A 114,047-nucleotide genomic window follows, 5' to 3' on the forward strand; every position below is an offset into this window, starting at 1 on the left:
GTCGACAAGTACGCCCCGGTCAATCCGTATCCGATCGCGTGCGGCGCCGTGCTGGTCCTGGTGGGGCTCGCACTGCTGCTGCCCTGGCTGGTCGAGGCGTGTGTGAACCGGCTGCACGGCGGCCCGGTGCCCTGGCAGCTCGCGACCCGCAGGCTGCAGCTGAGCAGCGGGGCGGCGTCGCGTGCGGTCAGCGGCATCACGGTCGCGGTGGCGGGCGCGGTGGCGCTGCAGATGCTGTTCGCGGCGGTGGGAGACGACTTCAACCGGATGACGGGACAGGATCCCTCGCGGGCCCAGTTCACGACCTCCTCCGAGAACGTGACCGGGGACGCGGCCGCGCGCACCATCAAGGAGTTCCGGGCCACCAAGGGTGTGCAGGCCGTCATCGGCACGGTCGAGGTGTACGTCACCCGGCCGGGGAAGTACGAGGGCGACATCCGGCCCACCACCTCCCTGTCCATCGGCGACTGCGCGACCCTGCGCGAACTCGCCCGGATCGACTCCTGCAAGGAGGGAGACGCCTTCGTCGTCCACCCCAGGAACGACAAGGGCATGGCAGCCTGGATGGACGAGACGGCCCGCAAGGGCAAAGAGGTCGAGGCCGGCTCGGGCGGCAAGCGGTCGGTGCGCTGGACCCTGCCCGCCGACGCCCGGACGGTCGTCTCCCGCCCCGATCCGATGGGGGAGGACCACTGGGGCATCATGGCCACGGTCGGCGCGGTCGACCCGAGTACGCTGCCCGGCGCGACGGTCAACGCGCAGATCAAGGTCGACGAGAGCGTCGCGGACGTCTCCGAGTACGTACGGAACACGGCGGCCAGGATCGACCCCGGCATGTACGTCGCCTCCCTGAATTCAGTGACGCGTGACCGGCAGTACGCCAGCGTGCAGACCAGCCTCCAGGTCGGCGCCACAGCCACCCTGCTGCTGATCGCCGCCTCGATGCTGGTCTCCCAGCTCGAACAGTTGCGGGAGCGCAGACGCCTGCTGTCGGTCCTGGTCGCCTTCGGCACCCGGCGGACCACCCTCGGCTGGTCGGTGCTCTGGCAGACCGCCGTACCGGTGGTCATCGGCCTGGTGGTGGCGGTCGCGGGCGGGCTCGGGCTCGGCGCCGTGATGATCAGGATGATCGCCAAAAAGGTGACCCACTGGTGGGTGTTCCTGCCGATGGTGGGGGCGGGCACCGCACTGGTCCTGCTGGTCACCCTGGTCTCGCTGCCACTGCTGTGGCGGCTCATGCGACCGGACGGCCTGCGGACGGAATGACGGACACAAGGGGTGCGGTCCCTCCGCAAGGAGGGGCCGCACCCCTTTCACGCGTGGGACGTGCCCGCCGTCAGCCGTACCGGCAGCGCCCGCATCGCCTCACGCAGTGCCGCCGCGAACTCCTCGAACTCGCCGTGCCGCGCCGCCCCGGTCCGCATCCCCAGCGCCACCCGCCGCGACGGCGCGGGGTCCGCGAAGTAACCGGTGGTCAGCGCATCGTTGCGGGCCGTCTCCACGGTGACGGCGGTACGAGGCAGCAACGTCACCCCGAGCCCGCCCGCGACCAGCTGCACCAGCGTGGAGAGCCCGGCCGCGGTCGTGGTCACCGGCGCCCCCTCCGTACGTCCCGCCTCCCGGCAGATGTCCAGCGCCTGGTCGCGCAGACAGTGCCCCTCGTCGAGCAGCAGCAACGGCAGCTCGCGCAGCGCCTCGCGCGGAATGTCGGCGCGACCGCCCAGCCAGTGGCTGCGCTCCATGACCAGCACGAAGTCCTCATCGAAGAGCGGAAGTTCGGTCACCTGGGGCACCCCCAGCGGCACGGCGAGCAGCAGCAGGTCCAGCCGGCCGGCGGCCAGCCCCTCCAGCAGCGACGACGTCTGCTCCTCGTGCACCTGCAGGTCGAGCTCCGGGTAACGATCGTGGACCAGCCGCAGCACGGTCGGCAGCAGGTACGGGGCGACGGTCGGAATCACGCCGAGCCTGAGCACTCCGGTGAACGGTGCCCGGACCGCCTCGGCCTCCTCCATCAGCTCACCGACGGCCTCCAGCACCGCCCCGGCCCGCACCGCCAGCCGCTCCCCGGCGGGCGAGAGCAGCACCTTGCGCGTCGTACGCTCGATGAGCTGGACACCGAGTGTCTCCTCCAGCGCCGACACGGCACCGGAGAGCGCGGGCTGGCTCATCCCGATTGCGGCCGCCGCGTCCCTGAAGTGCAGATGCTCGGCCACGGCCGCGAACGCGCGCAGCTGCGACAGACTGGGTTGTTTGGGTCGACTGCCCTGGTTGCCTTGCGCCACTGATAGGCACCTCCGATCATCACGACCGAGTGTAGCTATTTCCGCGATCAATGCACTCTGTGCCAAGGTGGACATCGTCCAACCCCCAGGAAATCCCGCAAAAGGGAATTCCTATGCTGCAAGGAGAGCGCGTGCTCACTGTCGGTGACAAGTTCCCCCAGTTCGACCTGACTGCTTGTGTCTCGCTGGAGAGCGGCAAGGAGTTCGAGCAGATCAACCACAAGACCTACGAGGGTCAGTGGAAAATCGTCTTCGCGTGGCCCAAGGACTTCACTTTCGTGTGCCCCACCGAGATCGCCGCCTTCGGCAAGCTGAACGACGAGTTCGCCGACCGTGACGCCCAGATCCTCGGCTTCTCCGGCGACTCCGAGTTCGTGCACCACGCCTGGCGCAAGGACCACCCGGACCTGACCGACCTGCCCTTCCCGATGATGGCCGACTCGAAGCACGAGCTCATGCGTGGCCTCGGCATCGAGGGCGAGGACGGCTTCGCGCAGCGCGCCGTCTTCATCGTCGACCCGAACAACGAGATCCAGTTCACGATGGTGACCGCCGGTTCCGTGGGCCGTAACCCCAAGGAGGTCCTCCGGGTCCTCGACGCCCTGCAGACCGACGAGCTGTGCCCGTGCAACTGGACCAAGGGCGAGAACACCCTGGACCCGGTCGCGCTCCTCTCGGGCGAGTGAGCTGACACCGACATGGCACTCGACGAACTGAAGGCCGCCGTCCCGGACTTCGCCAAGGACCTGAAGCTGAACCTCGGTTCGGTCATCGGGAACAGCGAACTCCCGCAGCAGCAGCTCTGGGGCACCGTCCTCGCCTGCGCGATCGCCTCGCGCTCGCCGAAGGTGCTTCGCGAGCTGGAGCCGGAGGCCAAGGCCAACCTCTCTGCCGAGGCGTACACCGCGGCGAAGTCGGCCGCCGCCGTCATGGCGATGAACAACGTCTTCTACCGGACCCGGCACCTGCTGTCGGACCCCGAATACGGGACGCTCCGTGCGGGCCTGCGGATGAACGTCATCGGCAAGCCGGGCGTGGAGAAGATCGACTTCGAACTGTGGTCGCTCGCCGTCTCCGCGATCAACGGCTGCGGCCAGTGCCTGGACTCCCACGAGCAGGTGCTGCGCAAGGCCGGCGTGGACCGTGAGACCATTCAGGAAGCCTTCAAGATCGCCTCGGTGATCCAGGCGGTCGGCGTGACCCTCGATGCCGAGGCCGTGCTCGCCGAGCAGTGACTGCAGTACCCCTGATACGAGAAGGGCCCCGAGGACGACCGACCGTCCACGGGGCCCTTCTTATCGTTCCGCCTCACTGCGCTCTCCGCCTCACTGCGCCGGCGGCTTCTCTTCCCCTTCGTCCTCACCCGCGGGCGGTGCCTCCGGCGCCGGAGGCAGAGCCGGGGCCGGGGCCGGGGTAGCGGCCGCCCCGATCGCCGTGGACCCGCGGGGCTGCGGTGCGTGGCGAAGGGCGGCTTCCTGCCCGAACGCCCGCAGATAGCCGACCACCGTATTGGTGACCGCGACCAGCGGCACCGCGACGACCGCACCGCCGATCCCCGCGACCATGCCGCCCGCGGCCACCGAGAGGACGACGGCGAGCGGGTGCACGCGTACCGCGCGGCCGAGGATGAACGGCTGCAGCACATGCCCCTCGATCTGCTGCACGGCCAGCACCACCACCAGCACCATCAGCGCGGTGAACACGCCCTCGGTGACCAGCGCGACGACGACCGCGAGCGCTCCGGAGACCACTGCGCCGACCAGCGGGATGAAGGCGAAGAGGAAGATGAAGACGGCGAGGGGCACCGCCATCGGGACGTCGAGGAACCAGATCCCGAGCCCGATGAAGATCGCGTCGATCATGGCGACCAGCACCGTGCCGCGCACATAGGCGGTCAGCGTCCGCCAGGCGCGTGGCCCGGCGCCCGCGACACCCGGCCGGGCCTGGGCGGGTACGAGCTTGAGCACCCACTGCCAGATGCGCTTCCCGTCGTACAGCAGGAACAGCGTCGAGAACATCGCCAGCAGTATCCCGGTGAGGACCTCCACCATCACGGTGACGCCTTGGAGCCCGGCGGAGGTTATCTCTTCGGTGTTGGTGCCGATGGTGTCGCTGAGGTTCTTCGCGACATCGTTGATCTGCTGCTCGGTGACGTGGAAGGGGCTGTCGAGCAGCCAGCGCTTCAACTCGTCGATACCGTCCCGAACCTTGTCGGAGAGGGTGTCGAGGTTGTCCATGACCTGCCAGACGACGAACCAGCCGACCAGGCCCATGATGACGAAGCCCAGGATCGCCGTGACGGCGGTGGCCACGCCGCGCGGCAGCCCGTAGCGCCTCAGCCGGGCGACGGTCGGCTGCAGCATCGCGGTGACGAGCAGCGCGGCGACGAACGCGAGCACCACCAGCTGTACGGCACTGATGACGCGCATCAGCACCCAGAGCGTGCCCGCCAGGACGAGCAGCCGCCAGCCGGCCTCGGCCGCGACGCGCATCCCCCAGGGGATCGCCGCGACCGGGTCGGGCCGGGCGGCGACGGACGGGGCGTATGCGGGCGGTGGCGGCACATGCTCGGCCGTGGCGGCAGCGTGGTCGGTGGCGGCGGCCGGGATCGCCGGCTCGGCGTCCGCGTCCCGGTCCGCCTCGGCCTCCGCCGCGGCTCGGCGTTCCTCCAGGCGCTCGCCGAGTTCGGTCAGTTCAGCGCCCAGTCGACCGAGCCATCCTGGCAGTTTCGACATATACGTTCCTTTTCCCGCGAGTTCGCTCCCCACCACTCCCCCCGGAGTCGTTCGGACGACGGTACACGCGCGAAGCCCCTCACCGTAGGACGGTGAGGGGCTTCGCAAGGTTGAGACCAGAACCCCGGAAGGTTCCGATTTCTAGTACCAGCTGTTCGCCTGCCAGAAGGACCAGGCACCGCACGGGCTGCCGTAGCGGCTGTCCATGTAGTTGAGGCCCCACTTGATCTGGGTGGCCGGGTTGGTCTGCCAGTCGGCGCCCGCGGATGCCATCTTGGAGCCGGGCAGCGCCTGGACCAGACCGTAGGCACCGGAACCGGCGTTGGTCGCCCGGTAGTTCCAGCTCGACTCGTGGTTCACGATGTTGCTGAAGCACTGGAACTGGTCACTGGGGATCATCTGGCGGGCCATCGCCTGGACTTCGGCCACGGTGTACGAGCTCTGCGTGGCGAACGCGGAGGCGCTGCGGACCTCGGAACGGCTGGCGCGCTCGGCGTCCTCCTTGGCCTGACGCTCCCGCTCCAGCTTGTCCTCGGCCGCCTGCTTCTTCGACTTGGCGTCCTTGGCGGCCTGAATGCGGGCTGCTTCCTCGACAGACTTCTTCGCCGCCGCGTCGGCGGCGGACGCCTGGGCGTCGGCCTGCTGCGTCAGCGAGGCGGTCTGCACCTGGGCCTGCTGGCCTGCGGGGATGTCGGCGAGCAGCGTCGTGTCGGCTGCGGTCGCCTCGAAGTTGTTGTCGTCGACAGCGGGAGTGCTGCCCGAAGCAACGCCTACGACGGCGCCGACGGTGGTGACCGCAGTGGCAGATGCCACGGCGAACCCCCGGACCGAGATCCGGCTCACACGGTGTCCTTCCAGCATCGCCCGCTTAGGTGACCTCGCAGGCGCAATCGTGCCCCTGACACTGGCCTCCCTACTGCTTGGGTCACGGGAGGCACGGGCCCGGTGGGCAGCTCCCCTGGGGGAGTGCCGCGTGGTGCTCGCGGGCGGCATACGGACGGCGATTGTTGAGTTGTGTGGTGCGTGGCACCTCTGGAGGTGCGGGTGTGCCGTATGCGGGGCCTGACGGAAGCAAGACTCTGCCGGAACTGGCCGCCGCTAAGCAATTCTCCGTTGCGTGTGAAAGCTCACACCCCGTTTGGCTCAGGTGTTTCGCGGAAATGGCGCCGCAACGTGATGCCGCCCGGCTAAGCTCCTTGGCTCGCCGGGCGGCATCAACTGTCGCAACCAGTATCAGATCTGGCCTTCCTCCAGCATTTCGGTCACCAGTGCGGCGATCTGCGAACGCTCGGAGCGGGTGAGCGTGACGTGCGCGAAGAGCGGGTGGCCCTTCAGCTTCTCGACCACGGCGACGACTCCGTCGTACCGGCCGACCCGGAGGTTGTCCCGTTGGGCCACGTCATGCGTGAGCACAACCCGGGAATTCGACCCGATCCTGGACAACACGGTCAGCAGGACGTTGCGTTCGAGCGACTGGGCCTCGTCGACGATCACGAAGGCGTCGTGGAGCGACCGGCCCCGGATGTGGGTGAGCGGCAGGACCTCCAGCATCCCGCGCCCCAGTACCTCCTCGATCACCTCGCGCCCGGCGACCGCCGACAGCGTGTCGAAGACGGCCTGCGCCCAGGGGCTCATCTTCTCGGCCTCGGTGCCGGGGAGATAGCCGAGCTCCTGCCCGCCGACCGCGTACAGCGGCCGGAAGACCATCACCTTCTGGTGCTGCCTGCGCTCCAGCACGGCTTCGAGACCGGCGCAGAGCGCCAGCGCCGACTTTCCGGTACCGGCCCGGCCGCCGAGCGACACGATGCCGACGTCCTGGTCGAGCAGCAGATCCAGGGCGATGCGCTGCTCGGCGCTGCGGCCGTGGATCCCGAAGGCCTCCCGGTCGCCGCGGACGAGGCGCACATTGCCCTCGGCCGTGACCCGGCCGAGCGCCTTGCCCCGCTCGGACTGCAGGACCAGTCCGGTGTGCACGGGCAGCTCGGCGACCTCGGGGACGTACAGCGTCTCCTCTCCGAAGAGCAGATCCACCTGTTCGGCCGATAGGGGAAGTTCGGCCATCCCCGTCCAGCCGGAGTCGGTGATGGCGAGTTCCGCGCGGTACTCCTCAGCGAGGAGGCCGACCGACGATGCCTTGATGCGCAGCGGCAGGTCCTTGGAGACGACCGTGACGTCGTACCCCTCGGCCTGGAGGTTGCGCGCGACCGCGAGAATCCGTGAGTCGTTGTCCCCCAACCGGTAGCCGGCGGGCAGTACGCCGGGATCGGAATGGTTGAGTTCGACGCGCAGCGTTCCGCCGAGATCCCCGAGCGGGATGGGGGCGTCGAGCCTGCCGTACCGGACGCGGAAGTCGTCCAGCAGGCGCAGGGCCTGCCGGGCGAAGTAGCCGAGCTCCGGATGGTGGCGTTTGGCCTCCAGTTCCGTGACCACGACGATCGGGAGCACGACTTCGTGCTCGTCGAAGCGGGCCATGGCGTTCGGATCGGCCAGCAGGACGCTGGTGTCGAGAACATAGGTGCGCCTGTCGGGCATGCGGCGCTTTGTGCTGGTCACCACGGAAGGACGTACCCCCTCGGACGAGGTTGGGCTGCGACGGCGTCGCGGAGCATCCCAAAGGGAGAGGACGGACCGGGCTGCGGCCACCTTGCGCGGGCCGAGCGCCGGCCCTCCGCGTCGGCCGCACTGTATGTACGGTCCTTCGTGTGCAAAGGGCCTCCCGGGCGAGCGGACTCGATGCCACTCACTTGGACACGACGTCCGCCTGGTTTTTGACCGGACGTCGACCTGACAGGGGTATTCCCTCGAACACGCGAAGCCATGCCGCCACGTGGCGGGCGGGTGAGCCGGAAGTGATGCGCCCGACCGCACAGGTCCGGGCCACGATGTGAGTCTGTCCGGCACTTGAGGCCGGAACCGTTGCGCAGGGGCGCGGGCGTGCCGGAAGCGGTGCCCCGGGGGGCACGGGTCCGGGCCCACCCGCCCCGGGGTTCCGTCCTCGGACGCCGGACAGGCTGGGCCGGGAGGCGCGGCGGCGTCAGCCGCCGAAGCGGCGGCCTCGGGCCGCGTAGTCGCGCAGCGCGCGAAGGAAGTCGACCTTGCGGAAGGCCGGCCAGAAGACTTCGCAGAAGTAGTACTCGGAGTGCGCGCTCTGCCAGAGCATGAAGCCGGACAGCCGCTGCTCACCGCTCGTGCGGATCACCAGGTCCGGATCCGGCTGACCCCGCGTGTACAGGTGCTCGGAGATCAGGTCCGTGGAGACGATCTCCGCGAGGTCCTCGAAGGACGTCCCCTTGGACGAGTGGTCGAGCAGCAGCGAGCGCACCGCGTCCGCGATCTCCTGCCGCCCGCCGTAGCCGACGGCGACGTTGACCAGTATTCCGTCGACGCCGACCGTGGCCTGCTCGGCCTCCTTGAGGACGGTCTGGGTGTGCGCGGGCAGCAGGTCCAGCGTGCCGACGTGGTGGACGCGCCACCGGCCGTCGGCCGCCAGGTCGCGCACGGTGTTCTCGATGATGCCGAGGAGCGGGGTCAGCTCGGACGCGGGCCGGTCGAAGTTGTCCGTGGAGAGCAGCCACAGGGTGACCACCTCGACATCGGTCTCACTGCACCAGCCGAGCAGCTCCTGGATCTTGTCCGCACCGGCCTGGTGCCCCTGCGCGGCCGTGCCGCCGGACGCCTTCGCCCAGCGCCGGTTGCCGTCGAGGATGACACCGATGTGCTTGGGCACCTGGGTGTGATCGAGGCGGGCCTCCACCCGGCGCGCGTAGAGCCTGTACACCAGGTCGCGCAAGTTCACTGAGTTCACCTCTCGGTTCTGTGCGGGCCCGCCCGCCCCATTGCCCGGGGTCCGGGGTCGTCCCCCTGGGGATCGCCGCACAAGTCCGCGGAGCCATCGCTCCGCCGTGCCGTGGCAGTCCCCGACGTCGCCACATTACTGCGCAGGCGCCGCACCGGCCCAACCTGGTCTGTCACAAGTACGTGATAAGGAGGGAAACGTGACTGATTCTTCTTCCTCCTACCGGGCTGCCGGTTCGCGCTACGACTCGATGGAGTACCGCCGGACCGGCCGCAGCGGTCTCAAGCTCCCCGCCGTCTCGCTCGGCCTGTGGCACAACTTCGGCGACGACCGCACACTGGACTCCCAGCGGGCGATTCTGCGCCGCGCCTTCGACCTCGGTGTGACCCACTTCGACCTGGCCAACAACTACGGCCCGCCGCCCGGCTCCGCCGAGCTCAATTTCGGAAAGCTCTTCCGCCAGGACTTCGCCCCGTACCGCGACGAACTGGTCATTTCGACCAAGGCCGGCTATGACATGCACCCCGGCCCGTACGGGGAGTGGGGCTCCCGCAAGTACCTGCTGTCGTCGCTGGACGCCTCGCTGAAGCGGATGGGGCTGGATTACGTCGACATCTTCTACTCGCACCGCTTCGATCCGGACACCCCGCTCGAGGAGACGATGGGTGCGCTGGCCTCCGCCGTGCAGCAGGGCAAGGCGCTGTACGTGGGTGTGTCCTCCTACAACTCGGAGCAGACCGCCGAGGCCGCCCGGCTGCTCAAGCAGATGGGTGTGCCCGCCCTGATCCACCAGCCGTCCTACTCGATGATCAACCGCTGGACGGAGGACGACGGACTGCTGGACACGCTGGAGGCGGCCGGCATGGGCTGCATCTCCTTCGTGCCGCTCGCCCAGGGCCTGCTCACCAACAAGTACCTGCACGGCATCCCGGAGGGTTCGCGCGCGACCCAGGGCAAGTCCCTCAGCCCGGATCTGCTCTCGGACGAGGTGGTCCGTCGGCTGAACGGGCTGAACGACATCGCCCAGCGGCGCGGACAGTCCCTCGCCCAGCTGGCACTCAACTGGGTGCTGCGGGACAGCCGTATGACATCCGCCCTGATCGGCGCGTCGAGTGTGCAGCAGCTCGAGGAGAACGTCGCGGCGCTTGCCGGACCGGCGCTGTCCGCCGAGGAGTTGAAGGAGATCGACACCTTCGCCGTGGACACCGCGGGCACCAACATCTGGGCCGGACGGGGCTGATCGGTCCGGTTTTCACGGGTCCCGCCCGGGACCCGCACCACCTGCCCACAAAAAACGGGCCGGTCCGTGGGGGGGGATACGGACCGGCCCGAGGGGGGGTTTCCACCATAACCCTTCGTAAGTGATGCTGCGTGCCACGCCGCTCCATAATTACTCTCCGAATACGCGGGACTCCGTACCGGGCACGGATTCCGGGGCCGGGAAGAGGGCGCGAAGTGGGCGGACGGCCGGGGGCGCCACCTTGACGCCGGACGGGCACATCCCGGTCCCGGACCCCCAGGGCACCAGGACTCAGTGGTGTGCGGGCGCTGGGCCATCGGAGTGAGCGGCGCCTCGATCCGCTCGGTCCGGGCCGGCCTTCACCCGGTCGGCGGTGGCTCACTTCGGCGCAGGGCGTGGGCGTTGTCGTGAGCGCCCGTACGGTCGACGCCCCTCGGCGGCGGCCGGCGCCCTCCTCGGCCCTCTCCTTCCCGCCACCCACGAAGGGCCGTGGCCAGGACGGGCACCGTCGCGCCGGCGAGGACCGCAGCTGTGCGTCTCGCGGAGGTCATGGACCACATATGGGACGCGCCCCGACCTGATGAGCCGCTAGTTTCCGCATCATGACGACACGAACCGCGACCGTGACCTGGGCCGAGGCGAACGCGCGCCGGATCGAACGCCAGGGCCTCGCCGCTCCGATGGCCTCCTCCCCCGACCGTGCCGTGGCGGCGATGCTCGGCGCCCATGCACAGGTGCCGTCCGCCGCCGAGCTGTCCGTGGGGCTGCGGCTGGCGGGCGCTACGCGTACCGACGTACGCAAGACGCTGTGGGGCGACCGCGCCCTGGTCAGGACGCATGGGCCGCGCGGCACCGTACATCTGCTACCGGCGGCCGAACTGCCTTTGTGGACCGGTGCGTTGTCCGCGGTCCCGGCCGGGACAGGCCCGTTCCGCAAGGACGCCCGGATGACCGCGGATCAGACCGAGGAGGTTCTCGCGGCGGTCGGCGACGCGCTGACGGGGGCCGAGCTGACGATCGACGAGCTCTCCGACGCGGTGATCGCCCGCACCGGGCCGTGGGCCGGGGACCTGGTGGTGCCCGCGTTCCAGGGCATGTGGCCGCGCTGGCGGCAGGTGATGCATCTCGCGGGCCACCGCGGTGTGCTGTGCTTCGCCCCCGACCGCGGCCGCAAGGTCACGTACACGAACCCGGGCGCCACCCCGCTCGACGGCCCGGAGGCGCTGGCCGGGCTCGTACACCGCTACCTGTACGCGTACGGTCCCGCCACACCGCAGCACTTCGCCAAATGGCTTGCCGCGCCCAACAGTTGGGCGAAATCGGTCTTTGCGGAGCAGGCCGGTGCCGGAGCGATCGAAGAGGTGACGCACGAAGGTGTCGGGCCGGCCTGGCTGGTGGCCGGCGACACCCGCTTCCCCGCCGGGCCGGCGCGCGGGGTGCGGCTGCTCCCCTACTTCGATGCGTTCGCCATCGCGTCGCAGCCCCGCGAGAAGCTCTTCCCGGGTGCCGCGTACGCCCGCGCGCTGGCAGGCGGCCAGGCGGGGAACCACCCGGTACTGCTGATCGACGGCACGGTCGCCGGGGTCTGGCACCAGCGCCGCTCGGGCCGCCGGATCGCGGTGACCGTGGAGCCGCTGTCCCCGCTCACAGCCGGGCAGCTGCGGGGTCTGGAGGAGCAGGTGGAACGGGTGGGCCTGGTGCTGGAGGGGAAGCCGGAACTGACGGTCGGGAAGGTGACTGTGGGGCCCCACGCATAGCGTCCGCCCGGCAGTGGTCGCTCGTGTGCTCAGGTCGTCGCTTCCGCGCCGCGGTGGCCGCGGGTGTAGCGGATCGCGACCGTGTCCCCGCCGATGACCACGAAGCGTCCGCCCTCGCACCGGATGACGGCCTGGTGCACCTCGCCGCGCTCGTCCCGGAGCTCCTCCGTGCGGGTGACCGTCCAGCCGCCGTCGGGCGGTTCCGGCAGGTGCGGCAGGGCAGCGAACTCCCACTGGCCGGCGGGTACGCACCACTCGGGCAGGCGTGGCCAGGTTCCGGGGCCGATGTGCAGGGTCCAGTCGGAGGCACAGGTCAGGAGCAACGACTGGCTGTCGGAGAGCAGGAACTCGACTGCCTCCGGTTCCCCCATCCGTCCCTCCGGCCGGTAGAAGAGGCCGAGGACACCGACGATCCGCGCCCCTCTGAGCCATTCGGCATTGCCCTGCCGCGTGCTGCGGAAGGCGTCCTCGTCGTTCTCCACCCTCATGGCCTTCCTTCCCCGTGCGCTCACCGCCCAGGGTCGCACCATTTTGGGCGTACGCCGGTGAAGGGAGAGTGGTGACACAGCGAGCGTCACCAGGTTTACGCCCACTGCGGCTTGCGGGCCTCGATCAGGAAGCGGGTGGTGTGCGCGACGAACGGCCCCTCGGTCTCGATGAGGCGGTGCAGGGCGGCCGGTTCCGGCCGGTACTGCTCGACCGTGAAGCCGGGCACCGTCCAGATCACCTTCCGTCGGATGTACCCGGCGTGCGGGGACGGTGTCATCCGCGCGCGCACGCGCGACCGAGTTCCGTGGCCCCGGCGCGGGTCAGGCCGCGAGGCCGCCGAACAGTATCCCGAGCAGCGCGCCCGCGATCATGAAGGGCCCGAACGGGATGCCCGTCCTACGCCCTGCCCGCCGCAGGATCACCAGCCCGAACCCGTACACCGCACCGAGTACGAACCCGGCGAAGCCGCCCGCGAAGACGACCGCCCACCCGTACCAGCCGAGAGCCACTCCCAGCGACAGGGCGAGCTTGACGTCGCCGAAGCCCATCCCGTTCGGGTTGATCAGGAAGAGCAGGAAGTAGAAGCCGCCGAGGGCGAGGCCGCCGAACAGGGCGGACAGCCACGAGCCGGCATGCTCCGGAAGCAGCGCCGCGCCACCCAGCAGTACGACGGCCGCACCGGCGAGCGGCAGCGTCAGCTGGTCGGGCAGCCGGTGGACGCGGCGGTCGATGGTGGCGAGGAGCACGGCGACGGGGGCGAGGAGCAGCCAGACGGCAAGCTCGGGCCTGAGCCCGGTGGCCGCGGCGAGGGCGGCGCAGCCGACGGCGGTGGCGACGGGGGCAAGGACGGCGGGGGCGTAACGCGCGGCCGGTTCGGCACCGGGGTCCCCCTCCCGGCCGTCGTCCTCCCGCGTGCTCGTGTCCGCCGACCCGGCGGTCTCGACGGGCTCGTTGGGCTCGGCGCGCTCCTCGGGTGGGGCCGCTACCGCGGCCGTGCTCGACTGCGCAGTCGTACCCGCCGCACCCGCGGCACACGCCGCGCACCGCGTCGAGCCGAGCCAGCCGCGGGCCCCCCCCCGGAAGGGGTGGCCCGCGGGGCAGGTGTCCCGCCATGCCTCCTCCGGTTCGACGGAGAACCGGTAGGCGGCGCGCGGGACCAGCAGTCCGGTCGCGGCGCCCCAGAGCGCGGCGACGCCTGTCAGCATGACGTACACGGAACCGACCCTAGGCGGGCAACGCGCACGGGGTCATGGGCCCTGGGGCCCACTGCGCGGCGTTTCGGGCCCAGTGGCGGTCACCGGGCGCTACCGTCGTCGCCATGGGTCAATGGCGTAATGGCGACGGGACGTTGACGCTCGGGGACCGGGAGGGGGGACCGGGGCTGGAGATACCGCTCCGGATCGCCGCCTCGTACCGGGCCCGGTCGAAGGGGCTTCTCGGGCAGGACGGGATCGACGGGGCACTGATGATCACCCCGTGCGGGAGTGTGCACACGTTCGGGATGCGGTTCACGATCGATGTGGCCTACCTGGACCGGAAGTTCAACGTCGTGGCGGTCCACACGATGAAGCCGGGGCGGCTCGGGATGGTGCGGCTGCGGTCCCGTCATGTGCTCGAGTCGGCGGGCGGGACGATGGAGAAGTGGGGACTGCGGCCGGGTGTGCAGGTGCAGATCGACCAGGCCGACTGAAGCAACAAATCAGGGGAGTTTGGCCAGCTGCGCGGTGACCACTTCCGCCGGGAGTTGCGGAGTCGTCGCGTCGACGAAGTCGGCGACGTAGAACGTGACGACCGTCGAGCCTCTCCGTACGAGCTGGAAGACCAGTGGCACCTTGTCGCCCTCGATGTTCCCCGTCACCTGGTAGGCGATGCTCTCCTCGCCCGCCCGCGGCGCATCCAGCAGCTCGACCTTGCTGTACGTGGACGGCCCCTCGTCACTCGAAGTCCTGAACCCGCCCGCACAGGCCTGCACCGCGTCCCGGACGTCGCGCAGCACCTGCTGGGCCCCGCCCTTCGGGTGGGAGGTGAGAATCTCGGTGACGACGGTCTGGTCGTCCTTCCCCTCCTCCGATCTGTCCATGACGGTACGGAAGACGGTGGCGGTCGCGGCGGGTTCGGGAGCACCGTTGATCACGGCGGCCAGGGGCCGACAGGCCTGGCTCTCGGCCTTTTCCGTGCCGGTGTCCTGGCTGCCCTGCAGGGGGGTGACCTCGTAGTCGGCCACGTCGCCGGTGGCCAGGGCGGCCTCGGTCAGCTCCGCCTCGGTGAGCACTTTGCCGGTGCCGGCCGGCAGCGTGCTCGGGGAGGGCGCCGGGGGCGGGGGCGAGGCGTCGTCGCCGGACGGCATCGCGCTCGACGGACTGCTCGCCCTGCCGCTGTCCTTGCCGTGGGAGGAGTCGCCGCCGGACGGGCCGCAGGACACGGCCGCGAGGCAGAGCGCCGCTGTCGTCGCCGCCATCACTGCTGTACGAGCCTTCATCGTTCCCCGTTCCTGGCCATGGGCCACGTTCCCCTGTCCGGCACGCTAACAACCGGGCGACGGCGGGTGCGTGGGCCCACGGGCCCAACTAGCAGTCACACCACGCAAGTTCCGGGCCATTCATTCGGATCAGCACGGATCAGGGCGCGTGTCCCGCGGGCCCGGCGTGATCCGACAGCCCTCAGGGCCGGGTGCCCAGGCCGCGGCCGACGAGCGGCGACACCGTGCGGATCAGCTTCAGTTGCGTGGAGCGCAGGACCTTCACGGTCGTGTCGTCGGACCAGCCGGTCGTCGTGGACCACTCGTAGCCCGAGCCGACCACCTCGCTGGCGAACGCCAGCTCCGTGGCGAGCAGCGCCCGCGCCCAGTCCATCGGCTCCAGGGGTTCCTTCGCCGCCAGCGCCGTACGGATCCTGGCTCCCCTCCGGTTCAGGTCGGCCGCGTCGTCGAAGCCCATGGCCACCGCGAACTCCTCCGTGCAGCGCGCCGGGCCGCTCCACTCGACCAGGCCCTGCTGCAGGAGCCGGGACTCCTCCTCGGTCAGCGCAAGCTGCTCCGCCGTCTGTAAGCGAGTCCTCACCCGTCCACCTTCCGGTCCCGCGCCCGCCCCCGCGGTCGCTGTCCGTGCGCGGGGGCGGGCGGGCCATGAACACTTCCGGGGCACGACGCTAGCGACCCGCCCCGGACCCCGTCTTGGGTCCCAGGGCTCAAGCGGGGACCCAAGGCCGGGGACGAGGCCGGACCGTCGTCATTCGCTCGGGCGCTTCCCGTAGTAGGGCTTGACCGTCCTGGCGAGCTTCCGCTGGATCGACCGCAGCAGCATGATGGTCGGCTCGTCACCGAGTCCCGTGGTCGTCCGCCATTCGACGCCGGTGCCGGCGAGGTCGCTGACGAACACGATCTCCACGGCCAGCAGGGTCCGCGCCCAGTCCACCGGTGCGAGCGGGGCGTCGTCGGCGAGTGCGCCCCGCAGCCTGCCGCACTGGTCGACCAGATCCTGCTCGTCCGCGAAGCCCATACCGACGGCGAGCTGATCGCTGCAGTGAGCCGGGCCGCCCCATTCCAGGAGCGCCCGCCGCAGGAGTTCGGTCTCGGCCCCCGTGAACAGTTCGCTCGCCGCCACTTCGCCTGCCGACATCAGTTCAGCCCTTCCCAGTACTCTTCGAGCTTCGCCGGGTCCCGCCGGAAGATGGTTCCGCCGTCCGGGCTCATTGGATCGTGGATCACGATGGTCGTGCCGTCCTTGCCGAGGAACGCCTTCCGGCCGCTGCCCAGGTCCTTGGTCCGCGACGGATTCTTGATCACGTCCTTGGCGAGTTCGGCGAGATCGTCGGTCGACAGGCCGGGGAAGTCGCCCGCGTGCTTGCTGTCCGCGTGCCCCTTGGCGATGTCGTCGGCATCCTCGAGGCGTTCCTCGTCGGTGCACCACGAGTTGTTGTGCACCAGGACGGGGGCGCCGCCTGCCAGCACATAGTACGTATGGATGCCGTTGACGGTCAGGTCGTACGTGGTCTGCCGCCGGCTGTACCGGGAGACGGCCGAGACGGCGAGCACGGAGCCGTCCGCGGTCCGCAGCTTCGTACCGGGCGTGATGTCGTCCGCATCCACCCAGCGCCGCGGGCCGACCGACCAGAAGGGGTGCGTGCCGGTCGCGGTGATCACCGCGGGTCCGCCGGCGGTCCGGAACGTCAGCCGGGTGAAGTCCTTGTCGTCGTACGTCGTGATCGTGCGCTCGACCCGCCGGCCCTGGGTGCGGTCGCTGTACGGGTCGGTGGCCCGGATCCGGTCGCCGGTCCGCACCGATTCGATGGGGACGGTCCGCCCATCGGCGAGCAGCACCCGTGTTCCCGGCAGGAAGCTGTGCTTGACCTTGCAGTTCGGGTTCTCGTCCGGCTTCTTCTCGTCGGGCTTGTCGTCCTTCTTCGGCGGGTCCCTCTTCGCGTCGTCGAGCTTCTTCCGGGCGTCCTCGAGCTTCTTCTCGGCTTCCTTGACCTTCTTTCTGTTCTTGACCAGGCCCTTGAGGGCGTCGTAGAGGTCGCCACCGTGCTTCTTCAAGCTCTTGATGAGCTTGTAGGCCTTCTTCCACTTCCATGGGGCGCCGTACTTCGCGCCCAGCTTCCCGACGGCTCCTCCGATCAGGCTGAGCAGGACGTTTATCAGTGTTTCCGTGCAGGCGCCCATGTCGCCCTTGGTGATGCAGTTCAGTGCGTCGGTGATCCCGAGCTCGTCGGCGAGGATCTTCGCGAGTTCCTTCGCGGCTTCCTTCGCCTTGTCCGAGTTGGACGTCTCTTCCTTCTGGGCGTCCTGGAGCTCCTTCAACGCCTTGTCGTAGTCGACCTGCGTCGGCGTCTTCGGCGTACCGTCGTCGTCGCGGTCCGACGCCGGATCCCCTGTGCCGGGCTTGCCCGAACCGCCGTCCCGGGCCTCGGTGTCCGCGTCACCACCGCAGTTCCCGCCGCCCCCGATCCGGCAGACCTGCGCACCGATCTTCTCGGTGAGCTCCGCACCGATCCCCGTCGCCACCAGGGCGCCGACAATCGCCCCGGCCACCAGGACCAGGCCCAGGTACTCCAAGGCCCCCTGCCCTCGGTCGTGCCGGCGGCGCAGACCCAGCAACCGGACATCCGTACGCGGCCGGGAACCCCGTGACCACCGTCGGATCCGACGACGCAACTCCCCCAGATGTGACATGGTTTCGACGCTAACGAGCGTGCGGTGCAACCGTCTTGGGTCCCCGGACCCCAATGAGCACCCACCTGAGACCCCCATCCGGCAGCGATTCCCGGACCGGCCGAGCCGGCTGCCCGGGCCCACGCCGACGCCCATCCACCCGGTCACCTGTCACCCAGCGCTCCCCGCGCCGGACTTGGGCCCGAACTTGGGGCCATGGGCCCAGGTCATCCGGGCCGTCCGCCCGTACGCTCACGCCACACCCGAGGTTCAGCAGCGGGGCGGGCAGGCAGTGCGAGTCAGTGGCGGAGGGGAAGACCGTGAGAAGTGGCGGCGGCTGGAGAAGCGGAAGCGGGGGCCACATACCGCGGGAGCGCGGCGGGGGTGTGTTCTTTCCCCTGACGCGCAGTTGGGCCGTCGGCGCCCTCGTCTACGTCTTCGCCGGGATCCTGGTGACGCGTGGACTGGTCGAGACGCTCGCCACCGATGAGCGGCTCCAGGTCTTCACCTGGCGGCTGGCACTGCTGCATGTGCCCAGCGTCATCACCACCCTCCTCGCCACCCTGGCCGCCGCCCGCCTCCTGCCCGACGAGCAACGCGAGTCCCGTGTCCTGTATCTGCTCGCCACTCTGGGTGTTCCGGTCGTCGGGCTCGCGTACGGCCTCTACGTCTCGTGGCATGTCGTCGGTGTCGAGGGCGTGCTGATGCCGGTGGTGGTACTGGTCACCGGCTCGGCCGTGGGGCTGGCCGTCGACCGGCTGCTGGAGGCCGACGAGCCGGAGCCCGCCGCGCCGAACTCGTACACCTGGCGCGACGGCGGTGCGACCGCCATGGAGTACCTCGGGGTGATCGTCCTCGTCGTCACCTTGATCGGCGCGATGGCGATGGCGGGTGTCGGCGGGCAGATCGGCGACCGGATCCGGTGTGCGATCAGTTCGATGGGCGGCGGGAGCGCCGGATGCACGACGGGCGGCGGGGACCCGACCGCGAAGCCGAAGACCGATGCCGACTACGAGCCCAAGCTGTGCCAGGTCTCCAGCGTCTCCGACACCGTCGGCGACAAGGTGAAGATCGGCTGGTTCGAGTGGGGCAACGAGTACGGCTTCCAGCAGAAGGTCAGCCAGGCCAAGACGGATGTGAACGAGGACGGCAAGGTCGACGAGAACGACAAGCTGGTCTACATGACGTTCACGGACGCCGCGTCCGTCGGCGCCAGCGGCAGTACGCCCGGCGTCAAGCTCGGCAAGCTCGGCAAGGCGGATGTCGACGTCGGCGGCGGCATCAAGATCACCAACGGTGATACCTGGGTCTTCAAGAGCGAGGAGGACGCCAAGAAGATGCGGGACGACATCGAGGAAATGAAGATGTGGGAGACCTCGACCAAGTACAGCGGCGGCTACGGCGGCGGCTGGTACTCGGGCATGAAGTGGGCCGAGAAGAAGGAGGACGTCGAGAAGAAGATCGGCGACAAGAAGATCTCCTACTCGACCATCGGTCTCAACGTGTACGCCGACGGCGGTCTCAACATCAGCGCGGGCGACGAGTCCAAGCTCGGCGCCAAGCTGGGCGGCAAGGCCAAGTTCTCCCCCGACGTGACCATCACCAAGGACGACGTGAACGGCAACGAGTCGTACACGTACACCGCCAAGCTCGAACTCGAGGGGAAGGTCGGCGGCACGGCGGGACCGCTCACCGGCACGGCCGGCGCGAAGGACACCCGCACCGGGGCGATCACCGTCACCCGTGACCAGAAGACCGGCAAGATCGTCCGCATCGACATGACGAAGACGGTCGAGACGGGCTCGACGTCCGACAAGGGCGAGGCCAAGGGCGACAACGGCAAGAAGGACGGTGACAAGCGCGGCGGCAAGGGCAGCGTCACCGACTCCTCCGGCGAAACCGGCATCGAGGTCCAGACGAACTCGATCATCTTCGGCAAGGACGACGACAAGGCCACCGAGGACAAGCGGGCCATCGCCGAGAAGTGGCTGGACGGCAGCGGCAACAACACCGCGCCGTTCGAGTACATGTTCGGCGACAAGTCGCTGCAGCAGAAGCCCGACGGGACGGACCCCTTCGACCAGATGATGTTCCAGGACGGCCTGTCGAGCACCATGCAGTACCACGGCGAGACGGACGCCCAGGAGTTCGGCTTCGAGGTCTCGCTCGGCATGAGTCTCGGATTCTCCATCTCGGACGAGCACAAGAAGGAGACACTGACGGACGCGCAGTTCCTCGGAGCTCCGCAGGGCGACAAGCGCAGCTTCCTCCCGTACAGCTACTGCGCGAATTGAGCACCCCGCGGCACCGGTGGCACCACCCGGCACCACGCACGACGAGAGGCGATGAACAGACCATGGCAGCGGCAACGGCAAGGGCGGCAGTGAACAGGTCCCGGACGCGCGGCGCGGCTGTTGCCGCCGCCATCGGTCTCACCCTTCTCACCGGCTGCGGCTCCTCGGACGCGGGCGCCGTCCCGGACGGCTGGGGCAAGCTCGACACGAAGAGCCTGTCCGTGGGCTACCCGAAGGACAAGGGATACAAGGAGCAGCCCGCGGCCGACCGCAGCAAGAGCAACGCGGCCGTCGCGCTCAGGACGGAGGCCGGGCTGCGCACCGGCATGGTCTCGGTCCAGCTCGACTTCGCCACTGGCGTCGACGACGCGGGTGAGGCGGCCGCCGCGGCGGGCGCGGGCATCGGCCTCGGCGCGACCCGTAAGGCCACCTCCGATGTGCGGCTGGCGGGCGAGGAGACTGCCCGGGACGCGCGTCGGATCGACTACGAGTTCACCTCGTCCGGCCGGGAGCAGACGCCGGCGAGCGGCACCCGGATGACGGGGGTCGTGGTGGCGGGGGTCGACTCGAAGGACGTACCGTTCGCCATCCGGATCAATGCGGTGAAGGGCTCGCTGAGCGCGAAGGATCTCGACGCGTTCGTGGGGTCGATCACCGTGAAGTAGCCCGTGGAGGACTGGCGTTCATGAATGTTCTGCCCGGCGGCACCGCGACCTTCCTGCTGCTGTTCGGCCTGTTCCTCGGTGCGTTCGCCGTGCGGTCGGCGGTTCGGCTGGGCCGGGTACTGAGCCTGATCCGGCACGGGGTGCAGGTCGACGGCCGGTGTGCGGAGCGCCGCGTCGTGGACCGGGGCGCGGACCGGGAGCGTGGGTACGCGACGGAGTACGTGTTCGCGTTCCGCACGCTCGACGGCCGCGACATGGAGTTCGTCGACCATGCGCCGGGCCCGTTCGGCTTCGAGGTCGGGGCGCCGATCCGGGTCACGTACGATCCGGCGGACCCGGAGAAGCGCGCCACGGTGGCCGGACCGCGGGCATGGGGCCCGGTGCTGATGCCCGCGGTGTTCGCGGCCGTCCTGACGGTGTTCTCGCTGGGTCTGCTGTACGGGTTCGTGGCGATGCGGGGCTGGGTCTGAGGGCTGCGCGTGGGCCGTACGGGTGCGGCGTCCGGGTCCGAGGCCCGCACGGGCTCTCCTGGCGCGGGCCGGGGGGCCGCTACCGGCTGGGGACCTCGCTGCCGAACAGCATCCACGGCGACTGCTCGAACGACGCCACACCCGAGAGCTGCGGCTGCACCGCCGCCACCTCATGCCGTACGGCCAGCGTGTCCGGCCAACTGTCGAAGAGTGTCGTGCCGTTGACGATGACCCCGTCCCAGTCGGTCGCATCCGATGCCCCCTCCCGGTCGACCACGAAGCCGATGCAGAGCACGGAGGCCCTGCCGATCGCCTCCCTGATCGCGCGGACGGCCAGCTCCTGATCGTCCTGGGACAGCCCGTGGAGTCCGAATTCGAGAGCGACGACACCACCCCTCGTGCGACGGATGCGCGCGTACACCTCGGCGCCGCTCCTCACCCACAGCAGGAAGCGGATTTCGTCGAGCCGTTGGAGGCCCGCCACGGTCACCAACTGCTCCCAGGTCACCCGCGCCTGGGTGGCCGGCGGTTCGGAGCCGGGGCTGACCAGCGTGATACGGCCGGTGGCGGGGTGGTCGAGCCGCAGCCCCGCCGCGCCCAGATCCCCGAGCAACGACTCGGCATCGAGTCGGCTCCAGCCGAGATGGTACGAGTGGAAGAAACCGTCTTTCATCGACGCTTCACCTCATAAGAGTGTGGGGGCACCTCTTCGGATGTGCGTATGAGCACGTCGAATCGCCGCTCGGCGGCGGCAAGTCTTCAGCTCACGTTCGGTCGGTTACGAGCGTAATGAGCACAGCCGACGGGGGCGTGGGCCCACGGGCCCAGGAGCGGGCCCCAAAGCGGGCCCGCGCTCACCGCCGGGCCGGCGGCCGATGAGGACCTGAACGGCTCAGGCGACCGGCACGGCGGGTGTGGCGAAGAGCGAGGCGTCCCCGCGCTGGAACCTGTCCCGGACACCGGCGCTCGCCTCGTGCGGCACACCCGGCGGAACGGCACTGCCCTCGGAGAGGCGGTTGTGCTGCTCGGGTGGTGTTCTCCTTGGGGATCGAGTGCTTCCGCAGACCCGATGCCGTCGGCGAGCGGGGGGCCGTGTTCCACGACGGTGCTGTCGCCCGTGCGACCGCAGTCGGCAGCGACCGCCTCCGGGGCGTCGGCCCCTTCGTCGCCGCGCCACTGATCCACTCCGCCGCCGGTGCAGCGGAACCGGAGCGGACTCCTGGCGCGGAAACCCGCACCGCGCCGGGAGCGGCTCCCCAGCGCCCTAGCCGATCGTGTCGAGCCTGGGCACGATGCGCGCGGCGAGCTGTTCGGTGAAACTGACCGGGTGCCGGTCCGGCAGCACCTGTACGGCGGTGATGCCGAGCTCCGCGTACTCCTCGACGTCGGCGAGGAACGCATCGGTCTCGTCCAGGACCGGCCTGTTGAACATGAGGGTCTTCTCGATGGCGTCGTAGTCGCGGCGCGCCGCCGCGCAGTGCACCCGCAGTACGTCCAGCTTGTGGGCCACTTCGTCCACATCGGTGGCGAACAGGTTGCACGCGTCCCCGTACCGGGCGACCAGCCACAGCGTCTTCTTCTCACCGCCGCCGCCGATCATGATCGGCGGCCGCTCGCCGATCGGCTCCGGCATGCACAGCGTCTCGGCCAGCCGGTAGTGCCGTCCCTCGTACGGGCCGTTCTCCTCGCTCCACATCTGCAGACAGATCTGCAGCGTCTCCTCCAGCCGTTCGAACCGCTCCGCGACCGGGACGACCGGCACCCCGAGTCCGCGCTGCTCCCGCTCATACCAGGAGGCTCCGAGACCCAGCACGGCCCGGCCGCCGGACAGCACGTCGAGGCTGGTGACGATCTTCGCCAGCAGGCCAGGATGGCGGTACATCACACCCGTGACCATCAGGCCGAGCGTCATCCGCTGGGTCAGCGCCGCCACGTATCCGAGGGCCGTGTACCCCTCCAGCATCGGCTCGTCGGCCGTGCTCTGCGGGGTATCCATCTGGAAGTAGTGGTCCATCACGGTGAACGAAGCGACCCCGCCCTGGTCGGCGATCCGCGCCGCCTCGGCGAGCGTGGGCGCGATGAGCGCGGGGTCGGCGGGTTGCGAGTAGTTCCAGTAGTGCAGGCCGAGCTTCACGTCCACTCCTCCGTGCCGGAACCTCTGCGACGCCCCTGTGCAGTCCCTCGTCACGGTACGTGCGTCCGGGCGGGCAGGCATGGACGGTACGCCCGGCCGGGTGCCGGGGCCTCGGCACGGCCGTGCTTCGGAACCCTTGCGTACGTCGGCATGCTCCCCTGCATGCGGTAACCCGGCGCGCGCAGCGAGCCTCCTCCCGGAAAGCTGTTGGGCGTACGCACCTCACCGTTCCCACGGCGAAAGACAAAGAGGGTCTCCCTGTGCGTTTGCACCGAATGGCACTGTGGATCACGGTCCCTCTGGCCCTTCCTCTCCTGGCGGCACCGGCAGGGGTGACGAGGGCCGGAAGCGTGACGACGCCGGAAAGTCCCTCGGCGCAGCGGACCGGAACCGTTGCGGAGCCGGCCGGCGATTCCGCATCGCCGTTCCCCACCCTCGGAGCGACGTCGGTGGCATTCCCCCGCGTGGCGCGTCGGCCCGCCATCGTGTCGCGTGCGCAGTGGCGGGCCGACGAGACCAAGCGCGACGCCCATGCCCACTACGCGGGAGGGGTGACAGCGATCTTCATCCACCACACCGACACCCCCAACGACTACAACTGCGCGGACGTCCCGCTCACCCTGCGCAACCTGTACACGGGGCAGACCCGTGACCGGGACTGGGGAGACCTCGGCTACAACTTCCTCGTCGACCGGTGCGGCAACATCTACGAAGGCCGCGCCGGCGGGGTCGACCGCCCCGTCGTCGGCTCCCACACCCAGGGGTTCAACCAGGGCACCGCGGGGATCGCGGCGATCGGCACCTTCGGACGGGGGACGCAGGTGCCGGCACCCATGGAGCACGCAATCGCAGCCATCGCCGCCTGGAAACTCGGCCTGCGCGGTGTCGACCCCCGCAGCAAGGTGCGACTGACGTCCACCAACGACAAGAGCCGCTTTCCCAAGGGAACTTCGGCCGAATTCAACGTCATCTCCGGCCATCGCGACGGCAATGAGACCGACTGCCCCGGGGATGCGCTGTTCGCCCGGCTCCCCGCGATCCGGGACATGGCCGCCGAACTCCAGGGGAGGTCTGCAGGAGCACCGTCCGGTATCGGCGTCCCGGTGACCCTACAGAGCCTTCATCAGGGGAAGTAGCCGACGTCGGGCCCGGTCGGCACGCCTGGGGGACGCCTGGGGGACGCCGGCCGCGCGGCCCTCACCCGTCCGGGGCCGCCCGGCGGTGCGAATGGGTCCCTCCGTGTGCGTGGACGGCGGGGCTTCCACACGCTGAAAGGTGCTGCAGCCGGTGATCCACGGTGAGGGACGATGATCGTATCGGTGGTGTCGATGCCGGAAGGCATCGTTACTCATACACACGTGTCGGAGGCACGTGAGCGTCTCGCGGCATCCCGTTTTCTCATCGTGGACATCGAGCTGCCCGAGGAGGCATCGCCCGACGAGCAGCCGGTCGCCCACCAGCTCGGCCTGGAAGCCGAGGACTTGGCGTGGCTCGGCAGGGAGGGCGAACCCGTGCGGGCCGAGTTCCTCGGGCAGAGCGCCGGGTTCGTCGTGCCCGTCATCGAAGCGGGCCAGGTCATACATGTCCATGCCTTCGTGACCGAGCGGTACCTGGTCACCGTCCACCGAGGGCCGCTCGGAGCGATCGGGACCCTCACCGCCCAGTTGCCGCACGAAAGGCCCTCCGACACCGTGGCCACGCTCTTCCTGCTGCTGGAAGAGGCCCTGGAGACCTTTCGCCGCTCCGCCGTGCAGGCCCTGCTGGAGGTGGAGGACCTCGAGGACGAGATGTTCCAGCAACGCCGGCCCCAGCAGGTCTATCGTCTGGCCCGGCTACGACGGCGCGCGGCCCTCCTGCACCACTCGCTCCTGCCCTACCTGGAGGCGACGGACGAGACGTTGACGCGGAGGATGATGAGCGGCAGCTTCCCGGAGGAGCGGCAGAGGCTCGCCCGCTCGTACCAAAGGGCCGCCAGGTCCGTGCTCACGGACATCGCGTCTCTCCAGGACGCCTCCCGGCGAGCCTTCGTCAGCTACTCCTCCCTCGTGTCCGGCGAGCAGAACGGCGTGATCAACCGGCTGGCCATCGTCTCGACGATCTTCCTGCCGCTGTCGTTCCTGACAGGGTTCTTCGGCATGAACTTCACCTACATGACCGATGAGTTGGAGAGCAGGATCGTCTTCTGGCTGCTGGCCGTGGGGCTGCAGGCCATCGTCCTGTTCGTCGCCCTCTACGTGCTGCACCGCACCCGCCTCTGGCGGAAGCTGCGCGACGACAGTCCCGAAGACCTGTGAACCCAGGCACGGCCGCCATCGCCGGTTCCTCTACCGGCCCGCACCGGCCCACACCGTCCGCCGGTGGTCAGGCCGCAGTCGTGATGTTCTGCTGCTGCTCGAAGGAGCTCATCGTGCGCGTGAAGTCACGGGTGGACAACAGCAGCTTGTAGACGATGGCCAGTTCGAAGACCAGCAGCAGTGCCGCGCTGACGAGGGTGGCACCGATGATCTGGTCCAGGAGCGGGCCGATGATGAACACACTCATCTGGAACTCGATGCCACTGATCAGATGGGTGCGGATGCGGTGACGCAGCATGAACGAGCGGAACCGCAGGTAGCCAGGGAAGCGGTGACGGAACTCCTGCTGCAGATCGATCACCTGCCCTCGGGAGGCGGCGAGTGCCACTGGAGCGGAGGCCGCTGCTTCCTGCGCGGCGGCGCTGGTCGCATCGTGGTCGATGTCGGCCTCGGGGTTGTCCCGAAGCAGATCCTCCATGAAGGCGAGCTCTGCCTGGTTCTCGTCCCGACGAGCCGACCGGATGCGCGACTTGATCTGCTTGCGCATCGTGTGCCGGGTCTTGAAGATCTCCAGCGAGTTGATGTACCGCAGGCCGTCAAGGAAGACGACCACGGCAGCGAGCCAGACATAGATCATCTCGCCGGTGCGCTGGTACTGGCCGGCCATGAGGGCGACGGCGCACGCCATGACCCGTATCCGGTCGAAGATGTAGTCCAGCCAGGCGCCGAACACAGACCCCTGACCGGTGAGACGGGCGACCTTGCCGTCCATGCAGTCGAGAATGAAGCTCAGGTGGTAGAGCAGCGCGCCGGCGATCAGCCAGTACCAGTCACCCTTGGCGAAGCACGCGGCGGCAACCAGCCCCAGGATCAGCGCGCCCCAGGTGATCTGGTTGGGAGTGATGCGGGTGCGCCTGGCAACCAACCGCACCAGGGGTGTGGCCACGGGGTCGACGAGGAGCACGGTCCACCATGCATCGCGCTTCTTCTGCGTGATGCGACGCACCTCGACGAGGGGCGGTATGTCTCGATGCATGGCATGACTTCCTGAAGTTCCACTGATATTCACCTGAATTTAAGAAGGAGACGATCGAGATACAAGGCTTCACCTGTGCAACCTTTACCCGTCGGTAGGAGTCATGGAGCCCCGGCACATCCACACACGTGCACAAACGCGACCTCCGGCACCGCGCACCGCGATGCGGATACGTCCGGCCGCAGCCCGGCGACGCCTCTGCGGGATTTCATCCACGACATCGCACGTCGCCTCTGGGTGGAGTCCCCGTGCACGGCACCACTCGGGAAGAACCGTTCTGCGGTGAGGGAGCCGGCTGCTACCGACTCGGGGCGGACGATCAGGGCAACGTCTACATCGCACTCGTCGGCCGGGAACCCCACCACCTCACCGACAGCCACGAGGCGCTCCGGCAGACGATCCGCGACATCGAGGCCGGCAAGGCCGACCACCTGCTCCGAGGCCGCAGGCGCGGGCCGGTGCCGGTATGAGGCAACTGCGCACCGGCTATGCCACCGGCAAACTCACCACCCGATGAATGCGCGACGGCGCAACACCGGCGCCCCGGTCCGCTCGCGGCCCAGCGGCCGCCGTGGCCCCGTGCGGCTCGGTGTCGCCGCGTCGAGCGCATCGCGGCACACTGAAAACGGGCGTCGATCCGGCGCCGAGTGCTCCTCGGGACGGAGGTCACCACCTCACCTGCGGGATCATCGAAGACTCGGGGCGGTCACCCGCTGTCAGGATGAGTGATCGCCCCGACGGCCGACGGAGGTGCCTGGGCCGTGAGTGGCGACGCACTCATGATCATCGATGGTTCCGGTGTGATCACGGAGTGGAGTCACGAGGCCGCCTCCCTGCTGGGCCTCCCCGCGTCCGAGGTGCTGGGTCTTCCGGCGACAGGACTTTTCACTGTCGTCAAGGACGGTCATGGCAGGGAAGAGCTGCAGCTGAAGCGCCCGGAGGGCCACACTTCGACGTGTGAGCTGTGGGTGCGGCCGGTATTGAGAGACGGCGCCGTGGCCTGGGAAGTCGGGCGACAGCCGGCGGAGCCCGCGGGCGGGGACACTGCGGACGGCATCTGTGCCAGCCTGATCGAGGCCCTGTTCACCCAGTCACCCATCGGCTTGCACATCCTCGACCCCGATCTCCGGGTCGTGCGCGTCAACATGGCGACACGGGCCATGCATGGAGTGGCTCCCGAAAGCATGCTGGGGCGCGCGGTCGGAGAGGCTTACCCCATCTCGGACCCTGAGGCCATGGAAACCGTGGCCCGGCGCGTCCTGGACGGGGGACTGCCGTCGCTCGACCATTTGGTGCGCGTTCACTTCGAAGCCGATCACGGCGGGGAACGAGTGTTCTCCGTTTCCACCTTCCGGCTCCAGGACTCCCAGGGTGCAGTTCTCGGGCTCGCGATCTCCACGGTCGACGTCACCGAACGGGAGCGGGCGCACGCACACACCGCCGTCCTCGCGGATGTGCGCGAACGCGTCGGCCGTAGCCTCGACGTGGTCACCACCTGCCACGAGGCAGCGGATGTCCTGGTGCCCGGGTACGCCGACGTCCTCGTGGTCGAGGTGGTCGACGAAGTCGTACGGGGTGAGGACCCCCCGATCAGTCCACTCAGCCGGGATGTGCCGCTACGGCGTGCCGCCTTCCGCAGCCGTGTGGCGGAGCCCGTGCATCCGGAGGGCGATGTACGCACCGCGCCCTACGGGACCCCGTTCGGGCAAGCTCTGTCCGACCTGCGTCCGCGGCTCCTGGAACTGACTGCCGACTCTGCCTGGCTGGCGGCGGATCCCGAACGTGCCGAGGCCATCCGCGCGGCGGGAGCGCATTCGCTCATCACGGCGCCGCTCACGCTGCGCGGCACGGTGCTGGGGCTGATGAGCCTGTACCGCTGCGGACAGACCGAGCCCTACCGCGAGGACGATGTCGACCTGTCCCTCGAACTGGCCGCCCATACCGCGTTGTGCATCGACAATGCCCGCCGATTCACCCGCGAGCGGACCATCGCCGCCACGACCCGGCGCCGGCTGCTGCCCCAAGGCCCCTCCCCGCAGCCGGCCGTCGACACTGCTTGGCTCCGCCTCCCCGCAGACCGGGGTGCGAGCTGGTTCGACATCATCGCCCTGCCCGGCGCCCGTACGGCGCTGGTCACCGGCCACACGACCGGACAAGGAATCTCTGCCGCCACCACCATGGGGCAACTGCGCACCGCAATCCACGCGCTGGCCGCACTCGATCTGGAGCCCGACGAACTCCTCGCCAGACTGCACGACACCACATGCCGTCTGGCCGAGGAACGTGCGGCGCTCCCACCCGCCGATCCGCTGCACAACGAGACATTGACGGCTAGTTGCATCTACGGGGTCTACGACCCGATCACCCGCACCTGCACCATGGCCCGTGCGGGGCACCCCGCACCGATCCTCGTCCACCCGGAGGGCAGGACCGACGTCTGTGACCTTCCGGCGAGCCCCGTACTGGGATGCGCCGAGGACCTGCCCAGGGCTTCCACGGGCCTCGAACTCGCCGAGGGCAGCATCCTCGGCTTCTACACCGCGAGCCTGCTCCCGGAGTCGGCGACCGATCCCGGTCTGCTCCGGAGCGTCCTGAGCCGGTCCGACCGCTCCCTGCAGACCCTGTGCGACGACGTCGTCTACGCACTGGGAAACGATTCCCCGCGAGGCGACGCCGCGCTCCTCCTGGCCCGTACCTCCGGCATCGACCCCGACCACGTGGCCACCTGGAAGCTCACCCCCGACGCGACGGCGGCCGGCGAGGCCCGGGCCCTTGCCCGGAGCCGGCTCACCGACTGGCAACTGGGGGAGGAAACCATCTTCACCACAGAGATGATCGTCAGTGAGCTGGCCACCAACGCAGTGCACTACGGATCCCCGCCCATGCATCTGCGCCTCATCCTGGAGCGCACACTCACGTGCGAATTGACGGATGCCGGCAACTCCGCACCCCATCTGCGGCACGCGCGAGTCGGGGACGAAGGGGGTCGCGGGCTGTTCATCGTCTCCCAACTCGCCCATCAGTGGGGCACCCGCTACAGCCAGAACGGCAAGACCATCTGGGCCGAACAGTCCCTCCCGCCGCATTGACGGATCGGTGAGCGGGGAAGCAGGGCCGCTCCTGGACGAAAGGGACCGGTCGACGGCGCGCTCCTGGAGAGGGGCCCGGTGCACGGTCGCCCCTGATGACCTCAAGCACCTCGATGAGGCCTCGGCCGACCACGTGGCAGGCGTGGAACTGTCCAGCGCCGAAAGGGCCTTCGACGACACCCCGACCGGGGCCGAGTACTGCCCGCCACCCCCTGAGGCGCAACTGCTACGAAGAGGTCCCTTCGTGAGGAACACACGACCACGGTTGTCGCCCGGCACGGGGGGTCAGAGCCGACACCGGGCGGCGAGCGGTCGCCAAGGGCTTCGCGCTGCAACCGCGGACTCAGGCCCACGTGCGGAAAGTGTGGCCTTGCCTGGATTCGGGCGGTTCATGGCCGGCAAGTCTCTGCCATGGCAAGGACTTGCCTTCATCATGCCTTCTCGTCGGCGTTGCCGGCCGGTAGACCCGTGCCATGTCCTCCCCTTCCTTGTCTTCCGCCTTCCGGCGCAGACGCCGGCAGCTGTTCTCGGCCGCCGTCGCGGTGCCGCTGCTGGCGTCGGGGCTCGCAGTTCTGCAAGCGCCCGCACAAGCCGCTCCGAGCAAACCCACCGTTCCCGCCAAGCCCTCGGCGACCCACAAGGTCACCCTGGTCACCGGCGACGTCGTCACGGTCACCACGATGGCCGACGGCAAGCAGACCGCCGACGTCGACCGGCCGGACAGCGCCGTCGGCGGCGTAAAGATCCAGCAGATCAAGGGTGACCTCTTCGTCATCCCGGACGAGGCTGTGCCGCTGCTGGGTACGGACAAGCTGGACCGCCGGCTGTTCAACGTCACCGACCTGATCGAGATGGGCTACGACGACGCGAAGTCGGCCGCGGTGCCGCTGATCGCGACGTACGCCCAGCCGAAGTCCCGCTCGGTCGTCGAGCCGACGGCCCCCCGGGGCAGCAAGCTGACCCGCAAGCTCAAGGGCATTCGCGGTGCCGTGCTCAGCACCGAGAAGCGGCAGGCCCGCACCTTCTGGACCACCGTCGCGCCGCAGGGCAGCGCGAAGTTGGGCGCGGGTGTGGCCAAGCTTTGGCTCGACGGTCGCGTGAAGGCCGACCTCAAGGAGAGCGTGCCGCTGATCGGCGCGCCCGATGCCTGGGCGGCCGGGTACACCGGCAAGGGCGTGAAGGTCGCGGTGCTCGACACCGGCATCGACGTCAACCACCCGGACTTCGCCGGGCTGATCGACGGCACGGCCAGCTTCGTGCCGGGTGAGGGCGTCACCGACGTCAACGGGCACGGCACGCATGTGGCCGGCACGATCGTCGGTTCGGGCGCCGCCTCCCGAGGCGACTACAAGGGCGTCGCTCCCGGCGCCGACCTGTTCGTCGGCAAGGTGCTCGGCGGCGCGGAGGGCTACGGCCAGGACTCCTGGGTCATGGCCGGCATGCAGTGGGCCGCCGAATCCGGTGCGGACGTCGTCAACATGAGCCTCGGCGACTCCTACCCGACGGACGGCAGCGACCCGATGTCGCAGACCGTCGACGCGCTGTCCGAGCAGTACGGCACTCTGTTCGTCATCGCCGCCGGCAACGCTGGCCCGGAGAGCATCTCCGCCCCGGGCGCGGCCGCCTCGGCGCTGACCGTGGCCGCCACGGACAAGCAGGACCAGCTCGCGTCCTTCTCCAGCACCGGCCCGCTGGCCCACTCGGGCGGCATGAAGCCGGACATCGCGGCGCCCGGCGTGGACATCACCGCGGCCCGCTCGCAGGAGATGACCGACGGTGGTGAGGGCCTCTACCGCACCCTCAGCGGCACCTCGATGGCCACCCCGCACGTGGTCGGCGCGGCGGCGATCCTCGCCCAGCAGCACCCGGACTGGACCGGCGCGCAGCTCAAGGAACACCTGATGAGCACCGCGAAGGGCCTGGCCGACGGGTACTCGCCGTACGAGGTCGGCACCGGCCGTGTCGATGTGGCCGCCGCCGTGCGCACCACGGTCCGCGGCACCGGATCGCTCTTCTTCGGCAACTACACATGGCCGCACGAGCCGAGCGACGTCGCCGTCAAGAAGGACCTGACCTTCACCAACACCGGTTCCGCCGACGTCACGCTGAACCTGGCACTGACCGACGACGGCGGCCCGTTCACGCTGGGGGCCGGCACGGTGACCGTGCCGGCGGGCGGCACCGCCGCCGTCCCGGTGACCGGTGACCCGCAAGCCGCCTCGGCCGGCCGGCACGTCGGCTACGTGACAGGCACCGACGCGGCCACCGGGCAGCCGGTGACCCGCACGTCCGTGGCGCTGCTCAAGGAGGACGAGCGCTACGACCTGAACATCAAGCTGGCCGGCCGGGACGGCAAGCCCGCTGCCGGCTGGGTCACGATCAACCTGGCCGGCGACGTCTGGCCGTGGACGGTCTACGTCGACGGCTCGACCACGATGCGCATGGCACCCGGTCTGTACACCGTCGCGGGATACCTCGACGTGGCCGGCGAGAAGGCGGACCGCTCGGGTCTGGCCGTGCTGGTCGCCCCGGAGACCGTACTCAAGGGCGGTTCCGCGGACGTGGTGCTGGACGCGAGCAAGGCACGCCTGCTGCGGACCGAGGCTCCGCAGCGCACCGAGGACCGCCAGCGCAAGGTTGACTTCAACGTCCACTACAAGGGCCTCGACCCGTTCACGGACTACCGCAGCGCGTACGTGCTGCCGCCGACGTACGACGACGTCTACGTCGCGCCGACGAAGCCGATGACGCGGGGCGAGTTCCTGCTGACCACCCGCTGGCGCAAGGGCGAGCCCCGGCTCGGCCTGAGCACGCTGGGCGGCCGGCTCCGCTTCGAGGCAATGGTGCAGGCGGGCAGCGCCCTGGGCACCGCCACGGACAGGCTGGACGCGGTGTACGCCGGCAACGGCGCGGCGGCCGAATACAAGAAGGTGAAGGCCAAGGGCAAGGCCGTCGTCGTCGAGCGCAGCGACGAGGTCACGCCGCAGGAGCGCACCGAGGCCGCGGTCGCGGCCGGTGCCAAGGCGCTGATCGTGGTCAACGACGGTGTCGGTGCCCTGATGGAGTACGTCGGCGAGTCGGCCATCCCGGTCGCCACCGTGCACCGCGACGCGGGCAGGACCCTTGTCTCGATGGCCAAGGCCGGCTTCTTGAAGCTGACCGCGAAGCAGACCGAGTACACGCCGTTCGTCTACGACCTGACCCGGGACTACCCCGGCAAGGTGCCGGACCGGGCCCTGGTCTACAACCCGGCCAAGGGCGACCTCGCCCGGATCGACGCCCGCTACTACTCGGCCACGGACGGCAGGGTGGCGGAAGGCTACCGGTCCGACTTCAGCCTCAGCCCGTCGTTCAACTTCCCCGAGCTCGAATGGCACCCGGGCACCCGCACCGAATGGGTGACGCCGGGCCAGGTCTGGCGAGAGTTCCATGCGCAGGGCGTCGACGGAGACCTGCCGTGGGTGATGGTGTCGGGCGACAACACGTACGCCAAGGGCAGCACCACCCGTCTGGACTGGTTCGCTCCGGCGACCCGGCCCGGCCAGGGCGAGGCCTTCGGCGTGTACAACTCCCGCTGGCAGAACTACATGACCTGGAACGTGCAGGCATGGGCCTCGGCCAGCGACAACATGCGGCTGGGAGGCTTCCTGCCGTGGGGCGGGACGCCGACCCACCTGAAGGTGTTCCAGGACGACACGCTGATCCACGACAACCCGAACAGCACGGACATGCAGTGGGTGGAGGTGCCGGCGGGGAACCTGCCCTACCGCGCCGTCCTCGACGCCGAGCGGCCCGGTGACGTCTTCCGGCTGTCGACGCGCACCCACACCGAGTGGACGTTCATGTCCGACACCGTCGACTCGGACGTCTTCGAGCCCTTCTCGGTGCTGAATCTGGACTACAAGCTGGAGTCGGACCTGCACGGTGACGTCAAGGCCGGTGCGACGCAGAAGATCGCACTCAAGCCGGTGTCGACGGACCTCGGCACCGTGCCGGGCAACATCACCGAGGTGAAGCTGGACGTCTCCTACGACGACGGCGCCAGCTGGCAGAAGGTGACCCTGGCCAAGGGCGCCCGCGGCTACTGGACGGGTTCGTTCAGGACGGCCAAGAAGCGCGGCGGCTACATCTCGGTCCGCGCGAGCGCCGGGACGGACAGCGGCTTCGGCGTCAAGAACGAGATCATCCGGGCGTACGGCCTGCGATGAACCGCACTGCAGGGCCCCGGGGAGGCGACTCCCCGGGGCCCTTCCCGTCATATCCGCTCCCAGCAGGGACTTTTCGGGGGCTGCCGCCATGCCGCATACTCTCCCCGCTGCGGAAAGCGGAAGAGGGTCGGTCGCCGGTGCTGGATGTTCTGGGTCTCGAACCCGATGACGAGCGCGTCTACCGGGCGCTGCTCGGACAACCGAACTCCACCGCGATGCTGCTGTCGGATCTCCTTGTCGTCCCGCAGGCCGACGTCGACAAGGCCTTGTCCCGCCTGGTCGGGTGGGGACTGGTGATCGGGTCGGCGGATGAGCAGTTCACGGCCGCGCCGCCGGCCATGGCGCTCGGCGCTCTCATCAGCCAGCGCCGGGACGGGCTGCGCATGGCTGAGCAGGCCCTGGTGACCTTCGCCGAGGAACACCGGGCGGCGATGACCGGGAACAGCATCAACGATCTGATCGAGGTCGTCACGGGCGTCGACGCCATCCGCCACCGCTTCCTGCAGGTGCAACAGGCGGCCCGCACGCAGGTCCGCAGCTTCATCACCGCGCCGTTCCTCGCCGTGCCACCCGACGAGAACACGGCCGAACCGGCGGCCATTGGCCGCGGCGTGCACTTCCGGGCGGTCCTGGACCGGGCCGTGCTGGCAGAACCCGGCATCATCACCGATGCGATCGATTCACTGCGCAGCGGCGTGCAGCTGCGTGTCGCCGACCAGCTGCCGATGAAACTCGTGCTGGCCGACGCCGACCTCGGCCTTGTCCCGCTCGCGGTCACACCGGCCGGAGAGCCCGGCGCCGTTCTGCTGCACCGCAGCGGTCTGTTGGATGCGCTGGACGCGCTGTTCGAAACGGTATGGCGTACCGCCCACCCGCTCGAGCTGTCGGGCACCGACGGCGAAGCCGAAACCACCGTCGAGCTCGGCGTGGAAGGCCCGACCGACCTCGACCGAAAGATTCTCGCGCTACTGCTGGCCGGCCTGACCGACCCGACGGCCGCGACACAGCTCGGCCTGTCACCACGCACGCTGCACAGACGCCTGCGCCACCTCATGGACATAGCCGGAGTTCGGACCCGGATGCAGCTCGGCGGTCACGCCGTCCGACACGGCTGGGTGGATCCGCGCTGAAGGTCCTGTGCCGTTCAGAGGCGTGACTGCTTGAGCTTCGCGGCGGGCGGAGAGGGCATGGTCGGTCTCGTGGCCGCCTGTTCCGACGGCGAAGGCCCGGTACCGCGACCATCGGTCGGGGCGCCGGGCCTCACGCGTGCGGATCGGATCAGGACGTGCTGCCGCGCGGGAAGGAGACCTCCACGCGCCGGTTCTTCTTCCGGCCCTCTTCGTTGGCGTTGCTGGCGATCGGGTACTGCTCGCCGTAGCCACGGATCTCGAAGGTGACGTTCGAGTCGAGCGACTGGGCCAGGACCGAATGCACCGCGTCGGCGCGCTGCTTGGACAGCACGTCACCGTGTGCGGAGGAACCGAGATTGTCGGTGAAGCCGAAGACACGCACCTTGGTGGCGTTCTGCTTCTTGATCTCTGCGGCGACGGCCGCGATACGGGACTTGGCCGCCGAGCTCAGCTTCGCGCTGTCCTTGCCGAAGAGGACCTCCGCCTGGAGCGCGAACTTGATGCTCGCGTTGCTGTCCTCGCGACGCTCCTCGCCACCCATGTCCTCGACGACCTGGATGATGTCGAGGACCTTGGCGGGAGCGAGCGTGCCGCCCTCAGGCATCTTCAGGTCGGGGTCATCGGGGTCCACTTGGACGGGGGGTACTGACGTCGCCTCGGTGCCGGGCGGCACACTCGGGCCGTCGTCGGCGGACGCCGACGACGCTCCGAACAACGTGGCAGTCGCTACCACCATCGCTGCCGCGAAAGAGAGTCCGGCCACGCCAGCCGGCTTCAACCGAGTTTGTTTGTAGGTCATGTCAGTCGTCACCCTGAGATCTTCAGGGAAGCCGTCGCGAACGTCGGCAACGTGAAGTCAACCTCAGTCGTCGTGCTCGGAGGCGCTGGAAACTGCATAAAAATAGGGGTCGATTCCCCCGCCGACAAAGGAGGGATACCGGTGGTGCAAAGGCAACGACTCTCCGTATCCCGAAGAACGTAGTAGCGCTTCTTTCCTACTTTATCCACCAGTGTCGCACCGGCAACAGAGTTTGCGTTGCTGTTAGCAACCGACGTTTCCGTTCCCGCCCACGAACTGGAGTTCTGCGTCCTGTCACTCAGGTTCTTGATCGTGCCCTGAACCGTGACAAAGCCTCCGGAATCACGCCTTACCTGATTGATCACGAGAGTCAGTCCACTTCCCCTGACCTCGGCCAGGTTGGCGTTCGGGTCCACGTTGTCCCCGGCGGAGGTGTCCTCCTGTGCCCCCTTGTCCCCATCAGAGGACTTGGAGGGTGCAGAAGATGACGACGAAGAACCAGGGTCCTTCGCTTCTCCGCCGCCGTCACTGCCGCAAGCAGTGACGGCGAGGGCCAGTGCCGCCGTCATCGAGACAGCGGCCACCACCCTTCGGGTCCTCGCAGTACGCCGAATGCTCATCGGTTCTGATTCCTTTACTCGTCGTTCGCTGTCAGTCGTCGACCAAGTGGACGGCGAAGATGGCCTTGCTCAATGCGGCCCATGCATTCTGATTGAAGTCAGTGGGGTCGATCGAGAAGCCGTCCCGGCCATCGCACTTGAAGGCCACCGGTTCACCCGGGTCGCCCTTGAACTTGTAGGTGCATCGGAACTCGATGACTGCAGTCGCATCCGCGGTGGCCTGCTTGGTCTCCGTACCCGGGATCACCGTGTCGCCGACCGTGTAGCGAGTCCGGATGCTGACATGCATCTTGTCCTGCAGGTACCCGTACGTCGGGTAACACGTCGTGGTGTCAGCCCGGTTGGAGGAAGCGAACCGCTCGGCCTGCATACAGGGAGCCGCCGGGTTGAACATGTAGTCCTGCAGGAACTCGTGGAGTCCGCCCGGCGTCATGAGTGAGGCGACGAACGGAGGACCCAGGGTGTCACGAGCGTCCTGAGCCGCGGCAAGCACGGCAGCGTCCGCTGCGCCCTGAGCTCCGTTTCGAGTTGCCGATGCCTTACCGACAGCAAAGAACGCACACGCGAGGAAGAGCAGGCCCGCCACCATCACTACATAGATGGGGAAGGCCTGCCCTGCATCGGTACGGTTGCGACGCCGCATTACTTGGCTGTGATGGTGTTCACCAGACCCGAAATCCGGCCCGAGATCGCGCCACCGATACCCGTCGCCACGATCGCACCGATGATCGCCACGACCACCAGGATGATGCCGAGGTACTCGAAGGCCGTCTGGCCGCGGTCCTTGGCCTCGTAGCGCTTCTGGATGGAACGGACGGCGGTGCTGGCCCAGCCGTTGACGCGGACGGCGGTCTTCAGGGTGATGTTCGACATGGTGTTCCCCTCCAGGTTCGGCCGACCGGTAGCCGGCCGACTCACACGTTTCTCTGTCGTCGTTTCCGTTACCGGCTTCCTCCTGGCCGGTGCCGTTTGCGACATGAGAAACATACGGCGGAACACCCTGCCCGCCAGAGGGTCCCAGGGCCCAATCCAGGGCCCAAAGGGCGAGTTGGGTCCTGACGCTCAAGCCATGGGCCCGCGCCCCTCGCTCAGCCATGTCCACCACTCCCCCGGGCCGGCGCCGTGCCGAGCCACCGGGCGATCGCCTCGCTGCGGCTGCCGCTGTGCAGCTTGGTGAAGATGCGGTTGATGTGGTTCTTGACGGTCTTCTCGCTGATGAAGCAGGTGGCGGCGATCTGCTGATTGCTCATGCCGGACGCGATCAGCTCCATGACCTCCACCTCCCGCGAACTCAGCCCGTACCGCTGTCTGTTGGGAGCCGTGGCCGACCCCCCGGTTGTTGAAGACTGTGCCACAACTGGTTGCAATTGCGAAAGACCCTGCGCGGTCAGTGCCGGCCGCGTCGCAGGTGACGGCATTTCAGCGAGCGGTGAATGTGCAGGCGCACCGTGTTGCTGCACATGTCCGGCCCCCTGTCCCTCGTAGCCGGGGCCCTGGTGGGCAACGCCCGTGGTCAGGGCGGTCCCCAGCCCCTCGGGCAGCTGTCCGCCCTGCGGTCCGGGGCCCCGCCGCATATGGGCCAGGAGCGCGTTCGCCGCGGTGGCGGTGAAGTGCGCACGCCCGCTCTTGGTGTCCCTCACGGCCTGCACGAGTTGGTCCGCCGTGAACTCCCCGTGCACCAGATAGCCCCCCGCGCCCAGCCGCAGCGCCTCGTGGACGATCTCGCTCTCGCGGCTGTACGTGAGCATCATGACCGGGGCGACCTGCACGAGGTGCGGCAGCGCGGAGATGCCGTCGACCCCCGGCATGCGGACGTCGAGCAGGACGACGTCCGGGCGGTGCTGTACGGCCATGTCGTAGGCCTGGCGGCCGTCCGCGGCCTCCGCCACGACTTCGATGTCCTCACGGCCGGAGAGCAGCACGCCCAGGCCGGCCCGGACCACCGGGTTGTCGTCGGCGACGACGACCCTCAGCGGGCCGGCCACCGGCGCCGGAGGAGCGGCGGGAAAGGGGGGAGGCATGGCCTCGGATGCCGCGGACTGCTGGGGGACGGGGAACCCGGAGGAGCTGAGCTCCGAGTTGAGCGGTGTGACGTGCGAGGACGTGTGCTGGGAGGCGTGGTTCTGTGCGGCCCAGTTCTGGCCCGACGCACGGGAGACGTCGTCCGGCATCTGCGACCTCCTCTCAGGTTCTTGGGGGGTATGGAGCGGGTCAGTTCAGCTGTGGTGCGTGGGGGCCGGCTGCGAGAGCGGCCACCGGAAGTTCCAGGCGCACTTCGGTGCCCTTGGCCGCCTTGCCCTTGCCGATGCGGATACGGGCTCCGATGGACGCGGCACGTTCGACCATGCCGACGAGGCCGAAGTGGCCGGCGCGCTTGAGGTCGTCGAGCGTCGTGCCCGGCGGCAGGCCACGCCCGTCGTCGTACACGCTGACGCGCAGGACATCGCCCTTCACGCCGGCCAGCACGATGAGATAGGTCGGGTGGGCGTGGCGATGGGCGTTCTCCATCGCTTCGGAGGCGACGGTGAGCAGCTGGCGGGCGACCACCTGCGGGACGAGCGGGACCGGGGCCTCGTTGAGCATGCGGAAGGTGGCCGTGAGCCCATGGCGGCGGGTGAAGTCGTCGGCTCTGGCGCGGAGTTCCGAGACGACGTCCACGCCTCCGTCGAGTCCGGAGTCGCGGCGCAGGTCGGAGAGCAGCTCCCGCGACTCCGCCGCTGCCCGGCGGGCGGAGCGGGCGACCAGTTCGGCCTGGTGCTTGACGGTGAGCGGGTCCATCCGGTCGGAGGAGCTGGCCAGGCCGTCGGCGGCCAGCGCCAGACCGTGCAGCGTCTTGGCCACCGAATCGTGCATCTCGCGGGCCAGCCGGGTGCGCTCGCCCTCCACGGCCTCGTTCACGGCCAGCCGCGCCCTGGTCTCGGTGAGAGCCTGGCTCGCCGTGCCGAACCGGAGGAGGAGATTGCGAAGGGTGACCCCGACGGCGCCCGCGATCACGCAGAAGCCGGGGAGGAGCAGCGCGGTGGCGTCGCTCGCCTGCAGCCTCGAGTCGGTCCCGTACACACCGAAGACGATCAGTGTCTGGAGCGCCGCGAAGACCGCCGCGCCCCGCCAGCCGTAGACGAGTCCCGCCAGCAGCGGGGTGCATACGGTGACGTAGGCGAGAGTGGACTCGGGCGTGGCGGTGATCAGCAGCAGGGCTCCGAACAGTGCGTCGATGCCCAGCAGCCAGGGATGGCGCAGAAGGACGGGGCCGAAGCGTTCCCAGTCCCGGAAGAGGACGTACGACCCCATGAAGGTGACGAGGACGGCCGATCCGATCAGCCACGTGGCCACGCCCGACGCCGTGTGATCGATCGCGAACGGAGTGGCTATGGCGATCATCGCGAGCCGGAAGCCGAAGACCTGACGGCACATGGCCTGGAGCGCATTGAGCTGGATCGCGAACGCAGGGCGCGCTCCGGGGTCGGCCATCGCCTGACGTACCTCGGCGGTCAGTCCGAGCTGTGAACTGCCGAGCTGGAACGACATGAGCCTGTCACCTCCCCCTGGTCATCGTGCTCAAGATCCCCGTCATGCATGTCATCCGCCCGTGAGGAAACTGAAGTCGACGTTGGCTCCGTAGACGAAGCCGACCGTCAGCAGGACCAGGGTTCCCGGGAGCAGGAAGGTCGTGACCGCGAAGGTGGCCTTCGGAACGGCCCTGGCGGCCTTCCGGCGGGCGTTCTGGGCGTCCGTACGCCGCATGTCGTTGGCGATCTGGATCAGCGTGTCGACGATCGGGGCGCCCAGCTCCTCACCCTGCTGGAGTGTGGTCACGAACATCGCGACCTGTTCCGAGTCGTTGCGCTTGCGCAGCTCCTCGAAGGCCTGGCGACGGCTGACGCCCATGTCCATCTGGCGCAGGGTGATGCGGAGTTCGTCGGCCCACGGGCCCTCGTACTTGTCGGCGACACGCCCCAGGGCCTGGCGGAAGCCGAGACCTGCCGAGACGACGACGGCCAGGACGTCGAGGAAGTCGGGGAGCGTCCGCTCGATGTGGTCCTTGCGGACCCGGACCGCCGACCAGATGCCGACCTCCACCCAGAACAGACCGAAGCCGATCAGCAGGAGGGAGAGGAAGAGCTGGCCGCGCAGAATCATCGAGAAGGCGCCGAGCAGGCCCAGGGCGCCGTAGACGAAGCGGCGGGCGGCGTAGCGGTCGATGGTCAGACCGCCGGGGTTGCCCGCCATGTCGATCTGCCGTCGCTTCTTGTTGACGGCCTTGGGGCCCATCATCCGCAGCACCATGGGGGCCCAGCGCATGCCGAGCCGGTCGATGCCGGAACTCACCGCACTGGTGCGGGTGGCGCCGACCTCCAAGGCGATGGCGAGGTCGCCGGGGAGTTTGGCGTCGGCCCGGTACATACGGATGCCGGCGATGGCTCCGAACACCGCGAGACCCACGACGAGCGCAAGCAACAGGTTCATGTCAGCTCCTCCCCTCAGACGTCGATACGGGACATGCGTCGGATCACGATGAATCCGATCGTGTACAGGACGAGGGAGACGATCACGGCGACCTGGCCGATGAGGGCGCCGGTCATCCGGTCGAGTGCGCCCGGCATCACCGCGTTCATCAGGAGCATCGCGCCGAAGCCGAAGACCGGCACGGCGTATGCGGTGACGGTCACCTGTGACAGCTGCGTCTTGACCTCACGCCGGGTCTCCTTGCGCTCCTCCAGCGTCTCCGTGAGGTTGCGCAGCGAGCTGACGACCGTACCGCCGGCCCGGTTGGACAGGACCAGGGTCGTCACCAGGACGACGAGTTCGCGCGAGGGCAGCCGGTCGGTCAGCTCGCTCATCGCGTCGTCCAGCGACTCGCCGACGGCGAGGCGGCGGGCGACGCGGGCCAGTTCCTCTCCCGCCGGGTCCTCCATCTCGTCCGCCGCCATGCTGATGGCGGTACGCAGGGCGAGGCCGGCCTGGGTGGCGTTGGCGAGGATGCGGGAGAGCTCCGGAAGCTGGTTGATGAAGCGCTCGGTCCGCTTGGTCCGCTGCCAGTTCAGGAAGGCATTGGTACCCCAGAGACCGATGAGCGCCGCGACCGGACCGAAGAAGCTGGCGAGGATCGACGAGGCGGCCATCCAGAGTCCGGCCATGGCGACGAGCGCGTAGACGAAGAACTCGCCCGGGGTGATTTCCAGACCCGTGGCGGCGAGCTTCAGCTCCAGCTTGCGGCCCAGGCCCGTCTTGCGCAGCCTGCGGTCGACGCCCTGGAAGCGGCGGTGGCGACCGGCTGCCGGGATCTGGCCGGTGTGCGACAGCCGGTCGACGAGGGCGTCCCGGTCGGCCTTCCCGCCGGAGTAGGCGTACAGGCCCATGACGCCTGTCACTCCGAAGAGCAGCGTGACGCCGATCGTGAGCAGAGGGAGATTGTTCATGGCGCGGTACCTACTTGGCCTCTCGGGTGGCGAGCTGTTCGTCGGACGCGGCGACTCCGAAGGCCTGCGGGATGGGCTGGCTGGCCATGTAGAGACGGTCGGCGATCTTGCGCGGGAGCGGGAGGTACTGGAACTGGCCGTAGATCCGCCCGTCGGCAGCCATCGGCTGGGCGTTGAACCGGGCGACGGACACGATGCGGTAGGCGTCGCGGCCGTGCGAGTCGAGCACGGCGATCTCGGTGACCTTGCGGGAGCCGTCGGCGTGCCGGGTGAGCTGGACGATGACGTCGACGGCGCTGTTGATCTGGTCGTGCAGCGCCTCGAACGGGATCTTGATCTCGGACATCGAGGCCAGGGTCTGCAGACGCATAAGTGCGTCCTCGGCGCTGTTGGCGTGGACGGTGGCGAGCGAGCCGTCGTGACCGGTGGACATCGCCTGGAGCATGTCGAGCGACTCGCCGCCACGGACCTCACCGACGACGATCCGGTCCGGGCGCATACGCAGGGAGTTGCGGACCAGGTCACGGATGGTGATCTGGCCCTTCCCCTCGACGTTCGCCGGGCGGGACTCCAGGCGGATCACATGGTTCTGCTGGAGCTGGAGCTCGGCGGAGTCCTCGATGGTGACGATGCGCTCGTGGTTCGGAATCAGTCCGGACAGTGCGTTGAGCAGCGTCGTCTTCCCCGTGCCCGTGGCTCCGGAGACGATGATGTTGAGCTTGGCCTGAACGAGCCCGGAGAGCAGGATCAGCATCTGGTCGTCGAGCGAGCCGATGCTGATCATCTCCTGGAGCGTGAAGGCGCGCGGGAACCGCCGGATGGTGAGGGTCGCGCCGGACAGCGACAGCGGCGGGATGATCACGTTGACACGCTCACCACTGGGCAGTCGGGCGTCGACCATAGGATTCGACTCGTCCACACGGCGGTTGACGGTCGACACGATGCGCTCGATGGTCTGCATCAGCTGCTCGTGCGAACCGAACCGCATGGGGAGCTGCTCGACCTTGCCGCTGCGCTCGACGAAGATCTGGTCCGGTCCGTTCACCATGATTTCGGTGATGGACGCGTCTTCGAGGAGCGGTTCCAGGATGCCGAGGCCGAGGGCCTCGTCGACGACCCGGCGGATCAGCTGGGTGCGTTCGACTGTCGAGAGGACCGGGCCCTCACGGCTGATGATGTGGCTGAGTACGCGCTCCAGGCGAGCCCGCCGGTCGGCGGCGGCCAGCGAGGACATCTCCGCGAGGTCGATCTCCTCGAGCAGCTTGGCGCGGTAGGTGGCCACCATGTGACTGTCCTCCCGCCCCCCGCTGTTCTTCTCGGGGGCGGTGATGCGGGCCCGCAGGCTCATTCCGTAACTCCCTTGATCCGACGTGCAGATGGTGCTCCGGCCGCGCGCTGCGGGGCTCGGTCACTCCCGGGGGAAGGTGGAGCTTCGCTCGGCGTAGCCCCAGCTGAGTCCAGGGACGACGGAGGGGATCTTGACGCGCGCGGTGTAGGTCACCTCGTCGATGCCGTAACTCGGGGTGAACTGTGCGTCGTCGGGCTCGTCCGAGAGCCAGTCGCTCATCGCCTCCCGGCCCGCCAATTCGGGAAGCGTCAGCGGCATGTCGTGGCTGGCCGTGCGGGCCGCCGCGCGGGCGCCCGTGCCGGCCTGGTTGGCCGTGTACGCGGCCACGCCCAGCTGGATCGCCAGGAGGCCCACCAGGAGCAGCAGCGGGATGAAGCCCATGTACTCGATGGCCACCTGGCCGCGGTCGCGGCGGGATGTGCCTGTGCGCTCGCTCATCGGTCAGCCCTCCGTCGGCGACGCGGCTTCGCCGGTGATCGTCATCGGCCAGTTGAGTACGCCGGGCACCAGGACCGGCACCTTCAGGCTGACCTCGGCCTTGTACAGGGTGGGCGTCGCCTGGCAGTGCGTTCTCGACTTGCTCTCCCAGGCGTCCGGCAGATCCTCCCGGGCCGCGCGCTTGCAGGCCAGCGTCGGAAGGTACTCCGCCCCGGTACCCGCCCGGGCCGCCTCGTCGGCCGCGTTCGACGCCAGGCTGAACGTGTAGCCGATCAGTGCGCACTGCCAGAGCGCGATCAGTAACAGGATGATCAGCGGCGTGACGCCCACGAACTCGATCGCGGTCTGGCCGCGATCCCGCTCACGGAAGGAATCACCGTCACGCCTCCTCCGTATCCTCAGGCCTCTCATCTCGGTGGCTGCCATTGGTCAACGTGTCCCCTCGGTCGTCCCACGGCCCCCGGAGTCACCGTCGCGCCGTCTGCGCGGGCGCCCGATGGAGCCTCGGTCGTTCTTGAACTTTCCGGCGTTCTTGCCGCCACTCCTGTCCGCGCCGGCGGGGAGCTTCACTATCCCCAGCTCGCCGGCCAGGCCCCAGAGCGCCTGCTTCACCGTGCTCTTGGCATCGAGTTCGTGCATCCGGCCCGCGTCGACGGCGCCCTGGAGCTCCTTGAAGTTCGCGGGAACGGCCGTGTTCGCCATCCTGGTCCCGGTGATCTTCTCGATCAGCGGCGGCTGGATCTCGGTGTTGCGGATGAACCGGTTGACGAGCGTGAGCGTCTCCTCCGCCTTACGGATCTGGAGCCGCTCCCACATCCGTACGGTGCGCTTCGCGCCGCGCACCGCGATCACGTCCGGGGTGGTGACCAGCACCGCCGTGTCGGCCATTTCGATGACCGCCGCGCCGGCTCCCTGGAGCTGGCTGCCGCAGTCGATGACCACCACCTCGTACCGCGAGCGCAGGGCGCTGACGATCTGGCGGGCCGACCGGTCGCTGACCTCCTCACCGCGCTCCCCCTCACCCGGCGCCAGCAGCAGGGCGAGCCCGGTGCTGTGGCTGAACACGGCGTCGGACAGGACGCGGGGCGATATGTCGGCGATCGCCGCCAGGTCGACGATGGAGCGCCGGAACTGCACGTCGAGGTACGAGGCGATGTCGCCGGACTGGAGGTCCATGTCGACCAGCGCGACGGTCTGCCCCGACGCCTGTGATGCCAGGGCGAGTTGGACCGCCGTGACGGTCGCCCCCACACCGCCCTTGGCGCCGCTGACGGTGATGACGGTGCCGCCGGGGCCGGTGAAGACGTCCCCTCCGCTGCCCAGGTGACGGCGGACCCCGACGGACCACTGGGCTGCGGACTGGACCCGGTTGGCGAGTTCCTCGTAACTCACCGGCAGGGTGACCAGGCCACGGGCGCCCGATTCCATCGCTGCGGAGAACAGCCCGGGGCTGGCATCCGCGGTGATCAGCACGACCCCGATGGCGGGGAAGCGCAGGGAGACCTCCCGGATCAGTTCCAGAGCCGGCACCGGACCGATCCGCTCATGGACCAGCACGACCTCGGGCAGCTCGTCGAGCGACTCGCCGGCGAGGCGGGCGAGGGTGTCGATGAGCTGTGTCGAGTCGCCGACCGGTGCGGCCGGCTCTGCGTCGGGAAGCTGGCTGAGCAGGGTGGTGACGGATCTGGCCGCGTCGGGGTCACCGACGGCCGGGAGGATCCTTGTGGTCATTCGATCCTCACTTGTCCTTGTCGAGCGTGTAGGTGCGGTCGCCCGGCCGGATGGTGCTGTCGCTGCCGGAGGCCAGGAGCGCGAGGCGTACGTGCTCCGCGAAGGACTCGGCGTAGGCGATGCGCTGGGTGTCGAGCGTGTTGAGTGCGAACGTGATGGGGACGGCCTCGGTACCCATGTTCGTCTTGGCGTCCCGGCCGGGCTCCAGGGCGGTCAGCTTGCCGACGTCCAGCACCTTGGCGTTGGAGACGATGACCTTCGACTGGGACGGGGCGCCGTCCTGCTCGCCGGCGAACGTGGCGTAGATGTTGACCGTCGAACCGGGGGTGATCTTGCCGGCGACGCCCGTGGCGGCGTCGATCATGATGGCGATCTCCTGCTCACCGGGCTGGAGTTCGGGACTCTTCTGCATCATGTCCGACTGGAGCAGCGAGCCCTTGCGCAGCTGTGTGACGGCGATCTTTCCGTTGACCTCGGAGAGGTCCGTCACGGCGTTGGTCGACAGCCAGCGCTTCGGCATCTTGATCTTCTCGAACTGTCCGGAGGACAGCGCCGTGTAGGGGGCGATGTCGGACTTCAGCTGGTAGGCCGACACCTCGGGGCCGACCTTCGAGTTGACGTCACTGATCACCGAGAGCACGCCGGCGAAGGCGCCGAAGGCGCACAGGACTGACAGGAGCAGGAGTATCACGCCGCGGCGCTGGCGGGAGTTCATGGGCCGGACAACCTCGTTCGTATCGGATGCGTGGGGCAGCGGACAGAAGGATGCGCGGTGACTGGGCGTACGTCTGGAAGTCGGTCGGGATTCGCGTCTGGGACTGTGCCTGTACGACGTCTGCGTCTACGCGTGTTGCGGAAATGCGGGGACGTCACGACCGTGGCTGCACGGCCGCTCCTTGGTTCAGGACACTTCCGGGGTGCATTCGGTTCTCGGGTGGAGGAAGTGGTGAGGAACAGAAACCGCAACGATCTCCGATGAGTTCCATTCCGCACCAGTGACAGTTCTCGCGTCTTACGGAGGCCACCAGTTGGTACAGAACGGAGATGTCCGGAAGATAGGCGGCAAATTCCACCAGCTTTCCGGTTCCCCACCAGCGGGAGGAGTCAGAAGGCAGAGTGACCTCCTGAATGGCCTGGACCTTCCAGGCGGGTGCCAGAGTCTTGTGCACCCAGTCCGACTGCGACTGGCCCTTGGCGATCAGCAGATGCGTTCCGAACTCCGGCCCGGAGGGCGGTTCCACGGCCGGTCCGACCTTGACGAGCTGCGGGTCCGGCCCCGCGACCACGGCGAACTGGGAGCCCGGCACCCATGATTTGGCATGTGTCTTGAGACTGACCGGAACCCGGTCCAGCTTGGTCACCGAGTTCAGCATGGCGCCTGGGTAGATGTAGTGCGGCAGCAGCCGGGCGGCGGAGGCGACCACCCCGGGGCTGAAGTCGCAGATCGACAACTGGCGCAGCTGTCTGACGAGTACGGCGATGCCGAGCGGCGGGAGGTCCACCTTGAGCAGGGCGATGCGGTCGCTCTCCAGGACCGATCTGACGGAATGCAGTCTGCGCTCGTGGGCGGCCGGCAGACCGGCCGAGTAGACGGCGACGACATAGCCGTGCTGCTCCAGCAGCACATGCATGTCACTGATCGCCAGATCCATCGTCTGGTCTTCCGGAGCCTGCAGCAAGGCCGCCGTGGGTGTCTGCTGGTCGGTCGGTGGCAGCACAAGATCAGCACTGGTCACTGCTATTGCGGTCGGCACGCTGGTCCCCGTTCGGCTCCGGCCACCGTCGCGCTGACGGCGGCCGCAATCGCTCCTGCTCCGTGCTTCTGCCACAGCACTTTATCTACGTCTTACCAGCCAGAGAACACCTTTCGTGGACCAGTACAGCTACATCCGGGCAACACCCTCGCGACAGGCGGGCGACACCCAGGTGCGAAATCGGGCGAAACAGAGAGTTGTTAACTCCTGTACCACTGCGGAGGGTTACCGAAACGCGTTCCGATTTTCGCCGCCTGAATTCATTCATGCACGTCAGAATGGATCTCGGGTGTTGGTGCGCCATTCCGGAGGTGCGAATTCCGTCACCGTCCGACCGCCCAGGCCGACCTGGCCCGCCGCCCACCCGACTCGCTGACGGCAGAGGCCGATTGTGTCCCTGGAGGGCAACCACAGCGACCGGGACCCCGGCCGGCGCACGCCCGTCGCACTCCTCTCCGGAACCCGTGGTCGCCAGAGGTCTTGACAACTCGATTGGTCTGGACCAGCTTTGTCGGCCAACGGTGGCCACCGTTCTTCAACGCACCTCCACACGCAGCACGTTCATGCCCGTGTCGTACCCCCCGGCACCCGCCTGCACCCCCGATGCATCCCCCTGCATCCCCGACTCCCCCACGGAGGCAAGCACGTGGAACGCTCATCCGGCACCCGGCACGGCAGACGCCGCATCCGCCCGGTCCTCGGCTCCGTCATGGCCGTCGTCGCCGCGGCGGCGCTGACCTTCACCGGTCTCGTCGGCACCGCCCAGGCCGCCGACGTCAACAACGCCAAGAACGCGGGCTTCGAGTCCGGACTCGCCAACTGGACCTGTTCCAACGGCAGCGGCACCACCGTCTCCTCCCCCGTGCACGGAGGAGCCGCGGCCCTGAAGGCGACCCCGGCCGGCCAGGACAACGCCCAGTGCACACAGGCCGTGGCCGTGAAGCCGAACTCCACGTACGCCCTCAGCGGCTGGGTGCAGGGCGGATACACGTACATCGGCGCGACCGGCACCGGAACGACCGACGTGTCCACCTGGACCCCCGACTCCAGCGGCTGGACCAAGCTCTCCACCAGCTTCACCACCGGCCCGAGCACCACCTCGGTGACCGTGTACCTCCATGGCTGGTACGGGCAGGCCCCCTACCTCGCCGACGACATCTCCGTCACCGGCCCGGACGGGGGCGGCGGCGGTGACCCGGCGCCGACCGTGCCCGCCACCCCGGCCGGGCTCGCGGTGGGCTCCGTCACCTCGTCCTCAGTGGCCCTGTCCTGGAACGCGGTGTCCGGCGCGACGGGCTACAACGTTTACCAGAACGGCACCAAGGTGCAGTCGGTGAGCGGGGCCTCGGCCACCGCGACCGGACTGACCGCCTCGACCTCGTACTCCTTCCAGGTGTCCGCGACCAACGCGGCCGGTGAGTCCGCCAAGTCCACGGCGGTGACCGGTACCACCTCGGCCACCGGTGGCGGCGGAGGCGGCGGCACCGTGCCCAAACACGCGGTGACCGGCTACTGGCAGAACTTCAACAACGGCGCCACCGTCCAGAAGATCAGCGACGTGCCGGCCAACTACGACATCATCGCGGTCTCCTTCGCCGACGCGACCGGCACCCCGGGCGGCGTCACCTTCAACCTCGACTCGGCAGGTCTCGGCGGCTACACCGTCGACCAGTTCAAGGCCGACATCAAGGCCAAGCAGGCGGCCGGCAAGTCCGTGATCATCTCGATCGGCGGCCAGAACGGCACCGTCTCGATCAACGACTCCACCTCCGCGACGAACTTCGCGAACTCCGTCTACTCGATGATGCAGACGTACGGCTTCGACGGGGTCGACATCGACCTGGAGAACGGCCTCAACTCCACCTACATGACGCAGGCGCTCAGGTCCCTCTCGTCGAAGGCGGGCTCCAAGCTCGTCATCACGATGGCGCCGCAGACCATCGACATGCAGTCGACGTCGAACGAGTACTTCAGGACGGCGCTCAACATCAAGGACATCCTGACCGTCGTCAATATGCAGTACTACAACAGCGGTTCGATGCTCGGCTGCGACGGCAAGGTCTACTCGCAGGGCTCGGTGGACTTCCTCACCGCGCTCGCCTGCATCCAGCTGGAAGGCGGCCTCTCGCCGGCCCAGGTCGGGCTCGGTGTGCCCGCATCGACCAGCGGCGCGGGCAGCGGCTATGTCTCGCCGACGATCGTGAACAACGCCCTGGACTGCCTCGCCCGTGGCACGAACTGCGGCTCGTTCAAGCCGTCCAGGACCTACCCGTCGCTGCGCGGCGCCATGACCTGGTCGACCAACTGGGACGCCAAGTCGGGCAACGCCTGGTCGAACGCGGTGGGCCCGCACGTGCACGGCCTGCCGTAAACCACCGTCCGGTATCAGTGACCAGCAGCGCCACCGCTCCCCCGGTGGCGCTGCTGCATGTCCGCGTCCGCGTGCCGCGACCTCCGGTCTCCTCCTCGCCCGTAATTCCTTACCGGAAAGGGAAGTTGCCGACCTGGTACAGAGTGAATCGTGGCACCTTGCGAGCCCTCGTGGGACCCTGTTCACCGCGCGATGAAGTGACGGGGGGAGCTACATGGCGGGGGCACGGCTGGAAGGGCTGAGCGAGAGCGATCCGGCAGCACTCGGGACGAACCGGCTGCTCGGCCGGCTGGCGTCCGGCGGCATGGGGCGGATCTACCTCGCGCAGGCCGCCGACGGGCAGCTCGTGGCGGTCAAGACACTGCTGGCCGAGGGCGAGGTCAGCGATGTCGACCGACGCCGGTTCGCCCGCGAGGTGAAGCTGGCGCAGCGGATCGACAGCGCGTTCACGGCGCGGGTACGGGAAGCGGACCCGGACGCCGTGCAGCCGTGGATGGCCATCGACTACATCGCCGCACCCGCCCTCTCCGAACTGGTGCGTGCCGCCGGGGTGTTACCCGCGTCCGCCGTACGGTGGCTGGCTGCCGGAACGGCCGAGGCGCTCGTCACGCTGCACCGCGAGGGCATCATCCACCGGGATGTGAAGCCGCAGAACATCCTGCTTCCGCTGACGGGCCCCCGGCTGATCGACTTCGGCATCTCACACGCCAGCGACCTCACCCGGACCAGCCTCACCCTCGGAACCATCGCTTTCACCTCGCCCGAGCAGGCACGCGGCGAGACGTCGACGGCGGCGTCCGACGTGTACTCGCTGGGCGCGACGCTCTTCCACCTCGCCACGGGGCGGCCGCCGTACCGCGCCGACGGCGACACCCTCGCCCTGCTGGCACGGGTGCAGCGCGGTGAACTGGATCTCGACGGGCTGCCGAAGGAACTCGTACCTCTCATCCGTCCCTGTCTGGCGGTGCACCCGGCGGACCGCCCCGTACCGGCCGACGTGCTGGACCAGTTCCGCCGGGCGATGACCGGACTGCCGCTCTCGCAGAGCGGGAGCCGCTGGCTCCCGCCCCGCTGGACAGCACTGATCGAGGTGTACGAACGTCAGAGTGACGCCCTGCGGCGCGGCGCGGCGGCGGACCCCGACGGCCTGACCGTCGATCAGCGGACATCGGCGGTACCGCATCCGGGCCGGACCCAGATGTACACGCGGGACGCGGAGGCGGCGGCCGCTCGGGTGCGGGCGCAACGCGAGCGGGAACAGGAACGGGAGAAGGAACAGGAACGCGAACGGGCGGAGCGCGAGCGGGCCGAGAAGCAGGCCGTCCGCGAGCAGGCCGCGCGACTCGAGGCCCAACGCGTCGCGGAGCAGAAGCGCGCCGAGGAGCGCCGCCAGGAGCGGGCCCGCAAGCGGGCTTCCTCGTCATCGGCCCAGCAGCCGCCCCTGTCCGTGGCGTCCGTCACGGCCCCGCCGGCAAAGAAGGGTTCTTCGAGCGGCTGGTGGCTCATCCCGCTGATCTTCTTCGTGCTGGTGGTCTGGCGGCCGTGGGAGTCCGATGCCGGAAGCAGCAGTGGGGGCAGCAGCACCTCCGGCAGCAGTGGCTACACGTCATCCTCCGGCAGCAGCGGCTCGTCCTCCTCCGGCACCGTCGCGGACCCCGACCCGACGCCCGATGCCACCGATGCCGCTTTCCGCGCCGTATCGACCGGGGACTGCCTCACGGCGTACGCCGACGGCTACGACGACTGGTCCACGACCGCGCCGCGCACAGTGTCGTGCGGTGCCGCCGACGCCTACACCCGGGTGACGTCCGCGCGGAAAGGGATCAGCTTCGCGGACTGCCCGACCGGTAACGGGCGTTCGTACTGGTACCACATGGGCTCGGTGTCGGACTTCACCGTGTCGCTCTGCCTGGAGCGCCAGTTCCGCACCGGGCAGTGCTTCGTGGCCAAGATCAGCAACACCTCCGTCACCAAGTCGCTCCTCATGAACGTCTGGAGCTGCGACGCGGCCAAGGTCCCCTCCGGCTACAACGCGACCTTGCAGATCACTGGCTACCACCGGGCGCAGAAGAGCTATCCACGGGGCTACTGCGCCCGGAGCCAGGGAGACCGGAACAACTACTGGATCTACGACGTGGACGGCGGGAAGAACGTCCTGTGCACGACACAGACCGACTGAGCCCGCCGCCGGACACTCCCAGGGTCTTCCGTCCGGATCAGGCTGGATCAGGGTGCGGGGTCCGGTGCGTGCAGCTGCACGGCGGAGGAAGGAGCCCACGCGGAGCGAATGAGGTCTTCCCCTGCTCGAGCGAAGCCGGGAGCCCGGGGAGGGCTGACGACGACGCGGCAGATGTGCGCACCGGACCCGCGAGCCCGGCGTGATCCGGGCGAGCGGCCCTAGATCACCAGGCTCAGCAGCGCCGCCACCGCGAAGCCCGCCACCGACAGGACCGTTTCCAGGACCGTCCAGGACTTCAGGGTGTCGCGTTCGGTGATGCCGAAGTACTTCGACACCATCCAGAAGCCGCCGTCGTTCACGTGCGAGGCGAAGATCGAACCCGCCGAGATCGCCATGATGATCAGCGCCAGATGTGCCTGCGACATGCCCTGCCCCTCGACCAGCGGCACAACGATGCCCGCAGTGGTGACGATCGCGACCGTCGCCGAACCCTGGGCGACGCGCAGGACGACGGAGATCAGCCAGGCCAGCAGGATGACCGGCAGGCCGACGTCGTTGAACGTGTCGGCGAGCGCGTCCGCGATGCCGCTGCCCTTCAGGACGGCACCGAAGATGCCGCCCGCGCCGACGACCAGCAGGATGTTGCCGACCGGCTTCAGCGACGAAGTGGACACCGCTTCCAGGGACTTACGGGACCAGCCGCGCCGGATGCCCAGCAGGTAGTACGCGAGGAGCAGCGCGATCGAGAGGGCGACGAACGGGTTGCCGAAGAACTCGATGACCGAGCGGACGGTGGAGGGGTCCAGGGCGATGGAGGAGAACGTCGCGGCGAGGATCAGCACCAGCGGGGTGCCGATGATCGTCAGTACGGTGGCGAGCCCGACCGGCTCCTCACGCGGGGAGACACCGGCGGCCCGCTGCTCGGCGACGACCGCGGCCTTCGACTCCTCGGCGGCCTCGACCATGTCCTGCGGGACCTCGACGAAGATCCGCTTTCCGATCCAGGCGGCGTAGACCCAGGCGGCGAGGACGGACGGGATGCCGACGACGGCGCCCATGAGGATGACCCAGCCGAGGGAGACGTGGAAGAGACCTGCGGCGGCGACGGGTCCCGGGTGCGGCGGCAGGAAGGCGTGGGTCATCGAGAGACCGGCGAGCAGCGGCATCGCGTACAGCAGGATCGACTTGCCGGACCGCTTCGCGGCGGCGTACACGATCGGCGCGAGGACGAAGATGCCGACGTCGAAGAAGACCGGGATACCGAAGATGAGACCGGTCAGACCCATGGCGAGCGGGGCCCGCTTCTCACCGAAGAGGTTCAGCAGGCGGGCGCTCAACACCTCGGCTCCGCCGGAGACTTCGAGGATCGCGCCGAGCATCGTACCGAGGCCGATGATGATCGCGACATGGCCGAGGATGCCGCCCATGCCGGACTCGATGACGGAGACGGCGGCGGATTTCTGGACCGTGCCGAAGAGCTCGGTGACGGAGAGACCGGCGCCCAGGCCGACGGCTATGGAGACGGCGAGCAGCGCGACGAACGGCTGCAGCCTCACCTTGATGATCAGGAAGAGGAGGAGCGCGATTCCGAGGGCGGCGACGGTCAGCAGACCGGCTGTGCCGTCGATCAGGAGGAGGAGTCCACCGGTGTGGGGTGGTGTCTCGACCGGAGGTGGTGTGGCGGCGAGCAGCATGGGACGACTCCGTGTGTGGGGGTCCTTCGGGCAGGGTGGGGCGCGGCACGGCGCCCCTGTCGTGCGGGGTGCCGTGCCGTATGGCGTGGTGTTGCGGTGCGGCAAGCGGATCAGCCGTGGATCGGTCGGCTCGTTCAGCTCAGGACGGCGAGCGCGTCGATCTCGATCAGCAGGCCCTTGGGGAGGCCGACGTAGACCGTCGTACGGGCGGCGGGGGCCTCCTTGAGGTTCTGCTCGCCGAAGTACGTGTTGTAGATCTCGTTCATCTCCGCGAAGTGGTCCACGTCCGTGAGGTAGACGCGCATCATCATCACGTCGTCCCAGCTCGCGCCGCCCTCCTCCAGGATCGCCTTGACGTTGGCGAACGTCTGGAGGGTCTGCTCACGCAGCGTCGGACCGGCCGGGGTCGGCGCCTGGCCCTCGACGGCGGGCAGGAAGCCGACCTGGCCGGCGACCTGGAGGATGTTCCCCTTCTTCACGCCGTGCGAGAACTTGGCGGGCGGGGCGGTGTGGGTGCTGGGGGTGAGGGCGGTCTTCTCGGTCATGACGGTTCAGGCCTTCTCGGGTCGGGGGGTGGGCGTGCCGGAGTACTCCCGGGTGATGGCGTCGGCGGTGCGGCGCACCAGCGGGAGCAGTGTGAGGAGTTCCTCGGCCGTGACGACGACGTTCGGCGCGGACACCGACATGGCGGCGACGACCCGGCCGTCCGCGCCGCGGATGGGGGCGCCGACGCAGTTGATGGACTCCTCGTGGCCGCCGAGATCGGTGGCCCAGCCCTGTTCGCGGACGGCGGCGAGCTCCTTGAGGAACGCGCCGGCGTTCGGGATCGAACGGGACGTGTACATGGGGTAGTCGAGCTTCTCGGCGATCGCACGCCGTTCCGGCTCGGTCAGATCGGCGAGCAGCAGTTTGGCGACGGCGGCGACGGTGATCGCGACGGGCTTGCCGATCCGGGAGTACATCCGGACCGGGTAGCGGCTCTCGACCTTGTCGATGTAGAGGACCTCGTGCTCCTCGTACACCGCGAGATGGACGGTGTGCCCGCACCGTTCGTTGAGCTCGACGAGGTGGGGGTGGGCGATCTCGCGTACGTCGAGGTTCTCGACGGCCTCCTGCGCCAGGGCGAACAGGCGGGCCCCGAGGCGGTAGCGCTGGTCCTGCTGGCGGTAGACGAGCCCGTGCTCGTGGAGCGTACGGAGCAGGCGCAGCGCGGTGGACTTGTGGACGCCGAGGCGGTCGGCGACCTGGCCGAGATCGGCGGGGCCCTGGGCGAGGAGCGGAAGGATGCTCAGCGCGCGGTCGACGGTCTGACTCATGGGGTGGATGCCTCCTCGGATGCCCGCTCGGCCGCTGTCCAGCCGGGGCCGAGACGAAGTGTCTCCCAGGCGGCGTCGTCGAGAGCCACCAGCCGGTCGGCGTGGGCACGGGCCGGAGGGTCGGTGAGGTCGCCGGGAACGGTGAGGACGGCGGCGGCCATCAGGTGACCGTGCCGCACGCGGTCCCGTACGGGCAGGTCGCGGAGGGTGGCGGAGAGGAACCCGGCCGCAAAGGCGTCGCCGGCGCCGACGGGGGCGACGACGTCGACCCGGAGGGCGGGGACGGTGGTGACACTCCCGGGCCCGTCGGCGCCGGAGGAGCGGGGTCCCTGGCGGGGTCCCGAAAAGACCGTCGCCCCCTCGGCCCCCCGCTTCACGACCAGTACCCCGGGCTCCGGCAGCGCCGCACGGATCGCCTCCGCGCCGTGCAGCCCCCACGCCTCCTCAGCCTCGTCCTCACCGACGAAGACGAGGTCGGAGCGGCGGGCCAGGTCGAGGAGCACGGCCGGTGCCGCGTCGCCGTCGCGCCACAGCCCCGTCCGGTGGTTAACGTCGAAGGAGATCAGCGGGCGTCCGGGGCGAGGCGCCGTCAGGGAGTGGAGCAGGGACAGGCAGTCCTCGGACAGCGCCGCCGTGATCCCGGACAGGTGCAGGATGCGGCCGCAGAGCGCGGCCTCGGCCGGGACGTTCGCCGGGGACATCGCCGATGCCGCGGAGCCGGCCCGGTAGTACGCGACCTCGTGCGTGTCGGTCGCGCGGTCGGTCGCCGTACGGAAGTAGATGCCTGTGGGGCGGGCCGGGTCGCGCTCGACCGCCGATGTGTCGACGCCGTACCGGGAGATCGCCTCGACCAGATGGTCGCCGAACCCGTCCGCACCGACGCGGCTGACCCACTTCGTCCGGTGCCCCGCCGCCGCGAGCGCGCAGGCGACGTTGGACTCGGCGCCCCCGATCGCACGGCCGAAGGACGGCACGTCGGCGAGGCGTCCGGGCTGCGAGGGCAGGAACGTCACCATGGACTCGCCGAGGCAGACGACATCGCTCGTCGTGGCGGCGTGGGCCGCCCCCGCTGCGGGTCCGGACACTCTGGGCTCCTCGATGATCAGCGTTCAGCGCCGGTGTTCACCATTGACCCGGCGTCGGCTCGGATGTTAGACAGCGTTAAGCGATATGCGCAATGACTGTTGCATATGTTGCAACGATTACTTCTTGAGGAGGCTCCCTTGGCCGCCGACCACCCGGTCACCCCGGCTGGACTCGCCGAACTCGCCGGACTTGCCGACGAACGGGTCGACCACCGCTTCAAGGCACTCCCGCCGGACGCGGACGGCCTGACCGTCGGCGCCCTGGCCGCCGAACGCCGCAACCTTTTCACCGGCGGCTTCACCACCCCGGTGCTCGCCCTGTCCGCCGAGTCGGTCGAGCACAACCTCGCCCTCCTGGAGACGTACGCGGAACGCCACGGCCTCGCGTTCGCCCCGCACGGCAAGACCTCCATGTCCCCGCAGCTCTTCGCCGACCAGCTGAAGCGCGGCGCGTGGGGCATCACCGCGGCCGTCCCGCACCAGGCGCGGGTCTACCGGGCGTACGGCATCCGGCGGATCTTCCTCGCCAACGAGCTCGTCGACACGGTGGCGCTGCGCTGGCTGGCCGGTGAGCTGGCGGCCGACCCGGAGTTCAGCTTCGTCTGTTACGTGGACTCGGTGCGCGGTGTCGAGCTGATGGACGAGGCCCTGCGGGCCGCGGGAGCCTCCCGTCCGGTGGATGTCGTGGTGGAGCTGGGTGCGGGCGAGGGCGCCCGCACCGGTGCGCGTACCGAGGCTGACTGCGCGGCCGTCGCCGACGCGGTGGCTTCGACGGGGACCCTGCGGCTGGTGGGCGTCGCCGGCTACGAGGGCGAGGTGCCGGACGCGTCGCCGGAGCGCGTACGGGAGTGGCTGCGCCGGCTCGTCGCGCTGGCGGCGGACTTCGACAAGGCGGGCCGGTTCGCCGGTGCGGACGTGGTTCTGGTCAGCGCGGGCGGCAGCGCGTGGTTCGACGCGGTGGCCGAGGTCTTCGCGGAGATCCCCGAACTCTCCGTGCCCGTGGTGAAGTTGCTGCGCTCAGGTGCGTACGTCTCGCACGACGACGGTCACTACCGGCGGCTCACACCGTTCAACCGGGTGTCCGAGGAGGGGACGCTGCAGCCGGCCTTCCGGCTGTGGGCGCAGGTCGTGTCGCGTCCCTCCGCCGAGCAGGCGTTCCTCAACGCGGGGAAGCGGGACGCGGCGTACGACCTCGACCTCCCGGAGGCGCAGGTGATCCGTTCCGGGCGCGACGGCTCGGTGCGGGCGGCGACGGGGGTCACGGTCACGGGGCTGTCGGACCAGCACACGTGGGTGCGGACCGAGGCGGGGGCGGAGCTCGAGGTCGGCGACTGGGTGGGGATGGGGCTTTCGCATCCGTGCACATCGTTCGACAAGTGGCAGCTGATTCCGCTGGTCGAGGCGGACGGCACGGTCACGGACTACATCCGCACGTTCTTCTGATCCCTGCGGGGCCGACTCCCCCCACCCCGCTCCTTCCCGAATCCGGGGGCGCTGCCCCGGTTTCGGAGGGGGCGGGGTGGGGCGGGGGAAGCGACACCGTCACCGAAAGGCTGCACAACCATGGACCTCGTCATCCGCGACGCCGGCGTCATCGACGGCACCGGCGCCCCCTCCTACCGGGCCGATGTCAAAATCGCCGAGGGCCGGATCGCCGAGATCCACCCCGAGGGCGCCCCGGGGCCCCGCCCCACCGCCACCCGCACCCTCGACGCCGCCGGCCTCGCCCTCTCCCCCGGTTTCATCGACATGCACGCCCACAGCGACCTGGCCCTTCTCCGCGATCCGGAGCACAGCGCGAAGGCCGCCCAGGGCGTCACCCTGGAAGTCCTCGGCCAGGACGGCCTGTCGTACGCACCGGTCGACGACCGCACCCTCGCCGAGGTACGGAAGGCGATCACCGGCTGGAACGGCGACGGCTCGGACGTCGACTTCGACTGGCGCACGGTCGGCGAGTACCTGGACCGCCTCGACCGCAACTTCGGCGGCCAGGGCATCGCGGTCAACGCCGCATACCTCATCCCGCAGGGCACGGTCCGGATGTACGCGGTCGGCTGGGACGACCGCCCGGCCACCGAGGCCGAGCTGGTCCGGATGAAGGAGCTCGTGGCCCAGGGCATGGCGGAAGGCGCGGTCGGCATGTCGTCCGGCCTCACCTACACCCCGGGCATGTACGCCAAGGACGCCGAACTCACCGAACTGTGCCGGGTCGTGGCGGCGCACGGCGGCTACTACTGCCCGCACCACCGCTCGTACGGCGCGGGCGCACTCGCCGCGTACGAGGAGATGGTGCAGCTCACCCGCGACGCCGGCTGCCCTCTCCATCTCGCCCACGCCACCATGAACTTCGGCGTGAACAAGGGCAGGGCCCCCGAGCTGATCGCCCTCCTGGACCGGGCCGTCGCCGCGGGTGCCGACATCTCCCTCGACACCTACCCGTACACCCCCGGCTCCACGACGCTCGTCGCGATGCTGCCGAGCTGGGCGAGCGAGGGCGGACCCGTATCGGTCCTCGATCGCCTCGCGGACGACGGGACGGCGGAGCGGATCCGGCACCATATGGAGGTACTCGGTTCGGACGGCTGTCACGGAGTGCCGATCGAGTGGGACACGATCGAGATCTCCGGCGTCAGCGTGCCGGAGCTCGCCGGCCATGTCGGCCGTACGGTCGCCGAGTCCGCACGGTTGCGCGGCGAGGAGCCCTGGGTCACCGCCCGCCGCCTGCTCCTCGACGACCGGCTCGGCACGACGATCCTCCAGCACGTGGGCCACGAGGAGAACGTCCGGCAGATCATGCGGCACCGCGTCCACACGGGCGGCAGCGACGGCATTCTCCAGGGCGACAAGCCGCACCCGCGGGCGTACGGCACGTTCCCGCGGTATCTCGGCCGGTACGCAAGGGAGTTGGGCATCCTCTCGCTGGAGGAGTGCGTCGCCCACCTCACCTCGCGCCCGGCAGCCCGGCTGCGTCTGCCCGACCGGGGGTACGTCCGCGAGGGGTACCGTGCCGACCTCGTCCTCTTCGACCCGGAGACGGTGGCGGCGGGCTCGACGTTCGAGGAGCCGCGCACGTTGCCGGTGGGCATCCCGCACGTCCTGATCGACGGCCGCTTCGTCATCGAGGACGGCAGGCGGACTTCCGTGCTGGCGGGGCGAGCGGTCCGGTCGACGCCGTAGCCCTCTCCTCCCGGCACCGCCGCCGGCATGCGGCTCGCGGTGCTCCGAACCCTTCCGCACGCTCCTTCGCCCAGGCCAGGTCGTTCTCGGTCGGGGCGTCGTCCTGGGTCAGCGCGCGCCGCCGGCAACCACTGAACTCCACCGCAGGCCGGGCGGGCCCGCGCTCCTCGACCAGGTGGCGGCGCAGCGCCCGGGAGACGTTCCCCGTCGGGCTCGGTGTGCTGCTGGACGGGATCGAGGCCCGCGGTACGACGCGCGGCTGCGCCGTGAGGCCCGGGGGGGGCCGGGTCCCACGGCGTGCCTCACCGACTACGGCTTGGGCAGCGCGCACCCCGCCCGGCTCAAATCGATCTGGCTGCCGGCACCGATGCACGGCACGATGCCGTAGGTCTCCTGGGCGTAGTTGATGCCCTGGCGGACCGTCACGTTGCCGCTCTCATCGACCTCGCACGGGTTGTTGTCCGTGCACTGCTGTCCGTCCTCGTTACCGGTGTTGTTGACGGCGACGACCTTGCCGGTCGCGTTGTCGATCACCGGGGAGCCGGACGTGCCGCCGATGGTCTGGCAGGCGGAGGTGTAGCGGACCGAGTCCTTCCAGGTCCACTCCCCCTCCTTCAGGCGGTAGACGAAGCCGTCGACATTGCAGCGGTACGTGCGCTTCCAGTAGCCGGAGACGACCGCGATCGCGGTGCCCTGGACCGGGTGCGCGGCGTTGAGCTCCAGCGCCTTGATGCCGTAGGTGCTCTCGATCTGGGCGTAGGTGCGGGTGAGTTGGTACAGCGAGATGTCGGTGTCGGTCATCGTCCCGTACGCGATCTTGCTGGCGCGCAGGGTGCCGACTCCGCTGCCCGCGGAGTTCAGCAGCGTGAAGCTGCGGGTGGACGACCGGTTGAAGACGACCTCACCCGGGCCCGGGAAGCCGGTCTCCATGCAGTGCCCGTTGGAGAGCACGAGAGCCGGGTCGGACGGCAGCGAAGCGGCGGTCCGGACGACGGAGCCGGAACAGTTGCTGAGCGCGACGGTCCCGGCGAAGTTGACGGCCTTGGCCTTGACGGCCTGCGGTGCGGCGACCTTGGCCGTGGGCGCGGCCGTGTCGTGGCTCGTGGCCGCGACAGCGGGGGCCGTTCCGGCTCCGAGGAGCAGAACGGCGAAGAGTGCGCCGACGAGAGGCTTTTTCATGTGGGGGTCCCCTCTGTGACCTCTGTGACCGAAGGGTTCCTTCGGTTTTGTCATGCGCATTGTTAGGGCCGTGCCGGTGCGGAGCAAGAGCCTGTTTTCGGCCTGAGGGCTGTCCCGATGTCTCTGGTGGATCACCGCGCGGCGTCGGATGCGGTGCATCGTAGGGCGGAGGGGCGTCCGCATACTGGATGTATTCGGGCGTTCCGAGCACGCGGCGAGGTGCCGTAGCTGCCGTCGCGCGCCCGCCAGGGATCACGGGACAGCCCTTAGGCTCGTCGCATGGTGCAGAGCAACGCCGAAGATGTCGACGGATACCTGGCCGAGATCCCGCAGGAGCGCCGGGAGGCCCTGGGCAGACTGCGGCAGATGTGCCGTCAGGAGCTGAAGGGGTTCGCCGAGGTGATGGCGTACGGGATGCCCGCGTACGAGCGCAACGGCGTCGGCGAGGTCGCCTTCGCCGGCCAGAAGAACTACATCTCCTTCTACCTGCTGCGCTCCGACGTCCGCGACGCGTTCGAGGACCGGCTGGCCGGACAGGACATGGGCAAGGGCTGCCTGCGCTTCCGCAAGCCGGAGAACCTCGACTACGACCTGGTGCGTGACCTGTTGCGGGCCACCGCCGCCGGACCGGGCACGGTCTGCTGACGGGCCGGCCGGTCAGCCGTACGCCGGTACGGAATCCGGGCCCCTGGTCCCGGCCGGGGCGCCGAAGCGGGCCAGGCAGTGCCAGACCATCTTCAGCGACTGGGTCTCGTAGCGGCCCGTGCGGGCGGCGTCCCCGATGATCCGAGGATCGAGCATGCCGCCCTGCGCGATCTCCGCGCCGAGAGCGACGAACCCCTGCCCCCGGTAGCCCGGATGGCGGCGCAACTCGTCCACCGACAGCCGGAATCCGGCGTGCCACTCCGTGGGGCACGGCAGCCTGCGGGCCACGGCCTCGACGGCGGTGCCCCGGTAGCTCGGATCGAGGACCAGGGCCTCCATGTCGCGGTCCAGCACGACAAGGCCGTGCACCTGCGCCTCGATGTAGTCGTTGAGCGCGTCCTGGGTGTCGGCCTCGGCCAGCTCGATGAGCCGCGTACGGGCCGCGACCCCGAAGTCCGACGGTTCGCCGGCGCTGTCCGGGTAACAGAAGGTGGCGCGCGGCAGGACTTCCGCGGACAGCCTGAAGTGCGCGGACCCGAACCGCGGGGCGGCGCCGACACCCTTGCGACGGAAGTTCAACGCCCCGTACACCGGCCGCTGTTCAGCGGACACCGCGTCGTACGCACCGCCGAAGATCCGGCTCTCCCAGCGCCACCGGTCCCCGCCCGGGTGTGCCGTCAGACCACCGTTGCTGGTGCCGGTGACGAACTGTGAGCGGTAGACGCCGTCCTCGGCCAGCGCCACCAGGATCGGGCGGTCACCCGCCATGCGGTCGGGGTGGAAGTTCAGCGTGAGCGGGAGGGCCGGAGCGAGCGGCGGTCCCGAGGACAGCGAGGCGACATGGTTCAGTGCGCGCGCCTGGGCCGACGAGACATGGAGGTCGGTCACCGGGGCAGTCTGCCGGAAGGCGATCCGCCGTCGCACGCGGATTGTGCGCACCTGGCGCGCCGCGCCCGTGGCAGCCCGCAACCCCGATTGCGTACGGTCGCCTCATGACCACCGACCGCGCCCGCGCTCTCGACCTCGACGCGTACCTCGCCCGCATCGGCTGGACCGGTGAGCGTCGCCCCACCGTGGAGGTACTGCGCTCGGTGCACCGCGCCCACGCACTGGGCATCCCGTTCGAGAACCTGGACCCCGTGCTCGGCAGCGCACCGTCGCTCGCGCTCGCGGATCTGGAGGCCAAGCTCGTACGCGGCGAGCGCGGTGGGTACTGCTACGAGCAGAACACCCTCCTCGCCGCCGCGCTGACCGAGCTCGGTTTCCGGATCACACTGCTCTGCGCGCGCGTGCTGCTGGGGGCCGCGCCGGGGGACGTACGGCCGCGCACCCACATGCTCATGCTGGCCGAGGTGCCGGGCGATCCGACCCCCCGTCTCGCCGATGTCGGATTCGGCGCGAACACTGCACTGCTGGAGCCGATCCCGCTGGTGGCGGACGCGGAACTGCACGACACCCCACGTCGTCACCGGCTCGTGCACGCGCCGCACGACGGCCCGCTGGAGCTGTGGAAGCTCCAGGCCAAGGGCGTGACCGGGGAGTGGGAGGACCAGTACGCGTTCACGCTGGAGCCGTTCCAGGGGCCGGACTACGAGGTCATCAACTGGCACATCGCGACCAACCCGCGCTCCCCGTTCCGGCACCAGCTGTACGTCCAGCGCACCACCCCGGCCGCGCATCTCGCGCTGATGGGCCGCAGGCTCGTGGAGACCACTCCGGACGACACGCGCAAGGAACGGGAACTGGCGGACGGCGACGAAGTGCTTCGGGTCCTCGCGGCCGACTTCGGCATCCGCCTCCCGGAGGGCACCCGCCTGCCGGAGTGAACGCACCCGGCAGCGGGCCGGGGCCCGCGGCCGGGTCCGGCCCGCCTCCCTCACGTGGCGCATCTCACCGGTCCGGCCCGTCACACCCCTATTCCAAGCCCCGCTCCCGCCCCCGCCAGGGGTTCCCACAGTCCGGGGCGGAGCGCACATGGCGATGGAAGACGCGGCGGGCGGGCGGCGCTACCCGGGTGGGTCAACCTGCGGGAAATCCCCGCGCAGCCGGTGAAACACCGCCGTAAGCTCGCTGACATGCAGGTCATCCAGTCCACGAAGCTCGCCAATGTCTGTTACGAAATCCGGGGCCCCGTGCTCGAGGAGGCCATGCGGCTGGAAACGGCCGGTCACCGCATCCTCAAACTGAACACCGGCAACCCTGCCGCGTTCGGGTTCGAGTGCCCGCCCGAGATCCTCGAAGACATCCTGCGCAACCTTGCCGGGGCGCACGGCTACGGTGACGCGAAGGGCCTGCTGTCGGCGCGCCGCGCGGTGATGCAGCACTACCAGACCAAGGGGATCGACCTCGGCGTCGAGGACATCTACCTGGGCAACGGCGTCTCCGAGCTGATCCAGATGTCGATGCAGGCGCTGCTCGACGACGGCGACGAGGTACTCGTACCCGCTCCGGACTATCCGCTCTGGACCGCCTCGGTGTCGCTGGCCGGCGGTACGGCGGTGCACTACCGGTGCGACGAGCAGGCCGACTGGATGCCGGACCTCGCCGACATCGAGCGGAAGATCACCGACCGCACCAAGGCGATCGTGATCATCAACCCGAACAACCCGACGGGTGCGGTCTACGACGACGAGATGCTGCGCGGGCTGACGGAGATCGCCCGGCGCCACAACCTGGTCGTCTGCTCCGACGAGATCTACGACCGGATCCTGTACGACGGAGCGACCCACACCCCGACCGCGGCCATCGCACCCGATCTGATGGTGCTGACCTTCAACGGGCTCTCCAAGAACTACCGGGTCGCCGGATACCGGTCGGGCTGGCTGGCCGTCTGCGGCCCGAAGGCGCACGCCTCCTCGTACATCGAGGGGCTGACCGTCCTCGCCAATATGCGGCTCTGTGCAAATATGCCGTCGCAGCACGCGGTGGCCACAGCACTCGGCGGGCGGCAGTCGATCAACGACCTGGTGCTGCCGGGCGGCCGCATCCTGGAACAGCGTGACGTCGCCTACGACCTGCTGACGCAGATCCCCGGGGTCACCTGCGTGAAGCCGAAGGGGGCGCTGTACCTCTTCCCACGGCTCGACCCCAAGGTCCACAAGATCAAGGACGACCGGCAGATGGTCCTCGACCTGCTGCGGGCCGAGAAGATCATGGTCGTGCAGGGTACGGGGTTCAACTGGCCGGAGCCCGATCACTTCCGCATCGTGACGCTGCCCTCGACCGAGGATCTGACGGACGCCGTCCAGCGGATCGGGAACTTCCTGGACGGATACAGCCAGCCCTGACCATGGTGGCGGCACGCAATATCGGATCGCAGACAACTTTAGACTGATTCCAAGCTAGGATGGTTCCAAGCAACACCAGGAGGCCATCCATGTACGAACCGATCCGCACCAAATCGGTCCACACACCGGCCGACCACGCCGACGACTTCCCGCACCGCTCCCGCGAGGAGGAGCTGGACATCCAGCTGGCCGGACACCTGGCCGCACTCCTCGCGGTCACCGACGAGCTCGGCCTCGGCGAGGCGGGCGACCGCATCGCCGAGCAGGTCGCCCGGCTGCGCGGCGCACCTCCCGCCCGGCACGCCGGCCTGACCGACGCAGCACCGGGCACGCTCCACCGCCGCGCGCACGCCCTCGCGGGCCGCGCGCTGGTGGTGGCCGCATCCCGCGCCGACACCGCGGCCGCGATCCTCGCGGCCGAGCGGATGGACGCGCACACGGCGGCGATGACCGCCGCGACCGCCCCGCCACCCGCCGCCGGGCCCGCGCCCGTACGGCTGGTCGGCGCCCTCTGACGGCCCCGGTCCACGGGCCGCGGAGGCGCGTGGACCGGGCGCCACACATCTGGCACCGGATGTTCCCGTTGCGTACTGGGATGGGCACTTCACCTTCCGTCCACCCAACTCCGTCCGGAATGTGGGTTTCCGCGAGCACGCTGCCTGTGTGAGACGCATCGTGGGAATCGTCCTGGCGGTGCTGCTGATCGGCGGAGTGGCAGTAGCCGTCGTAGCAGGCCGCGACAGCAAGGACACGAGCACGGCAACGAAGACCGTGCGTGGAGTGATCGGGTCGGAGAAGGCGGAGTTCTTCGCCGATCCCGAAGTGGTGAAGGCCCTGGCTGCCAAGGGGTTCACCGTGAAGGCGGAGACGTCCGGGTCCTGGGCTATGGACCAACTACCGCTGAAGGACTACGACTTCGCGTTCCCCGGCTCGAAGGCGCCCGCCGACGAGCTGCAGCGCAAGTCCTCCCTCAAGGGCGGACCGATCCGGCCCTTCTACTCGCCGCTCGTCGTCGTCGCCCACCGCGGCGCCGCACAGGTGCTGGCGGACAACGGGCTTGCGACGCTGAGCGGCAAGTCCAGCGGAAAGCTGCTCATGGCTCCGTATCTGAAGGCCGCGAAGGCGGACCGGACCTGGCAGCAGCTCAAGGGAGCTGGAAAACATGCCGAGTTGACCGGCACGGTGTTCATCACGAGCACCGACCCCGTGGCGTCCAACTCCGGCGCGCTCTACCTCGCCGCCGCCTCGTACGTCGCCGACGGCGGCCGGGTCGCCGCCGACGAGGCCGCGATCGACCGCACAGCGCCGCTGCTGAAGAAGCTGATCCAGGTGCAGGGGGCGCAGCAGACCAGCAGTGACGCACCGTTCCGGGACTTCATCAGCGGAGTCGGCAATCCGCTGGTCCTGGTGTACGAGTCGCAGGTCGCCTCGCTGCTGCTGCAGAAGCAGGAGCTCGGGGATCTGGTCGTCCTCTATCCGGACACCACCGTCTCCAGCGACCACACCCTCGTACCGCTGACCGACTCGGGACGGCAGTTCGGCGAACTGCTCTCCACCGACCGGCGCCTGCGCGAGCTCGCCGTACGGCACGGCTTCCGCCCCCAGGGCGCGGCGGCCGAGTTCACCGCCGCGACCGCCGGTCACACCGACTACATCGACCAACAGCTGACCGGGATCCGCCAGGCGCCCGTGCCCACCGCCACGGTGCTGCGCACGATGGCCCGCCGGACCCGCGGCTGATGACCCACGCTTCCCGGGAGACCACACCCATGACCGAAGCCGAGCCGCAGCCGCTCGTCCTCACCCCGCCCGAGCCCGTCGCCCCCGTCCGTACCGAGCAGGCCGCCGGTCTCGTCCCGGTCGACGACTCGGTGCGCACGGAGATGACGCGACGCGCCACCGAGTACGTCGGCAGTCTCGCCGGACTCGACGCCCGCTCGCCCGAGTTCACCACCAGGATCGGGGAGATCGCCGCCCTCGGGCAGGGCGACATCCGCAGCGCTGCCCAGCAGTCCAACCGGATGCTGGACCGTACGGTCCGCGAGCTCTCCGCCGGGTCGGGGGACGGGGACGCGCAGTCGAGGGTCGGCGCCTCGCTCGTCGAGCTGCGCCGCACCGTCGAGGACCTCGATCCGCGCGACACCCCCGGCCGCGGCGCCCGCCGGCTGCTGGCGAAACTCCCCGGCGGCAACAGGCTGCGCGACCATGTCGCGAAGTACGCCTCCGCACAGTCCACCCTCAACAGGATCGTCGGCTCGCTCCGCGGCGGCCAGGACGAACTGCGGCGCGACAACGCCGCTCTGCACACCGAACGCACCCGGCTCTGGGAGACGATGGGCAAGCTCCAGGAGTACGTGGTCCTCACCGAGGCCCTGGACGGCGCCGTCGAGCAGCGCATCCGGGCTACGGAGGCCGCCGACCCCGTGCAGGCGGACGCCCTGCGGGCCGATGTGCTGTTCCCGGTACGGCAGAAGCACCAGGATCTGCTGACCCAGCTCGCGGTCTGCGCGCAGGGGTATCTGGCGATGGACGTCGTACGCCGCAACAACGAGGAGCTGATCAGGGGCGTCGACCGGGCCGCGACCACGACGGTCTCCGCGCTGCGGATCGCCGTGATGCTGGCATCGGCGCTGGAGAGCCAGCGCAAGGTGAGCGAACAGGTGCAGGTGCTGCGCTCCACGACGGAGGATCTGATCCGCGGCAATGCGGAGATGCTCGCCACGCAGAGCGGCGAGATCCAGCGGATCGCCGCCGACCCCGCGGTGGGTGCGGAGACCCTGCGGACGGCGTTCCAGCAGATCTACCGGACGCTGGACGCGATCGACACGTACAAGGTGCAGGCGACCGAGTCCATGGCGGCGACCGTCGAGTCGCTGACGGCCGAACTCCAGCAGGCGAGCAGCCACTTGGAGCGCAGCCGCTCCGCGGGCGCTCTCGAGGGCGGTGGTCTCGGATGACGGGCCGGCTGAGAAGGCTGCGGCGCCGGGTGTCGCGCACACTCGCGTCGCTGCTGGCCGCCGCGGTGCTCGTACCGCTGGCGGCGTGTTCGGCGGCGGACGGCCCCGCACCGCCCGGGAGGAAGGATGACGGCGCTCCTCGGACCGGGACGCTGCGGGTGCTCGCATCCAGCGAACTCGCCGATATGAAGCCGCTGTTGGAGCAGGCAAGGAAGGCGACCGGGATCACCGTGCGGCCCACCTGGACCGGGACGCTCGACGCCGTCGAGCAGCTCGGGTCCGGGAAGGCGGACGGGGCGTACGACGCGGTGTGGCTGTCGTCCGACGACTATCTGCGGCTCCATCCGGACGCGGCGAAGCGAATCACTTCCGAGACCCCGCTGATGACGTCACCGGTCGCCCTCGGCGTCAAGCCGTCGGTGGTGAAACGACTCGGCTGGGACCCGTCGGACGTCACCTGGACCCAGGTGCACCAGGCGGTCGCCGGCGGGCGGCTGACCTACGGCATGACGGATCCGGCTCGTTCCAACTCCGGTTTCTCCGCACTGGTTTCGGTCGCCTCGGCGCTGTCCGGCGCCCAGTCCGCGCTGACCGACGCCGATGTCCGCAAGGCGGACGGGAAGCTGAAGGAGTTCTTCGGCGGGCAGCGGCTCACCTCGGGTTCGTCCGGCTGGCTGGCCACCGCGTACACCCGGCGCGGCACGGTCGACGCGCTGATCAACTACGAGTCCGTGCTGCTCTCCCTGAACCGGGACAGCCACACCGGGCTCACCGTGATCCGCCCGCGCGACGGTGTGGTGACGGCCGACTACCCGCTGAGCCTGCTCTCCGCCGCCTCGGCCGACGCCAAGGACGCGGTCCGCGCCCTGACCTCGTACCTCCGCTCCCCCGCCGTGCAGCGGCAGCTGACCCGGGAGACGTTCCGCCGCCCGGTCGTCGCCTCCGTCCGGCCAGCGGCGCCACTGGCCACCGAGGCCCGTCGGGAACTCCCTTTCCCCGGTTCGCGATCCGTCGCGGACGGACTGCTCGACAGTTACGAGAACAAGCTCCGGCGGCCCTCGCGCACCGTGTACGTACTGGACACGTCCGGGTCGATGCGGGGCGAGCGGCTACGGAAGCTGAAGACGGCGCTGACCGGGCTGACCGGGGACTTCCGGGAACGCGAGGAGGTCACGCTGCTGCCGTTCGGATCGTCGGTGAAGCGGGCACGCACGCACACGGTCGATCCCGCCGACCCGCGGGCCGGCCTCGCGGCGATCAAGGCCGACACCGCCGCCCTGACCGCGAGCGGCGAAACTGCGATCTTCTCGAGTCTGGAGTCGGCCTACGACCGGCTGGGGCCTGACACCGAGTCCGCGTTCACCTCGATCGTCCTGATGACGGACGGCGAGAACACGACGGGCGACTCGGCCGACGACTTCGCCGCCTTCTACCGTTCGCTCCCGGCGGCGCGTCGCGTCACCCCCGTCTTCCCGGTCGTCTTCGGGGACTCGGACCGTGCGGAACTGGACGCGATCGCCTCCCTGACCGGCGGCCGGCTCTTCGACGCGACGAAGGACCAGGGGCCGGGCTCCCTGGACGGGGCATTTGAGGAGATCCGTGGCTACCAGTAGAGCGCCGGGCCGGGTCCTGGCGTACGTCGAGTCCCGCAAGAACCTCACCGGGAGCGCGTGCGGGATCGCCGGGCTCGCGCTCACCTTCACGGGACTGGCGGGTGCGTACTGGCCGGTGGTGATCGTCGGGCTGTACGGCGCGGGCGCACTGATCGCCCCGCCCGAGCGGCCGCCCGCCCCAGCCTTCCCCGATCCGACGTCACAGCTGGAGACGGTGCGGGCCGACTTCGCGACCCTGCGGGAGTATCTGGCCGAAGTGGAGCTGCCGCCCGCCGCGTCCGGGCGGCTCGTCGAGCTGACCGGGCTGCTGGAAGGGCTGCTCGCACCCGGCTGGGTCTCCGAGGCCCTCGCCACCGACCCGGAAGCCATTCACGCCCTGTCCCGAGCCGTGCACCAGGACATCCCGGAATCCGTCGACACATATCTGCGGACCCGCTGGTGGACGCGGCTGACGCCGGGCACCGAGCCGCCCGAGCGCCCGCTCGAACAGCAGCTGTCGCTGCTGCACCGGGAGGCGGAGGCGCTCGCCGCGGGACTGCGGGAGGCGGAGGCGCGCCGGCAGCAGACGCACACGCGGTATCTGGAGGACCGCGGCCGGTCGGACTGAGCCCCGCACCGGCCCGGCCGGCCTCCCGGCGGCCCCGCCGACGGGCTTGTGAAGGAACGGTGAAGCAATGCGCAGGTCTCGTGCGCGGACCTGCGGTGTGGTGCGGACGTTCCTCATGAAAGGGGCGGGAAAAAGGGCGGCCCCCGGAACCGTGAGGGGGTTCCGGGGGCTGTACCGCGTCGGGCCGTTGAACCACAGGTCAGGGTGGAGTCGGGCGGCCCGGTCGCGGAGTGTGCATGGGGGGCGCACTTCGGGAGTGCGCCCCGGCGGGCGTCAGCCCAGGCGCTGGACCAGCGCGCGGTACTCGTCCCACAGCTCCTTCGGCGTGTGGTCACCGAAGGTGTTGAGGTGCTCGGGGACCAGCGCCGCCTCCTCGCGCCAGACCTCCTTGTCGACCGTGAGCAGGAAGTCCAGCTCGGACTCGGAGAGGTCCAGGCCGTTGGTGTCCAGCGAGCCCTTGGCGGGCAGGATGCCGATCGGCGTCTCGACGCCCTCGGCCTTGCCCTCCAGGCGCTCGACGATCCACTTCAGGACGCGGCTGTTCTCACCGAAGCCCGGCCACACGAACTTGCCCGCCTCGTTCTTGCGGAACCAGTTCACGTAGTAGATCTTCGGCAGCTTGGACTGGTCGGACTTGTCGGCGCCGACCTTGATCCAGTGGTTCATGTAGTCGCCCATGTTGTAGCCGCAGAACGGCAGCATGGCGAACGGGTCGCGGCGCAGCTCGCCGACCTTGCCCTCGGCGGCGGCGGTCTTCTCGGAGGCCACGTTGGCACCGAGGAAGACACCGTGCTGCCAGTCGAAGGACTCGGTGACCAGCGGCACGGCCGAGGCGCGGCGGCCGCCGAAGAGGATGGCCGAGATCGGCACCCCCTTCGGGTCCTCCCACTCCGGCGCGATGATCGGGCACTGCCCGGCCGGCACGGTGAAGCGGGCGTTGGGGTGGGCGGCGGGCGTCTCGGACGCGGGCGTCCAGTCGTTGCCCTTCCAGTCCGTGAGGTGGGCGGGGGCCGTCTCGGTCATGCCCTCCCACCACACGTCACCGTCGTCGGTGAGCGCGACGTTCGTGAAGACGGAGTTGCCCCACATGGTCTTCATGGCGTTGGCGTTGGTGTGCTCGCCGGTGCCGGGCGCGACGCCGAAGAAACCGGCCTCGGGGTTGATCGCGTAGAGGCGGCCGTCCTCGCCGAACCGCATCCAGGCGATGTCGTCGCCGATGGTCTCGACGGTCCAGCCGGAGATCGTGGGCTCCAGCATGGCGAGGTTGGTCTTGCCGCAGGCGCTCGGGAACGCGGCGGCGACGTACTTCGACTCACCCTGCGGCGGCGTGAGCTTCAGGATCAGCATGTGCTCGGCGAGCCAGCCCTCGTCGCGGGCCATCACCGAGGCGATGCGGAGCGCGTAGCACTTCTTGCCGAGCAGGGCGTTGCCGCCGTAGCCAGAGCCGTACGACCAGATCCCACGGTCCTCGGGGAAGTGCGAGATGTACTTGGTGGAGTTGCACGGCCACGGAACGTCCTGCTGGCCCTCCTCCAGGGGCGCGCCCAGCGTGTGGACGGCCTTGACGAAGAAGCCGTCGGTGCCGAGCTCGTCGAGGACTGCCTGGCCCATGCGGGTCATGGTGCGCATGGAGACGGCGACGTACGCGGAGTCGGTGATCTCGACACCGATCGCGGACAGCGGGGAGCCGACGGGGCCCATGCAGAACGGGACGACGTACATCGTGCGACCGCGCATGGAACCGCGGAAGACACCCTGCTCACCCGTGAAGATCTCCCGCATCTCGGCGGGGGCCTTCCAGTGGTTCGTCGGGCCCGCGTCCTCCTCCTTCTCGGAGCAGATGAAGGTGCGGTCCTCGACACGGGCCACATCGCTCGGGTCCGAGGCGGCGTAGTACGAGTTCGGCCGCTTCGTCTCGTCAAGCCTGGTGAACGTGCCGTTGGCCACGAGTTCCCCGCACAGGCGCTCGTACTCGGCCTCGGAGCCGTCACACCAGACCACACGGTCCGGCTGGGTGAGGGCTGCGATCTCATTCACCCAGGTGACGAGCTCCTGGTGACGGGTGGGAACAGTGAGGGGAGCCGCGATGTCGCGCGCCACGATCGCTCCTTGTTGAGGGTGTCTTCTGGTAGGTGCCCCGTGGGGGCCGCGACCCGGATGCTTCGTAGCCGCTCATCCGGTGCCGACCGCACTCATTTGATCATCCGACCGATTCGCCCATATGTCCAGGGGGCCGCCCACGTGAGCATCACCACTCATGTTCGCAACTTACGGAGGCGTAGGTAGCATGCGGACATGACTGCTGCCGCCGCGCCCGAACCGACCGAGGCCGAACCCGAGGCCGAACCAGCCGGGCTCGACCCGGCCGAGGTGGCGCTGCCGTTCCCGGTGAAGCCACACCTGCGCGGCTGGCTGCACGCCGGAATGTTCCCCGCGGTACTGATCGCGGGGATCGTGCTGATCGCACTCACGGACAGCACCCGCGGCCGCATCGCCTGCGGCATCTACATCGTGACCGCGTGCCTGCTCTTCGGAGTGAGCGCGGTCTACCACCGCGGCACGTGGGGCCCGCGCGGCGAGGCGGTGCTTCGCCGGCTCGACCACGCCAACATCTTCCTGATCATCGCGGGCACCTACACGCCACTGACCCTGCTGCTGCTCCCGGAGTCGACCGGGCGCCCGCTGCTGTGGGCGGTCTGGGCGGCGGCCGCGGCCGGCATCGCCTTCCGGGTGTTCTGGGTCGGCGCCCCCCGCTGGCTCTACACGCCCTGCTACATAGCGATGGGATGGGCGGCGGTCTTCTTCCTGCCCGACTTCATGCGCACCGGCGGGATCGCGGTGCTCGTCCTGGTGATCGTCGGCGGTCTGCTCTACAGCGCCGGCGGCGTCATCTACGGCATCAAACGGCCCAACCCGTCACCTCGGTGGTTCGGCTTCCACGAGGTCTTCCACTCGCTGACCCTGGCGGCGTTCGTCGTGCACTACGTCGGCATCTCGCTGGTGGCGTACAACCACAGCTGAGCGCCCCCCCCTTGTGCCCCTCAGTGGCCGCGGCCCGAAAGCCGCGGCCACTTCGCATGCCACCGCTCCGGGCACGGACCGGTGGACGCCGGCATGGTCCCGACGCCCGCCGATGCCCGACAATGGCGATCATGGCCGCCACCTCCCGCCCCTCGCCCGACACCTCCGTCGAGGCGCACCCCCGGCCGGGGCTGCGCGAACGGAAGAAGCTCAAGACCAGGACGGCGATCCGGCGCTCGACGTACCGGCTGATCACCGAGCAGGGGTACGACGCGACCACGATCGAGCAGATCGCGGAAGCGGCCGAGGTGTCGCCGAGCACCGTCTTCCGGTACTTCGCGACGAAGGAGGACATCGTCCTCACCGACGAGTACGACCCCCTCATGGAAGCGGAGATGCGCAACCGCCCCGCGGACGAACCGCCGCTGCAGTCATTGCGGTTCGTCGTGACGAAGGCGCTGACGGCGCTCCTCGCCACCGAGGAGGAGGAACTTCGCCGGCGCACCCGGCTGATGGTGGAGGTCCCCGCGATCCGCGCGCGGATGTCGGAGACCCTGTCGGACACGGCGAAGGTCCTGGCCCGGGTACTCGCCGACCGCAGCGGCCGCGGCGCCGACGACCTGGAGGTCCGGGTGTTCGTCGCGGCGGTGCTGGGGGCGCTGCGCGAGGTGACGCTGTACTGGGGCGAGCACGGTCAGGAAGGTGACCTGATCGCGATGGTCGACCAGGCCCTGGACACGCTCGCGGGCGGCCTGACGCTCTGACGCCCCGGCGTGGTCGCGCCCGCGTGACCGGGCCCGGCAGCCCCCGGCCCCCCGGTCACCCCCCGAGCTTGCGCGCCAGCTCCTGCGCATCCGTCGTAGGCGCATCGCACACGAAGTGCCGGCAGACGTATGCGGTCGGTGCTCCGTCCACCGTCGGCCGGTCCATCAGCAGCGGAAACTCCGTACCGCCCGTCGCACCCGCCGCGACCACCGCGCCCGGTGCCCGCCCCAGCAGCGCCGTGCGGTGCAGTTCGCCGCCGACCGGACCGCTGACCGCCACTTCGCGCGGACCGTCGAGCAGCGCCTCCGCGACCGCGAGTCCCCACCCGATGAACCGCGGCACCCGCGGCCCGAGCGCCTTCACCACCCCCAGGGCATCCTCCGCCGCGGCGCGATGGGCCTCCGAGCCGGTGTACGCCGCGTACGAGAGCAGCGCCCCGGCCGCCGACGTCCAGCCCGCCGGTGTCGCACTGTCGGTGGGGTCCTGCGGGCGGCGGATCAGCTGTTCCGCGTCGTCCGCCGTGTCGTACAACTGCCCTCCCTCGCCGGTGAAGTGCTGGAGCACGATGTCGAGCAGGAAGCCGGCGAACTCCAGCCAGACACCCTCGCCGGTGACGGCGGCCAGCGCGAGGAAACCCTCCGCGACATCGCCGTAGTCCTCCAGCACCCCGGCGTTGTCTCCGGTCCGGCCGTCCTTGGACGTCCGGGCCAGCCGGGCGACATCACCCATATGGACCCGGACCAGCAGGTCGGCCGCCTCGGTGGCGCGCTCGATCAGATCGGGACGGTCGAAGTACGCCCCGGTCTCGGCGAGCGCGGCGATCGCCAGACCGTTCCAGGCCGCCACCACCTTGTCGTCCCGTCCGGGGCGCGCCCGCTCCTCGCGGGCCGCGAGCAGCCGGGCCCGTACGTCGGCGGCCCGGTCCGCATCCACCGCCACGTCGGTGCGCGGCAGTTGCAGCACGGAGGCGCCCTCCTCGAAGGTGCCCGCCTCCGTCACCCCGAAGTGTTCGGCGGCGAACGCGGCGTCCTCCTCACCCAGCACCTCGCGCAGCTGCGCGGGCGTCCACACGTAGTACGCGCCCTCGACGTGCTTGCCGCCGCCGTCCTCGCTGTCCGCGTCGAGCGCGGAGGCGAACCCGCCCTCCGCGGTCCGCAGCTCCCGCACCATGAAGTCGGCGGTCTCCAGCGCGACCCGGCGGGCCAGCTCGGACCCTGTGGCCCGCCACAGATGGGCGTACACCCGGCAGAGCAGCGCGTTGTCGTACAGCATCTTCTCGAAGTGCGGTACGACCCATTCCCGGTCCACCGAGTACCGGGCGAACCCGCCGGCGAGCTGGTCGTACATCCCGCCCCGGGCCATCGCCTCACAGGTGTCGGCGGCCATCTGGAGGGCGCCCTCGGCGCCGGTGCGCGCGTGGTGGCGCAGCAGGAACTCGATCGTCATGGACGGCGGGAACTTCGGGGCGCCACCGAAGCCGCCGTGTTTCCCGTCGTACTCACGGCTCAGCCCGAGCAGCGCCTGCGCCAGTTCCGGCTCGCCCGGGAGCCCCTCCCCGCCGTGCGCCAGCGAACGGCCTGCCAGCTCGCGGACGATGCGCCCGGCGACCTCGTTGACCTCGTCGGGGCGGTCGGTCCAGGCGGAGACGACGCCTTCGAGCACCTGGCGGAAGGACGGCATCCCGTGACGGGGCTCGGGCGGGAAGTACGTGCCGAAGTAGAAGGGTTCGGCGTCGGCGGTCAGGAAGACGGTCATCGGCCAGCCACCCTGACCGGTCGCGGCCTGCACGGCCTCCATGTAAACGGCGTCGACGTCGGGCCGCTCCTCGCGGTCGACCTTCACCGGGACGAAGTGCGCGTTCAGATACGCGGCGACCTGCTCGTCCTCGAACGACTCGTGCGCCATGACATGGCACCAATGACAGCTCGCATAGCCGACGCTCAGCAGCACCGGCACGTTCCGGCTGCGTGCCTCCTCGAACGCCTCGGGCGACCACGGCCACCAGTCGACCGGATTGTCGGCGTGCTGGAGAAGATACGGGGAGGTGACCTGCGCGAGTCGATTGGACATGCCCCCATCCTTGCGCACCCGGCCAAACGACTGCAGCACGCCACGGGCCGGGACCGTGACTCTCACCCCGGCCGATCCCCTCGCTCTCTCGCGCTCAGCCGCCCCGCACAGGACACTTGTCCCGAACCGAAGCTCTCGGAGGGGGACGAACATGCGGGACAGCCACCGGGCTGAAGCCGAACGGCTGTTGGTACGCGCCGTCGAGGAAGAGGTACGCCGATCGGGCGGCCGGACCGACGCCACGGCGCTGCTGGCGCGCGGGCGGGCCGACCTCGATTCCCTGGTGGCCGACGCGGGCGAGGAGTACGCCGCGTACGTCCAGGCACTCGACGCGATGGAGGCCGGACAGCAGCCCCTGTCGCAGCGGTTCAGCAAGGCGACGCTGGGAACTCCCCTGCTGGTGACAGGAGTTGCCGCGGCTGCGGCGTTCGGCGCGGATGTCGCGCTCGGCACTGCGGCCGGGCCGGCGCTCGGCGCGGGCGCCGTCGTCGCCGTCGCGGGCGCCGCGGCCACCGTCGCCAAGGTGACCGCCTCGCACTGGCCCGCCGCCCACCGGAAGGCGGGCGCGCTGGGTCAGCCCGGCGGCCCCGAGCAGCTGCGGCTGCAGTGGCTGGCGGCGCTGGAGGTGCGGGGCATACGCCCGTTCCTGGACCAACAGCGGATGCTGACCGCGTCGTCCCGTGCGCCGAAGAAGAAGGCCGCCACGGTCGTACCGCAGCTGCGCGGCGGGGACCGCAGCGCGGCGGCGCGCACCCGGTCGCTGCTCGGTCAGTCCTTCAGTCATCTGCCCGCCCCCGACGGGCCGTTCGCGGGCCGCCGGACCGAGCTGGCGCAGATCGCCCGGTGGGTGCACGCGGCCCGGGCCTCGACGGAGACGAAGCCGACCGTCGTCGTGCTGCACGGTGAGCCCGGTTCGGGCCGCACCACCCTCGCCGTGCGGGCGGCACACGAACTGAAGGACCAGTTCCGGGGCGCCTGCGTGGTGGATCTGCGGTCCGACGTCACCGGCGAGAATCCGCTGCCGACCCGTGACGCACTGCTGCATCTGCTGAACCGCCTGGGTGCACCCCGTGAGCAGCTGCTGTTCCGGGAGGGGGGCTCCCCCGGTCGCGCGAGGTCGAAGGCCCGGGGCGGGTCCGCCCCGGAGCAGCAGGTGCGACGGCTCGGCGAGCTGTACCACCAGCATCTGACCGGTACGCCGGTGACGGTCGTCCTCGACGACGCCGGCGACCCGGCGCAGGTTCGCACGCTCATCCCCGAGCGCTCCGACAGCCTGGTCCTCGTCACCTCCCGCGCGCCCCTGGACCTGCCTGCCGACATCCCGGCCTGGGTGCACCAGCTGCCGGTGGGGCCTCTGGACGCGGCGGGCGCGGAGGAGCTGCTGCGTGCTTCGGCCGAGGAGCAGGAGCTGGGGCCGTACGACTCCCGGTCGACCGACACCGTCACCGAGCTGTGCGGCGGCCTGCCGCTGGCCCTGCGCGTCGCGGGCTCCTCGCTCGGGGCGCGTACCTTCAGCTCGCTGGCCACCGATCTCGCCGCGTACGGTCCGGTCGCCCCCGTCGAGCGGACGCTGTGGCTGCGCTACACCGACCAGTCCGAGCAGGCGCGGCGGCTGCTGCGCCGGCTCGCGCTTGCCGGGCGCGCCAGCCTGGGCGCGGCGGCGGCCGCGGCGCTGCTGTCCGCCGAGGAGCAGGAGGCGCAGCGGCTGCTGACGGTCCTGTGCCGGGCCGGGCTCCTCGATCATGTGCGGGGCTCGCGCTACCGGCTGCACGATCTGGTGCGGGGCTTCGCCCTGGCCCGGCTGCTCGACGAGGAGGCGGCGGCGGACCGTACGGCCGCGCAGGAGCGGCTGATCCACAACTATGCGGAGCTCGCCGGTGCGGTGATCCGGATGGTGGACGGCAAGATGTCGACCCGGGCGGGGCAGTTCGGCTCGCACGGCTTCACCTCGCTGGACGCGGCGCTGCGCTGGCTGGACGACGAGTCGAGCTTCATCACCTCCGCGCTGCGGCACGCGGAGGGCGTCGACCAGGCCGCCGTGCTGGATCTGCTGGGCGCGCTGTGCGACTACTGCCTGCTGCGCGGCGACCTCTACCGGCTGGGCGAGATCAGTGAGTTGACGCAGGCCGTCGACAAGGGGCTGCTCGAGCGGTCGGTGCAGTGGCGTACCGGTATCGCGGCCCGGCAGCTCGGTGAGCTGGACAAGGCCCGTACCACCCTGTCCTCGGTCGTCGGCCTCTACCGTGAGGCGCAGAACGAGGCGGGCACGGCGCTGGCGCTCTGCTCGCTCGGCATCACCCTGCACCACCAGGGCAACCTGACCGAGGCGGCGGCGCGGTTGCGCGAGGCGATCGGGCTGCAGTCCTCCGACGAGCAGGCCGCGGACCGGGCGTGGTCGCTGCATGCGCTGGCCGCCGTCGAGCGTGACCGCGGTCGTATCGCCGAGGCTCTGGCCCTCCTCGACACGGCGCTGATCCTGCACCGGGAGGGCGAGTCGCTGCACGGCGAGGCGTGGGCGCGGTTCCAGCTGGGCCAGACCCTGCTGCGGATGGGCGATGTGGCGGGGGCCGACGAGGCGCTGCGCACGGCGCTGGATCTGTACGGCAGCACCCGTGACGAGCGCGGCGAGGCCTGGGCGCTGACCCAGCTGGCGCGTGCCCGGCTGCTCGACGGAGAGGCGGCCCCGGCGGTCGAGGAGCTGCGCCGGGCGCTGTCGCTGCACCGGGACAGCGAGGACGCGCGCGGCGAGGCGTGGACGCTGTACTACCTGGGACAGGCCCTGGAGGAGACCGGCGACACCGATCAGGCGGTACGGGAGTTGGAGCGGGCGCGCACGATGTTCTCCCGGATGCGGGACGTGTACGGCCTGGCGTGCGCCCGGCACCACTCGGGCCGGGTCACCCGCGACCAGCGGGCCGCCCGGACCGGCAATCTGCGCAACTCCGGCTTCGCCCGGCAGCTCCTGGTCGACGCGCGGGCCGACTTCCGGCGGATCGGTGTCGCCCACGGCGAGGCGTGGACGTGTCTGGAGCTGGTCCTGATCGACGCGGGCAACAACCGCGCCCCGCAGGCGCTGGCCCTGTGCGACGAGGCGTCGCAGCTGTTCGAGTCGTACGGCGACACGCGGGGCGCCGACTGGGCCCGATTCCTGCGCTGCACACTGCTGCCGTACGCGTCGGCGGGCGGTACGGAGGTGGGCACGGTGGTGGCCCAGCAGGAGCTCGCCGACCTGCTCGGGGCGGGCCATCCGACCCGCGACGGCAAGCTGGAGGACTGTGCGGAGGCGTTCGCGGTGGTCCTGAACCGCGGGGTCGACCTGGAGGACGGCTGGCAGGCCTGGCGCCTGGGTATGACCCCGACCCGCCACGCCCGCGAAATCATGGGCGTACCGGTGGGGGCGCGGTCGTAGGGCGGGGCCGGGGCCTCTTGCCGGGCACTCGGACGTGCCGGACGGGCGGTGGATCCAGCCCGTCCGGCAGATGGCGACGGAGCGTTACCGGGTGCGGCCGGTAGCGGTTCCCGATGTCCCGGCGTCGGCGGACACCGCGTCGGGATCCGGCGCCTCCTCGAAGTTCACCTTGCCCATGTGCCGGTTCATGGACTTCATCAGCAGCCACACGCCCACCGCGAGCGCCGCGAAGACGATGAAGCCGAGGACGCCGGGTGTCACCTTGTTCTTGTCGAATTCCTCGGCGAGAGGAACGACGTGGGTCAGTGCCTGGGTCGCGTACATATCAGGCATTGTCGCGGATGCCCGCGAAGAGGTCGCTCTCGGGGAGGGAGGTATCGACGAGAGACTTCGCCAGCTCGTACTCCTCGGTCGGCCAGACCTCCCGCTGGATGTCCATCGGAACCCGGAACCAGCCGCCGTCGGGGTCGATCTGGGTGGCGTGCGCGATCAGCGCCTTGTCCCGGATCTCGAAGAACTCGGCGCACGGAACGTGCGTGGTCAGCGTCCGCTCGACGCGCTCGAACTCCTTCCAGCGCTCCAGCCACTCGCCGTACGGCGACTCCAGGCCGCGGGCCAGCAGCGCCTCGTGCAGCGCGACCGTGCGCGGACGGTTGAAGCCCTGGTTGTAGTAGAGCTTCCGCGGCTGCCAGGCAGGCCCGAACTCCGTCTCGGGGAACGTCTCGGTGTCTGCGGCGCCGTCGAACGCGATCATCGAGATCTTGTGGGTCATGATGTGGTCGGGGTGGGGGTACCCACCGTTCTCGTCGTACGTGGTGATGACGTGCGGACGGAACGCGCGGATGCTCCGGACGAGACGCGCCGCCGCCTTCTCGTCGTCCTCCAGGGCGAAGCAGCCGTCGGGCAGCGGCGGCAGCGGGTCGCCCTCGGGCAGCCCGGAATCGACGAAGCCGAGCCACTCCTGCCTGACGCCCAGGATCTCCCGGGCCTCGTCCATCTCCTTCTTGCGTACCTCGTGGATGTGCTCCTCGATGTACGCGTCGCCCTGGAGTTTCGGGTTGAGGATGGAGCCGCGCTCGCCGCCCGTGCAGGTCACGACCAGCACGTCCACCCCCTCGGACACATACTTGGCCATGGTGGCCGCGCCCTTGCTCGACTCGTCGTCGGGGTGGGCATGTACGGCCATCAGTCGAAGCTGCTCAGTCAAGACTCGATCCTCAGTGATTGGTCGCCGTTGAGTGGTGCCGTCCCGTAGGGACGTCGGTGCGGGGCGGCGGTCGGGCGCGGGTGGCAGACTTCTATAGTGACCGAAGCCGAGGGTGGAAAATTCCGCGATCCCCCGGTACGGAAGGAACGATCATGACTGCGGTGCGTGAAGCACTTCCGGAGGGCCGCTACGGGCGCTCCGCGGACGAGCACGCGGACCGCAAGCTCAAGATCATCGGCTCGGTGCTGGGCGTCGCACTGCTCGGCGTGGTCGGCTGGATCGGTTACGACTACGTGGCGGGCCAGGAGATCAGCGCCGAGGTGATCAAGTTCAAGATCGTCTCGGACGACCGGGTCGACGTCCACCTGGAGGTCCGCAAGGACCGGGACGCGAAGGGCTACTGCACGCTCCGCTCGCAGCGCGTGGACGGCGACGACGTGGCCCGGAAGGACATCCGGTTCGACGACCGCTCCGACCGGATCGACCGGATCGTCTCGTTGCGTACGACGTCGCGCGCGACCAGCGTGGAATTGCTGGGCTGCACCGCCGACGGCGGGGCGTCGCGTTGACCGGCACGGACCGGCTCCGACCTGCGACTATCGTCCCTGACCTGCATTGACGCGGTCGTAGCGGTTTACCTTCTCCCCCTTTTCCTGCGGAATTGTTAGGCTCGTGGTTTCGCCCACCCGTGGAGGCACATGCTTCTGGGTAGGGCGTTGCTTTGTATTCCCAGTACCGACGCTTGTATTTCCAGTACCGACTAGGAGCACCTGTGACCCAGACCAGCGAAAACGTCACCTGGCTCACGCAGGAGGCGTACAACCAGCTCAAGGCCGAGCTGGAGTACCTGTCTGGTCCCGCGCGCACGGAGATCGCCGTAAAGATCGCGGCGGCCCGTGAGGAGGGTGACCTCCGGGAGAACGGCGGGTACCACGCGGCCAAGGAGGAGCAGGGCAAGATGGAGTTGCGGGTGCGCCAGCTCACCCAGCTCCTGGAGCATGCGAAGGTCGGCGAGGCCCCCGCCGACGACGGCGTGGTCGAGCCCGGCATGGTCGTCACCATCGCGTTCGACGGCGATCCCGACGACACCATGACGTTCCTGCTCGCCTCCCGCGAGTACGCGAGCGCGGACATCGAGACGTACTCCCCGCAGTCTCCGCTCGGTTCCGGCGTGAACGGCAAGAAGATGGGTGAGGACGCGGAGTACGAGCTGCCGAACGGCAAGACCGCCTCGGTGAAGATCCTCGAGGCGAAGCCGTACACGGGCTGACCCACCGCACCTGCAGCAGCAAGGAGCCCCGGCCGCGGGACGGCCGGGGCTCCTTGCTGCTCTCCCTCAGGCGCCGGCCGAGCGGTACTTGCGGACCGCCAGCGTTCGGAAGACCGCGATGATCAGGACGGACCAGATCAGCGAGGCCCAGACGGGATGCACCATCGGCCAGGCGTCCGACGGGGAGACGCCCGGGTTCCCGAAGAGTTCGCGGCAGGCCTGCACGGTCGCGCTGAACGGGTTCCATTCGGCGATCGGCTGGAGCCAGCCCGCCATGTTCTCGGTGGGCACGAAGGCGTTCGAGATGAACGTGACCGGGAAGAGCCAGATGAGGCCGCCCGAGGTGGCCGCTTCCGGGGTGCGGACCGAGAGACCGATCAGGGCCCCGATCCAGGAGAAGGCGTAGCCCAGCAGGAGCAGCAGCGCGAAGCCGCCGAGCACCTTGCCGGCGTTCTCCTCGGTACGCCAGCCGACCAGCAGGGCGACGACCGCGAGGACGACCAGGGTGAGCGTCGTCTGGACGAGGTCGGCGAGCGTACGGCCGGTGAGCACCGCACCGCGCGCCATGGGCAGCGAGCGGAACCGGTCGATCAGGCCCTTGTGCATGTCGTCCGCGATCCCGGCGCCGGCGCCGGCGGTGGCGAAGGTCACGGTCTGGGCGAAGATGCCCGCCATCAGGAAGTTGCGGTAGTCGGCGGGGCTGGTGGAACCGCCGATCATCATCGAGCCGCCGAAGACGTAGCTGAACAGCACCACGAACATGATCGGCTGGATCAGCCCGAAGATGACCATCTCGGGGATCCGGGTCATCCGGATCAGGTTGCGCCGGGCGACGACGAGGGAGTCGCGGACCGAGCGGCCCAGGGAGCCGCCCGGGCGGGGGGCCGCGATGTGCAGCGTTTCCGTGGCAGTCACTTCGCGGCCTCCTGTCCGGCCTTCGGGCCGGTCTGCGCCCCGCGGCCGCGGGGGACGGTCCCGTTGTCGTCGGTCTCCGTCAGCTCGGCCACATGCCCGGTGAGCGAGAGGAACACGTCGTCGAGCGTCGGGCGGCGCAGGCCGATGTCGTCGATCTCGACCCCTCGGGCGTCGAGATCCCGGATGATCTCGGCGAGCAGTTTGGCGCCGCCGGAGACCGGGACGGTCAGTTTCCGGGTGTGCAGGGTGAGGGTGACCTCGCCCTTGCCCAGGTGGGCGAGGACGGCCCGGGCCGGGTCGATCTGGTCGGGCTGGTGGACGACGACCTCGACGCGCTCGCCGCCGGTCTGGGCCTTGAGCTGGTCGGAGGTGCCGCGGGCGATGACGAGGCCGTGGTCGATGACGCAGATGTCGTGCGCCAGGCGGTCGGCCTCCTCCAGGTACTGGGTGGTCAGCAGGAGCGTCGTGCCGCCTGCGACGAGTTCCTCGATGACCTCCCACAGTTGCTGCCGGTTGCGCGGGTCGAGGCCGGTCGTCGGCTCGTCCATGAACATCACCGGCGGGGAGACGACGAGCGCCGCCGCCAGGTCGAGGCGGCGGCGCATCCCTCCGGAGTACGTCTTCGTCGGCCGGTCGGCCGCGTCGGCGAGGTTGAACCGTTCCAGCAGCTGTCCCGCCCGGGCCTTCGCGTCGCGCCGGCTCATCTGGTAGAGCTGACCGACCATCTGCAGGTTCTCACGGCCGGTCAGGTACTCGTCGACCGCGGCGAACTGGCCGGAGAGCCCGATCGAGCGGCGGACGTCGTCGGGTCTCTTCAGCACGTCGATGCCCGCCACGACCGCCCTGCCGCTGTCCGGCCGGAGCAAAGTCGTCAGGACACGTACGGCGGTCGTCTTTCCGGCCCCGTTGGGGCCGAGGAGGCCCAGGACCGTGCCTTCCGGCACGTCGAGATCAACACCACCGAGTGCTCGTACATCGCCGAAGGTCTTCACCAGGCCTTCGGCATGGATGGCGCCTGGCATACGGATTCCCCCAGAGCGTTCGGGTGACTTCCCTCACAGATCCTAGGATCGTGCGCCGTGCGCTGCCCGGTGAACGCGCACACCGAGGGGCCCGCGTGTCAGGCCGTCACCTCGTACCCCGCCTGCCGCAGCGCCGCCGTGACGTCCTCGCAGTGGACCGGTCCCTTGGTCTCCAGGTGCAGTTCGACCTCCACCTCGGTGAGCCCGAGCCGCGGATCGGTCCGTACATGGCCGATGTCGAGGATGTTGGCGTCCGCGACGGACAACGAGGCGAGCAGGGCGGCCAGCGCGCCCGGGCGGTCCGTGAGCCGCACCCGCAGGCTCAGATAGCGGCCCGCCGACGCCATGCCGTGGGTCAGGATGCGCTGCATCAGCAGCGGGTCCACATTGCCGCCCGACAGCAGCGCGACCACCGGCCCCCGGAACGACCGGGGGTCGCTCAGAAGCGCCGCGACGGGACTCGCCCCGGCCGGCTCCACCACGAGTTTCGCTCGCTCCAGGCAGAGCAGCAGCGCGCTGGACAGCTCGGCCTCGGAGACCGTGCGGACCTCGTCGACCAGCTCCTGGACGAGCCCGAACGGCACGTCGCCGGGGCGCCCCACCTTGATGCCGTCCGCCATCGTGTGCAGCCCGTCGATCACCACCGGGTGGCCGGCCGCCAGGGAGGGCGGGTAGCAGGCCGCGCCCGCCGCCTGGACGCCGACGATCCGCACGTCGGGCCGGACGGCCTTCACCGCCACGGCGATGCCCGCGGCGAGACCGCCGCCGCCGATCCCGACGACGATCGTGCGGACCTCGGGGCACTGTTCGAGGATCTCCAGGCCGACCGTGCCCTGACCGGCGATGATGTCCGGGTGGTCGAAGGGGTGGATGAAGACCGCGCCGGTCTCCTGGGCGTACTCCTGGGCGGCGGCGAGCGTCTCGTCGACGACCTGGCCGTGCAGCCTGACCTGCGCGCCGTACTCGCGGGTCGCGGCGACCTTCGGCAGCGGCGCCCCGACCGGCATGAAGACCGTTGCCCGTACGCCCAGCAGCGCAGAGGCGAGTGCGACACCCTGCGCATGGTTTCCGGCACTCGCGGCGACGACTCCGGCCGCCCGCTCCACCGGGGACAGTCCGGCGATCCGTACGTACGCGCCGCGCAGCTTGAACGAACCGGTCCGCTGCAGGTTCTCGCATTTGAAGTGGACCGGCGCGCCGACCAGCTCCGACAGATGGCGGCTGCCCTCCATCACGGTCATCCGGGCCACACCGGAGAGCATCTTCTGCGCACCCCGGACATCGTCGAGGATCACTGGGGGAAACGGGTGGGGCGTACGGAAGTTCATGACCGCAAGTCTTGCAGCTGGGCGCCGTGCGGGACGCCGCCGCGGCGCCGTCCTGCGTCGTTGTCCGCAGGTTTGTGCGGCACTGGTACGCGTTGCCCCGTGGCCGCGTACTCTGTCCCCCACCCATCCGACACCGCACGAAGAGAGCCCCCGGCCATGCCCCCTCAGGACATGACGACAGCTGCGTCTCCTTCCGGGGGCGCCACCCCCGATTCCCCGGGTCCCGACCACCTCCTCGACGCTCTGCAGCACCAGGTGGCCGTGTTCGCCCGCCGTGCCGAGCAGACCCGCCTCGGCGGTGTCGGCCAGGTCCGCAATTCCATGGACCGGGCCGCGTATCTGCTGCTCAACCGGTTGGACCGGGAAGGCCCGATGGGCGTCAAGGCGCTGGCCGCGGGCATGGGGATCGACTCCTCGACCGTGACCCGCCAGGTCGCGCCGCTCGTCGACACCGGTCTGGTCAAGCGCACATCGCACCCGGAGGACGGCCGCGCTGTCGTGCTCCAGCTGTCGCCGCGCGGGCAGGCCCGGCTCGACGAGGTGCGGGCATCGCGGCGGGAGCTGATGTCGCGGGTGACGCAGGAATGGACGGCGGAGGAGCGGGACACGTTCTGCACACTGCTGACGCGGTTCAACGCGTCGCTGGCCGCGCGGCAGACACATCAGCCGACGACCGACTGAGCCGGACCGCGGGCCGGGCGGAGCCTCGGGGGTGGCATTAGCTCGGTCCGACCTCTTGACCAGGGGTGGTCGGCGGCGCTGCCATGTGGGGGTGCGAGAGCGGCAGGCGGGTCCTCAGCGGCGCCGCGCCCAGGAGTTCGAGGCCTTCGTGGCGGGCGCGGCCGGCCGCCTGCTGCACACTGCCACGCTGCTCACCGCCGAACCGTCGCAGCCGCCCGGGACCAACGAACGGGCGCTGCGTCTGCTGACCGCCGCGCTGGCCCGTACATACGCGGACTGGGACCGGCTGCACGGCGAGGATCCGTACAACCGCACCCGGCAGGAGCTGGCCTCCCGGTTCGCCCGGGAGGCATGGCGGCACCACCGGCCGCGCGGCGGCCTGCTGGACCCGCTGGCCCCGAAAGCGCGGCTGGTCCTCGTACTGCGGCTGTACGAGGGTGTCGCGGAGGAGCAGACCGCCGCGCTGCTGGGGCTTCCGGTGGACCGGGTCCGGGCGATCTGCAACCGCTCGGTGGCCACCATGGGTGACCCCCGGGGGCCCACCCCGCGGCGCCGGACCAGGCGATGGACCATGGGGCTCCTGAGGGCGGCGCCGTGAAGCGCCCCGTCCGCAGGGAGGACCACGTCCGGCGGATGCTGGACGGGCCGCATCCGCAGGTCCCCGCCGGTCTGGCGGACCAGGCGGCGGAGCGCGGCGGCCGCATGCTGCGCCGCCACCGGGTGGGCCGCGCGCTGGCGCTGACGGTGCTGTTCACGGCGGTGGCCGCGTTCATGGTGTGGGCGGTGATCACCCAGCCGTGGCAGGTGCCGCCCGCCGAGACGACACCGCCCCTGGAAGGCTGGTGAGCCCGGATTCGCACGGAACCACCCTGGACCGGGGTGTCGTGCGGAACGAGCCGGGAAGGCCGTCATGACCAGGAAGATCGTCGGCTGCCGCAAGTACCCGGGCGTCACGAACTCCTCGCTCACCGTCCGCGGTGAGCGAGGAGGAGGTCCTGCGGGCCGCAAGGAGGACGCCGTCACCGTCCACGAGCAGACGGACAGCCCGGAGCTGCGGCAACAGATCCGTGAGCCGCCGGAGGGCGAGACGGCCGATGCCCGACCGGACGGAGCACCTGGCGAAGCGCCGGGCGGGCAGCGGGTCCGCCCGCCCGGCGCTTCGGTGTCACCACCCGTCCCAGGACGGACCTCTCTAGCCGAGCGCCTGCGTCAGGTCGGCCATCAGGTCGTCCGCGGACTCGATGCCGACGGACAGCCGGACCAGGTCGGCCGGCACCTCCAGCGCCGAGCCCGCCACCGAGGCGTGCGTCATCCGGCCCGGGTGCTCCACCAGGGACTCGACACCGCCGAGGGACTCGCCGAGCGTGAACAGCTTCGCCCGGTTGCAGACCTCGACCGCCGCCTCCTCGCCGCCCTCGACGCGGAACGACACCATGCCGCCGAACGCCTTCATCTGCTTGGCGGCGATCTCGTGCCCCGGGTGCTCCGGCAGCCCCGGATAGAGGACCTGGGTCACCTTGGGGTGCCGGGTCAGCAGCTCGGCGACCTTGGCGGCATTCTCGCTGTGCCGGTCCATCCGGACCGGCAGCGTCTTGATGCCGCGCAGCACCAGCCAGGAGTCGAACGGCCCGGCGACCGCCCCCATCGCGTTCTGGTGGTACGCCAGTTCCTCGCCGAGCCCCGCGTCCGCGGCGATCAGCGCACCGCCGACGACGTCCGAGTGGCCGCCCATGTACTTGGTCAGCGAGTGCACGACGACGTCCGCGCCGAGCGCGATCGGCTGCTGCAGATAGGGGCTGGCGAAGGTGTTGTCGACGACCAGCCGGGCACCCGCGGTGCGGGCCACGTCCGCGACGGCCGCGATGTCGGTGATGCCGAGCAGCGGGTTGGACGGCGTCTCCACCCAGATGACCTTCGTACGGTCGTTGACCGCGGCCCGGACCGCCGCCGGGTCGGAGGTGTCCGCGACGGAGAAGTCGACGCCCCACCGCTGGACCACCTTGGCGAAGAGCCGGAAGGTGCCGCCGTACGCGTCGTTCGGGATGACGACATGGGCGCCGGGGTACAGCAGCGTACGCAGCAGGCAGTCCTCCGCCGCGAGCCCGGACGCGAAGGCGAGACCGCGGCGGCCGCCCTCGACGGCCGCGAGGTTCTCCTCCAGTGCGGTGCGCGTCGGGTTGGCACTGCGGCTGTACTCGTAGCCGCCGCGGAGCCCGCCGACACCGTCCTGCTTGTACGTGGACACCTGATAGATGGGCGGAACAACGGCGCCGGTGAGGGGATCGGCGGCGTTGCCCGCGTGGATCGCGAGGGTCTCGAAGCTGTGCTGGTCGCTCATGGGGCCCGAGCGTAGTTCGTCACAGGGGTGTTCCACGGCCACTGCGCCGTCCGGTGACAATGGACGTATGGAGATTCTCTGGTTCCTCATCGCGGTGTGCATGCTCGCCGCGGTGATCGGCCCCTTCGTTCTGCGCCGCAGGTCCGGCATCCACCAGGTCGCGCCCGGCTCCCCGGACGCCGCCGACCCCGACACCTACGGCTTCGTCCGCCAGGAGGAGCTGGACGTCCGGATGCCGGGCCCCGATCAGGATCTCCTCGATGTCCTCGACGTGGTGCAGCGCACCCAGGACTGGCGCGCGGCCTCGCAGTTGCTGGCCGGGACGCCGAAGGAGAGCGAGGTGCGGTGGCAGCGGGTGCAGGCGTTCGCCGGCGCCGCGTCGCTCGAGCTGATGCAGGCCCCGGGTGTCGGTGGTGCGTGGCTGCGGTCGTGGCGGGCCGAGTCACCGAAGGACGCGGGCGGTGCGGCCGTGCATGCCGAGTTCCTGGTCCAGCAGGCGTGGCGGTCCTCCACGGCGGGGACGGACGACTTCCGGATCATTCTGGAGGAGGCCCGTACGGTCTGCGGCGAGGCGGCCCTGCTGGCGCCCGGTGACCCGGTCCCGTACATCGTCGAACTGGCTGTCGCCCGCGGACTCGGCTACTCCCACGAGGAGTTCGACCGGCTCTGGGCGAAGATCATCGACCGGGCCCCAACACACATGGGCGCGCACATCGCGGCGCTGCACTTCTGGTGCGAGAAGTGGCACGGCTCCCGCGAGGAGGCCGACCGCTTCGCCGTATCGGCGGCCGCCCGCGCCCCGCAGGGCTCGCTGCTGGCCGCGCTGCCACTGTTCGCGGTGTACGAGCATCTGCCCGAGGTCAATCTCGTCAGCGGCTTCTATGAGGGTCTGGTGGTGACGAAGGCGGTCGAGGGCGCGCTGTTCGCGGTGCACGCGGCGCGGCCCGACGATCCGATGCTCGCCCATGTCCGGCATCTGCTGGTGCTGTTCCTGGTGCGGATGGAGCGCTGGTCGGAGGCGATGAACCAACTCGTCCACATCGACGGGCATGTGGGCGCGCTGCCGTGGACGCAGAACTCCGACCCGGCCGCCGAGTACACGGTGTACCGGGCGCTCGCGGTCGCCGGGTACGAGGCGAACGGCGGCAGTCCCGCGACGCTGCCGAGGTAGCCGCGGAGCGGCTCCGTGCCTGTTCAGCCCCTGTGCGGCGATTGTTCCGCCGCTGGCTTCGGCCTCTCACGGACCACGTTGCCGCGCCGGCCTGCGGTAGGTCATACTCCGGTTCCCCCCCACACCACTCTTGCCACACCGCTGTCACCAGCCCTGTCCCTGTGGGGGATTTGCCCGATGGGCCCAACTCTGCGCGCCGCCCGCGCCCTTGTCCTGCTTGCCGGCTTCTATCTGCTGAGCCTCGTCCTGCTCGGCGCCCTCGGTGCCCTCGACTGGGCCGCGTTCACGTGGACGACGGGCAGCGTCGCCGTGAAGCTGTTCGTCCTCAGCGTCGTGCTGGCGATCCCGATCGTGCGGGGCATGTTCATGCTGCGTACGCCGAAGGACGACGGCCTGACCGGGCTGCCGGTCACCGACACCCAGGAGCCCCGGCTCTGGGCCGCGGTCCGCGACATCGCCCAGCAGGTCGGCACCCGTGCCCCCGACGAGATCGTGCTCAACGGCGATGTGAACGCCGCGGTCGGCGAGGACGCCAGGTTCCTCGGCCTGGTCGGCGGAAGGCGCCGGCTCCATCTCGGCGTGCCGCTGATGGCCGGGCTGTCCGAGGCCCAGCTGCGCTCCGTGCTCGCCCATGAGATGGGCCATTACGGCAACTCCGACACCCGTCTCTCCGCGATCACCGCACGCGGCCGCATCCAGGTGGTCCGCACCATCGTCCACTTCCAGGAGCGTGCGGGCCGGACCGTCGCCAAGGAGCAGGCGCGCCAGGAGAAGAAGGCGGCGAAGGCCGTCGCCAAGGGCAAGAAGGCCAAGGAGATCGACACCGGCGGTGCGGGTGTCTCGTACCGCGCGATGGCGGCGGTCTACACGGCGTACGCGAAGTTCTACATCCGCGCCACGCTCTCCGGCGCCCGTCGCGAGGAGCTCGCCGCCGATTTCGCCGCGGCCAGGATCGCGGGCCGTGACGCGACCGCGTCCGCGCTCCGCGAGCTCCCGGCGCTCGACGCCGCCCACGGCTTCTACATGAACGCGTACGCCACGCTCGGCGTCGACGCCGGGATGCTGCCGCCGCCCGGCCAGGTCTTCGGCGGCGTACGGCATCTGCTGGCCGCCCGCAAGGACGAGCTGGACGAGATGCGCGGCTCCCTGCCTTCCGAGCCGTCCTCCCCTTACGACTCGCACCCGCCGATCGCGGAGCGCGTCGCCCGGATCGAGGCGCTGCCGGACGACGGGCGGGCCTCGGAGCCCGTGGAGCCGTCGCTGGGCCTGCTGGCCGACGCCGAGCGGACGCTCGTCGCCGTCGAGGAGTCGGTGCTGACCCCGGAGGCACTGCGGCTGCGCCGCGTCGACTGGCCGGAGCTGGTGCACGAATCGATGACGGTGTACGCCGCGCAGTCGGCCCAGCGGTTCGGCGCGGTGGTCGGCGAGGTGACCGGCAGCGACGGCTCGCTGACCGCCGCACTCGACGCGATCGACGCGGGTGCGCTGTGGCAGATCGCCGACCGCCTCCCCAAGTCCGAGGAGGCCCGCACCGCGACCGGACGCGCGGCCCGCGAGTTCGCCAGGCCCCGGCTGCGGACGGGACTGTTGCAGCTGGCCGGCGGCGAACTGGTACGGCAGGGGCGGGCCCGCTGGCAGCTGTCCTGGACCGACTCCGCGACACTGAAGCTGCCCGAGGGGTACGAGGAGACGCTCCCGGCCGCACTGGACGCGGCGGTGGCGGATGTGCCGGACACGGAACCGCTGCGCAAACTGTTTACCCCCTGAGGGCTGTCCCTTCCCCCTGTCCCTTCTCCCCCTCCCCCGAACTCACCTTCCTGGATTGGACCGGAACCCCCCGTGGCCCGACTGATACCCCTGCTGGCGATCGCTCTCGGCGTGTACTTCTGGCTGAAGGCGCGGAAGAAGACGACGGAGTTCGTGGAAGGCGCGTCCGGCGCCGCCCCCTCGGCGTCCCGCGCGCGCCGGAGCCGGAAGTCCGGCCCGGCGAAGGCCGCCGCGGAGCTCGGCCTCGTACCGGCCGACGAGCTCGACACCGCGCATGCAGCCGCCCCCGACCCGCGCGACGAGGAGATACGCTCCACCGTCCGGTCCGGGAACTGGCAGGCGGGCGCCGACTTCCTCGCCGAGGCGGGCCGCGACTGGCAGGAGCGCTACCGGCGTGCCGGCGTCCTCCAGGACGAGGCCGCCGACGACGACACCTGGCTCCTGACCTGGCGCACCGCGCAGCCCGGGGACGCGGGAGCGGCCTTCGTCCACGCCGGCGCGCTGATCAGCGTCGCCGCGGACATCCGTGGTGCGAAGCAGGCGAAGTACACCACGCAGGAGCAGTTCGCCGGCTTCCACCGGATGATGGCCCAGGCCCGGGAGGCCTGCCACGAGGCCCAGGAGCTGGCCGGCGACGACCCGGGCCCGTTCATCGCGGAGATCTCCTGCGCCCTCGGCCTCGGCTACGGGCATGACGACTTCCGCGCTCTGTGGGACGAGGTCGAGAAGCGCGACGCCCACCACCTCGCGGCTCACACTTCGGCGCTCCAGTACTGGTGCCGCAAGTGGCGCGGCTCGCACGAGCTGGCCGAGCGCTTCGCGCGCGAGGCTGCGCAGAAGGGCAGCCCCGGCCAGCTGCTCTCCCTCCTGCCGCTCTACGCCGCGTTCGAGCAGGAGTCGGCGGAGCAGGATCTGGACCCGGACGTGTTCTACAAGAGCCCCGAGCTGATCGCCGCAGTCGACGCCTGCCTGATCGACGTGGCGGCCGCCGCGGCGGCCGACCCCGAGGACCGGAGGATCGTCCGGGTCCGCCATCTGCTCGCCTGGCTGCTGTACTGGCAGGACCGGTACGACGCGGCGCTGGAGCAGTACCGCGCGATCGACGGCTACATCGACAGTGCCCCGTGGACGTACTCCGGGGACCCGAAGGCGCGCTATGTCCAGTCCCGCGACTTCTGCGCCGCGCAGGTCCTGGCCGCGGGTGGGAACTGACCGGAACGAGCACGGTGGGGGCGCCGGAATTCATTCCCGGCGCCCCCACCACGTGTCATGCAGACCCCCGGAGGAGCCCCGCTCGTTCCTGAGCCGTCGCTCCCGAGCCCCCACGCCTGAGGACGCCCCCCGTACTTCCGCCCGGCCGGCCTGCGCCCTACGCCCGGCCGGCTCTCGCGGTCAGCCCTCCGCGCGGGCGGGCAGCCGCCACCCCGGGCGCGGGAAATGGCAGGTGTAACCCTCCGGGTAGCGCTCCAGGTAGTCCTGGTGCTCGGGCTCGGCCTCCCAGAAGGGCCCGACCGGCTCGACCTCGGTGACGACCTTGCCCGGCCACAGTCCGGAGGCGTCCACATCCGCGATCGTGTCCTCGGCGATCCGCTTCTGCTCGTCATCCACGTAGTAGATCGCCGAGCGGTAGCTGAGGCCGATGTCGTTGCCCTGACGGTTCCTGGTGCTCGGGTCGTGGATCTGGAAGAACAACTCCAGAATCGCGCGGAAGTCGGTCCTCTCGGGGTCGAAAAGGATCTCGATGGCCTCCGCGTGCGTGCCGTGGTGACGGTACGTGGCGTTCGGCACGTCACCGCCGGTGTATCCGACCCGAGTCGCCGTCACGCCGGCCTGCCGGCGGATCAGGTCCTGCATCCCCCAGAAGCATCCGCCCGCCAGCACGGCCCTCTGCGTCTGCGCCGCCATTGCAGTCCTCCAATATGTGTCAGCTCAGTCACTCGGGCTGCTCGGCTCACACACCACCGGCATCCCGTACGCACTTTCTCCAACGCGCGAGGGCCCCAGGCGATTCCGTACCCGCCGAACGGCCCCGCGGTCGTCGGCCGCCGCGAGGAGCGCACCGCGTCTCGCCGGGACAGGTGCGGTCGTGAAGCGTCGAGGACCTGGGTGTCGCGTTCGCGCGCGGGGCCGGTCTCCGGACCGTACGGGCTCCGGGCCGGCCGTCGTCAGCTGACGACCGGCGGGACCGCCGCCCGCATCGCGGCCGCGGTCGCCGACGCGTCGTACCCCGGTCCGACGCCCTCGACGAGCACCACGTCGCCCGCCATGTTCCTCGTCCGCAGCGGCAGCAGCTCCTGATAGGCGGCGGACCCGTACCAGCCGCGGGCGGCCGCCAGGTCGGGGAAACCGATGATGACGAGCGCACCCGGCCAGTCGCCTTCGACGACCTCGACCTTCGTGCCATGGACGAGGAACCGGCCGCCGAACGGGTCCATGGTCGACTGGATGCGCTCGATGTACGTGAGTACCTCCTCGCCGGGGTGGGCGGCGGGGTGCAGGTGGCCTACGGCGTAAGCGGTCATGGTGCGCCCTCCGGATCTGCGTGCTGCGGTGGTTCCGTCAGCCGGCGTGCACCATGCTGCCCGCGGGCGTACGGGCCGTCGATTACCTCCGAGGTAGGGGGGTCAGTCGCTGATGCCCAGGTCCTCCCGCATCAGCTTCCGCATGGTGTCGAGGTGCGGGTCCGCCGCCTTGAGGTTCTCCAGAGCCCTTTCAACGCTCTCGCCGTCGCGGGCCATCCCGCGGTCCAGGCGTTTGATGGCCGTGTCACCGTCCGCGAGGACCCGGTTGAGGTCGCGGGACGCCTGCAGGATCCGCTCGGGGACGATCATCTGCGCTTCTGCGTAACGGTCGCGGTGGTCGAGGCGGGCCTCTTCGAGCTGGGCGCGTTCCTGCTCCGTGTAGACGCGGTCCCTGATCCGGTGGAGCGCGTCCTTGAGGAGGGTGTGGAACTGCCGGGAGGCCCGGTTCATGGCCGTGTACTGGGCGCGCCGCTCTTCGAACTTCCGGCGCCTGTCGGCCAGTTCGGCTTCCCCGGCGCGCTGCCGGGCGGTCAGCCGCTGGGCGAGCATCGGGGCGAACAGGGTGCCCAGCACACCGACGACTGCGGTGATCATGGCGGTGATGGCAGCGGTCATGGGTGTGAGATTAGTGCGATGGACGAACGCGGGGGCGGGGCGGCGGCGGCGGAGCCGGCTCCGTCGCCGCCGCCCCGCGCAGGGGGAGGCCGGTGGGTCCGTACGTCAGGCCACCGCGTTCTCCGTGACCGTGACGCGGCCCTTGCGGATGGTCGCCAGCCGCGGCGCCCTGCGGGCGATCGCGCTGTCGTGGGTGACCATGATGAAGGTCAGCCCGTGCTCCTTCCACATCGTCTCCAGCACCTCCATGACCTCGTCGCGCATGGACTCGTCGAGGTTGCCGGTCGGCTCGTCGGCGAGCAGCACCTTCGGCCGCTTGACCAGGGCCCGTGCGATCGCCACACGCTGCTGCTGGCCACCGGACATCTCGCCGGGGAGGTGTCCGAGCCGCTCACCGAGTCCGACGGAGTCCAGTGCCTCCGCCGCCCGCCTGCGCCGCTCCGACGCCTTGCCGCCGAGTGGGACGAGCGCCGTTTCGACGTTCTCCTGCGCAGTCAGCGTCGGGATGAGGTTGAAGCTCTGGAAGACGAAGCCGATGTTCTGCGCGCGCACCTTGGTGAGCTTGGCCTCGCTGAGCTTCGCGAGGTCCACACCGTCGAGTTCGACGCTGCCGCTCGTGGGCCGGTCGAGACCGCCGAGCATCTGCAGCAGTGTGGACTTGCCGCCGCCGGTCGGGCCCTGGATGACGAGCCGGCCGCCGTCCTCGATGGTCAGATCGACACCGGCGAGCGCATGAACGGTGGACTTGCCGCGGGTATAGCGCTTGGTGACGTCTCTGAGGGTGTACATGGGTCAACTCCTGCTGGAACAGAGGGGGTGGGACGCCCGGGCGGGCTATTCGACGCGGCGCAGCGCATCCGCGGGACGCAGCCGGGAGGCCCGCCAGCCGCCGAAGGCACCCGCGATCAGCCCGCCCGCAACGGCCAGCGCGACGGCGATCAGGATGATGGACAGGGAGACCGGTGCGGTCAGCGCAATGTCGAGGGACTTGGCCGCGGCCTGCCGGCCGGGTCCTGCCATGCCGGCGCCGCCGAACATGCCGCCACCACCACCGCCGCCCGAGCCTCCGAGCTGCGCGGTGAGCGTGGGGCTGATCGCGGTCACGACGTACGCACCGGCGAGACCGACCGCGATCCCGAGGACACCGCCCATCAGACCGTTGACGAGGGCCTCGCCGACGACCTGGCGGGTGACCCGGCCGCTCTTCCAGCCGAGCGCCTTCAGCGTGCCGAATTCCCGCACCCGACGGCTGACCGCGGAGGACGTGAGCAGCCCGGCCACCAGGAACGCGGCGATGAGGACGGCGATCGACAGCCACTTGCCGACGCTGGAGGCCAGGTCTGACGCCGTGGACAGGGAACCGGAGACCGTGTCGGCGAGGTCCGCGGAGGTGGTGACCGTCGTGCCCGAGATGTTCTTCTGGATGGCGGACTTGACGTGGTCGATCTGCTGCGAGTCCGCGGCCTTGACGTAGACCGTGGTGACCTTGTTCTTGGAGTCGGCGAGGGTCTGCGCCTGCTTCAGCGGGATGTAGAGGTTGGCGGCCGCGTCGCCGCTGTCCGCCGTCGAGACGCCGACGATCTTGTACTTGGTCCCGGAGACGGTCACGGTCCTGCCGACCGCGAGCTTCTTCTCCTTGGCGTACGAGGCGTCGACGACCGCGACCTTCGCGTCGGTCTCGGTGGCCTTGAACGTACGACCCTTGGTGATCTTCGACGAGGTCAGCGGGCCGAGATCCTGCTTGGTGACGTCGGTCCCGTACACGGTGTACGAGTTGACGTCGAACGAGGCGCCGCCGCCCCTGACTTCACCCTGCGGCTGTGCACTACCGCCCCGGCCGCCTGGGCCGGCCGTGGCACCGGTTCCGTTCTGCTTGAACTCGCCGCGCTTGAACTGGCCGTCCACCTTCAGGACGGTCAGGCTGAGTCCGCCGACGGCGTCCGCGACGCCGTCCTGCGTGCCGACCTTGTCGACGGTGGCGGCGGACAGCGTCTGGAATCCCTGGACCATGACCCGGTCCGAGCTCTGCTTCGCGTCGTCGTCGTTGTCCTTGGCATCGAACTCGAACCGGGGCCGCTGGGCACCGGAGCCCGATGCGGCGGCGGCCTTCGTGACCGTCATGTCCGTGCCGAGGCCGTACAGCGATTCCAGGACCTTGTCCTGGGCCTTGCTCATGCCGGAGGAGACCGAACTGACGATGATGACCAGCGCAATACCGAGGGCGAGCCCCGAGGCGACGACCAGCGCGGCCTTTCTGCGGCGGCGCAGCTCGCGCCGGAGATAGGTGAAGAACATGGCGCGAGGCTATGAACCGGTCGTGATGGCGAGTTAAGGCCCGCATGAGATCCCGATGAGAACGGCTACGAACGCCACAGGGCGGCGGCACCGGGGGATCCGGATGCCGCCGCCCTGTGTACGTACGGGACTTCGGGGTGATGAAGTTGCTGCGTGAACCTCCCGCGGGGTCAGGCCGCGGAGCCCGCCTGCCATTCGGTCCAGTTCATGTTCCAGCCGTTGAGGCCGTTGTCGGGCGTGATGGTCTTGTCGGGGGAGTTCTTGACGATGACCACGTCGCCGACCATGGAGTTGTTGAAGAACCACGCGGCGGGCTGGTTGGCGTCACCCGCACCCTTCACATCGGCGAGGCCGACACAGCCGTGGCTGGTGTTGGCGCTGCCGAAGACCGACGGCGCACCCCAGTAGTTGCCGTGGATGAAGGTGCCCGACTGGGACAGCCGCATGGCGTGCGGCACGTCCTTGATGTCGTACTCACCCTTGCCGTCGTCGTCGGTGAAGCCGACCGTCGCACCGTTCATCCGGGTCTCCTTGAACTTCTCGGAGATGACCATCTGACCGTTGTACGTCGGGTTGTCGGGGGAACCGGCAGAGATCGGGATCGTCTTGATCGTCTTGCCGTCCTGGGTGACGGTCATGGTGTGCGTCGACGCGTCGACCGTCGAGACCTGGTTGCGGCCGACCTTGAAGGTGACCGTCTTCTGCTGCACACCGAAGACACCGTCCGCGCCCTCGACGCCGTCGAGCGCCAGCTTCAGCGTGACGGTGGAGCCGCCCGTCCAGTACTGCTCGGGGCGCAGATCGAGGCGCTGCGAGTTGAACCAGTGACCGACGACCTGCTGGCCGCTGCTGGACGTCACGGTGATTCCGGCCTGGACGGCCTTCCGGTCCGTGATCGGCTTGTTGAAGTTGATCGAGACCGGCATGCCCACGCCGACCGTGGAGCCGTCCTCGGGGGTGAAGTTCCCGATGAAGCTGTTGGCGGGCGACAGGGTGGTGAACGACGCGTTCTCGTGCGCCTCGCGGCCCTTGGTGTCCTCGGCCGTCGCGTTGATCTTGTACGTGGTGGAGCGCTCGAGCTGCGCGTTCGGGTGCCAGCTGGTGCCGTCGGCGGCCAGGGTGCCCGGGACGCTCGCGCCGGCCGACGTGGTCATGGTGACCTGGGTCAGCTTGCCCTTGGCGACGGTGACCTTCGCGGCGTTGTTGATGCTCGCGTTGGTCGCGCCGTTCTTCGGCGAGATCGCTATCTGCGCCTGGGACGCGTCCTCGGCCGCTGCCTTGTCGACTGCCGCCGCCTGGGACTTCTTCGAGCTCTCGTCGGTGCCGGAGCTCGAACCTTCGCTGCAGGCAGTGAGCACGAGCACGCCGCCGAGCAGGGCGGACGCGGCCATCAGGCCCTTGCGCCGCTTGCTGTCCGTCATCACACGCTTCTCCATCGTTGCCGAAATCCCCCATAACCCCGAGCGGAACCGTCGCAAGACGCATTCCCATCGATGCCGGGACCGTCCTGAGACGGATCCCCATCAATGTTCCAAGAACACCTGGCGGGGGCCCTCCGTTCCACATCCGCCTCAGATGTGGGGAACACCACTCATCGACGCAGCCGTGGCACCTGTGGTTCCAGTGACGGCACACACCGGCCCCGGACCGCCGGAAGCGGGCCGGGGCCGGTGCCTTCATCACCGGCTACGGCGCAACGTCGTCGTCCGCCTCCTCGCCGTCACGCTCGTCGTCGAGGTCCCAGTCGCCCGGGTCCTCGGGGTCGTAGTCGACGGTCTCGCTGCTCCAGGACGCCTGGGCCAGCTCGACCCCAGGCACCTCGCCGACGAGATCGAACGGGTCGACGAGGGAGGCGAGGGCCTCCGCCCCGTCTTCCCGTACCGCGGACTCGGCCTGCATACGTTCCTCGGCGTACTCGCCGTCCGGCTCGCCGTACTCGGCCGCGATGCTCTCCAGCGCGGTTCCGCTGAGGGCCTCCGCGTCGGTGATCTCCAGCACCATGTCCACGCGAAGGCGAACAAACCGTGATGTCTCAGAAGTGCTCATATGACGGAGCGTAGAGCTACCGGCAGTCACGACTTTCCTGCGACCCGCTGCTTTCATTAGCATCGGCACACACGGCTAACTCATGGCTCTCACAAGGGGGATCGAATCCGTGGCCATAGCTCGTCGCCCACTCCTGACCGCCACCGCCGCGGGCACACTGCTGTGCGCTCTGTGGTTCGTCCCCTCGGCGAACGCGACGGACGACGCGGCCGGCGGCGCGCCGAGCAGACCTGCCGGCGCGAGCTCCGAGGACGAGGCGGCCGGGCGGGCGCTGGCCGAGACCGGCACCGGGGTCGACACCACTGTGTATCTGATCGGTGGCACCGCGTTCCTGGGAATCGGCGCGGGCTTCGTCACGTACTCCACACGCCGCACCGCCGCGTTGTCCTCGATCGCCGGACGGGCCTGAAACTCCGGCCTGTCCGGCGATGAGCAACCTCTCCTAGGCCAGCGCCCCGGTCACCGGCTCCACGGCCGTGACCAGCTTCCCGCCCCGCACGAACGCCTCCGCCGCGGCCAGATCGGGCGACAGGAAGCGGTCCGGTCCCGGTCCCTCGACGCCAGCCGCCCGCAGCGCCTCGATGGCGGCCAGGGACGCGGGCGCCGGGGTGAGCCCCTGGGCGGCGCGCAGTTCTATGGCGCGGGTCGCCGCGTACAGCTCGACGGCGACGATCCGGCCGAGGTTCTCCACGGCGGTACGGAGCTTGCGGGCCGCCGACCAGCCCATGGAGACGTGGTCCTCCTGCATCGCGGAGGACGGGATCGAGTCCGCCGACGCCGGGACCGCGAGCCGCTTCATCTCGCTGACCAGGGCGGCCTGCGTGTACTGGGCGATCATCAGACCCGAGTCGACACCGGCGTCGCCGGCGAGGAACGGCGGCAGACCGTGCGAACGGTTCTTGTCCAGCAGCCGGTCCGTGCGGCGCTCGGTGATCGAGCCGAGGTCGGCGGCGACGATCGCCAGGAAGTCGAGCACGTACGCCACCGGGGCGCCGTGGAAGTTGCCGTTGGACTCGACCCGGCCGTCCGGGAGGACGACGGGGTTGTCGACGGCGGAGGCCAGCTCACGGTCGGCGACGATCCCGGCATACGCGAGGGTGTCGCGCCCGGCACCGTTGACCTGGGGCGCGCAGCGCACGGAGTAGGCGTCCTGGACACGCGGCGCGTCGTCCTGGTGGTGGCCGGTGAGGCCTGAACCGGCAAGCACCCGCAGCATGTTGTCGGCGCTCGCGCCCTGGCCCGGGTGCGGCCGGATGGCGTGCAGCTCCGGGGCGAGGACCTTGTCCGTGCCGAGCAGCGCCTCCAGGCTGAGCGCGGCGGTGATGTCGGCGGAGGTGTAGAGGCTGCGGAGGTCGGCGAGGGCCATCACGAGCATGCCGAGCATGCCGTCCGTGCCGTTGAGGAGGGCGAGGCCCTCCTTCTCGCGCAGTTCGACGGGGGTGATGCCGTGTGCGGCGAGCAGCTCGCCGGCCGGGCGCACGATGCCGTCGGGGCCCTCCGCGTCACCCTCGCCCATCAGCGTCAGGGCGCAGTGCGAGAGCGGCGCCAGGTCGCCGGAGCAACCCAGCGAGCCGTACTCGTGCACGACGGGGGTGATGCCGGCGTTCAGTACGTCGGCCATGGTCTGCGCGACCTCCGGGCGTACGCCCGTGCGGCCCGAGCAGACCGTCTTCAGGCGCAGGAACATCAGCGCCCGCACGACCTCGCGCTCGACGCGCGGGCCCATGCCGGCCGCGTGCGAGCGGACGATGTTGCGCTGGAGCTGGGCCCGCAGCTCGGGGCTGATGTGGCGGGTGGCGAGTGCGCCGAAGCCGGTGGAGACGCCGTAGACCGGCTCGGGCTTGGCGGCCAGCGCGTCCACGATCTCGCGGGCGGCGGCAAGCGCGCTCACGGCGGCTGCGGAGAGCTCGACACGGGCACCCGCGCGGGCCACGGCGATGACGTCCTCTGCGGTGGTACCGGACGTCCCCACCACGACTGTGTGCATATCCATATTCAGAAGCGTACGGATTGAATCCCTTCATGTCACTAGTGGTCGTGCGGTTGACCCCTTACCGGTCCGTTCGCGGATTCTGCCGGACGCCGCCCACGGAGCAGCCCTCAGGGCCGGCTCCCGCGCAGCCGGCGGCGGTCGTGGGCCGATTTCGGCGGCGAGTCGGCCAGCCGGATGACCTCGCCGTCGCGCCCCGCCACCACCGGTTTCGCGGAGCGGGCCGCCTTCGCCCGGTACTGGGCCGCGTCCGCCAGGCGGAACAGCCGCCGGGCCGAGGTCACCGGTCCGATCGGGTCACCGGTCGACGCAATGCCGCAGGCGACTCCGTCGCCCTGCTCCAACTCGGCTGCCCGGTCGCAGAGTTCGGTGGCCACCTCGATCACCTCGTCCGCGCCGGGGCCCACCGCCAGCAGGCAGAACTCATCACCGCCGAGCCGGGCGGCCAGGGCGCCGGGCAGCATCGCGCCGCATCGGGACAGCACCGAGCCGAAACGTTCCAGCAGCCGGTCGCCGACCGCGTGGCCCAGGGAGTCGTTGACCCCCTTCAGACCGTTCAGATCGCAGACGACCAGACTGACCACCGTGCCGTCGGTACGGTGCAGCTCCACCGCCTCGTCGAGCCGCGCGTCGACGGCCCGGCGGTTGGCGAGCCCGGTCAGCGGGTCGGTGAAGGCGAGCTTGCGGACCTCTTCGAGGCGCTCCGTCTGGGAGAGACCCGCGGCGACGACGGCGGCCAGCACGGTCGCGAAGTCCGCGTCCTCCCGCCCGAACACCGGCTCCCCCACCGGGCGCGCCACATAGAGCTCGCCCCAGGCCCGCCCGTGCAGGACGATCGGCGCGACCACACAGCAGCCGCGCTGCCGCCGCCGCAGGGCCGCCACGCGCTGATGGCGGTAGACGCGCCCGTACCCGTGCGCGCCCGCCACCGCCGAATCGGCTTCGCCGTCCCCGGCGTCGCCGACCGGCCCGTCGGCGGTCTCCACCCAGGCGTCAGGCTCGCCGCCCCCCGCCCACCGCTCATGCAGGAACTCGGTGATCTCCGGGAACTGATGCACCGGATACGTCTCGTCGTCGGGGAACTCCTCCTCCCCCTCGGCCCGTTCACCCGCGTTCACCAGCACCCGCAGCCGCCCCGGCCCGCGCTCCCACACGGAGAGCGCGGCGAAACTGCCGCCCAGGGCCTGGCACGCCCCCAGCGCGGCCGCCCGCCAGGACTCCGGCGGGGTGTGCGCCGCCGCCATTGCCTGCGCAAGCGAAACCACGGCCCGCAGCCGCGCATCATCACCACCCATCGCTACATCTTATGTAGATTTGCGAAGTCTTGATCAGTTTGCGGCATGGAAAGTTCCGCACTGCGCGTCGGAGTGGTAGCGCACTGTCACTCGCCCGGCCAGTTCGGCTTCCGCTTCTCGTTGAACGCGGCCACGCCCTCCGCCCGGTCCCCTGAGAAGGCCACCGACCGCCAGGCCGCGTCCTCCACCTCCAGACCGGCCCGCAGATCGAGTCCGTGCCCGAGCCGCAGCGCACGCTTCGCGGCGCGCAGGCCCACCGGCGAGTTGGCGGCGATCCGCCCGGCGAGCGTCAGCGCCTGCACCCGGTCCTGCCCCGCCTCCACCAGCTCGTCAACGAGACCCAACTCCCGCGCCTCCGCCGCCTCCACCCGCCGGGCGGTGAAGACCAGCTCGGCGGCGCGTGCCGCGCCGATCCGGCGCGGCAGCAACTGCGTCCCGCCGCCGCCCGGGATGACGCCGACCGAGACCTCGGGCAGGCCCACCACGGCCGTACGGTCGGCGACGATCAGATCGCAGGACAGCGCCAGCTCGAAGCCGCCGCCGAGCGCGAACCCGTGCACGGCGGCGACCGTCGGCATCGGCAGGTCGAGCACGCCGGTGTAGGCGGCGCGGGCGGTGGGCCGCTGGCGGACCAGTTCGGCGTCGGTGAACGAGTTCCGCTCCTTGAGATCCGCGCCTACGCAGAAGGCCCGCTCATGGCTGGAGGTGAGGACGGTGACCCGTACGTCCTGGTCGGCGGCGAGCGCGGCGCAGGCCGCGCCGATCGAGCGGGCCATGTCCGTGGACACGGCGTTCATGGCCTTGGGCCGGTCCAGGACCAGTTCGGCAACATGCTCCTGGCCCTCATGGACCCGTACGACGACGAACTCCCCGAACCGCTGCTCGGACGTGACGGTCATGGCTGCACCCCTCCGGTTAACGAGCGTTACCGGAGGATCCTAGGCCGCGCCCCGGACAGGGCCAGGCGTCAGGAGGCGCCTCGTCGCGCCAGCAGCCACGGTTCCACCACGCCGAGTCCGCGCACCGGCCGCTGCCACATCGGCTGCAGCCCGTACCGGTACTTCGGCACGACCAGCGGCTCCACACCCTCCGCGCGCTCCTTCTCGGCGGCCGCGGCCTCCTCCGCCGCCTGCGCCTCGGAAGCCGGGGCGTCACCCGTGCGCGTCAGCTCCTCGGCGAAAGCGCCGTCCACCAGTACGGCGTCCTTCGGCGCTATCGACGTGAGCCGGCTGGCGAGGTTCACCGTCGTACCGAAGACATCGCCCATCCGGGTCGTGACCGTGCCGAACGCGATGCCGACGCGCAGCGCCGGCATCGACTCGTCCTGGGTCATGGCCTCTATCAGGCGCAGCGCGATCTCGGCCGCCGTGCCCGCGTCGTCGGCGGCGAAGAGAACCTCGTCGCCGAGGGTCTTGATCAGCCGGCCGCCGTGCGCGGCGACCAGGTCGGCGGAGGTCGTCTCGAACGCCTCGACGAGCTCGCCGAGCTCCTCCTCCTCCAGCCGGCGGGTGAGCCGGGTGAAACCGACCAGGTCCGCGAAGCCGACGGCGAGCCTGCGGTCGACCATCTCGTCGTCGTCCGCGGCCTGCACCACGCGGCCGGTCGCGGCGGCGAGCTGACGCCGCCAGACGTAGATGAGGAACTCCTCCAGCTCGGGCAGGAGCAGCTCGACCAGCGGGTACGTGACCTCGGTACGGGTCATGCCGGGCTCGGGCGGCTCGGTCAGACCCTCCAGGAAGGAATCGATCTGCCACTCCGCCAGCCGGGCGGTGGTCTGCCCGGTGGACCGGGCGACCTGCACCGCCATCGGCTCGCTGAGCAGCCCGGCCTCGACGAGTCCCGCGAGCCGCCGCAGCGCCAGCACGTCCGCCTCGGTGAGCGCCTTGGCCTGCCCGATGTCGGCGAACCCCATGGCGCGCCAGAACCGGGACGCCAGGTCCATCGAGACTCCGGCGGTACGGGCCGCCTGGAACGGTGTGTAGCGACGCTCGGCGCCCAGGATCAGCTGTTCCAGCCGGATCGCGAGCGGATCGTCGGTCGGTTCGGCCGTGTGGTCGACTTCGTGATGCGGTGTCGCGTGGACCGAGGGTTCCGGTGGGGGCTCCGCGCCCGCGCCGGAGGTCGTGTCGTCGACGGTCACCAGCCGCCTCCTGCCCGTTCCCTGCGCACTGCCCTGCCGATCTGTCGGTGGATCGCCTCAACGATACGGCAGATGTGCGCTACCTCACGTCCTTAGGGCGTCCGGGTACGGGGTCGGCCGGGGGCGGGGGCCGTGGGGGGTGCTCTCCGGTGGGGGGTTTCCACGGGGCGGAGGGCCGAGGGCGTCCGGGTACGGGGTCGGCCGGGGGCGGGGGCCGTGGGGGGTGCTCTCCGGCGGGGGGTTTCCACGGGGCGGAGGGCCGAGGGCGTCCGGGTACGGGGTCGGCCGGGGGCGGGGGCCGTGGGGGGTGCTCTCCGGTGGGGGGGTTTCCACGGGGCGGAGGGCCGAGGGCGTCCCGGGGAACGACCCGCGCGGGCCCGGTACGCAGGCGCGGGGCCGATGGGGACCTCCGCGGGCGGAGGGCCGAGGGCGTCCCGGTACGGGGTCGGCCGGGGGCGGGGGCCGTGGGGGGTGCTCTCCGGTGGGGGTTTCCACGGGGCGGAAGGCCGACGGGCGCCCCTGGGAACAACCAGGGCCGGGCCCGGTACGCGGGTGGAGGGGCCATGAGGGCCTCGCGGGGTGGACCGAGTGTCCGGGGAGCCGCCGGGGCGCGGGCCCTGTGCGCGGGGCGTACGGCCGGTGGGAGCTCCTTGGGGGCGGGCCCGGGAACAAGCCGGGCTGCGGGCCGGTACGCGAGTGTGCGGCCGGTGGCGGGCTGCCTCGGGGGCGGGGCGCCGCCGAGCGCCCGGGGGAACAGCCGGGGCTCGGCTCGGCGCGCGGGGTGCAGGGCCTGTGAAGGTTTCTGTGCGGCGGTCTGGGCACCCGGGAGGAGGAGCCGGGCGCGAGTCCGGTGCGCGGGGTGCAGGGCCTGGGGGTTACCCCGGGTGCCGGTCTGGTCGCACCCGGGAAACGTTCGGCGCTGGGGCGGGGTGCCCGGCGGGCGCCCCGGCGTGGCTCTAGGTGAGGCCGCCTTCCGCGTCCCGTAGATGCACGATGTCGCCCGCCGACACCGCTTCCTGCAGGCCGTCGGCCGTGGACAGGATCAGGCGGCCGTCACCGTCGACCGCCACCGCCTCCCCGACGAGCGAGCGGTCGCCGGGCAACTGGGCCCGTACCGTTCTGCCCAGCGTCGCGCAGCCCGCCGCGTACGCCGCCTGCAGGCCGCTCTGCGCCGCGTCCCCGCCGGCCGCGCGCCACTCGACGTACCAGTGGTCCAACGAGCGCAGTACGCCGCGCAGCAGCGTCTCGCGGTCGGTGGAGACCGCGTCGGCCAGGGCGAGCGAGGCCGCCGTCGGGGCGGGCAGTTCGTCCTCGCGGAGGGTGACGTTGAGGCCGATGCCGATGACGACGCCGTCCCCGGCGCGCTCGGCGAGGATGCCGCCCGCCTTGCGTTCCTCGCCCTCCACGGTGACCAGCAGGTCGTTGGGCCACTTCAGTGCCGTGTCCACGCCCGCGGCCCGCGCCAGCCCGGTCGCGGTCGCGACCCCGGCGAGCAGCGGCAGCCAGCCCCACCGGTGGACCGGGACGTCGTCACCGGGGGTCAGGTAGACGGAGAAGAACAGGCCCGAGCGGGCGGGCGCCGTCCAGGTCCGGTCGAGGCGGCCGCGGCCCGCAGTCTGCTCCTCGGCGACCAGGACCGTGCCCTCGGTCAACTCTGCCGCCCGCGCCGCGAGGTCCGTGTTGGTGGACCCGGTGACGTTCACGACGTCGAGCGAGGTCCACAGCCCGCCCGGCCGCAGCAGCCCGCGGCGCAGCGCGGGGACGTTCAGGGGCGGCCGGTCCAGGTCCGACCAGCGGCTCGGTGACGCATCCGAAGGTGTCATGCAAGCCACCCTAGGTGTGGCAAACGACGCACTGCCGAACGGTATCCGCGCCGATACGCTACGGATCAGTAGCCATTCAGACCCTGATCGGCAGCTGCCGGACCGGCCGTCGTCGCGCACGCGGCCTCGCACGCAGCCGTAGAACCCACCAGTCAGTCGTCCCCGTGACCAGGCAGGGAGCCGCCACCCGATGTCCGAGCCGGAAGAGATCGACATCCACACCACCGCGGGCAAGATCGCGGACCTGCAGCGCCGTATCGACGAGGCCACGCACGCCGGTTCCGCACGCGCAGTCGAAAAGCAGCACGCCAAGGGCAAGTTGACCGCCCGCGAGCGGGTTGATCTCCTGCTCGACGAGGGTTCCTTCGTGGAGCTCGACGAGTTCGCCCGGCACCGCTCCACCAACTTCGGCATCGAGAAGAACCGCCCGTACGGAGACGGTGTCGTCACCGGCTACGGCACGGTCGACGGCCGCCCCGTCTGCGTCTACTCGCAGGACTTCACCATCTTCGGCGGCTCGCTCGGCGAGGTCTACGGTGAGAAAATCGTCAAGGTGATGGACTTCGCGCTGAAGACCGGCTGTCCGGTCATCGGCATCAACGACGGCGGCGGCGCCCGTATCCAGGAAGGTGTCGCGGCGCTCGGCCTGTTCGCCGAGATCTTCCGCCGCAATGTGCACGCCTCGGGTGTCGTCCCGCAGATCTCGCTGATCGTCGGACCGTGCGCGGGCGGCGCGGTCTACTCCCCCGCGATCACCGACTTCACGGTCATGGTCGACCAGACGTCGCACATGTTCATCACCGGCCCCGACGTCATCAAGACCGTCACCGGTGAGGACGTCGGCTTCGAGGAGCTGGGCGGAGCCCGTACGCACAACACCACCTCGGGTGTGGCGCATCACATGGCGGGCGACGAGAAGGACGCCATCGAGTACGTCAAGTCGCTGCTGTCGTACCTCCCGTCGAACAACCTCTCCGAGGCGCCCGCGTTCCCGGAGGAGGCGGATCTCGCGACGACCGACGAGGACCGTGAGCTCGACACCCTCATCCCGGACTCGGCGAACCAGCCGTACGACATGCACACCGCCATCGAGCATGTGCTCGACGACGGCGAGTTCCTGGAGACGCAGGCCCTGTTCGCGCCGAACATCATCACCGGCTTCGGGCGTGTCGAGGGCTTCCCCGTAGGCATCGTCGCCAACCAGCCGATGCAGTTCGCGGGCTGTCTGGACATCAACGCGAGCGAGAAGGCCGCGCGCTTCGTCCGTACCTGCGACGCCTTCAACGTGCCGGTGCTGACGTTCGTCGACGTCCCCGGCTTCCTGCCCGGCGTCGACCAGGAGTACGGCGGCATCATCCGCCGCGGCGCCAAGCTGATCTACGCGTACGCGGAGGCGACCGTCCCGCTGATCACGGTGATCACCCGCAAGGCGTTCGGCGGGGCGTACGACGTCATGGGCTCCAAGCACCTGGGCGCGGACATCAACGTCGCCTGGCCGACCGCCCAGATCGCCGTGATGGGCGCCCAGGGCGCGGTGAACATCCTGCACCGCCGCACCATCGCGGCCGTCACGGACCCCGACGAGGCGGAGGCGACCCGCGCCGAGCTGATCGCCGACTACGAGGACACACTGCTCAACCCGTACGTGGCGGCCGAGCGCGGCTACGTCGACGCGGTGATCATGCCGTCCGACACCCGGGCGCACGTGGTGAAGGGGCTGCGTCAGCTGCGTACGAAGCGGGAATCACTGCCGCCGAAGAAGCACGGCAACATCCCTCTCTAGAAAGGGTCCTGACCATGATCAAGGTCGTACGGGGCAACCCGACCCCGGAGGAGCTGGCTGCCGCGCTGGCGGTGGTCCAGGCGCGCGCCGTGGCGACGGCCGCTGTGTCGTCCGGCGCGCCGGCGTCGCCCGAGCAGTGGTCCGACCCGGGCCGGATCGCCCGGCGGGACCGGCCACGGCCGGGCCCGCGGGCCTGGGCGCGGACGTACTGGCCCGTCTAGGGTCTTTCGGTCCGGCACGCACATCTGCCGCGTTGTCGTCGGTCGCCGACGCTCCGCGCGGACGAGAGGCACCGGCGCTCGGCGGCCCTGCAGTCCGCCCGCGCACAGCGTGCTCGGAGGCCCGGACCCCCTGGTGGGTCCGGGCCTCCGCCGTGTCGCCGCGCAGGCGATCCGGTCCGTACGCATCAGGGCGGCTGAGTACCCGTACTCAGGCGCCGTGGCGGCGACCGCAGCAGGATCGGAACCATGCTGTGGTCCGATCCCGAGAACAAGCCGCCCAAAGAGCTGCGCGACGCCCAGGACATGATGCGGCGCGTGTGGCTGGTGCTTGCGCTCGCCATGGTGGTCGCGATGTTGGTGCTGGGCACACGCTGAGCCGCCCACCTCGTCCGCCCGTCGTGCGGACGCGTGATTCCCCGCCGCGCCGGGCCCTTCTACGATGGCCGGTATGACTGATCAGCGCCGTCTCGTACTCGCCTCCGCCTCACCCGCCCGCCTCAGCCTGCTGCGCCAGGCCGGGTTCGCGCCGGAGGCGATCGTCAGCGGTGTGGACGAGGACGCCCTGTCCGCCCCCACACCCGCCGAGCTGGCGCTGGTGCTCGCCGAGGCCAAGGCCGCCACCGTGGCCGCCCGCCCCGCGGTCGCGGGCGCCCTGGTCATCGGATGCGACTCGGTCCTGGAGCTCGACGGCGAGGCGCTCGGCAAGCCGGCCGACAGCGAGGAGGCCACCGCCCGCTGGAAGTCCATGCGCGGCCGGGCCGGGATCCTGCAGACCGGTCACAGCGTGATCGACACCGCGACCGGGCGCACGGTCTCCGCGACCGCCTCCACCGTCGTCCGTTTCGGCGAACCGACGGACGCCGAGATCGCCGCCTACGTGGCGTCGGGCGAGCCCCTCCACGTCGCGGGCGCCTTCACTCTGGACGGCCGCTCGGCCCCGTTCGTCGACTCCATCGAGGGCGACCACGGAAACGTCATCGGGCTCTCGCTGCCGCTGCTGCGCCGGCTCCTCGGCGAACTGGGACTCTCCGTCACCGACTTGTGGGTCTGATACCCACGAACGGGTTACGCGGGCGCCGGAGCACTCTCTTCGGCGCCGCCCTCCTCGTTCGGGCTACCGGTTCCGCTCCCGTTCCCGTACGCGACCAGCGTGAGCACGATCAGGCCGAGCACGACCATCATGAACACGAACGCGGCCCAGCCGATCAGGCCCACCGTCAGCGCGCCCAGCACTCCGTGCACCACTGCGCAGCTGATCAGGGCGGCCCGGCCGACACGCCCGGGAGCCCGGTCGCGGATGCCGGTCAGCAGCAGGACCAGGCCGCACAGCACCAGGTACAGCCCGGCGACACCGCCCATCACCCACGCCCCGGCGGACATGGCGGCCGGATCCAGTCCGGCGAGTGACATCTCCTGGTTGTCGACGACCGTGGCCATGATGCCGTTGACGAGCACCATGCCTGCGGCTTCCACGAACAGCACGATCGCGGCTACGAACGCCACCGGTCTGCGCACCACGGCGCTCACCCCTTGTTACCTGTAGTAAGTGCGGTAGCGCGGACCCTACTAACGGGTAATCATTCGGACAAGGGTTCCGACCACGTTCACTCGTCCCACTCGCCCCCATGCCCTCCGCACACACTGTTTACGCACCCCGCTTGTCGCGCCCCTCGTGCGTCGGGCAAAGAAACACTCGCTCGTTAGTAGGTACTCCACAAAGAATCGCCGGAAGCCGCCCCTCGATCGAACAGAGACCTGGACCACACCTCGTGGCTACTGTGCGGTCATGAATCCCGGCGTACCGTGGTGCCACAAGGGATTTCGCGCCTCGAGCAAGCCTCGCATCACGCTCCGTGTGGGCAAGCTCACCAATGGGGACGGGTCGTAAGGCCGTGTCGGTAGTCCCTAAACTCAGCTTGTTTCAAGGAGGGAGCCATCGTGCGCAAGGTGCTCATCGCCAACCGTGGCGAAATTGCTGTCCGTGTTGCTCGGGCGTGCCGGGATGCCGGGATCGGGAGCGTGGCGGTCTACGCGGACCCGGACCGGGACGCCCTGCATGTGCGTGCGGCCGACGAGGCATTCGCTCTGGGCGGTGACACCCCGGCGGCCAGTTATCTGGACATGGCGAAGGTGCTGCAGGCGGCCAAGGACTCGGGGGCCGACGCGGTCCACCCGGGTTACGGGTTCCTGTCGGAGAACGCCGAGTTCGCCCAGGCGGTGCTGGACGCGGGGCTGACGTGGATCGGTCCGCCGCCGCAGGCGATCCGCGATCTGGGTGACAAGGTGGCCGCGCGGCACATCGCACAGCGCGCCGGTGCGCCGCTGGTCGCCGGGACCCCGGACCCGGTGTCGGGTTCGGCGGAGGTCGTGGCGTTCGCGAAGGAGCACGGGCTGCCGATCGCGATCAAGGCCGCGTTCGGTGGTGGCGGTCGTGGGCTGAAGGTCGCGCGGACGCTGGAGGAGATCCCGGAGCTGTACGACTCCGCGGTCCGTGAGGCCGTCGCGGCGTTCGGGCGCGGGGAGTGCTTCGTGGAGCGCTACCTCGACAAGCCGCGCCATGTGGAGACGCAGTGCCTGGCCGACTCCCACGGCAACGTGGTGGTCGTCTCGACCCGTGACTGCTCGCTGCAGCGCCGGCACCAGAAGCTGGTCGAGGAGGCCCCGGCGCCGTTCCTGTCCGAGGCGCAGAACGCGGAGCTGTACGCGGCGTCGAAGGCGATCCTGAAGGAGGCCGGGTACGTCGGTGCGGGGACCGTGGAGTTCCTGGTCGGTGTGGACGGCACGATCTCGTTCCTGGAGGTCAACACCCGTCTGCAGGTCGAGCACCCGGTGACCGAGGAGGTCACGGGCATCGACCTGGTCCGTGAGATGTTCCGGATCGCGGACGGCGAGAAGCTCGGGTACGACGATCCGGCGATGCGCGGGCACTCGTTCGAGTTCCGGATCAACGGTGAGGACCCGGGCCGCGGGTTCCTGCCCGCTCCGGGCACGGTGACCGTGTTCGCCCCGCCGACCGGGCCGGGTGTCCGGCTGGACGCGGGTGTCGAGTCGGGTTCCGTGATCGGTCCGGCGTGGGACTCGCTGCTGGCGAAGCTCGTCGTGACGGGTGCGACCCGTGAGCAGGCGTTGCAGCGGGCGGCGCGTGCGCTGGCCGAGTTCAACGTCGAGGGCATGGCCACCGCGATCCCGTTCCACCGCGCGGTCGTCGCCGACCCGGCGTTCACCAGCGACCCGTTCCGTATCCACACCCGCTGGATCGAGACCGAGTTCGTCAACGAGATCAAGCCCTTCGCCGCCCCCGCCGACATGGAGGCGGAGGAAGAGACCGGCCGTGAGACGGTCGTCGTCGAGGTCGGCGGAAAGCGTCTCGAGGTCTCCCTGCCGTCCTCGCTGGGCATGAGCCTGGCCCGTACCGGACTCGCGGCGGGCGCCAAGCCCAAGCGGCGCGCGGCGAAGAAGAGCGGCTCCGCGGTCTCCGGCGACACCCTCGCGTCCCCGATGCAGGGCACCATCGTCAAGATCGCCGTCGAGGAGGGCCAGGAGGTCCAGGAAGGCGACCTGATCGTCGTCCTGGAGGCCATGAAGATGGAGCAGCCTCTCAACGCACACCGCGCCGGCACGGTGAAGGGACTCGCCGCCGAGGTCGGCAGCTCGATCTCGTCGGGCGCCGTCATCTGCGAGATCAAGGACTGATCCCGCACGAAGTGTTCCGGCGAGGCCCCTGCGCAGTCGTACCACCGACTCGCAGGGGCCTCGGCCGTTCGGCGGCCCGGCAGGAGGAGAGGCCGTCGGGTTGCGCGATGGCATCCTGGACCCGGGGGCGGAAAAAGGAGGACTGCGCAATGGCGATGAGCACGGCACAGACGCCGGGCCGGCCCATGCGCGCCGACGCGCGCCGCAACTACGACCGGCTGCTCGGCGAAGCCCGTACGGCGTTCGCGGAACACGGCACGGACGCGTCGCTGGAGGACATCGCGCGCCGGGCCGGGGTGGGGATCGGCACGCTGTACCGGCACTTCCCGAACCGGCACGCGCTGATGAGCGCGGTCTTCCAGGAGGCCCTGGGCTCACTCCTCACCCGCTCCCACGAGTTGGCGGAGGCAGCGAATCCGTGCGGCGGTCTGGTGGAGTGGCTGGGTGCGATCATCACTCATGCGGGTGAGTACCGGGGGCTTGCGCAGGCGCTCATGTCGACGTCGCGGGACGAGACTTCGGCTCTGTCCGACTGCAATGTGCCGCTGCGCGAGGCAGGGGCGCGGCTGCTGGCCCGGGCGCAGGCGAGTGGCACGGTACGGGCCGACGTGTCGATCGGTGACCTGATGCAGCTGACGAATGCGATCGCATTGGCGGCGGAGCAGGCGCCGGAGGACCCGGCGTTGGCGGACCGCCTGCTGACGCTGACGCTGCAGGGGCTGAAGGGGCCACGCGCGGCCGGGGGTTGAGGCGGACCGAAGCCGGGGCTGCACCCTCGCCCTCGAAGGCGCAAGGGCTGTCCCGTCATTCCCTGCGGGCGCACGGCGACACCTGCGACGTCTCGCCGCGTGGCAGGGACGCCCGAACACACCCCGTGCGAGGGCGCCCGCCCCTGGGCCCTGCAATGCACGCATCCGACGCCGCGCGCCGATCCGCCAGGGATCACAGGGCCGATCCACCAGGGATTGCCAGGACAGCCCTCAGCGGCGGCGCAGGTCCGCCACGCGGGCGCGGTCGCCCGGGGGCTGATCCGTCAAGGACGCGGCCGCACTGCGCAGTTGCGGACCGGGTCCGCCGTGCGTGCGACGCTGGCCGGGAAGCGGCATGTCCCGGCGCGCCTGGCGGCCCGGAGAGAGGGAGTCCGCCCCGGCGGGGCCCGTGCCCCCACCGGCCACCGCGATCTGCACACCCTGGTCCGCCAGGGCCTGCAGTTCGGTGGCGGCCCGGTCGTCATGGCCCGCGGGTTCGTCCGTCACCAGGCGGGTGATCAGGTCCGTCGGCACCGTCTGGAACATGGTGTCGGAGCCGAGTTTGGTGTGGTCCGCGAGGACCACCACCTCCGCGGCGGCCTGCACCAACGCCCGGTCCACGCTCGCCGAGAGCATGTTGGACGTGGACAGCCCACGCTCCGCGGTCAGCCCGCTCCCGGACAGGAACGCGCGCGACACCCGCAGTCCCTGGAGCGACTGTTCCGCACCACTGCCCACCAGGGCGTAGTTGGAGCCGCGCAGGGTGCCGCCGGTCATCACCACTTCCACCCGGTTGGCATGGGCCAACGCCTGGGCGACCAGCAGTGAGTTGGTGACGACGGTCAGGCCGGGGATCCGCGCGAGCCGACGGGCCAGCTCCTGCGTGGTCGTGCCGGCACCGACGACGATGGCCTCGCCCTCTTCGACGAGACCCGCGGCCAGGTCGGCGATGGCCGTCTTCTCCGCGGTGGCGAGATGGGATTTCTGCGGAAAGCCGGACTCTCGCGTGAAACCGCCCGGCAGTACCGCACCGCCATGCCGGCGGTCGAGGAGTCCTTCTGCCTCCAGTGCCCGCACGTCCCGCCGTACGGTCACTTCGGAGGTCTGGACGACGCGGGCGAGCTCGCGGAGCGATACTGCCCCGTTGGCGCGCACCATTTCGAGGATCAACTGACGACGTTCTGCAGCGAACACGAAACTGACAGTAACGTGACCCCGCGAGGGTTTTCAGCAGTTTGCGCCGAAAAACAGAAGTTGTACATGCAAGGGGCCGCCAAGTGGTATAGGCGGCCCCGTTGTTGTTCCCTACTGACCGGACGCGGCATGCCATCCGCCCGAGTTGCCGGGGGTTGCCAGGGATTGCCGGGTTTTCTAGGCCTCGCCGGCGCGCTTCCGGGTGTGCAGCTGACGTGCCACTTCTGCGATCGATCCCGACAGGGACGGGTACACGGTGAAAGCGTTTGCGATCTGTTCCACCGTCAGATTGTTGTCGACCGCGATCGAGATGGGGTGGATCAGCTCGCTGGCCCGCGGTGCGACGACACAGCCGCCGACCACGATGCCGGTGCCGGGACGGCAGAGGATCTTGACGAAGCCGTCCCGGATCCCCTGCATCTTGGCGCGCGGGTTGCGCAGCAGCGGCAGCTTCACCACGCGCGCGTCGATCGCCCCCGCGTCGACGTCCGCCTGGGTGTAGCCGACGGTGGCGATCTCCGGGTCGGTGAAGACGTTCGAGGAGACCGTCTTCAGGTTCAGCGGGGCGACCGCGTCACCGAGGAAGTGGTACATCGCGATCCGGCCCTGCATCGCGGCGACCGAGGCGAGCGCGAAGATGCCGGTGACGTCACCGGCCGCGTACACGCCGGGCGCGCTGGTGCGGGAGACCTTGTCGGTCCAGATGTGGCCGGACTCCTTGAGCCGGACCCCTGCCTCCTCCAGACCCATCCCCGCGCTGTTCGGGATCGCGCCGACCGCCATCAGACAGTGGGAACCGGTGATGACGCGGCCGTCGGAGAGCGTGACCTCGACCCTGTCGCCGACCCTCTTCGCCGCCTGGGCGCGCGAGCGGGCCATGACGTTCATGCCGCGGCGCCGGAAGACGTCCTCCAGCACGGCGGCCGCGTCCGGGTCCTCGCCGGGCAGCACCCGGTCGCGGGACGAGACGAGGGTGACGCGCGAGCCCAGCGCCTGGTAGGCGCCGGCGAACTCGGCACCGGTGACACCGGAGCCGACCACGATGAGCTCCTCGGGGAGCTCGTCGAGGTCGTAGACCTGGGTCCAGTTCAGAATGCGCTCACCGTCGGGGAGCGCGTCCGGGATCTCCCGGGGGTGGCCGCCGGTCGCGATCAGCACGGCGTCGGCGGTGAGCGTCTCCTCCGTACCGTCGGCCGAGGTCACCACGACCTTGCGGGAGCCGTCGGCGGCCTGGAGGCCTTCCAGCCTGCCCCGGCCGCGCATCACACGTGCACCCGCACGGGTGACGGAGGCGGTGATGTCGTGGGACTGGGCGAGCGCCAGACGCTTCACGCGTCGGTTGACCTTGCCGAGGTCGACGCCGACCACCCGCGCCGCCTGCTCGATGTGCGGCGTGTCGTCGGCGACGATGATCCCCAACTCCTCGTACGAAGAGTCGAAGGTGGTCATCACCTCTGCCGTCGCGATCAGGGTCTTCGAGGGCACGCAGTCGGTGAGCACCGACGCGCCGCCGAGGCCGTCGCAGTCGACGACGGTCACCTCCGCGCCGAGCTGGGCGCCCACCAATGCCGCCTCGTACCCGCCGGGTCCGCCGCCGATGATCACGATCCGGGTCACGAAAAGTCCGCCTCGCGTATGTCATCCCGCGGCCGTCTGCCGCCCCGGCCGGGGGTCCGGGGGATCACCCCGGGGGAATGCAGTACGTACTCCATTGTCCCGCACGCGCCAA

102 protein-coding genes and 2 pseudogenes (1 of these 104 cut by a window edge) are annotated in these 114,047 nt (G+C 70.0%); 45 read left to right on the top strand and 59 right to left on the bottom strand.

What is annotated here, in order from left to right; translation table 11 throughout:
• Positions 1-1,266, top strand: partial view of an ABC transporter permease gene (locus tag ACFYP5_RS02485; RefSeq protein ID WP_389029512.1) — the 3' portion only. Its footprint begins 1,122 nt before the window's first position; the window shows 1,266 of its 2,388 coding nt (coding positions 1,123-2,388); its start codon lies beyond the left edge, outside the window; the stop codon is at positions 1,264-1,266.
• Positions 1,267-1,313: 47 nt separating this feature from the next.
• Here ACFYP5_RS02485 and ACFYP5_RS02490 read toward each other — a convergent pair whose 3' ends face one another.
• On the bottom strand, positions 1,314-2,282 hold the full coding sequence (locus tag ACFYP5_RS02490; RefSeq protein WP_389029515.1) for a hydrogen peroxide-inducible genes activator: 969 nt from the start codon (positions 2,280-2,282) through the stop codon (positions 1,314-1,316).
• A gap of 131 nt (positions 2,283-2,413) precedes the next feature.
• Between ACFYP5_RS02490 and ACFYP5_RS02495 the strand changes: the two genes are divergently transcribed.
• Together ACFYP5_RS02495 and ACFYP5_RS02500 are read left to right on the top strand one after the other, a co-directional pair.
• Positions 2,414-2,968 carry a peroxiredoxin gene (locus tag ACFYP5_RS02495; protein WP_389029518.1) on the top strand — a complete coding sequence of 185 codons (555 nt, stop codon included), beginning with the start codon at positions 2,414-2,416 and terminating at the stop codon, positions 2,966-2,968.
• Between the two features lie 12 nt (positions 2,969-2,980).
• A complete protein-coding gene (locus tag ACFYP5_RS02500; RefSeq protein ID WP_389029522.1) occupies positions 2,981-3,517 on the top strand; it encodes an alkyl hydroperoxide reductase in 537 nt (178 codons plus the stop codon).
• A gap of 90 nt (positions 3,518-3,607) precedes the next feature.
• Here the strand turns inward: ACFYP5_RS02500 and ACFYP5_RS02505 are convergent, their stop codons facing one another.
• The 4 genes from ACFYP5_RS02505 to ACFYP5_RS02520 form a co-directional block, all read right to left on the bottom strand.
• A complete protein-coding gene (locus ACFYP5_RS02505; protein ID WP_389029525.1) occupies positions 3,608-5,017 on the bottom strand; it encodes an AI-2E family transporter in 1,410 nt (469 codons plus the stop codon).
• A gap of 141 nt (positions 5,018-5,158) precedes the next feature.
• On the bottom strand, positions 5,159-5,860 hold the full coding sequence (locus tag ACFYP5_RS02510) for a transglycosylase SLT domain-containing protein (RefSeq protein ID WP_352300890.1): 702 nt from the start codon (positions 5,858-5,860) through the stop codon (positions 5,159-5,161).
• Between the two features lie 390 nt (positions 5,861-6,250).
• Entirely contained in the window at positions 6,251-7,573 is a 1,323-nt protein-coding gene (locus tag ACFYP5_RS02515; protein WP_313938949.1) for a PhoH family protein, read from the bottom strand.
• Between the two features lie 478 nt (positions 7,574-8,051).
• The gene (locus ACFYP5_RS02520; protein WP_030914966.1) at positions 8,052-8,813 is read right to left on the bottom strand and encodes an isoprenyl transferase; all 762 of its coding nucleotides are present in this window, start codon (positions 8,811-8,813) and stop codon (positions 8,052-8,054) included.
• Between the two features lie 199 nt (positions 8,814-9,012).
• On the opposite strand from ACFYP5_RS02520, the gene mgrA reads away from it, so the two are divergent.
• Positions 9,013-10,053, top strand: coding sequence for an L-glyceraldehyde 3-phosphate reductase (mgrA, locus tag ACFYP5_RS02525; RefSeq protein ID WP_389029528.1), 1,041 nt, complete (start codon positions 9,013-9,015; stop codon positions 10,051-10,053).
• A 602-nt stretch (positions 10,054-10,655) separates the two neighbouring features.
• Positions 10,656-11,810 carry a winged helix DNA-binding domain-containing protein gene (locus ACFYP5_RS02530; RefSeq protein WP_389029531.1) on the top strand — a complete coding sequence of 385 codons (1,155 nt, stop codon included), beginning with the start codon at positions 10,656-10,658 and terminating at the stop codon, positions 11,808-11,810.
• Between the two features lie 29 nt (positions 11,811-11,839).
• Here the strand turns inward: ACFYP5_RS02530 and ACFYP5_RS02535 are convergent, their stop codons facing one another.
• The 3 genes and pseudogenes from ACFYP5_RS02535 to ACFYP5_RS02545 all read right to left on the bottom strand — a co-directional run bounded on the left by ACFYP5_RS02535 (position 11,840) and on the right by ACFYP5_RS02545 (position 13,504).
• Complete coding sequence (locus tag ACFYP5_RS02535; RefSeq protein ID WP_389029534.1) at positions 11,840-12,298, bottom strand: hypothetical protein; 459 nt, start codon at positions 12,296-12,298, stop codon at positions 11,840-11,842.
• 95 nt (positions 12,299-12,393) lie between these two features.
• Positions 12,394-12,552 (bottom strand): annotated as a pseudogene (locus ACFYP5_RS02540) (SAM-dependent methyltransferase); the annotation flags it as partial.
• A 67-nt stretch (positions 12,553-12,619) separates the two neighbouring features.
• The gene (locus ACFYP5_RS02545; RefSeq protein WP_389030704.1) at positions 12,620-13,504 is read right to left on the bottom strand and encodes a prepilin peptidase; all 885 of its coding nucleotides are present in this window, start codon (positions 13,502-13,504) and stop codon (positions 12,620-12,622) included.
• A 113-nt stretch (positions 13,505-13,617) separates the two neighbouring features.
• Here ACFYP5_RS02545 and ACFYP5_RS02550 point away from each other — a divergent pair, with 113 nt between their 5' ends.
• Entirely contained in the window at positions 13,618-13,989 is a 372-nt protein-coding gene (locus ACFYP5_RS02550) for a DUF192 domain-containing protein (RefSeq protein ID WP_389029537.1), read from the top strand.
• A 9-nt stretch (positions 13,990-13,998) separates the two neighbouring features.
• Here the strand turns inward: ACFYP5_RS02550 and ACFYP5_RS02555 are convergent, their stop codons facing one another.
• The 4 genes from ACFYP5_RS02555 to ACFYP5_RS02570 all read right to left on the bottom strand — a co-directional run bounded on the left by ACFYP5_RS02555 (position 13,999) and on the right by ACFYP5_RS02570 (position 17,352).
• Positions 13,999-14,778: a hypothetical protein gene (locus ACFYP5_RS02555; protein ID WP_389029540.1), complete on the bottom strand. Its 780-nt coding sequence runs from the start codon at positions 14,776-14,778 to the stop codon at positions 13,999-14,001.
• A 181-nt stretch (positions 14,779-14,959) separates the two neighbouring features.
• Complete coding sequence (locus ACFYP5_RS02560) at positions 14,960-15,358, bottom strand: hypothetical protein (protein ID WP_389029543.1); 399 nt, start codon at positions 15,356-15,358, stop codon at positions 14,960-14,962.
• 168 nt (positions 15,359-15,526) lie between these two features.
• A complete protein-coding gene (locus ACFYP5_RS02565; RefSeq protein WP_389029545.1) occupies positions 15,527-15,916 on the bottom strand; it encodes a hypothetical protein in 390 nt (129 codons plus the stop codon).
• Positions 15,916-17,352, bottom strand: a complete 1,437-nt coding sequence (locus tag ACFYP5_RS02570) for a polymorphic toxin-type HINT domain-containing protein (protein ID WP_389029548.1) — start codon at positions 17,350-17,352, stop codon at positions 15,916-15,918. Before ACFYP5_RS02570 ends, ACFYP5_RS02565 begins: the two co-directional genes overlap by 1 nt.
• Positions 17,353-17,768: 416 nt before the next feature.
• Between ACFYP5_RS02570 and ACFYP5_RS02575 the strand changes: the two genes are divergently transcribed.
• The 3 genes from ACFYP5_RS02575 (at position 17,769) to ACFYP5_RS02585 (ending at position 20,877) form a co-directional block, all read left to right on the top strand.
• Positions 17,769-19,742, top strand: a complete 1,974-nt coding sequence (locus ACFYP5_RS02575; RefSeq protein ID WP_389029551.1) for a hypothetical protein — start codon at positions 17,769-17,771, stop codon at positions 19,740-19,742.
• A 62-nt stretch (positions 19,743-19,804) separates the two neighbouring features.
• Positions 19,805-20,407 carry a hypothetical protein gene (locus ACFYP5_RS02580; protein ID WP_389029554.1) on the top strand — a complete coding sequence of 201 codons (603 nt, stop codon included), beginning with the start codon at positions 19,805-19,807 and terminating at the stop codon, positions 20,405-20,407.
• 20 nt (positions 20,408-20,427) lie between these two features.
• Positions 20,428-20,877: a DUF3592 domain-containing protein gene (locus ACFYP5_RS02585; protein WP_389029557.1), complete on the top strand. Its 450-nt coding sequence runs from the start codon at positions 20,428-20,430 to the stop codon at positions 20,875-20,877.
• Positions 20,878-20,956: 79 nt separating this feature from the next.
• On the opposite strand, the gene ACFYP5_RS02590 is transcribed toward ACFYP5_RS02585, so the two are convergent.
• Entirely contained in the window at positions 20,957-21,550 is a 594-nt protein-coding gene (locus ACFYP5_RS02590) for a hypothetical protein (protein WP_389029559.1), read from the bottom strand.
• A gap of 591 nt (positions 21,551-22,141) precedes the next feature.
• Complete coding sequence (locus ACFYP5_RS02595; RefSeq protein ID WP_389029562.1) at positions 22,142-23,011, bottom strand: LLM class F420-dependent oxidoreductase; 870 nt, start codon at positions 23,009-23,011, stop codon at positions 22,142-22,144.
• A 449-nt stretch (positions 23,012-23,460) separates the two neighbouring features.
• Between ACFYP5_RS02595 and ACFYP5_RS02600 the strand changes: the two genes are divergently transcribed.
• Both ACFYP5_RS02600 and ACFYP5_RS02605 read left to right on the top strand, forming a co-directional pair.
• Positions 23,461-24,147, top strand: coding sequence for a peptidoglycan recognition protein (locus tag ACFYP5_RS02600; RefSeq protein ID WP_389029565.1), 687 nt, complete (start codon positions 23,461-23,463; stop codon positions 24,145-24,147).
• A 222-nt stretch (positions 24,148-24,369) separates the two neighbouring features.
• Complete coding sequence (locus tag ACFYP5_RS02605) at positions 24,370-25,305, top strand: CorA family divalent cation transporter (RefSeq protein ID WP_389029568.1); 936 nt, start codon at positions 24,370-24,372, stop codon at positions 25,303-25,305.
• A 67-nt stretch (positions 25,306-25,372) separates the two neighbouring features.
• Here the strand turns inward: ACFYP5_RS02605 and ACFYP5_RS02610 are convergent, their stop codons facing one another.
• Positions 25,373-26,341, bottom strand: a complete 969-nt coding sequence (locus tag ACFYP5_RS02610; protein WP_389029571.1) for a CDP-alcohol phosphatidyltransferase family protein — start codon at positions 26,339-26,341, stop codon at positions 25,373-25,375.
• A 248-nt stretch (positions 26,342-26,589) separates the two neighbouring features.
• Between ACFYP5_RS02610 and ACFYP5_RS02615 the strand changes: the two genes are divergently transcribed.
• From ACFYP5_RS02615 to ACFYP5_RS02630, 4 genes are all read left to right on the top strand, one after another.
• Positions 26,590-26,811: a hypothetical protein gene (locus tag ACFYP5_RS02615; RefSeq protein WP_389029574.1), complete on the top strand. Its 222-nt coding sequence runs from the start codon at positions 26,590-26,592 to the stop codon at positions 26,809-26,811.
• Positions 26,812-27,102: 291 nt separating this feature from the next.
• On the top strand, positions 27,103-29,430 hold the full coding sequence (locus ACFYP5_RS02620; RefSeq protein ID WP_389029577.1) for a SpoIIE family protein phosphatase: 2,328 nt from the start codon (positions 27,103-27,105) through the stop codon (positions 29,428-29,430).
• 473 nt (positions 29,431-29,903) lie between these two features.
• A complete protein-coding gene (locus ACFYP5_RS02625; RefSeq protein WP_389029580.1) occupies positions 29,904-33,638 on the top strand; it encodes a S8 family serine peptidase in 3,735 nt (1,244 codons plus the stop codon).
• A gap of 137 nt (positions 33,639-33,775) precedes the next feature.
• On the top strand, positions 33,776-34,768 hold the full coding sequence (locus tag ACFYP5_RS02630; protein WP_389029583.1) for a helix-turn-helix domain-containing protein: 993 nt from the start codon (positions 33,776-33,778) through the stop codon (positions 34,766-34,768).
• 148 nt (positions 34,769-34,916) lie between these two features.
• Here ACFYP5_RS02630 and ACFYP5_RS02635 read toward each other — a convergent pair whose 3' ends face one another.
• The 14 genes from ACFYP5_RS02635 to ACFYP5_RS02700 form a co-directional block, all read right to left on the bottom strand.
• Positions 34,917-35,504 (bottom strand): OmpA family protein, encoded by a 588-nt coding sequence (locus tag ACFYP5_RS02635; RefSeq protein WP_389030707.1) that lies wholly within the window; start codon positions 35,502-35,504, stop codon positions 34,917-34,919.
• Between the two features lie 71 nt (positions 35,505-35,575).
• Positions 35,576-36,187 (bottom strand): hypothetical protein, encoded by a 612-nt coding sequence (locus tag ACFYP5_RS02640; protein WP_389029586.1) that lies wholly within the window; start codon positions 36,185-36,187, stop codon positions 35,576-35,578.
• A gap of 31 nt (positions 36,188-36,218) precedes the next feature.
• Entirely contained in the window at positions 36,219-36,830 is a 612-nt protein-coding gene (locus ACFYP5_RS02645; protein WP_389029589.1) for a pilus assembly protein TadG-related protein, read from the bottom strand.
• Entirely contained in the window at positions 36,830-37,060 is a 231-nt protein-coding gene (locus ACFYP5_RS02650; RefSeq protein ID WP_355226248.1) for a hypothetical protein, read from the bottom strand. The genes ACFYP5_RS02645 and ACFYP5_RS02650 overlap by 1 nt, the downstream gene beginning before the upstream one ends.
• A 215-nt stretch (positions 37,061-37,275) precedes the next feature.
• Positions 37,276-38,358, bottom strand: a complete 1,083-nt coding sequence (locus ACFYP5_RS02655) for a response regulator (RefSeq protein WP_389029592.1) — start codon at positions 38,356-38,358, stop codon at positions 37,276-37,278.
• Positions 38,359-38,398: 40 nt separating this feature from the next.
• A complete protein-coding gene (locus tag ACFYP5_RS02660; protein ID WP_389029595.1) occupies positions 38,399-39,715 on the bottom strand; it encodes a sensor histidine kinase in 1,317 nt (438 codons plus the stop codon).
• Positions 39,716-39,766: 51 nt separating this feature from the next.
• Positions 39,767-40,654: a DUF5936 domain-containing protein gene (locus ACFYP5_RS02665; protein WP_389029598.1), complete on the bottom strand. Its 888-nt coding sequence runs from the start codon at positions 40,652-40,654 to the stop codon at positions 39,767-39,769.
• 14 nt (positions 40,655-40,668) lie between these two features.
• The gene (locus tag ACFYP5_RS02670) at positions 40,669-41,607 is read right to left on the bottom strand and encodes a type II secretion system F family protein (RefSeq protein WP_389029601.1); all 939 of its coding nucleotides are present in this window, start codon (positions 41,605-41,607) and stop codon (positions 40,669-40,671) included.
• Positions 41,608-41,617: 10 nt separating this feature from the next.
• Positions 41,618-42,955: a CpaF family protein gene (locus tag ACFYP5_RS02675; RefSeq protein WP_389029603.1), complete on the bottom strand. Its 1,338-nt coding sequence runs from the start codon at positions 42,953-42,955 to the stop codon at positions 41,618-41,620.
• Between the two features lie 60 nt (positions 42,956-43,015).
• Positions 43,016-43,393 carry a TadE/TadG family type IV pilus assembly protein gene (locus ACFYP5_RS02680; protein WP_326627753.1) on the bottom strand — a complete coding sequence of 126 codons (378 nt, stop codon included), beginning with the start codon at positions 43,391-43,393 and terminating at the stop codon, positions 43,016-43,018.
• 3 nt (positions 43,394-43,396) lie between these two features.
• Positions 43,397-43,819 carry a TadE/TadG family type IV pilus assembly protein gene (locus tag ACFYP5_RS02685; protein WP_078878608.1) on the bottom strand — a complete coding sequence of 141 codons (423 nt, stop codon included), beginning with the start codon at positions 43,817-43,819 and terminating at the stop codon, positions 43,397-43,399.
• A gap of 3 nt (positions 43,820-43,822) precedes the next feature.
• Complete coding sequence (locus ACFYP5_RS02690; RefSeq protein ID WP_389029607.1) at positions 43,823-45,124, bottom strand: CpaE family protein; 1,302 nt, start codon at positions 45,122-45,124, stop codon at positions 43,823-43,825.
• Positions 45,125-45,131: 7 nt separating this feature from the next.
• Positions 45,132-45,839: a Flp pilus assembly protein CpaB gene (cpaB, locus tag ACFYP5_RS02695; RefSeq protein ID WP_267002547.1), complete on the bottom strand. Its 708-nt coding sequence runs from the start codon at positions 45,837-45,839 to the stop codon at positions 45,132-45,134.
• 154 nt (positions 45,840-45,993) lie between these two features.
• Positions 45,994-46,860: a hypothetical protein gene (locus tag ACFYP5_RS02700; protein WP_389029610.1), complete on the bottom strand. Its 867-nt coding sequence runs from the start codon at positions 46,858-46,860 to the stop codon at positions 45,994-45,996.
• A gap of 727 nt (positions 46,861-47,587) precedes the next feature.
• Here ACFYP5_RS02700 and ACFYP5_RS02705 point away from each other — a divergent pair.
• Positions 47,588-49,249, top strand: coding sequence for a chitinase (locus ACFYP5_RS02705; RefSeq protein ID WP_389030710.1), 1,662 nt, complete (start codon positions 47,588-47,590; stop codon positions 49,247-49,249).
• 214 nt (positions 49,250-49,463) lie between these two features.
• Positions 49,464-51,428, top strand: coding sequence for a serine/threonine-protein kinase (locus ACFYP5_RS02710; RefSeq protein ID WP_389029613.1), 1,965 nt, complete (start codon positions 49,464-49,466; stop codon positions 51,426-51,428).
• A 218-nt stretch (positions 51,429-51,646) separates the two neighbouring features.
• Here the strand turns inward: ACFYP5_RS02710 and ACFYP5_RS02715 are convergent, their stop codons facing one another.
• From ACFYP5_RS02715 to ACFYP5_RS02730, 4 genes are all read right to left on the bottom strand, one after another.
• Positions 51,647-53,122, bottom strand: coding sequence for a GntP family permease (locus ACFYP5_RS02715; RefSeq protein WP_389029616.1), 1,476 nt, complete (start codon positions 53,120-53,122; stop codon positions 51,647-51,649).
• Between the two features lie 134 nt (positions 53,123-53,256).
• Positions 53,257-53,667, bottom strand: coding sequence for a RidA family protein (locus ACFYP5_RS02720; protein ID WP_328905540.1), 411 nt, complete (start codon positions 53,665-53,667; stop codon positions 53,257-53,259).
• Between the two features lie 6 nt (positions 53,668-53,673).
• The gene (locus tag ACFYP5_RS02725; protein ID WP_389029620.1) at positions 53,674-54,438 is read right to left on the bottom strand and encodes an IclR family transcriptional regulator; all 765 of its coding nucleotides are present in this window, start codon (positions 54,436-54,438) and stop codon (positions 53,674-53,676) included.
• The gene (locus ACFYP5_RS02730; protein ID WP_389029623.1) at positions 54,435-55,523 is read right to left on the bottom strand and encodes a sugar kinase; all 1,089 of its coding nucleotides are present in this window, start codon (positions 55,521-55,523) and stop codon (positions 54,435-54,437) included. Before ACFYP5_RS02730 ends, ACFYP5_RS02725 begins: the two co-directional genes overlap by 4 nt.
• A gap of 138 nt (positions 55,524-55,661) precedes the next feature.
• Here ACFYP5_RS02730 and ACFYP5_RS02735 point away from each other — a divergent pair, with 138 nt between their 5' ends.
• Both ACFYP5_RS02735 and ACFYP5_RS02740 read left to right on the top strand, forming a co-directional pair.
• Entirely contained in the window at positions 55,662-56,966 is a 1,305-nt protein-coding gene (locus tag ACFYP5_RS02735; RefSeq protein WP_389029626.1) for an alanine racemase, read from the top strand.
• Positions 56,967-57,086: 120 nt separating this feature from the next.
• On the top strand, positions 57,087-58,700 hold the full coding sequence (locus ACFYP5_RS02740) for an amidohydrolase family protein (RefSeq protein ID WP_389029629.1): 1,614 nt from the start codon (positions 57,087-57,089) through the stop codon (positions 58,698-58,700).
• A gap of 55 nt (positions 58,701-58,755) precedes the next feature.
• Here ACFYP5_RS02740 and ACFYP5_RS02745 read toward each other — a convergent pair.
• Both ACFYP5_RS02745 and ACFYP5_RS02750 read right to left on the bottom strand, forming a co-directional pair.
• Positions 58,756-58,893, bottom strand: a pseudogene (locus ACFYP5_RS02745) (siderophore-interacting protein); the annotation flags it as partial.
• Between the two features lie 116 nt (positions 58,894-59,009).
• Complete coding sequence (locus ACFYP5_RS02750; RefSeq protein WP_389029631.1) at positions 59,010-59,879, bottom strand: serine protease; 870 nt, start codon at positions 59,877-59,879, stop codon at positions 59,010-59,012.
• Between the two features lie 279 nt (positions 59,880-60,158).
• Here ACFYP5_RS02750 and ACFYP5_RS02755 point away from each other — a divergent pair, with 279 nt between their 5' ends.
• On the top strand, positions 60,159-60,524 hold the full coding sequence (locus ACFYP5_RS02755; protein WP_389029633.1) for an iron chaperone: 366 nt from the start codon (positions 60,159-60,161) through the stop codon (positions 60,522-60,524).
• Positions 60,525-60,536: 12 nt separating this feature from the next.
• Here the strand turns inward: ACFYP5_RS02755 and ACFYP5_RS02760 are convergent, their stop codons facing one another.
• The gene (locus tag ACFYP5_RS02760) at positions 60,537-61,412 is read right to left on the bottom strand and encodes a DUF3626 domain-containing protein (protein ID WP_389029636.1); all 876 of its coding nucleotides are present in this window, start codon (positions 61,410-61,412) and stop codon (positions 60,537-60,539) included.
• 104 nt (positions 61,413-61,516) lie between these two features.
• Here ACFYP5_RS02760 and ACFYP5_RS02765 point away from each other — a divergent pair, with 104 nt between their 5' ends.
• The 7 genes from ACFYP5_RS02765 to ACFYP5_RS02795 all read left to right on the top strand — a co-directional run bounded on the left by ACFYP5_RS02765 (position 61,517) and on the right by ACFYP5_RS02795 (position 68,988).
• Positions 61,517-62,350 (top strand): arylamine N-acetyltransferase, encoded by an 834-nt coding sequence (locus ACFYP5_RS02765; protein ID WP_389029639.1) that lies wholly within the window; start codon positions 61,517-61,519, stop codon positions 62,348-62,350.
• A 249-nt stretch (positions 62,351-62,599) separates the two neighbouring features.
• Positions 62,600-63,811, top strand: a complete 1,212-nt coding sequence (locus ACFYP5_RS02770) for a pyridoxal phosphate-dependent aminotransferase (protein ID WP_030914798.1) — start codon at positions 62,600-62,602, stop codon at positions 63,809-63,811.
• 89 nt (positions 63,812-63,900) lie between these two features.
• Positions 63,901-64,326: a hypothetical protein gene (locus tag ACFYP5_RS02775; RefSeq protein WP_389029642.1), complete on the top strand. Its 426-nt coding sequence runs from the start codon at positions 63,901-63,903 to the stop codon at positions 64,324-64,326.
• A 121-nt stretch (positions 64,327-64,447) separates the two neighbouring features.
• Positions 64,448-65,551, top strand: a complete 1,104-nt coding sequence (locus ACFYP5_RS02780; RefSeq protein ID WP_389029645.1) for a hypothetical protein — start codon at positions 64,448-64,450, stop codon at positions 65,549-65,551.
• On the top strand, positions 65,551-66,768 hold the full coding sequence (locus ACFYP5_RS02785; protein WP_389029647.1) for a toxic anion resistance protein: 1,218 nt from the start codon (positions 65,551-65,553) through the stop codon (positions 66,766-66,768). Before ACFYP5_RS02780 ends, ACFYP5_RS02785 begins: the two co-directional genes overlap by 1 nt.
• The gene (locus ACFYP5_RS02790) at positions 66,765-68,381 is read left to right on the top strand and encodes a substrate-binding domain-containing protein (RefSeq protein WP_389029650.1); all 1,617 of its coding nucleotides are present in this window, start codon (positions 66,765-66,767) and stop codon (positions 68,379-68,381) included. The genes ACFYP5_RS02785 and ACFYP5_RS02790 overlap by 4 nt, the downstream gene beginning before the upstream one ends.
• Positions 68,368-68,988, top strand: a complete 621-nt coding sequence (locus tag ACFYP5_RS02795; protein ID WP_389029653.1) for a hypothetical protein — start codon at positions 68,368-68,370, stop codon at positions 68,986-68,988. Before ACFYP5_RS02790 ends, ACFYP5_RS02795 begins: the two co-directional genes overlap by 14 nt.
• A gap of 273 nt (positions 68,989-69,261) precedes the next feature.
• Here the strand turns inward: ACFYP5_RS02795 and ACFYP5_RS02800 are convergent, their stop codons facing one another.
• Positions 69,262-71,088, bottom strand: coding sequence for a phosphoenolpyruvate carboxykinase (GTP) (locus tag ACFYP5_RS02800; RefSeq protein ID WP_389029656.1), 1,827 nt, complete (start codon positions 71,086-71,088; stop codon positions 69,262-69,264).
• A gap of 195 nt (positions 71,089-71,283) precedes the next feature.
• Here ACFYP5_RS02800 and ACFYP5_RS02805 point away from each other — a divergent pair, with 195 nt between their 5' ends.
• Together ACFYP5_RS02805 and ACFYP5_RS02810 are read left to right on the top strand one after the other, a co-directional pair.
• On the top strand, positions 71,284-72,009 hold the full coding sequence (locus tag ACFYP5_RS02805) for a hemolysin III family protein (RefSeq protein ID WP_389029659.1): 726 nt from the start codon (positions 71,284-71,286) through the stop codon (positions 72,007-72,009).
• 131 nt (positions 72,010-72,140) lie between these two features.
• Positions 72,141-72,773, top strand: a complete 633-nt coding sequence (locus tag ACFYP5_RS02810) for a TetR/AcrR family transcriptional regulator (protein WP_389029662.1) — start codon at positions 72,141-72,143, stop codon at positions 72,771-72,773.
• Between the two features lie 55 nt (positions 72,774-72,828).
• Here the strand turns inward: ACFYP5_RS02810 and ACFYP5_RS02815 are convergent, their stop codons facing one another.
• On the bottom strand, positions 72,829-74,844 hold the full coding sequence (locus ACFYP5_RS02815) for a thioredoxin domain-containing protein (protein WP_389029665.1): 2,016 nt from the start codon (positions 74,842-74,844) through the stop codon (positions 72,829-72,831).
• A 151-nt stretch (positions 74,845-74,995) separates the two neighbouring features.
• Between ACFYP5_RS02815 and ACFYP5_RS02820 the strand changes: the two genes are divergently transcribed.
• On the top strand, positions 74,996-78,253 hold the full coding sequence (locus tag ACFYP5_RS02820) for a tetratricopeptide repeat protein (protein WP_389029668.1): 3,258 nt from the start codon (positions 74,996-74,998) through the stop codon (positions 78,251-78,253).
• Positions 78,254-78,337: 84 nt separating this feature from the next.
• Here the strand turns inward: ACFYP5_RS02820 and ACFYP5_RS02825 are convergent, their stop codons facing one another.
• Positions 78,338-78,577 (bottom strand): hypothetical protein, encoded by a 240-nt coding sequence (locus ACFYP5_RS02825; protein WP_389029671.1) that lies wholly within the window; start codon positions 78,575-78,577, stop codon positions 78,338-78,340.
• A gap of 1 nt (position 78,578) precedes the next feature.
• The gene (gene mca / locus ACFYP5_RS02830; RefSeq protein WP_389029674.1) at positions 78,579-79,460 is read right to left on the bottom strand and encodes a mycothiol conjugate amidase Mca; all 882 of its coding nucleotides are present in this window, start codon (positions 79,458-79,460) and stop codon (positions 78,579-78,581) included.
• 152 nt (positions 79,461-79,612) lie between these two features.
• Here mca and ACFYP5_RS02835 point away from each other — a divergent pair, with 152 nt between their 5' ends.
• Complete coding sequence (locus tag ACFYP5_RS02835) at positions 79,613-80,029, top strand: DUF4307 domain-containing protein (protein ID WP_389029677.1); 417 nt, start codon at positions 79,613-79,615, stop codon at positions 80,027-80,029.
• A gap of 203 nt (positions 80,030-80,232) precedes the next feature.
• Positions 80,233-80,730: a transcription elongation factor GreA gene (gene greA / locus ACFYP5_RS02840; protein ID WP_389029680.1), complete on the top strand. Its 498-nt coding sequence runs from the start codon at positions 80,233-80,235 to the stop codon at positions 80,728-80,730.
• A 66-nt stretch (positions 80,731-80,796) separates the two neighbouring features.
• On the opposite strand, the gene ACFYP5_RS02845 is transcribed toward greA, so the two are convergent.
• The 3 genes from ACFYP5_RS02845 to ilvA form a co-directional block, all read right to left on the bottom strand.
• Positions 80,797-81,645: an ABC transporter permease gene (locus ACFYP5_RS02845; protein ID WP_389029682.1), complete on the bottom strand. Its 849-nt coding sequence runs from the start codon at positions 81,643-81,645 to the stop codon at positions 80,797-80,799.
• Positions 81,642-82,667 carry an ATP-binding cassette domain-containing protein gene (locus tag ACFYP5_RS02850; protein ID WP_389029685.1) on the bottom strand — a complete coding sequence of 342 codons (1,026 nt, stop codon included), beginning with the start codon at positions 82,665-82,667 and terminating at the stop codon, positions 81,642-81,644. The genes ACFYP5_RS02845 and ACFYP5_RS02850 overlap by 4 nt, the downstream gene beginning before the upstream one ends.
• A 98-nt stretch (positions 82,668-82,765) precedes the next feature.
• A complete protein-coding gene (gene ilvA, locus ACFYP5_RS02855) occupies positions 82,766-83,995 on the bottom strand; it encodes a threonine ammonia-lyase (RefSeq protein WP_389029688.1) in 1,230 nt (409 codons plus the stop codon).
• Positions 83,996-84,151: 156 nt separating this feature from the next.
• On the opposite strand from ilvA, the gene ACFYP5_RS02860 reads away from it, so the two are divergent.
• The 3 genes from ACFYP5_RS02860 (at position 84,152) to ACFYP5_RS02870 (ending at position 85,522) form a co-directional block, all read left to right on the top strand.
• Positions 84,152-84,676, top strand: coding sequence for a MarR family winged helix-turn-helix transcriptional regulator (locus tag ACFYP5_RS02860; RefSeq protein ID WP_389029691.1), 525 nt, complete (start codon positions 84,152-84,154; stop codon positions 84,674-84,676).
• Positions 84,677-84,767: 91 nt separating this feature from the next.
• Positions 84,768-85,274: an RNA polymerase gene (locus tag ACFYP5_RS02865; protein WP_389029694.1), complete on the top strand. Its 507-nt coding sequence runs from the start codon at positions 84,768-84,770 to the stop codon at positions 85,272-85,274.
• A gap of 35 nt (positions 85,275-85,309) precedes the next feature.
• The gene (locus tag ACFYP5_RS02870; RefSeq protein ID WP_389030712.1) at positions 85,310-85,522 is read left to right on the top strand and encodes a hypothetical protein; all 213 of its coding nucleotides are present in this window, start codon (positions 85,310-85,312) and stop codon (positions 85,520-85,522) included.
• A 346-nt stretch (positions 85,523-85,868) separates the two neighbouring features.
• On the opposite strand, the gene ACFYP5_RS02875 is transcribed toward ACFYP5_RS02870, so the two are convergent.
• Entirely contained in the window at positions 85,869-87,014 is a 1,146-nt protein-coding gene (locus tag ACFYP5_RS02875; RefSeq protein WP_389029696.1) for a cystathionine gamma-synthase, read from the bottom strand.
• A gap of 67 nt (positions 87,015-87,081) precedes the next feature.
• On the opposite strand from ACFYP5_RS02875, the gene ACFYP5_RS02880 reads away from it, so the two are divergent.
• From ACFYP5_RS02880 to ACFYP5_RS02890, 3 genes are all read left to right on the top strand, one after another.
• On the top strand, positions 87,082-88,185 hold the full coding sequence (locus tag ACFYP5_RS02880) for a hypothetical protein (protein ID WP_389029699.1): 1,104 nt from the start codon (positions 87,082-87,084) through the stop codon (positions 88,183-88,185).
• A gap of 177 nt (positions 88,186-88,362) precedes the next feature.
• Positions 88,363-89,952 (top strand): M48 family metallopeptidase, encoded by a 1,590-nt coding sequence (locus ACFYP5_RS02885; protein WP_389029702.1) that lies wholly within the window; start codon positions 88,363-88,365, stop codon positions 89,950-89,952.
• 72 nt (positions 89,953-90,024) lie between these two features.
• On the top strand, positions 90,025-91,164 hold the full coding sequence (locus ACFYP5_RS02890) for a hypothetical protein (RefSeq protein WP_389029704.1): 1,140 nt from the start codon (positions 90,025-90,027) through the stop codon (positions 91,162-91,164).
• A 180-nt stretch (positions 91,165-91,344) separates the two neighbouring features.
• Here ACFYP5_RS02890 and msrA read toward each other — a convergent pair whose 3' ends face one another.
• The 7 genes from msrA to ACFYP5_RS02925 form a co-directional block, all read right to left on the bottom strand.
• Positions 91,345-91,857, bottom strand: a complete 513-nt coding sequence (msrA, locus tag ACFYP5_RS02895) for a peptide-methionine (S)-S-oxide reductase MsrA (RefSeq protein WP_389029706.1) — start codon at positions 91,855-91,857, stop codon at positions 91,345-91,347.
• Between the two features lie 260 nt (positions 91,858-92,117).
• Positions 92,118-92,474, bottom strand: a complete 357-nt coding sequence (locus tag ACFYP5_RS02900) for a DUF1330 domain-containing protein (RefSeq protein ID WP_389029708.1) — start codon at positions 92,472-92,474, stop codon at positions 92,118-92,120.
• A gap of 102 nt (positions 92,475-92,576) precedes the next feature.
• Positions 92,577-93,089, bottom strand: coding sequence for a hypothetical protein (locus ACFYP5_RS02905; protein WP_389029711.1), 513 nt, complete (start codon positions 93,087-93,089; stop codon positions 92,577-92,579).
• A 105-nt stretch (positions 93,090-93,194) separates the two neighbouring features.
• Positions 93,195-93,878: an ABC transporter ATP-binding protein gene (locus ACFYP5_RS02910; protein ID WP_389029714.1), complete on the bottom strand. Its 684-nt coding sequence runs from the start codon at positions 93,876-93,878 to the stop codon at positions 93,195-93,197.
• Positions 93,879-93,923: 45 nt separating this feature from the next.
• Positions 93,924-95,384 carry an ABC transporter permease gene (locus tag ACFYP5_RS02915; protein ID WP_389029717.1) on the bottom strand — a complete coding sequence of 487 codons (1,461 nt, stop codon included), beginning with the start codon at positions 95,382-95,384 and terminating at the stop codon, positions 93,924-93,926.
• 170 nt (positions 95,385-95,554) lie between these two features.
• Positions 95,555-96,820, bottom strand: a complete 1,266-nt coding sequence (locus ACFYP5_RS02920; RefSeq protein ID WP_389029720.1) for an Ig-like domain-containing protein — start codon at positions 96,818-96,820, stop codon at positions 95,555-95,557.
• Positions 96,821-97,070: 250 nt separating this feature from the next.
• On the bottom strand, positions 97,071-97,430 hold the full coding sequence (locus tag ACFYP5_RS02925) for a hypothetical protein (RefSeq protein WP_389029723.1): 360 nt from the start codon (positions 97,428-97,430) through the stop codon (positions 97,071-97,073).
• Positions 97,431-97,539: 109 nt separating this feature from the next.
• On the opposite strand from ACFYP5_RS02925, the gene ACFYP5_RS02930 reads away from it, so the two are divergent.
• Positions 97,540-97,839 carry a hypothetical protein gene (locus ACFYP5_RS02930; protein WP_389029725.1) on the top strand — a complete coding sequence of 100 codons (300 nt, stop codon included), beginning with the start codon at positions 97,540-97,542 and terminating at the stop codon, positions 97,837-97,839.
• A gap of 33 nt (positions 97,840-97,872) precedes the next feature.
• Here the strand turns inward: ACFYP5_RS02930 and hutH are convergent, their stop codons facing one another.
• The 5 genes from hutH to ACFYP5_RS02955 all read right to left on the bottom strand — a co-directional run bounded on the left by hutH (position 97,873) and on the right by ACFYP5_RS02955 (position 104,678).
• Positions 97,873-99,423 carry a histidine ammonia-lyase gene (gene hutH / locus ACFYP5_RS02935; protein WP_389029728.1) on the bottom strand — a complete coding sequence of 517 codons (1,551 nt, stop codon included), beginning with the start codon at positions 99,421-99,423 and terminating at the stop codon, positions 97,873-97,875.
• A 107-nt stretch (positions 99,424-99,530) separates the two neighbouring features.
• Positions 99,531-100,715 (bottom strand): diguanylate cyclase domain-containing protein, encoded by a 1,185-nt coding sequence (locus ACFYP5_RS02940; RefSeq protein WP_389029731.1) that lies wholly within the window; start codon positions 100,713-100,715, stop codon positions 99,531-99,533.
• 86 nt (positions 100,716-100,801) lie between these two features.
• A complete protein-coding gene (locus ACFYP5_RS02945; RefSeq protein ID WP_389029734.1) occupies positions 100,802-101,614 on the bottom strand; it encodes an enoyl-CoA hydratase/isomerase family protein in 813 nt (270 codons plus the stop codon).
• A 68-nt stretch (positions 101,615-101,682) separates the two neighbouring features.
• A complete protein-coding gene (locus tag ACFYP5_RS02950) occupies positions 101,683-102,855 on the bottom strand; it encodes an adenylate/guanylate cyclase domain-containing protein (RefSeq protein ID WP_389029736.1) in 1,173 nt (390 codons plus the stop codon).
• 956 nt (positions 102,856-103,811) lie between these two features.
• The gene (locus tag ACFYP5_RS02955; RefSeq protein ID WP_389029739.1) at positions 103,812-104,678 is read right to left on the bottom strand and encodes a biotin--[acetyl-CoA-carboxylase] ligase; all 867 of its coding nucleotides are present in this window, start codon (positions 104,676-104,678) and stop codon (positions 103,812-103,814) included.
• 190 nt (positions 104,679-104,868) lie between these two features.
• Here ACFYP5_RS02955 and ACFYP5_RS02960 point away from each other — a divergent pair, with 190 nt between their 5' ends.
• From ACFYP5_RS02960 to ACFYP5_RS02975, 4 genes are all read left to right on the top strand, one after another.
• On the top strand, positions 104,869-106,461 hold the full coding sequence (locus tag ACFYP5_RS02960) for an acyl-CoA carboxylase subunit beta (RefSeq protein ID WP_389029742.1): 1,593 nt from the start codon (positions 104,869-104,871) through the stop codon (positions 106,459-106,461).
• 14 nt (positions 106,462-106,475) lie between these two features.
• Entirely contained in the window at positions 106,476-106,682 is a 207-nt protein-coding gene (locus ACFYP5_RS02965) for an acyl-CoA carboxylase epsilon subunit (protein WP_389029744.1), read from the top strand.
• Positions 106,683-106,928: 246 nt separating this feature from the next.
• Positions 106,929-107,057 (top strand): morphogenic membrane protein MmpB, encoded by a 129-nt coding sequence (mmpB, locus tag ACFYP5_RS02970; protein WP_267002650.1) that lies wholly within the window; start codon positions 106,929-106,931, stop codon positions 107,055-107,057.
• A 64-nt stretch (positions 107,058-107,121) separates the two neighbouring features.
• Positions 107,122-107,733 carry a nucleoside triphosphate pyrophosphatase gene (locus ACFYP5_RS02975; RefSeq protein WP_313938875.1) on the top strand — a complete coding sequence of 204 codons (612 nt, stop codon included), beginning with the start codon at positions 107,122-107,124 and terminating at the stop codon, positions 107,731-107,733.
• 14 nt (positions 107,734-107,747) lie between these two features.
• Here the strand turns inward: ACFYP5_RS02975 and ACFYP5_RS02980 are convergent, their stop codons facing one another.
• Entirely contained in the window at positions 107,748-108,197 is a 450-nt protein-coding gene (locus ACFYP5_RS02980; protein WP_389030715.1) for a hypothetical protein, read from the bottom strand.
• 423 nt (positions 108,198-108,620) lie between these two features.
• Between ACFYP5_RS02980 and ACFYP5_RS02985 the strand changes: the two genes are divergently transcribed.
• Together ACFYP5_RS02985 and ACFYP5_RS02990 are read left to right on the top strand one after the other, a co-directional pair.
• Positions 108,621-110,375: an acetyl/propionyl/methylcrotonyl-CoA carboxylase subunit alpha gene (locus tag ACFYP5_RS02985; protein WP_389029747.1), complete on the top strand. Its 1,755-nt coding sequence runs from the start codon at positions 108,621-108,623 to the stop codon at positions 110,373-110,375.
• A 149-nt stretch (positions 110,376-110,524) separates the two neighbouring features.
• The gene (locus tag ACFYP5_RS02990; RefSeq protein ID WP_389029750.1) at positions 110,525-111,124 is read left to right on the top strand and encodes a TetR/AcrR family transcriptional regulator; all 600 of its coding nucleotides are present in this window, start codon (positions 110,525-110,527) and stop codon (positions 111,122-111,124) included.
• A gap of 231 nt (positions 111,125-111,355) precedes the next feature.
• Here the strand turns inward: ACFYP5_RS02990 and ACFYP5_RS02995 are convergent, their stop codons facing one another.
• Complete coding sequence (locus ACFYP5_RS02995; RefSeq protein WP_352270783.1) at positions 111,356-112,318, bottom strand: DeoR/GlpR family DNA-binding transcription regulator; 963 nt, start codon at positions 112,316-112,318, stop codon at positions 111,356-111,358.
• A gap of 177 nt (positions 112,319-112,495) precedes the next feature.
• The gene (locus ACFYP5_RS03000) at positions 112,496-113,935 is read right to left on the bottom strand and encodes an NAD(P)H-quinone dehydrogenase (RefSeq protein ID WP_389029753.1); all 1,440 of its coding nucleotides are present in this window, start codon (positions 113,933-113,935) and stop codon (positions 112,496-112,498) included.
• Positions 113,936-114,047: the final 112 nt, after the last annotated feature.

It is taken from the genome of Streptomyces sp. NPDC005262, from assembly GCF_042872425.1.
Classification (GTDB): Bacteria; Actinomycetota; Actinomycetes; order Streptomycetales; family Streptomycetaceae; genus Streptomyces.

Excerpts from the sequence above, each read along its gene's own strand:
- ACFYP5_RS02975 (WP_313938875.1), top strand. The coding sequence starts at position 107,122 with ATGGCCGGTATGACTGATCAGCGCCGTCTCGTACTCGCCTCCGCCTCA.
- ACFYP5_RS02635 (WP_389030707.1), bottom strand. The coding sequence starts at position 35,504 with ATGGTGGTAGCGACTGCCACGTTGTTCGGAGCGTCGTCGGCGTCCGCC.
- ACFYP5_RS02850 (WP_389029685.1), bottom strand. The coding sequence starts at position 82,667 with ATGCCAGGCGCCATCCATGCCGAAGGCCTGGTGAAGACCTTCGGCGAT.
- ACFYP5_RS02625 (WP_389029580.1), top strand. The coding sequence starts at position 29,904 with ATGTCCTCCCCTTCCTTGTCTTCCGCCTTCCGGCGCAGACGCCGGCAG.
- ACFYP5_RS02885 (WP_389029702.1), top strand. The coding sequence starts at position 88,363 with ATGGGCCCAACTCTGCGCGCCGCCCGCGCCCTTGTCCTGCTTGCCGGC.
- ACFYP5_RS02650 (WP_355226248.1), bottom strand. The coding sequence starts at position 37,060 with ATGTCGAACATCACCCTGAAGACCGCCGTCCGCGTCAACGGCTGGGCC.
- ACFYP5_RS02960 (WP_389029742.1), top strand. The coding sequence starts at position 104,869 with ATGTCCGAGCCGGAAGAGATCGACATCCACACCACCGCGGGCAAGATC.
- ACFYP5_RS02875 (WP_389029696.1), bottom strand. The coding sequence starts at position 87,014 with ATGAGCGACCAGCACAGCTTCGAGACCCTCGCGATCCACGCGGGCAAC.
- ACFYP5_RS02710 (WP_389029613.1), top strand. The coding sequence starts at position 49,464 with ATGGCGGGGGCACGGCTGGAAGGGCTGAGCGAGAGCGATCCGGCAGCA.
- ACFYP5_RS02920 (WP_389029720.1), bottom strand. The coding sequence starts at position 96,820 with ATGGAGAAGCGTGTGATGACGGACAGCAAGCGGCGCAAGGGCCTGATG.
- ACFYP5_RS02585 (WP_389029557.1), top strand. The coding sequence starts at position 20,428 with ATGAATGTTCTGCCCGGCGGCACCGCGACCTTCCTGCTGCTGTTCGGC.
- hutH (WP_389029728.1), bottom strand. The coding sequence starts at position 99,423 with ATGGATATGCACACAGTCGTGGTGGGGACGTCCGGTACCACCGCAGAG.
- ACFYP5_RS02660 (WP_389029595.1), bottom strand. The coding sequence starts at position 39,715 with ATGTCGTTCCAGCTCGGCAGTTCACAGCTCGGACTGACCGCCGAGGTA.
- ACFYP5_RS02675 (WP_389029603.1), bottom strand. The coding sequence starts at position 42,955 with ATGAGCCTGCGGGCCCGCATCACCGCCCCCGAGAAGAACAGCGGGGGG.
- ACFYP5_RS02580 (WP_389029554.1), top strand. The coding sequence starts at position 19,805 with ATGGCAGCGGCAACGGCAAGGGCGGCAGTGAACAGGTCCCGGACGCGC.
- ACFYP5_RS02915 (WP_389029717.1), bottom strand. The coding sequence starts at position 95,384 with ATGTTCTTCACCTATCTCCGGCGCGAGCTGCGCCGCCGCAGAAAGGCC.
- ACFYP5_RS02535 (WP_389029534.1), bottom strand. The coding sequence starts at position 12,298 with ATGAGGGTGGAGAACGACGAGGACGCCTTCCGCAGCACGCGGCAGGGC.
- ACFYP5_RS02640 (WP_389029586.1), bottom strand. The coding sequence starts at position 36,187 with ATGAGCATTCGGCGTACTGCGAGGACCCGAAGGGTGGTGGCCGCTGTC.
- ACFYP5_RS02590 (WP_389029559.1), bottom strand. The coding sequence starts at position 21,550 with ATGAAAGACGGTTTCTTCCACTCGTACCATCTCGGCTGGAGCCGACTC.
- ACFYP5_RS02965 (WP_389029744.1), top strand. The coding sequence starts at position 106,476 with ATGATCAAGGTCGTACGGGGCAACCCGACCCCGGAGGAGCTGGCTGCC.
- ACFYP5_RS02925 (WP_389029723.1), bottom strand. The coding sequence starts at position 97,430 with ATGAGCACTTCTGAGACATCACGGTTTGTTCGCCTTCGCGTGGACATG.
- ACFYP5_RS02945 (WP_389029734.1), bottom strand. The coding sequence starts at position 101,614 with ATGACCGTCACGTCCGAGCAGCGGTTCGGGGAGTTCGTCGTCGTACGG.
- ACFYP5_RS02655 (WP_389029592.1), bottom strand. The coding sequence starts at position 38,358 with ATGCCGGACGACGTCTCCCGTGCGTCGGGCCAGAACTGGGCCGCACAG.
- ACFYP5_RS02740 (WP_389029629.1), top strand. The coding sequence starts at position 57,087 with ATGGACCTCGTCATCCGCGACGCCGGCGTCATCGACGGCACCGGCGCC.
- ACFYP5_RS02815 (WP_389029665.1), bottom strand. The coding sequence starts at position 74,844 with ATGTCCAATCGACTCGCGCAGGTCACCTCCCCGTATCTTCTCCAGCAC.
- ACFYP5_RS02565 (WP_389029545.1), bottom strand. The coding sequence starts at position 15,916 with ATGTCGGCAGGCGAAGTGGCGGCGAGCGAACTGTTCACGGGGGCCGAG.
- ACFYP5_RS02905 (WP_389029711.1), bottom strand. The coding sequence starts at position 93,089 with ATGACCGCTGCCATCACCGCCATGATCACCGCAGTCGTCGGTGTGCTG.
- ACFYP5_RS02910 (WP_389029714.1), bottom strand. The coding sequence starts at position 93,878 with ATGTACACCCTCAGAGACGTCACCAAGCGCTATACCCGCGGCAAGTCC.
- mmpB (WP_267002650.1), top strand. The coding sequence starts at position 106,929 with ATGCTGTGGTCCGATCCCGAGAACAAGCCGCCCAAAGAGCTGCGCGAC.
- ACFYP5_RS02750 (WP_389029631.1), bottom strand. The coding sequence starts at position 59,879 with ATGAAAAAGCCTCTCGTCGGCGCACTCTTCGCCGTTCTGCTCCTCGGA.
- ACFYP5_RS02505 (WP_389029525.1), bottom strand. The coding sequence starts at position 5,017 with ATGTCGAAACTGCCAGGATGGCTCGGTCGACTGGGCGCTGAACTGACC.
- msrA (WP_389029706.1), bottom strand. The coding sequence starts at position 91,857 with ATGGCGGCGCAGACGCAGAGGGCCGTGCTGGCGGGCGGATGCTTCTGG.
- ACFYP5_RS02755 (WP_389029633.1), top strand. The coding sequence starts at position 60,159 with ATGGTGCAGAGCAACGCCGAAGATGTCGACGGATACCTGGCCGAGATC.
- ACFYP5_RS02790 (WP_389029650.1), top strand. The coding sequence starts at position 66,765 with ATGACGGGCCGGCTGAGAAGGCTGCGGCGCCGGGTGTCGCGCACACTC.
- ACFYP5_RS02955 (WP_389029739.1), bottom strand. The coding sequence starts at position 104,678 with ATGACACCTTCGGATGCGTCACCGAGCCGCTGGTCGGACCTGGACCGG.
- cpaB (WP_267002547.1), bottom strand. The coding sequence starts at position 45,839 with ATGAACTCCCGCCAGCGCCGCGGCGTGATACTCCTGCTCCTGTCAGTC.
- ACFYP5_RS02545 (WP_389030704.1), bottom strand. The coding sequence starts at position 13,504 with ATGCTGACAGGCGTCGCCGCGCTCTGGGGCGCCGCGACCGGACTGCTG.
- ACFYP5_RS02665 (WP_389029598.1), bottom strand. The coding sequence starts at position 40,654 with ATGAACCTGTTGCTTGCGCTCGTCGTGGGTCTCGCGGTGTTCGGAGCC.
- ACFYP5_RS02775 (WP_389029642.1), top strand. The coding sequence starts at position 63,901 with ATGTACGAACCGATCCGCACCAAATCGGTCCACACACCGGCCGACCAC.
- ACFYP5_RS02765 (WP_389029639.1), top strand. The coding sequence starts at position 61,517 with ATGACCACCGACCGCGCCCGCGCTCTCGACCTCGACGCGTACCTCGCC.
- ACFYP5_RS02785 (WP_389029647.1), top strand. The coding sequence starts at position 65,551 with ATGACCCACGCTTCCCGGGAGACCACACCCATGACCGAAGCCGAGCCG.
- ACFYP5_RS02500 (WP_389029522.1), top strand. The coding sequence starts at position 2,981 with ATGGCACTCGACGAACTGAAGGCCGCCGTCCCGGACTTCGCCAAGGAC.
- ACFYP5_RS02715 (WP_389029616.1), bottom strand. The coding sequence starts at position 53,122 with ATGCTGCTCGCCGCCACACCACCTCCGGTCGAGACACCACCCCACACC.
- ACFYP5_RS02900 (WP_389029708.1), bottom strand. The coding sequence starts at position 92,474 with ATGACCGCTTACGCCGTAGGCCACCTGCACCCCGCCGCCCACCCCGGC.
- ACFYP5_RS02550 (WP_389029537.1), top strand. The coding sequence starts at position 13,618 with ATGGGTCAATGGCGTAATGGCGACGGGACGTTGACGCTCGGGGACCGG.
- ACFYP5_RS02530 (WP_389029531.1), top strand. The coding sequence starts at position 10,656 with ATGACGACACGAACCGCGACCGTGACCTGGGCCGAGGCGAACGCGCGC.
- ACFYP5_RS02860 (WP_389029691.1), top strand. The coding sequence starts at position 84,152 with ATGCCCCCTCAGGACATGACGACAGCTGCGTCTCCTTCCGGGGGCGCC.
- ACFYP5_RS02610 (WP_389029571.1), bottom strand. The coding sequence starts at position 26,341 with ATGCATCGAGACATACCGCCCCTCGTCGAGGTGCGTCGCATCACGCAG.
- ACFYP5_RS02680 (WP_326627753.1), bottom strand. The coding sequence starts at position 43,393 with ATGAGCGAGCGCACAGGCACATCCCGCCGCGACCGCGGCCAGGTGGCC.
- ACFYP5_RS02690 (WP_389029607.1), bottom strand. The coding sequence starts at position 45,124 with ATGACCACAAGGATCCTCCCGGCCGTCGGTGACCCCGACGCGGCCAGA.
- ACFYP5_RS02825 (WP_389029671.1), bottom strand. The coding sequence starts at position 78,577 with ATGTACGCGACCCAGGCACTGACCCACGTCGTTCCTCTCGCCGAGGAA.
- ACFYP5_RS02990 (WP_389029750.1), top strand. The coding sequence starts at position 110,525 with ATGGCGATGAGCACGGCACAGACGCCGGGCCGGCCCATGCGCGCCGAC.
- ACFYP5_RS02820 (WP_389029668.1), top strand. The coding sequence starts at position 74,996 with ATGCGGGACAGCCACCGGGCTGAAGCCGAACGGCTGTTGGTACGCGCC.
- ACFYP5_RS02705 (WP_389030710.1), top strand. The coding sequence starts at position 47,588 with ATGGCCGTCGTCGCCGCGGCGGCGCTGACCTTCACCGGTCTCGTCGGC.
- ACFYP5_RS02770 (WP_030914798.1), top strand. The coding sequence starts at position 62,600 with ATGCAGGTCATCCAGTCCACGAAGCTCGCCAATGTCTGTTACGAAATC.
- ACFYP5_RS02835 (WP_389029677.1), top strand. The coding sequence starts at position 79,613 with ATGACTGCGGTGCGTGAAGCACTTCCGGAGGGCCGCTACGGGCGCTCC.
- ACFYP5_RS02805 (WP_389029659.1), top strand. The coding sequence starts at position 71,284 with ATGACTGCTGCCGCCGCGCCCGAACCGACCGAGGCCGAACCCGAGGCC.
- ACFYP5_RS02880 (WP_389029699.1), top strand. The coding sequence starts at position 87,082 with ATGGAGATTCTCTGGTTCCTCATCGCGGTGTGCATGCTCGCCGCGGTG.
- ACFYP5_RS02870 (WP_389030712.1), top strand. The coding sequence starts at position 85,310 with ATGCTGGACGGGCCGCATCCGCAGGTCCCCGCCGGTCTGGCGGACCAG.
- ACFYP5_RS02685 (WP_078878608.1), bottom strand. The coding sequence starts at position 43,819 with ATGGCAGCCACCGAGATGAGAGGCCTGAGGATACGGAGGAGGCGTGAC.
- ACFYP5_RS02645 (WP_389029589.1), bottom strand. The coding sequence starts at position 36,830 with ATGCGGCGTCGCAACCGTACCGATGCAGGGCAGGCCTTCCCCATCTAT.
- ACFYP5_RS02555 (WP_389029540.1), bottom strand. The coding sequence starts at position 14,778 with ATGAAGGCTCGTACAGCAGTGATGGCGGCGACGACAGCGGCGCTCTGC.
- ACFYP5_RS02940 (WP_389029731.1), bottom strand. The coding sequence starts at position 100,715 with ATGGGTGGTGATGATGCGCGGCTGCGGGCCGTGGTTTCGCTTGCGCAG.
- ACFYP5_RS02810 (WP_389029662.1), top strand. The coding sequence starts at position 72,141 with ATGGCCGCCACCTCCCGCCCCTCGCCCGACACCTCCGTCGAGGCGCAC.
- ACFYP5_RS02725 (WP_389029620.1), bottom strand. The coding sequence starts at position 54,438 with ATGAGTCAGACCGTCGACCGCGCGCTGAGCATCCTTCCGCTCCTCGCC.
- ilvA (WP_389029688.1), bottom strand. The coding sequence starts at position 83,995 with ATGAACTTCCGTACGCCCCACCCGTTTCCCCCAGTGATCCTCGACGAT.
- ACFYP5_RS02720 (WP_328905540.1), bottom strand. The coding sequence starts at position 53,667 with ATGACCGAGAAGACCGCCCTCACCCCCAGCACCCACACCGCCCCGCCC.
- ACFYP5_RS02670 (WP_389029601.1), bottom strand. The coding sequence starts at position 41,607 with ATGAACAATCTCCCTCTGCTCACGATCGGCGTCACGCTGCTCTTCGGA.